This is a genomic window from Actinacidiphila cocklensis (genome assembly GCF_907177275.1).
In the GTDB taxonomy this organism is placed as follows: domain Bacteria; phylum Actinomycetota; class Actinomycetes; order Streptomycetales; family Streptomycetaceae; genus Actinacidiphila; species Actinacidiphila cocklensis.
Map to the genome: position 1 here is coordinate 102348 of NZ_CAJSLV010000070.1, position 113218 is coordinate 215565.

Genomic DNA, 113218 nt, shown 5'->3' on the forward strand with positions numbered 1-113218 from the left:
CTGCGCACCGACGACCTCCAGGTGGTCTCCACCGACCACTGCCCGTTCTGCTTCTCCGGGCAGAAGGAGATGGGCAGGGGCGACTTCTCGAAGATCCCCAACGGCATGCCGGGGGTGGAGAACCGGATGGACCTGCTCCACCAGGCCGTGGTCGACGGCCACATCACCCGCCGCCGCTGGATCGACATCGCCTGCGCCGCCCCCGCCCGGATGTTCGGCCTCTACCCGCGCAAGGGCACCATCGCCCCCGGCGCGGACGCCGACGTGGTCGTCTACGACCCGCAGGCCGAGCAGACGGTCTCCGCGAGCACCCACCACATGAACGTCGACTACTCCGCCTACGAGGGCCGCCGGCTCACCGGCCGGGTGGAGACCGTCCTGTCGCGCGGCGTCCCGGTGATCGAACGGCAGGCCTACGTCGGCCGGGCCGGACACGGGCAGTACACCCCGCGCGGCATCTGCCAGTACCTGTGAGCCATCCCGCTGGACCACCCGTCACCCAAGGAGTTGCGGCCATGGACTTCGGCCTCGTGCTGCAGACCGACCCGCCCGCGTCCGACGTCGTCGAGTTGATGCGGCGCGCGGAACGCAACGGCTTCACCCACGGCTGGACCTTCGACTCCGCCGTGCTGTGGCAGGAGCCCTTCGTCATCCACAGCCGCATCCTGGACCGCACCGAGCGGCTCACGGTGGGCACCATGGTCACCAACCCGGGCACCCGCACCTGGGAGGTGACCGCCTCCACCTTCGCCACCCTCAACTCGATGTACGGCAACCGCACGGTGTGCGGCATCGGCCGCGGCGACTCGGCGATGCGGGTCGCGGGCCGGCCGCCCAACACCCTGGCCAGGCTCGGCGAGGCGATCACCGCCATCCGCGACCTCGCCGAGGGCCGCGAGGCGGTCGTCGACGGCACCGCACTGCGGCTGCCGTGGGTCGAGGACGGCCGGCTGCCGGTGTGGATGGCCGCGTACGGCCCCAAGGCGCTGGCCATGGCGGGGGAGCAGGCCGACGGCTTCATCCTGCAGCTCGCCGACGTCTATCTCACCGAGTGGATGGTCAAGACGGTCCGCGCCGCGGCGGAGCGCGCCGGCCGTGACCCGGCGGCCGTCACCGTCTGCGTCGCCGCCCCCGCCTACGTCACCGCCGACGACTCGCCCGAGGCGCTGGCGCACGCCCGCGAGCAGTGCCGCTGGTTCGGCGGCATGGTCGGCAACCACGTCGCCGACCTGGTCGGCCGCTACGGCGAGCACTCGGGCCTGGTCCCCGAGGAGCTGACCGCGTACATCAAGCAGCGGCAGGGCTACGACTACGCGCACCACGGCCGCAGCGGCAACCCCGACACCGCCTTCGTGCCCGACGAGATCGTCGACCGCTTCTGCCTGATCGGCCCGCCGCAGGCCCATGTCGCCAAGCTCACCGCGCTGCGCGACCTGGGCGTCGACCATTTCGCCGTCTACGACATGCACGACGCCAAGGAGGCGACCATCGACGCCTACGGCGAGCAGGTCATCCCCGCGATGTCATGAGGGCACCGGCCTTGCGGGGTGCGGAACCACGGTGCCCCGGCGTCTGGTTGGATGGCGCCATGGGCAACGGAGTCGGTGTGCAGCAGAGCCCGGCCGGCCGGACGGCGGCCCGGCCGTGAGGCGGGCCGTGGTCGCCGACGCGGTGGTCGTCGGAGCGGGGCCCAACGGGCTTACCGCGGCGGTCGAACTGGCCCGCGCGGGACTGAGCGTGCAGGTCTACGAGGCCGCGGACACCGTGGGCGGCGGGGCGCGCACCGAGGAGCTGACGCTGCCGGGCTTCCGGCACGACCCGTGCTCCGCCGTGCACCCCTTCGGTATCGGCTCACCCGCCTTCCAGGCGCTGCCGCTGGGCCGGCACGGCCTGGAGTGGCTGCAGCCCCAGGTGCCGATGGCGCACCCCTTCCCCGACGGCACCGCGGCGGTCCTCGGCCGTACCGTCGGCGAGACCGCCGCCTCCCTCGGGCCGCGCGACGCGGTCACGTACCGCAAGCTGATGGCGCCCTACGTCGGCCACTGGGATTCCATCGCGGCGGACTTCTTCCGCCCGCAGTGGGCCGGCATACCCCGCGACCCGTACCGCTTCCTGCGCTTCGGGCTCACCGGCACCCCGCCGGCCGCACTGCTGGCGCTGCGCTTCCGCGGTGCGAAGGCCAGGGGGATGCTGGCGGGGCTCGCCGGGCACGCGATCTCCCGGCTGAGCCAGCCCTTCACCGGGGCGATGGCGATGATGTTCGCGCTCGCCGCCCACGAGCGGGGCTGGCCGGTGGCCCGCGGCGGCTCCCAGGCGATCTCCGACGCGCTGGCCGGCCACCTGGCCGAGCTGGGCGGCGAGATCCGCACCGGCGTCACCGTGCGCAAGCTGGACGAGCTGCCGCCGGCCCGCGCCTACGTCTTCGACACCTCGCCGACCGCGCTGGCCAGGATCGCCGCGCTCGGCGACGCCTACCGCGGCTACCGCTACGGTCCGTCGGTCTTCAAGATCGACTACGCCCTCGACGGCCCCGTCCCGTGGACGGCCGAGGCGGCGCGGCGGGCGGGCACGATCCACGTCGGGCCGACCTACACCGAGATCGGCGACGCCCTGAACAGGGCGGTCACCGGGCGTCCGCCGCACACCCCGTTCCTGATCACCTCGCAGCCCACCGTGGTGGACCCCTCGCGGGCGCCGGAGGGCAAGCACGTCTTCTGGGCCTACGGGCACGTCCCGCACGACTGGCACGGCGACGCCACCGACGCCGTCGAGCGGCAGATCGAGCGCTTCGCGCCGGGCTTCCGCGACCTGGTGCTGGCCCGCGCCGTCACCGGCCCCGCGGGACTCGCCGCGCGCAACGCCAACTACGTGGGCGGCGACGTGGCCTGCGGCGCCTTCGCGGGCCTGCAGGCGGTGCTGCGCCCGCGGCTCGCCGCGGTGCCCTACGCGACCCGGCGGCCCGGGGTCTTCCTGTGCTCGTCGGCGACCCCGCCGGGTCCCGGTGTGCACGGTATGAGCGGCCACAACGCGGCCCTGGCCGTCCTGCGGCACCTGCGGCGCTCGGCCCGGCGCTGACGCCCCTGGCGGGGGGCGGCGCCGGACCGGGCTGCCGCCGGGGATCAGGCTCCGTACGGCGGCTGGCCGGCCGGCGGCACGAAGGCCTGCGGGGCGGCGAAGCGGACCTCGGACAGCGCCCTCTTGACGATGACCTTGTTGAAGTAGCCGGCGCCGACGAAGATGCACAGCACGACGTACCAGAACTTCTCGGCGCCGGTCATCTCGACCAGGCCGTACTCGCTGAGCGCCTTCTTCACCGGGACCTTGGACAGGTAGTAGGCGCCGAAGTAGATGCAGCCGAGTACGTACCAGAACTTCTCCCACGAGGTGTTCTGGCCGTTGCCGAGCGTCTGGGGCTGGGACATGGGATGCGCCTTTCGATGGTGGAGCGCGAGCGATGGGGACGGACAGCCCGGCAAACACGACATGCGGCCGTCAGGGGCCGCAAGGTGTGGGTGGGGGGGCATGCCGAAGAAGCGGCTCAGGCCGCAAGGCACCCGTAGCTGCGGGCAGTTCGGGCGCCGAACCGGAAGCATAGGGGTAAAGGTTGCTCTGTGTCGCCGCTTTCCGGCTCATTCGCGGATCTTCAAGCGACGGTCACCCGCGCCGGGTGCCGGTTGTCACCGCGGTGTACGGAAACTAGGCTTACCCGCCGGTAAGTTTACTCTGGAGTAAGGACGGTGGCCGATGGCCGCACAGGACGACCTCGACCTGGAGACGCTGGACTTCGGCTCGGTCGGGCCCGCCGAATTCGCCCGGATCGTCAAGGGCATGCCCACCGGGAAGATCGCCGAGCTGATGAGCGGGCCGCAGCGCAGGCGGGTGCTCGACGAGGTCTTCGGCCGGATGCACACCCTCTTCAAGCCCGACGCGGCCGCCGGCAAGGACGCGCTGATCCGCTGGCGGATCACCGGAGTCGCCGGCGCCGACGACGTCTACGAGACGCACATCGGCGGCGGCACCTGCACGGTGACCCCTCGGCGCACCGACCGCGAGCCGCAGTTGCGCCTCACCATGGCCGCGCCGGAATTCCTCCGCCTGGTGTCGGGCAACGCCTCGGGCCCCACGCTCTTCTTCACCCGCAAGCTCAAGCTCAAGGGCGACATCCGGCTGGCCGGCGGCCTCACCTACTTCTTCGACATCCCCAAGCCCTGAGCCCCCGTCACACCTCAGCTGCCGGGCGGCCGTTGACCAGCTCGGCCGGACCGGTGCCCCCGGTGAGCGCCGCCAGGGCGGCGCGGATGCGGCCCGCCTGGCCCGGCGAGAAGTAGCGGTCCGTCTCGGCCGGCTCGATCAGCCGCCAGGAGTCCAGCTCCTCCTCCTGCAGCCGGACCGCGGCCAGCTGCCGGTCCGACAGCACTCCGCCGTCGTAGAGGTAGCTCACCGACGGCGGCCGCTCGGGACCCGAGGACCAGTCGATCATCAGCAGCGCGCCGGGCACCAGGTCGAGGCCGATCTCCTCCGCGGTCTCCCGGCGCGCGCCCTCCCGCGGCGTCTCGTCGCGGTCCGACTCGATGGTGCCGCCCGGCAGTGTCCACGTCCCGTCGTCGCGGTAGTTCGGCTCCACGATCAGGATCCGCCCGTCCGCCGAGCGGCAGAGCATGCTCGCCCCCGCGAGGATCTTCGGGAGGCCGGCGATGTAGCGCGCGTAGTCGGTCGTCATACCGCCAATTTACGGTGGCGAGCCCGCCGACGGGCCGTGTTCGGGTGACCACGGAGAGCGCCGTCCGTGGCACGGCGGTCCTGCCGGGATAAGGTCCGAACGGCGCGATGTTCCGTATCGGATGGAGAAGACGAAAGTGTCCCAGACCGCAGGGAGTTCGACGGGGCGCGTACTGATCGCCGCCGACAAGTTCAAGGGTTCGCTGACCGCGGTGCAGGTGGCCGAGCACGTCACGGCCGGACTGCGGGCAGTCGTGCCCGGTCTCGACGTGGCCGCGCTGCCGGTCGCCGACGGCGGCGACGGCACGGTCGAGGCGGCGGTCGCCGCCGGTTTCGAGCGGCGGACGGTGCGGGTCACCGGGCCGCTCGGCGAGCCCGTCGAGGCGGCGTACGCGCTGCGCGAGGGCACCGCGGTGGTGGAGATGGCCGAGGCCTCGGGGCTGCGGCACCTGCCGCCCGGGGTCTTCGCACCGCTGACGGCCACCACGTACGGCACCGGCGAGCTGCTGCTGGCCGCACTCGACGCCGGGGCGCGCACGATCGTGCTCGGCGTGGGCGGCAGCGCCACCAACGACGGCGGTGCGGGCATGCTCGCCGCGCTGGGCGCGCGGCTGCTGGACGCGGCGGGGGCGCCGGTGGCGCCCGGCGGCGGCCCGCTGGCCGGCCTGGCCACGGCGGAACTCGGCGGCCTCGACCCGCGGCTGGCGGCCACCGAGGTGGTGCTGGCCAGCGACGTCGACAACCCGCTGCTCGGGCCGAAGGGCGCGGCGGCGGTCTACGGCCCGCAGAAGGGCGCCTCCCCCGACGACGTCGCCGCCCTGGACGCCGCGCTCGCCCACTACGCCGAGGTGCTCGGCGCCACCACGGAGGCCGAGGCGCCCGGCGCGGGTGCTGCGGGCGGCATCGGCTTCGGGGCGCTGGTCGGCCTGCGGGCGGCCTTCCGGCCCGGTATCGAGGTGCTGCTCGACGTGCTGGGCTTCGAGGCGGCCCTGGAGGGGACCACCCTCGTCATCACCGGCGAGGGCTCGCTCGACGAGCAGACGCTGCACGGCAAGGCGCCGGTCGGGGTCGCCGCGGCCGCCCGCGCCCGGAACATCGACGTCGTGGCCGTCTGCGGCCGCCTGTCCCTGCCCCCGGCCGCCCTCGGCAAGGCCGGCATCCGCCGCGCTTACGCTCTCGCGGACCTCGAACCCGACGTGACCCGCTCCATGTCCGAGGCGGGCCCCCTCCTCGAACAGCTGGCCGCCCGCCTGGCCACGGACTTCCTGTTGTAGCCCTCCCGCAGGGGGGTGCGCTTCCGCGGGTCGCGGTGGGCTCGGCGGTGCCCCTTCCGCAGGCCGGTGCGCCTCTGCCGGCCGCGGTGGCTGAGGGGCGCCCGTCCTGCACGGGCGTGCGCCTCTGCCGGCCGCGGTGGCTGGGGGGCGCCCCTCGCGCAGGAGGGCAACCCCCCGGGGCGCGGGGGAACTGCGCGCCCAGCCACGACGCACCGCCACCGCATCCAGGCGGCGCAGGGGATACTCGCTTCGCTCGGGACCACCGGCCGGCGGTGGGCTGAGCGCGCGGTTCCCCCGCGCCCCGGGGAGGCGCACCCCCTTACGCAGAGGCACCCCCCTGAGGCCCGCCGCCAAGGCAAAGGCACCCCCCTGCCGCGGGGAGCGGCGGAGGGGTGCCCGGGGGACGCGGGGAGAGGTCCTAGCGGATGACCTCGGCGCGCGCCTCGCGCCGATTGGCGCGCATCGTGTTGACGCGACGCGTCGTCGCAAAGCAGGGAATCACCGCAGCGGCCAGGCACTGGAGCGCCGCGCCGGTCTGGAGCAGCTGGTGCCCGCCGGGGACGTCCAGGGTCCAGGCGGTGAGGCAGCCCATGCTGACCAGGATCCACGCCAGTGTGACCACGGCCAGCCGCCCGCGCGGCTTGGGGTACTCGACCCGGCTCACCATCAGCCAGGCCACCCCCACGATCGCCGCGATGGTCGGGACGAAGGGCAGCTCCAGCAGCACCACGGAGACCACCGTCATCGCGCCGAAGGGGCTCGGCATGCCCTGGAAGACCCCGTCCCGCAGCGTCGTGCAGGAGAAGCGGGCGAGCCGCAGCACCACGGCCAGCACGACCAGCACCGCGGCGACCGCGGACACCTTCCCGTGCGCGTCGTCGGCGACCAGTCCCCACACGACCACGAAGTACGCCGGGGCGAGCCCGAAGCTGATCAGGTCGGAGAGGTTGTCCAGCTCGGCCCCCATGGCAGAGCTGCGCAGCTTGCGCGCCACCAGCCCGTCGAAGAGGTCGAAGACCGACGCGAGCAGCATCAGCGTGACCGCCGTGGCGGCGCTGTGCTTGGACATGCCGCCGTCGCTCGTGCCCATCAGGTGCGGGACCAGCACCCCGGTGGTGGTGAAGTACACGGCCATGAAGCCGCAGATCGCATTGCCCAGGGTGAGCGCGTCGGCGATGGACAGCCGGGTCGACAGGGGGAGGTCGTCGACCTCGTCCTGCAGTTCGGACACCCAGGTGGACTGCGCCGTATCCGAATCAGTCACGGTCAAGGCGTGTCACCCCAGCCGTGGTGGTCTGCCCGACCTCGACACCCGCTTCGATCCCGGCCGGCAGGTACACGTCGACCCGGGAGCCGAAGCGGATCAGCCCGATCCGGTCGCCCTGCTCGACCTTGCAGCCGCGCGGCACGTACGGCACGATCCGCCGCGCGACCGCGCCGGCGATCTGCACCATCTCGATGTCGCCCGCGTCGGTGTCGAAGTGCCAGACCACCCGCTCGTTGTTCTCGCTCTCCTTGTTGAACGCCGGCACGTACCCGCCGGGGATGTGCTCGACGGACGTGACCGTGCCGGTGAGCGGAGCCCGGTTGACGTGCACGTTCAGTGGGCTCATGAAGATCGCGACGCGGGTGCGCCCGTCCTTCCACGGCATGACGCTCTGGACCACGCCGTCGGCCGGGCTGATCACCCGGCCGTCGGCGATCTCCCGCTCGGGATCGCGGAAGAACCACAGCATTCCGGCTGCGAGCGCGGTGGCGGGGACGGCCACGGTAGCCCAGCGGCCGGAGTGCCGCGCCTTGGCAAGGGAGACCGCCGCGGTGGCCACGGTCGGCAGGAGCCACGGAGATGCGCCACGTGCGAGGCGGACCCGGCCGCGTGGAGCAGGGGAATGGCTGTGGGGCATGGAAGACCTTCGTAGCGGAGGATGCCGCGAATTACTTCAGGGGACGGCGGCTTTCGTCGATGGTATCGGCTGACACCGGCAACTGGGCAAGCGCAAGGGCGAGTCGGTGGCTGGTTCCCGTGGCCTCGACCATGACGCAGTGTGACCTTTCCCTCGGATAAATCATCCCAAATACGGACATTCAGCCCTGGATCCGGTACTCCTCCAGAAGTCTCCTGCCGATGATCATTTTCTGGATCTCTGCGGTTCCCTCGCCGATCAGCAGCATCGGCGCCTCCCGGTAGAGCCGCTCGATCTCGTACTCCTTGGAGAAGCCGTAGCCGCCGTGGATGCGGAACGCGTCCTCCACGACCTCCTTGCAGAACTCCGACGCCAGATATTTCGCCATTCCGGCTTCCAGATCGTTCCGCTCGCCCGAGTCCTTCTTGCGTGCGGCATTCACCATCATCTGGTGCGCCGCCTCCACCTTGGTGGCCATTTCGGCGAGCTTGAACTGGATCGCCTGGTGCTCGGCGATGGCCTTGCCGAAGGTGTGCCGCTGCTGCGCGTAGGAGATGCCCAGCTCGAAGGCACGCCTGGCCACGCCGCAGCCGCGGGCCGCCACGTTGACCCGGCCCACCTCGACGCCGTCCATCATCTGGTAGAAGCCCCGCCCGCTCGCCCCGCCCAGCACGCGGTCGGCCGGCACCCGCACGTCCTCCAGGAGCAGCTCGGTGGTGTCGACGCCCTTGTAGCCCATCTTGTCGATCTTGCCGGGCACCGTCAGGCCCTTGACCGTGGGATTGGGGCCGAAGCCCGGCTCCTTCTCGATCAGGAAGGTCGTCATCGACCGGTGCGCGGGCGCGTCCTGCGGCTGCCCCTCGTCGGTCCTGCACAGCACCGCCACCAGGTTCGACGAGCCGCCGTTGGTCAGCCACATCTTCTGGCCGTTGAGGACGTAGTCGTCCCCGTCGCGGACGCCCTTGGTGCGGATCGCCGAGACGTCCGACCCCAGCCCGGGCTCCGACATCGAGAACGCGCCACGCACCTCGCCCGCCGCCATGCGCGGCAGGAAGTACTCCTTCTGCTCCTGCGTGCCGTGCTGCTTGATCATGTAGGCGACGATGAAATGCGTGTTGATGATGCCCGACACGCTCATCCAGCCGCGGGCGATCTCCTCCACGGTCAGCGCGTAGGTCAGCAGCGATTCCCCGAGGCCGCCGTACTCCTCGGGGATCGTCAGGCCGAAGATGCCGAGATCCTTCAGGCCCTCGACGATGTCCGTGGGGTATTCGTCGCGGTGTTCGAGCTCGGTTGCGACCGGCAGGATCTCCTTGTCCACGAAGCTGCGCACCGTGGACAGGATCTCCTGCTGGACGTCGGTCAGCCCGTCGGTCTGCGCGAGTCGGTCGGCCATCTGTCAGTTCCCCTCCGGCTGCGGGCGGCCGGGCTGCTCCCCGCCGCGCTGCTCGACGTACGTTGCGGTCGGCACCATCACCTTGCGGCGGAAGACGCAGACCAGGGTGCCGTCCTGGTTGTGGCCGCGGGTCTCGACCTGGACGATGCCGCGGTCGCTCTTGGACTTCGACGGCCACTTGTCCAGCACCGTCGTCTCGCCGTAGACCGTGTCGCCGTGGAAGGTCGGCGCCACGTGCCGCAGCGACTCGACCTCCAGGTTCGCGATGGCCTTGCCCGACACGTCGGGCACCGACATGCCGAGCAGCAGCGAGTAGACGTAGTTCCCGACCACCACATTGCGGCCGAAGTCCGTCGCCTTGCCGGCGTAGTTGGCATCCATGTGCAGCGGGTGGTGATTCATGGTGAGGAGGCAGAAGAGGTGGTCGTCGTATTCCGTGACCGTCTTTCCCGGCCAGTGCTTGTATACGGCACCGACCTCGAACTCCTCATATGTGCGGCCGAACTGCACGGTCATACCTCCAGCTTGTTCGCGAGCCGGATCTCGTCCACGATCCGGCCGATGATCCCGGTGATACCGAAATCCTTGGGTGTGAACACCGCCGCCACACCGGCGGCCCGCAGAGCGGTCGCGTCCGCGGCCGGGATGATGCCCCCGACGACCACCGGGATGTCGTCCACGCCGGCCCTGCGCAGCCGCTCCATCACGTCGGGCACCAGCGCGGCGTGCGACCCGGACAGGATCGACAGGCCCACGCAGTGCACGTCCTCCGCCACCGCGGCGGAGACGATCTGCTCGGGGGTCAGCCTGATCCCCTGGTAGACCACCTCGAAGCCGGCGTCCCTGGCGCGTACCGCGATCTGCTCGGCGCCGTTGGAGTGCCCGTCCAGGCCCGGCTTGCCGACCAGCAGCCGCAGCCGCCCGCCGCCCAGCTCCTTCGCGGTGGCCGCGACCTTCCTGCGCACCTCCGCCAGCGGGCTGCCGTCCTCGGCGCTCACCGCGACCGGTGCGGCGCCGACGCCGGTCGGAGCGCGGAACTCGCCGAAGACGTCACGCAGCGCCCACGACCACTCACCGGTCGTCACGCCGGCCCGCGCGCAGTCCAGTGTCGCCGCCATCAGGTTCCGCGTGCCGGCCGCCGCCGACCGCAGGGCGGCCAGCGCGGCCTGCGCCCGCGGCTCGTCGCGGCTCAGCCGCCAGTCCTGCAGCGCGGCCACCACCCGGGCCTCGTTGGCCGGGTCGACCGTCATGATCGCGGTGTCCAGGTCGGCGGTCAGCGGGCTGGGCTCGGTGCTCTCGTGGATGTTGACGCCGACGATCTTCTCCTCGCCCGACTCGATCCGCGCCCGGCGGGCGGCGTGCGAGGCGACCAGCTCGGCCTTCAGGTAGCCCGACTCGACGGCCGCCATCGCGCCGCCCAGCTCCTCTATGTGCGTCATCTCCGCGGTGGCCTGCTCGACCAGCTCGGCGACCTTCGCCTCGACGACATGGCTGCCGTCGAAGATGTCGGCGTATTCGAGCAGGTCGCTCTCGTGCGCGAGCACCTGCTGTATGCGCAGGCTCCACTGCTGGTCCCAGGGCCGCGGCAGGCCCAGCGCCTCGTTCCACGCGGGCAGCTGGACCGCCCGCGCCCTGGCGTCCTTCGACAGCGTCACGGCCAGCATCTCCAGCACGATCCGCTGCACGTTGTTCTCCGGCTGCGCCTCGGTCAGGCCCAGCGAGTTGACCTGCACGCCGTAGCGAAAGCGCCGGTGCCGGGGGTCCTGGATGCCGTAGCGCTCCCGGGTGACGGTGTCCCAGATGCGGCCGAAGGCGCGCATCTTGCACATCTCCTCGATGAAGCGGACACCGGCGTTGACGAAGAAGGAGATCCGGCCGACCACCTCGCCCCTGCGCTCCTCGGGCACCTGCCCGGACGCGAAGACCGCGTCCAGCACGGCTGTCGCGGTGGACATCGCGTAGGCGATCTCCTGGACCGGCGTGGCCCCCGCCTCCTGCAGGTGGTAGCTGCAGATGTTGATCGGGTTCCACCGCGGCATGTGGTGGACGGTGTACGTGATCATGTCGGTGGTCAGCCGCAGCGACGGCACCGGCGGGAAGACGTGGGTACCGCGGGACAGGTACTCCTTGACGATGTCGTTCTGGGTGGTGCCCTGCAGCGTCGCGATGTCGGCGCCCTGCTCCTCGGCGACCACCTGGTAGAGCGCCAGCAGCCACATGGCGGTGGCGTTGATGGTCATCGAGGTGTTCATCCGCTCCAGCGGGATGTCCTCGAACAGCCGCCGCATGTCGCCGAGGTGCGCGATCGGCACGCCGACCCTGCCGACCTCGCCGCGGGCCAGCACGTGGTCGGCGTCGTAGCCGGTCTGCGTCGGCAGGTCGAAGGCCACGGACAGGCCGGTCTGGCCCTTGTCGAGGTTGCGCCGGTAGAGCGCGTTGGAGGCCTCGGCGGTGGAGTGGCCCGCGTAGGTCCGCATCAGCCACGGCCGGTCCCGCCCGGTCTGCTCGCGCCGTTCCATCACACGTCCCTGCTGTGCTGGTCGGTCCGCTCCGCTGGCGCGTCGCGGAACAGGTTGATCGCCGGCAGGTGCTGCTCGCGCAGCACGGGGTTCGTCACGCCCATGCCCTCCTCGGGGGCCAGGCACAGGACGCCGACCTTGCCGTGGTGGAGGTTGCGGTGGACGTCGTAGGCGGCCTGCCCGGTGTCCGCCAGGCTGTAGGTGCGCGACACGGTGGGGTGGATACGGCCCTTGGCGACCAGCCGGTTGGCCTCCCACGCCTCGCGGTAGTTGGCGAAGTGCGAGCCGACGATGCGCTTCAGGCTCATCCACAGGTAGCGGTTGTCGTACTCGTGGGTGTAGCCGCTGGTGGAGGCGCAGGTGACGATGGTGCCGCCCTTGCGGGTGACGTAGACCGAGGCGCCGAAGGTCTCGCGGCCGGGGTGCTCGAAGACGATGTCGACGTCCTCGCCGCCGGTCAGCTCCCGGATGCGGCCGCCGAAGCGCTTCCACTCCCGCGGGTCCTGGGTGTGCTCGTCACGCCAGAACCGGTAGCCCTCGGCGTTGCGGTCGATGACCGCCTCCGCGCCCATCCGGCGGCAGATCTCCGCCTTCTCCGGGCTGGAGACCACGCAGATCGGCGTGGCACCGCCGGCCAGCGCGAATTGCGTGGCGTACGAGCCCAGACCGCCGCTCGCGCCCCAGATCAGCACGTTGTCGCCCTGCTTCATCCCCGCACCGTTGCGCGACACCAACTGCCGGTACGCGGTCGAATTCACCAGCCCGGGGGCGGCCGCCTCCTCCCAGGACAGATGCTCGGGCTTGGGCATCAGCTGGTTGGACTTGACCAGCGCGATCTCCGCCAGGCCGCCGAAGTTGGTCTCGAAGCCCCAGATCCGCTGCTCAGGGTCGAGCATCGTGTCGTTGTGCCCGTCGGCCGACTCCAGCTCCACGCTCAGGCAGTGCGCGACGACCCGGTCGCCGGGCCGCCACTTGTTCACCCCGGGGCCGGTGCGCAGCACGACGCCCGAGAGGTCGGAGCCGATGACGTGGTACGGCAGGTCGTGGCGCTTGCTCAGCGGCGACTGGCGGCCGTAGCGCTCCAGGAAGGCGAAGGTCGAGACCGGCTCGAAGATGGAGGTCCACACGGAGTTGTAGTTCACCGAGCTGGCCATCACGGCTATCAGGGCCTCGCCCGGGCCGAGTTCGGGGACCGGCACCTCGTCGAGGTGCAGCGAGGCGCGCGGGTCCTTGTCCCGGGTGGCGAGGCCGGCGAACATCTCCGCCTCGTCCTTGTGCACGGTGACAGCGCGGTACGACGCCGGCAGTTTCAGCGCCGCGAAGTCGGCGGCCGTACTGTCCGGTGCGAGGACGGCGTCCAGGATTTCCTTCATGTGACTCGCCTCCGGCGAAGCGTTTCCGCGTACGCGTCCGCGCTGCTGCTGGCTGGTGCTGTGGCTGCCTGCGGCGGAGCGTACGGGAACGCGGGGGTCGGGTGGGATGGAGGTGCCGTCGTCGGTCCGGCGAAGGGCTTGGCGGTGGAGCGAAGGAACCGCGCGGTGGCGCGGAGTGCCTGGTGACGCAGGCGTCCGGGCCTGGGGGACAGCCGGCCTGCGAGGGTCACCGCACGCCGTCCGCCCGGACTGGGGATACCGTATGGCACCGCGTGCCAGTCGTAAAGACACTGCGTGCCATTTTTTCTTCTCCTCAGTGTGCCCCCGGAGCCCGCAACGGGCAACAGCGGCCGCCCGGAAGGCCGGGCGGCCGCTGTTCAGAGGGTTTTCCGGGGCGCTCAGGCCTTGCGCAGCGCCTCTTCGATGCTGCGCAGGATCTGCGCGGGTGAGGCGTCCGTGCGGGCCACCGCGACCACCACCTCGCCGTGCCTGGACACCGTCGCAGGCGTCGTGGAAGCAGCCCTGGACGGTATCCGCCCGGCGCCGATGCCCGTGCCGAAGGTCGCCTTGATCACGTCGAAGGCGTGGTCGAGCTGCGCCTCCACGTCGCCCTTGCCGTCCGCCCGCAGCCAGCGGCGCAGCACATGGTTGTGCGCGGCGACCACCGCGGACGCGGCGACCTCGGCGAGCAGCGGGTCGTCGTCGCCGTAGCCCTGCGCGCCCTCGTCGAAGTGGCCCAGCAGATAGCGGGTGAAGAGCCGCTCGTAACGGGCCACGGAGGCGATCTCGCGCTCCCGCAGCGTCGGCACCTCGCGGGTCAGCCGGTAGCGCTCCACCGACACCTCGGGCACCTGCGCGTACATCCGCAGCACCTCGGTGATGCCGCGGCAGACGGTGTCCAGCGGGTGCTCGTGCGGGTCGGCGGAGTCAAGGACGGCCTGGACCCGGACCAGCGTGTCGTCGTGGTCGGGGAAGATCGCCTCTTCCTTGGACCGGAAGTGCCGGAAGAAGGTCCGCCGCGCCACACCCGCGGTCGCGGCGATCTCATCGACCGTGGTCGCCTCGTAGCCCTGCGTCGCGAACAGGTGCATCGCGGCCGACGCGAGGTCCTGCCGCACCCGGTGGCGCTGGGCGGCGGCGCGGCGGACGGTCGCGGTCTCGGGAACACCGGACTTCGCGGACTGGGACATGTGGGGAACGTAACACGGCGGACCGCCCCGCCCGGCGGCCGGGGGGAAAACACCCCAGCTCGCCGCGCGGGTGTCGCGTCCGGCAGGCCGGTCAGCGGCGGGCATACTCGCGGAATCCGCGGCCGGTCTTGCGGCCCAGGCAGCCCGCGGACACCAGGTGTTCCAGCAGCGGCGCGGGCGCAAGACCCGGGTCGCGGAACTCCTCGTGCAGCACCTGCTCGATCGCCAGCGACACGTCCAGGCCCACCACGTCGAGCAGTTCGAAGGGTCCCATCGGGTAGCCGCCGCCGAGCTTCATCGCCGCGTCGATCGCCTCGACGCTCGCGTAGTGGTCCTGCACCATCTTCACCGCGTTGTTCAGGTACGGGAAAAGCAGCGCGTTGACGATGAAGCCCGCCCGGTCGCCGCAGTCCACCGGGTGCTTGCGCAGCTGCCCGCACACCTGGTGGACGGTGGTCCGCACGTCGTCGGCGGTGAGCACCGTGTGCACCACCTCGACCAGCTTCATCGCGGGCGCCGGGTTGAAGAAGTGCATCCCGACGACGTCCTGCGGGCGCCCGGTGGCCCGGGCGATCGCGACCACCGGCAGCGACGAGGTCGTGGTGGCGAGCACCGCGCCAGGCCGGCACACCTTGTCCAGGACACGGAAGAGCTGCTGCTTGACGAAGAGGTCCTCGGCGACCGCCTCGACCACCAGGTCGGCGTCCCCCAGGGCGTCGTAGGAGGCCGCGGGCGTCACCAGGGCCACGGCCGCGTCGCGCTGCTCGGTGCTGAGCCGCCCCCGCTCCACCGAGCGGTCCAGCGACTTCGCCAGCCGCGCCACCGCCTGCTCGGCCTTCTCCGGGCTGCGCGCGGCCAATTGCACAGGGAAACCGGCCTTCGCGAAAACCTCGGCAATACCCGTCGCCATCGTTCCGGAGCCGGCGACCCCGACGCTGCGCACGGTACGGCCCTCGGCCTGTCCCCGCCCGTCCGCGGGGGTCTCCGCGTCCGGCACCACCACGGAACTCCCGGGCGCCTCGTAGCTGTAGAAGCCGCGGCCCGACTTGCGGCCGAGCAGACCGGCCGCGGTGAGCTGCCGCAGCACGGGCGCGGGGGCGTGCAGCCGGTCCCTGCTCGCCTCGTACATCGCGTCGAGGACGGTGGTCGCGGTGTCCACCCCGATCAGGTCGAGCAGCGCCAGCGGCCCCATCGGCAGGCCGCAGCCCAGCCGCATCGCCGCGTCGATGTCCTCCCTGGTCGCGTAGCGGGCCTCGTACATGGCGGCGGCCTGGTTCAGATACCCGAACAGCAGCCCGTCGGCGATGAAGCCCGGCCGGTCGCCGACCTGCACCGGCTCCTTGCCGAGGCTGCGCACCAGCGCCATGACCGCCGCGGTGTTCTCGGGCGAGGTCAGCACGGTGGACACCACCTCGACCAGCTTCATGGCCTGTGCGGGCGCGAAGAAGTGCAGACCGAGCACCCGGTCGGGGCGGCCGGTCTCGGCCGCGAGCCGGGTCACGGACAGGGCGTTGGTGCCGGTGGCCAGGATCGCGCCGGGCTTGACGATCCGGTCGAGCGCGGTGATGACGTCCCGCTTGGTGTCGTAGCGCTCGTCCACCACCTCGATCACCAGGTCGGCGGCCGCAGCGGCCTGGAGGTCGGGGAAGGTGCGGAAGCGGGCGAGCGCGTCGGCGCGCTCGGCGGCGGTGCAGCGGCCGCGCTCCACGGCACGGGCGGTGGAGCGCTCCAGCGCGGTGACCGCGCGGCGGGCCGCCGCCGGGTCGAGGTCGACGCCGACCACCTCGTGGCCGGCCCTGGCCATGATCTCGGCGATGCCGGTGCCCATGGTGCCCAGGCCGACCACGGCGATGACGGACGGGGGAGTGACGGCGGTTTCCTGGGACGGCGCCGCGGAAGGTGCGGCTGCCGGTGCTGAGGTCGGTGCTGCGGCTTCCGAGGCTGCGGAGGGACGGTCCATCGCGTGACTCCAGACGCTGAGGAGACCGGGCGCGGCAGTGCGCGCACGGTTGAGGTGGTGGTGGGGTGGAGTCGCGGGCCGTCGCAGAGGTGTGCGCGCCCGCGTCGAGTACCGGCCGGCCCTGTCCCGGGGCCGCGCCGCGATGATGCCGGACCGACGTGGTGGTGCGGGTGCACGGCGGCTGCGTCACCAGGCCGCCGTACACGGTGCTTTCGAGCGTAACTGGCGGGTAACTTGAGCGCCACCCCTGTGCGCATGTGATCTGCGCCGCCGACAGATGAGCGCGATGGGGTGGAGGAGGCTGCCGGCCGTACGCCCCCGTGGAGTACGGCCGGCAGCCTGGTCGTGGCGGCGGCGTGCGGTGCCGCGGTGGCGCTCAGAGCAGGGTCAGCTGGGTGTCGCCCGGCTCCGCGGGCGGCCGCGTCACCGGAAGGGTCGGCCGGCCCCGCTCCTGGCCCCGCTCCTGTCCGCGCTCCCGGTCCTGCGGCTCAGGCCGCGAAGGCTGCGCGGCGCGCGGGTCCTGCGGGGGCCGCTCCGGCTGCCGGAAGCCCGTCCTGCGGGCCGGACCGCACCCGAACTCCGCCGCGAACCCGTGCACTTGGCGGGTGATCCGGCGCTGGTACCAGGTCGGCGCATACGACCCGCCGGCATACAGCGCCTCGTAGCGCAGCACGAGGTGCGGGTGGTTGCGGGCCAGCCAGGCCATGTACCACTCCCGGGCGCCGGGGCGCAGGTGCAGCACCAGCGGGGTGATCGACCCGGCGCCGGCCGCCGCGATGGCGCGCACGGTCGCCCGCAGCTGCTCGGGCGAGTCGCTGAGGAAGGGCAGCACGGGCGCCATCAGCACCGAGGAGGGTATGCCGTTCTCGCTGAGGGTGCGGCAGACCGCGAGGCGCGTCTGGGGGGAAGGCGTGCCCGGTTCCACGCTGCGCCACAGCTCGCCGTCGAGGAAGCCGACGGACAGCGCGATGGACACTTCGGTGACGCGCGCGGCCTGCCGCACCAGTTCGAGGTCGCGCAGGATCAGCGAGCCCTTGGTGAGGATCGAGAAGGGATTGGCGCGGTCCCGCAGCGCCGCCAGGATGCCGGGCATGAGCTGGTAGCGGCCCTCGGCCCGCTGGTAGCAGTCGACGTTGGTGCCCATCGCTATGTGCTCGCCCTGCCATCGCGGCGCCGCCAGTTCCCGGCGCAGCAGCTCCGCGGCGTTCGTCTTCACCACGATCTGCGTGTCGAAGTCGTGCCCGGTGTCCAGGTCCAGGTAGCTGTGCGTCCTGCGCGCGAAGCAGTAGACGCAGGCGTGGCTGCATCCGCGGTAGGGGTTGACCGTCCACTCGAACGGCATCCGCGACGCGCCCGGCACCCGGTTCAGGATCGACCGGGCGCGCACCTCGTGGAAGGTGATGCCGCGGAATTCGGGTGTGTCGAAGCGGCGGGTGACCGCGTCGGTACCGAAGAGCGCGGCCGTGGCGTCGTCCCGCCCCAGCTGGTCCCAGCGCATCGCGCCCTCCTTGCGGTCGTCCGGTGTGCCGTCTCCGTCCACAATAGAACACAGATTCGAAAAGCGGGTGTGATTGGCTTGTGCGGCGCGTGAAGAACGTGCATGGACACGGACCGAGGAGATGTCATGGCGCTGGTCGAGGCCACCACGGAGCGGATCGTCGCGGCGGAGCCGGAGCGGGTGTACGACGCCCTCGCCGACTACGCGGGCACCCGCGGCCGGGTGCTCCCTGAGCAATTCAGCGAGTACGAGGTGCGCGAGGGCGGGACCGGCGCGGGCACCGTCGTGCACTGGCGGCTGCAGGCCACGAGCAAGCGCGTACGCGACTGCCTGCTCGACGTCACCGCGCCCGCCGAGCGGCAGTTGGTCGAGACCGACCGCAACTCCACGCTCGTCACCACCTGGACGGTGGCCCCGTCGGGCGCGGGCAGCAGCAAGGTGGTCGCCACCACCCGCTGGCAGGGCGCGACCGGCGTCGGCGGCTTCTTCGAGCGCACTTTCGCGCCCAAGGGCCTCGGCCGGATCTACGACGCGATCCTGGCCGGGCTCGCCACCGAGGTCGAGGGCGGTGCGCCGCAGGCGTAGCACCCGGCACGGTCACCCGGTCGGTTTCGTGATCTTTCACTGATAAGGGTGGTTTTGCCTACTTCCTGAGAATCGCCGCGCCGCTTCCTCGTTGTCGCCTACTGCGGGAGACGGTGGCGCAACAGGTGTGACGAGGGGAGTGAAGGGTGGCTGGCAGCACGCTGACCGACCGGACGGCGGCACTGACCGAGGGCGGGGGCGGGGGCGGAGGCGGCGACAGCGGCGGGGGTGCCGGCAGCGCACTGGCCGAGGGCGTCGCCCCGTCCCGGGCGCCCGAGGGCGGCGCACCCGCCGCGGAACCGGAACTGACGCCCCGCCGGCTCCGGCTGGTCTTCCTCGGCCTGATGCTGGCCCTGCTGCTGGCCGCCCTCGACCAGATGATCGTGGCCACCGCGCTGCCGAAGATCGTCGGCGAGCTGCACGGCCTCGACCGGATGTCCTGGGTCGTCACCGCGTATCTGCTGGCCTCCACCATCGGCCTGCCCGTCTACGGCAAGCTCGGCGACCTCTTCGGCCGCAAGGGCGTCTTCCAGTTCGCGATCCTGACCTTCGTGGTCGGCTCCGCTCTGGCCGCCTGGTCGCGCTCCATGAACGAGCTGATCGCCTTCCGCGCGATCCAGGGCATCGGCGGCGGCGGGCTGATGATCGGCGTCCAGGCGATCATCGCCGACATCGTCCCGCCCCGCGAACGCGGCCGCTACATGGGCCTGATCGGCGCCGCCTACGGCCTCGCCTCGGTCGCAGGACCGCTGCTCGGCGGCTTCTTCACCGACCACGCTTCCTGGCGCTGGTGCTTCGCCGTCAACATCCCCTTCGGCGTGCTCACCCTGGTCGTCATCACCCTGGTCCTGAAGCTGCCCAAACCGGCCGCCCGCCCCCGGCTCGACGTGCTCGGCGCCCTGCTGCTGGCCGCCGGCTCCACCTGCCTGGTGCTCATCACCACCTGGGGCGGCTCGAAGTACGACTGGCAGTCCCGGGAGATCCTCGGCCTGGGCGCCGGAGCGGTCGCCTGCGCCCTGCTCTTCGTCCTGGTCGAGCGCTTCGCCGTGGAACCGGTGATCCCGCTGCGGCTCTTCCGCGACGGGGTCTTCAACGTCACCGCCCTGATCGGCTGCGCCGTCGGCATCGCCCTGTTCGGCGCGGCCAGTTACCTGCCGACCTTCCTGCAGATGGTCGACGGCGCCAGCGCCACCGGCTCGGGGCTGCTGATGCTGCCGATGATGCTCGGCGTGGTGGCGGCGTCCATCGTCGGCGGCCAGCTGATCAGCCGCACCGGGCGGTACAAGATCTTCCCCGTCGTGGGCGGCGCGCTGTCCGCGACCGGCATGTGGCTGCTGTCCCTGCTGGACGCGCACACCTCGCAGCTCACCTACAGCGTCTACATGGCCGTGCTCGGCCTCGGTATCGGCATGGTGCTGCCCGTGCTGGTGCTCGCCGTGCAGAATTCGGTGCGCCCCGCCGACATCGGCGCCGCCACCAGCGCCAACAACTACTTCCGGCAGATCGGCGGCTCGGTCGGCGCGGCCGTCTTCGGCACCCTGTTCGCCGACCGGCTCGGCAAGAGGCTCTCCGTCGAACTGCCGCACGGCGCCCACCTGCCCGACCCGCAGTCGGTCACCCCGCAACTGGTCCGCACCCTGCCCGCGGCGGTGCGCGACGGATATGTGCAGGCGTACGCCGACGCCATGCCGCGGATCTTCCTCTACCTGGTGCCGGTGCTCGTCCTCGGCTTCCTCTTCGCCTTCCTGCTCAAGGAGAAACCCTTGGTCACCCAGCACGGCCCGGCCCCCGCCACGGCGGCCACGACCGCGTACGACGCCCACACGACCGACCGCATCGACGGCACCGCCGCCACCGACGCGCCGCTGCCGGGCGCCCGCCGGCTGTCCACCCCGCAGCACAGCGGCGTCGCCGTCTGCGGCACCGTCCAGCACTCCGACGGCAGCAGCGTCGGCCGGGCCGCGCTCACCCTCATCGACGTCTCGGGGCGGCAGATCGGCCGTGGCGCCACCGGGGAGGACGGCCGCTACGCACTGAGCACGCCGGGCGCCGGCAGCTACGTCCTGATCGCCGCGGCCGGCGGCCACCAGCCGCAGGCCGTCAGCGTGACCGTCGGCGACCACCCCGTCGACCTCGACGTGGTCCTCGGCGGCGCCGGGCGCCTGGCGGGGGCCGTACGCACCGCCGACGGCACTCCGGTACGGGACGCCATCGTGACGCTCACCGACGTGCGCGGCGACGTCGTGGCCACCTCGCGCAGCGGCCGCGAGGGCGCGTACGTCCTGGCGGAGCTGGTCGCCGGCGAGTACACCCTGGCCGCCAGCGCCCCCGCCTACCGCCCCGCCGCCCTGCCGGTCACCGTCCAGGCCTCCCGGGAGACCCGCCAGGACGTCGAACTGGCCGGCGGCGCGGTCCTGCGCGGCACCGTCCGCGCCCCGGGCGGCCGCCTGGTCGAGGACGCCAGGGTCACCCTGCTGGACGCCGCGGGCAACGTCGTCGACTCCGTCACCACCGCCACCGACGGCCACTTCCGCTTCGTCGACCTCGCGGCCGGTGAGTACACCGTCATCGCGGCGGGCTATCCGCCGGTGGCCACCGTCCTCCAGGTCGCCGGCGGCGGCCGCACCGAACGCGACCTCCAACTCGGCCACGCGGACTAGCCCGCCCGGCCTCCCCCGGCCTCCCCCGGCCGCCACGGTTCCGCGGCTCCCCTCGGGCCGGGGCGTGCCCACCAGGGCGCGGGCAAGTGCGCGACCAGCCACGATGCACTGTCGTGTGGCGACGGACCGCCACGGCCTCCAGGCGGCGCTGGGGGTGCCCCCATCTCGCTTCGCTCCGGACCACCGGCGGGTGGTGGGTTGTGCGCGCAGTTCCGCGCGCCCCTGGTGGTTGCCCCCTGCGCAAGGGCACCCCGGGGCCGCCGCGGCCCCGCGGAAGCGCACCCCCCTGCGCAAGGGCACCCCCGAGGCCACCGCGCCCCGCGGAAGCGCACCCCCCTGCGCGAGGGGAGCCGCACCAGCCACCGCGGCCGGCGGATGCGCACCGTCCTGTGCGAGGAGAACCGCGCTACAGGGTCTTCTTGGGGCACTGCGTGCCCCGGATGGAGGCGTAGGTGCCGCCGATCCGGTACGTGCCGGCAGCCGGCACGTTGAGCCGCGTCCACTCGCCGTCAGGCATAAGGCATCCGTGACGGTTGTCGTCCGTCCCCTCGATCCCCAGCACCGGCGACCACGGGATGCGCAGCAGCACCGAGCCCGCGGAGGGCATCGAGACGGTCAGCTCGGCCGGCCCGGCCTCCTCGACGGTGGCCGGCGGGTCGGCCAGCGGGTCGACGGCGCCCGAGACCTTGAAGATCTGCCAGTTCGCGTCGCGCCACACCGGCACCAGCCACTCCGGCGCGGAGCGCACCAGCTTCGCCTCGGCCACGGCCGCGCCGTCCGGCTCGTCGTTCGGCAGCACCACGTAGTAGACGCTCCAGTGCTGCAGCCACTCCCGGTAGGTGTCGGGGCTCAGCGTGCCGTCGTAGAAGAGGGGGTTGCGCTCGACGTCGGCCTGCCGGTTCCAGCCGCGGGCCAGGTTCACGTACGGGGACAGGCCTGACGCCTCCCAGTGCGAGCGCAGCGGGACCACCTCGACGCGGCCCTTGTCCGCCCGCACCTTCTGCAGCTCGGCGATCAGCGGCGGCGCGTGCCGGACGATGGAGGTGACCGCGGAGGTGTTGACCTGGTCCACGATCGGCTTGGTGATCTGCCAGCCCGCCACGCCCGCGAAGGCCAGCCACAGCGCCAGCAGCCGCTTTCCGGTCCAGCTGCTGTCGCGGGCCACCAGCAGCAGCACCGTGCCGCCGAAGAGCAGCGCGAGGCGTTCCACGTTGCTGCCGATGGGCGAGGGGATCACCCAGGTCATCGCGACGCCGATCGCGTACACCCAGGACCCGGTGCGCATCACGCGCCAGGTCTTCGGCACCACCAGGGCGGTCACCACCGAGACGGCGAAGGGGATGATCGCGAAGTACCAGGCGAAGGGCTGCACCCCGTAGAAGGGGAAGAGCAGCGACGTGGCGCCGACCACAAGCGGCGGCACCGCGGTCAGGACGTAGCTGTCGGCCCTGCGGCCGGTCAGGAACAGCGCGGCGGCGACCACGAGCATGAACAGGCCCGCCACCGGGCTGCACATGGTGGCGAGCGCGGTCATCACGGCCGCCGTGGCCAGCCGGGGCGAGCGGCCGCGCAGATTCGTCGGGGCCTCGGGGAAGAGCACCAGGGCGGCGACCAGCGCGAAGAGCATGCCGAGCGCGAAGGTGACCCGGCCGGAAACGACGTCACACCAAAGAGCGAACGTCGTCCACAGCACCGGCACCATCGGACGGCGGACGCCGCCCCGTATCAGCAGTGCCGCACCGACCGTCGCGGACAGCGTGCCCGCGATCACCGCGGTGGTCCGCACCCCGAGCGCGGCCATGATGTACGGCGACAGGATGCTGTAGGAGGCGGGGTGCATCCCGCCGTACCAGGACAGGTTGTACGAGGCCGAGGGATGCGCCCGTATGAAGTCGGTCCACGCGTACTGCGCGGCCATGTCCCCGGAGTCCTTGGCCAGGAACAATGCCCACAGCAGGTGGAGCACCGCGGCCAGTACGGTGGCCACGACGACCGGGTTGCGTACATTCACCCGTCGCAGCAAGGCCCTCGGTTTCCTGGGTACGGAAACACGCGCAGGCTGCCAGGTCGTCACAAGGCCTCTTCCGGTGGCGGTGCGGTGCGGATGTCCCGGCCGGCTGACACCCGGCGGGGGTTGAACTCCCACCCATGACCGGCTCGGATCAGAGTTCGAACACAGAGTTTGGACGCTAGCACGGCTCCCGTGGTTGCTCGCGCGCAGGCGTTCGCCCGGATTCCTGCTTTGCGTCCCCGGGGCACTGTACGGGTCGTAACGTGGTATCGGCATCGCAGTTTCCGCGCCGGCCGGATGTGACCACCCGCCGGGGCGGGACGTCCGGCTGCCGGGGGAAGGAGCCCAACGAACCATGGACCGCCGTAATCCCGCGGGTCTCTCCGGCCGGATACCGCTCGCGGTGATCGTCGTGGATGACGCGGGAATGGTGTCGCACTGGAGTACGGGCGCGCGGAGGCTGTTCGGCCGCTCCCGGCAGGACGCGGTCGGGCAGCCCGCCGTCGATCTGCTGCCCGTGGTCGGCGCCCTGGAGGGCGCGGCAGGGCAGGACGCGGGCTCACCCGACGGGCGCGGCGTGGCATATCCGTCGGAGGAGGACTACGGCCCGGGCCTGGAGGCGTCGCTGGCCGGCGGCGGCTCGTATCCCACCGCGGGCCGTGCCCGGCTCTTCGAGCCGCAGCAGGACGCCGCGGCCGAGACGCCGGGCGGGGCCGCCGACGGCCGCCAGGAGGGCGCCGGCGACGCCCTGGACGTCCTGTGGTGGGCCTACCCGCTGGTCGGCCCGGGATCCGAGCGGCTGCTCGTGCTGGCCGCCGACGCGGGCCGGCTGCAGCCCGGCGGACCGCACGCGGCGGCCGAGCGGATCGCACCCGGCTTCGCACTGCACACCGAGTTCGCCGGCGCCGACGGCCTCGCCAAGCAGCTCCCGGAGATCCTGCCCAGCATGAATCCGCTGGAGAGCGCGCGGATCGTGGCGCAGGTGCTCGACCTGGGCTACCCCGTGCTGGAGATCAGCCGGCACGACCGCGTCCCGGTCACCCCCGACTGGGGTGTGCCGCGCAGGGCCGAGCGGCAGGCCAGGCGGCGGGCCGCCGAGCAGGCCGCGGCCCTCGACCCGGAGTCGGTGCCTGCCGAGGAACTGGCGCCCGACCTGGAGTACGCCGCGGTGCGCGAGCACCTGGAGTTCCTCAACGAGGTCAGCGGCCGTATCGGGACCTCCCTCGACCTGGCCCGCACCATCGAGGAGGTCAGCGCGGCAGTGGTGCCGCGCTTCACCGACGTCGCGGGCACCTACCTGCGCGAGCAGGTCCTCGCGGGCGAGGGCTTCCCCGACGGGCCGCCCGACGTCACCACCATGTGGTACCGCGTCGCCGTCGAGCACACCGACGAGCCCGGGCGCTGGGACGACGTCGTACCGGTCGGCGAGTCGATGCCCTTTCCCGCCCAGACCCCGTTCTTCCAGTGCATGACCACCGGCGAGCCGGTCATGGTGCCGCGGATCAGCGAGCAGATGGGCAATGCCATCGCCGCGCAGTTCCCCAAGCGCGACATCAGCCCGCTGATCAACAACCGCTCGATGCTGGTGGTGCCGCTCAAGGCCCGCAACGTGGTGCTGGGCTTCATGATCCTGCTGCGGCACCGAGAGCGCCCGGCGTTCAACGACATGGACCGCGTGACCGGCGCCGAGCTGGCCGCCCGCGCCGGGCTCGTGCTCGACAACGCGCGGATGTACACGTATCAGGAGAATGTCGCCGACACCCTCCAGGACAGCATGCTGCCGCACATCGCGCCGCGGTTGCCCGGCTGCGACGTGGCGACCCGCTATCTGCCGGGCACCCGGCTCGGCCGGGTCGGCGGCGACTGGTTCGACACCATCAAACTGCCCGGCTCGCGGCTCGCCCTGGTCGTCGGCGACGTCATGGGACACGGGTTGAACTCGGCGGCGATGATGGGGCAGTTCCGCACCGCCGTGCAGACCATGGCGCAGCTGGGCCTCCCGCCGGCGCAATTGCTGCGGAATCTGGACGACCTGGCGCAGCGGCTCGGCGAGCAGTATCTGGCCACCTGCCTCTACGCCGTCTACGACCCGGTCGAGTCCGAGGTGCTGATAGCCAACGCCGGGCACATACCGCCGGTCCTGGTGCGGGCCGCCGACGGCCGCAGCGAACTGCTCGACGTGCCGACCGGGGCGCCGCTCGGCGTCGGCGGGGTGCCCTTCGAGACGGTCAGGGTCCCGGTCGCGCCCGGCGACCGGCTGGTGCTGTGCACCGACGGCCTGGTCGAGGTCCGCGGCCAGGACATCGGCGCGGGCCTCGCCGCGCTGTGCGAGAGCGCCGCGCACCCGGCCGCGTCCATGGACGACGCCTGCGACACGATCATCCGCGCCCTCAACCCGCGCGGCGGCCGCAAGGACGACGTGGCCCTGCTGATGGCCCGGCTCAACGGCATACCGCGCCAGGACGTCGCGGCCTGGGAGCTGGCCGCGGATCCCGCGGAGGTGGGCAGGGCCAGGTCCCTGGTCCGCGACACCCTGCGGGCGTGGGAACTGACCGAGGTCGCCGAGACCGCGGAGCTGCTGGTCGGCGAGGTCGTCACCAACGCCGTACGGCACGCGCACGACCGGCCTGTGGGCCTGCGCCTGGTGCGCGCGGACGCGCTGCTGGTGGAGGTCTCCGACGACGACCACGGGGTGCCGGTGCTGCTCAGCGCCGGCCCCGAGGACGAGGGCGGGCGCGGCATGCGGATCGTGAGCCGGCTGGCCAGGGAATGGGGCACGAGCCGTTCGGCGCAGGGCAAGACGGTGTGGTTCGAGCAGGCCCTGCCGGTGCGCCGCAGGCGCTGACGCCGGCGCCCGCCGGCCTGCCCGGCGGCCTCCGGCCTTCCGTACGATCACGACGTGGGGAGTGGTGAGTACGTGTGAACGTCTCCAGCGGGTACGCGCATGCGTGGGAGAGCTTCTGGGAGGACGCGCCGCACGAGCCGGGAGGCGTCCTGTGGGACGCGGAACCGGCGCTGACGGCGCAGCGGCACCTGGCGTACTTCGAGAAGTACTTCGACCCCGGGCTGCCCGTGGTGGACCTGGGCTGCGGCAACGGTACCCAGACCCGCTTCCTGGCCGGCCGCTACCCGCGCGTCGTCGGGATCGACCTGGCGCACGCGGCCATCGACCGGGCCAGGCGGGACGACCCGCGCGGGCTGGCCGGCTACCAGCAGCTGGACGCCGTCGACACCGACGCGGTCCGCGCGCTGCACGAGGAGTTGGGCGACGCCAACATCTACATGCGCGGGGTGCTGCACCAGAGCGAGACCGCCGACCGCAGCCGCCTGGTGGACGGCATCGCCACCCTCACCGGGCAGCGCGGCCGGGCCTTCGCCGTGGAGCTGGCCGAGGCCGCCAAGGGCGTGCTCATGGCCCTGGCCCAGGGTCCCGCGGGGCCGTCACCGAAGGTCGGCGCGATCTTCGCGCACGGCATCGCGCCCGGCGAGGTCCGCGACTCGGCGGTGCCCGGCTACTTCACCTCGGCGGGCCTCGACGTGCTCGCCGAGGGCGACGAGCCGCTGCAGACCACCGACTTCCGGCCGGACGGAGCACGGATAGAGGTCCCCTCACGCTGGCTGGTGGCGGGGCTGGCCGCGTAATGTGATCTCGCATGCGGAAGATCCTCATCTCGGCCGACATGGAGGGCGCCACCGGTGTGACCTGGCCGGCCGACGTGCTGCCCGGCACCGAGCAGTGGCAGCGCTGCCGTCACATGTTCACCTCGGACGTCAACGCCGCCGTCGCCGGCTTCCTGGACGGCGGCGCCGACCAGGTGCTCATCAACGAGGCGCACTGGACGATGCGCAACCTGCTGCTGGAGCAGCTGGACGAGCGCGCCCAGATGCTCACCGGGCGGCACAAGGAACTGTCCATGGTCGAGGGCGTCCAGCACGGCGACGTCGACGGCATCGCCTTCGTCGGCTACCACACGGGCGCCGGCACCGAGGGCGTCCTCGCCCACACCTACCTCGCCAACTCCCTCACCGGAGTGTGGGTCAACGGCGAGCCCGCGAGCGAGGGCCGGCTCAACGCACTGGTCGTCGCTGAATACGGCGTCCCCGTCGTCCTGGTGACCGGCGACGACCGCACCGGGGTCGACGCCCGCGGCTACGCGCCGCAGGCCCGCACGGTCGCCGTCAAGGACTACGTGTCCCGCTACGCCGCCGTGTGCCGCCCGCCCGCCAGGACCGCCGCCGACATCCGCGCCGCGGCCCAGCAGGCCGCCGCCCTCGCCGTACGGCACGAGCCGGTGCAGGCAGGGCCGTTCACCGTCGAGGTGGAGTTCGACGCCTGGCACCTGGTCGGCGCCGCCACCGTGGTCCCCGGGGTGGAGCAGACGGGCGAGCGGCGGGTGGCGTATACGCTGCCGACGATGTACGCGGCCCTGCGTGCCTTCAAGGCCGTGACGACGCTCGTTTCCCAGGCGGTGGAGGAGCAGTATGGCTGAGCGGGCCGCGGCGGCACAGGGCGAAGCGGTGGTCGACGACATCGCGCTCGACGAGGTGGTGCGCTTCACCTCCGACCTGATCAGGATCGACACCACCAACCACGGCGGCGGCGACGGCAACGAACGGGCCGCGGCGGAGTATGTCGCCGAGCGCCTCGCCGAGGTCGGGATCGAACCGGCCGTCCTGGAGAAGGCACCGGGCCGCACCAACGTGGTGGCCAGAATCCCCGGCACCGACCCGTCCGCCGACGCGCTGCTCGTGCACGGCCACCTCGACGTGGTGCCCGCGCAGGCCGACGACTGGAGCGTGCACCCCTTCTCCGGCGAGATCCGCGACGGCGTCGTCTGGGGCCGCGGCGCCATCGACATGAAGAACATGGACGCGATGGTGCTCGCCTGCGTCCGCGCCTGGGCACGTGCGGGCAAGCGTCCCCCGCGGGACATTGTGCTGGCTTTCACCGCCGACGAGGAGGACAGCGCCGCATATGGCGCCGGCTTCCTGGCCGCCGAGCACGCCGACCTCTTCGCCGGCTGCACCGAGGGCGTCAGCGAGTCGGGCGCCTACACCGTCCACACCGACAACGGGCTGCGGCTCTACCCGGTGGCGGCCGGCGAGCGCGGCACCGCCTGGCTGGATCTGACCGCGCAGGGCAGGGCGGGCCACGGCTCCAAGGTCAACCGCGAGAACGCCGTCGTCCACCTCGCCGCCGCCGTCGCCAGGATCGGCGAGCACCAGTGGCCGGTCCGCCTCACCGCCACCGTCAGGGCGGCCCTGACCGAACTCGCCGCGCTCTACGGCGTCCCCGCCGACCTCGACGACGTCGACGCGCTGCTCGACCGGCTCGGCACCTCTGCGGCCTTCGTGCGGCCCACCGTCCGCAACAGCGCCAACCCGACGATGCTGCAGGCCGGCTACAAGGTCAACGTCATCCCCGGCACCGCCAGCGCACGCGTCGACGGGCGCGTACTGCCCGGCGGCGAGGACGAGTTCACCGCCACCATGGACCGGCTCACCGGGCCGCACGTGCGGTGGGACTACCACCACCGCGAGGTGCCGCTCCAAGCCCCCGTCGACTCGGCGTCCTTCGCCGCGATGCGCGAGGCCATCGAGCACTTCGACCCGGGGTCGCACGTGGTGCCGTTCTGCATGTCGGGCGGCACCGACGCCAAGCAGTTCTCCCGGCTCGGCATCACCGGCTACGGCTTCTCTCCGCTGCGCCTGCCGCCGGGATTCGACTACCAGGCGCTCTTCCACGGCGTGGACGAGCACGTCCCCGTCGACGCCCTGCACTTCGGCGTCCGCGTGCTGGACCGTTTCCTGCGCGCAACCGCCGGGGAGGAGACCGCATGACCGCCACCGCGCAGCAGGACACCGGATACGGCAGCTGGGCCTCACCGATCGACGCCGCCACCGCCGCGGCCCACGACGGCAGCCCCGACAGCATCGGCATCGTCGGCGACGACGTGTGGTGGACCGCGCCCCGCCCCGCCGAGGGCGGCCGCCGCGCGCTGATCAGGCGCCGCCCCGACGGCACCGAGGAATGCCCGCTGCCCGCGCCCTGGAACGTCCGCAACCGGGTCATGGAGTACGGCGGCACCCCCTGGGGCGGCGCGCTCGTCGACGGCTCCCCACTGATCGTCTTCACGCACCACCTCGACCAGCGGCTCTACGCCTTCCGCCCCGACCGCCCGCAGGACCCGCCGTATCCGCTCACCCCGGTCTCCGCCGTCGGCGGCGGGCTGCGGTGGGCAGATCCGTCCATCCGGGCGGAGCGCGGCGAAGTGTGGGCCGTGCTGGAGGAATTCACCGGCGAGGGACCCGGCGACCTGCGCCGCCTCCACGCCGCCGTCCCGCTCGACGGCAGTGCCGCCGACGACCGCGCGGCCGTACGCGAGCTCGCCCCCGTCACCCACCGCTTCGTCACCGGGCTGCGGCTGTCGCCCGACGCGCGGCAGGCCGTCTGGCTGGCCTGGGACCACCCGCGGATGCCCTGGGACGGCACGGAACTGCGCTGCGCCGACGTCACCGCCGACGGCACCCTCGGCCCTGCCCGCACCCTCGTCGGCGGCCCCGAGGAGTCCGTCAGCCAGGCCGACTGGGCCGCCGACGGCACCCTGCTCGCCGCCACCGACCGCACCGGCTGGTGGAATCTCCACCGCGTCGACCCGGCGACCGGCGAGGCCGTCGACCTGTGCCCGCGCGAGGAGGAGTTCGCCGGGCCGCTGTGGAAGCTCGGGCAGCGCTGGTTCGCACCCCTCGACCACGGCCTGATCGCCGTCCTGCACGGCGTGGGCGCCGCCAGGCTCGCGCTGCTCGACCCCGCCACCGGCCGGCTCACCGACGCCCCCGGGCACTGGACCGAGTGGGGCGGCACCCTGGCCGCCGCCGGCAGCCGGGTCATCGGCCTCGCCGCGAGCGCCCGCAGCTCGCACGAGATCGTCGAACTCGACGCCGCCACCGGCCGCACCCGCGTCATCGGCAACCCCCACCACGACACCGTCGATCCGGCGTACATTCCCGAGGCGAAAGCCCGCGTCTTCACCGGCCCTGGCGGACGCGACGTCCATGCCAACATCTACGCCCCGCGCCACCCCGAGCACACCGCCGGCGGCCCCGCCCCCTACGTCATCTGGGTGCACGGCGGCCCCACCAGCCGCACCTCCATGGTCCTCGACCTGGAGATCGCCTACTTCACCTCGCGCGGCATCGGCGTCGCCGAGGTCAACTACGGCGGCTCCACCGGCTACGGCCGGGCCTACCGCAACCGGCTGCGCGAGCAGTGGGGCATCGTCGACGTCGAGGACAGCGTCGCCGTCGCCGAGGGCCTGGTCGCGGAAGGCGCCGCCGACCCCGAGCGGCTGGCCATCCGCGGCGGCAGCGCCGGCGGCTGGACCACCGCCGCCGCGCTCACCACCACCTCGACCTTCGCCTGCGGCGCGATCAGCTACCCGATCCTCGACCTGGCCGGCTGGTCCCCGGCCGGCGGCGAGACCCACGACTTCGAGTCCTGGTACCTGGAGTCCCTCATCGGCCCGCACACCGAGGTCCCCGAGCGCTACCACGACCGCTCCCCGGTCCATCACGCCGACCGCGTCACCGTCCCCTTCCTGCTGATGCAGGGCCTGGACGACGTGATCTGCCCGCCTGTGCAGTGCGAGCGCTTCCTCGCCGCACTGTCCGGCCGCGCCCTCCCGCACGCCTACCTCGCCTTCCCCGGCGAGAGCCACGGCTTCCGCCGCCTCGACACCCTGGTGACCTGCCTGGAGTCCGAACTCTCCCTCTACGCCCAGGTCTTCGCCTTCACCCCGCCCGGGGTGCCCGTCCTCGACCTGACCCCGTGAGGCGACCCTCGGGCGGTGCCCGGTGACGGCTTCCGTACCCGGGGCCGGACTCGTCCGGCCCCGGCGGCTGGTCGCGGGGGACCGGGTCGGGGTCGTGGCGCCCGCGGGACCGGTGCCGCAGGGGATGCTGGAGGCCGGGCTCGCCGTGCTGCGGGAGTGGGGGCTCGAACCCGTCGTCGCCCCGCACGTCCTCGACGAGCACCCGTCCGGCTACCTCGCGGGAGCCGACCAGACCAGGGCGGACGACCTGCGGGACGCCTGGTGCGACCCGGAGACGGCCGCCGTGGTCTGCGCCCGCGGCGGCTACGGCACGCAGCGCATGGCCGACCTGCTGGACTGGGACGCCATGCGGCGGGCCGAACCGAAGGCCTTCCTCGGCTTCAGCGACATCACCGTGCTGCACGAGGCGTTCGCCACCCGCCTGGGCCTTGCCACCCTGCACGGTCCGATGCCCGGCACGCCCGCCTTCCTCGTCGACCACGCCGGCCGCGACCACCTGCGCCGCACCCTCTTCGCCCCTGAGGAGGTCCAGGTCCTGCACGCACGGGCCGCCCGCGCGCTCGTGCCCGGCAGGGCCGCGGGCGTCACGCTGGGCGGCTGCCTCAGCCTGCTCGCGTCCGACATCGGTACGCCGTCGGGCCGTCCTTCGGCCGCGGGCGGCATCCTGCTGCTGGAGGACACCGGCGAGGAGGCGTACCGCCTGGACCGCTTCCTCACCCAGCTCCTGCGCAGCGGCTGGCTCGACGGGGTCGCCGGGATCGCGCTCGGCTCCTGGGAGGACTGCGGACCCGACGACGAGGTGCGTGCCCTGCTGCTCGACCGGCTCGGGCCGCTCGGGGTGCCGATCCTGGAGAACCTCGGCTTCGGGCACTGCCTGCCCGCCCTGACCCTGCCGCTCGGGGTGCCCGCCGTCCTCGACGCCGACGCCGGCACGCTGACCGCCCAGGTGCCCGCCTTGCGCTGACCCGCACCGACCTCCGACGAGGCCGAAATCCGACGGGCCGAAAGGGGCCACCCCCCCCGTGCGCCGGAAGGCGCGGGCTCACCCCGCTAGAGCCTCCCCGGCGAGGGAGCGGCCGCGGGCAGGACGACCTCGAAACGGCACCCGCCCGGCACATTGCGCACCGCGGCCCGCCCGTGGTGCGCCTCCACGATCCCGCGGACGATCGCGAGCCCCAGCCCCGCCCCCGCCGGCGGCGTCCGCGCCCCGCTGCCCCGCCACCCCGTGTCGAAGACACGGGGGAGATCCGCGGCCGGAATCCCCCCGCACCCGTCCGTGACGGACACCACGACCGCCCCCGACGCGGTGTCCCGCAGCGCGGACACCGCGACCGTGCCGTCCTCGGGCGTCCGGTGAATCGCGTTGGTCAGCAGATTCGCCAGCACCCGCGTCATCTCCCGCCCGTCGACCTCGACCGGTATCCGCTCGACCCGCTCGCCGACCAGCCGCACCCGATGCTCCGCGGCCAGCGGACCGGCCCCGGCTATCGCGTCGCCGACCAGGTCGTACACGGACATGCGTGACGGGCTGAGCGCCAGCACCCCCGCCTGGATGCGGGACAGTTCGAAAAGGTCGCCGACCATCCCGCTGAGCCGGTCCACCTCCGCGCGGATCTGCCGGTGGTAGCGGCCTGGGTCCTCCGCTATCCCGTCCTCCAGCGCCTCGGTCATGGCCCGCAGCCCGGCCAGCGGGGTGCGCAGGTCGTGCGAGATCCAGGCGACCAGCTCGCGCCGGGACGCCTCGAGTGCGCGCTCCCGCTCCCTCGACGCCTCCAGCTTGGCACTCGTGGCGGCCAACTCCCGGCCCAGCTCGGCCAGCTCCGCGGTGGGCGCGCCGGCGGGCGCGGCGAAGGCGTCGCCGTCACCGAAGGCACGGGTCGCCGCGGTCAGCGCCCGGCTGCCCGCGACCACCGTGCGGCCCAGCAGCAGCGCCACCACGAGGGAGACGGCCGCCGCTATCGCGCACACCGTGGTGACCACCCCGAGATCGTGCTCCGACAGGAACATCGCCCAGGCCACGGACAGCGTCCCCGCCAGCATCGCGCACACCGCGACGACCACGACCACGGCGAGGGACAGCGCGACCGAGCGACTGCGCAGCAGCCGCAGGGCGGCGGCGCCGAGCAGTCCCACGACGGCCGCGCCCACCGCGGCATACGCGGCGATGACCACCAGATCACCCATCGGTGCCACCCCCGTCCGCGGCTACGCCCGTGGTCTCGCCGGCGTCCGCGTCCGCGCCCGGCTCCGGGTCGAAGCGGTAACCGACGCCCCACACCGTACTGATCAGCCTCGGCCTTGCCGGGTCGTCCTCGACCTTCTCGCGCAGCCGTCGCACATGCACCGTCACCGTTGACAGGTCGCCGAACTCCCAGCCCCACACCCTCCGCATCAGCTCCTCGCGGCCGAGCACCCGCCCCGGGTGCCGCAGGAAGAAGGCCAGAAGGTCGAACTCGCGGATCGTCAGCTGCAGCTCCACCCCGTCCCGCAGCGCCCTGCGGGCGGCCGGGTCGAGGGCGAGGGTGCCCGAGCGCAGCCACGGCCCGCGCGCGGGCAGCGCGCTGGCGCGGCGCAGTACCGACTCGACCCGCAGCACCAGCTCGCGCGGCGAGAACGGCTTGGTCACATAGTCGTCCGCACCGACCTCCAGGCCGAGGATGCGGTCGTCCTCGTCACCCCTGGCGGTGAGCATCACCACCGGCACCGGCCCGTCCTGCCGTATCGCACGGCACACCTCGAGCCCGTCCATGCCCGGCAGCATCAGGTCGAGCACGACCAGATCCGGCCGTGCCGCGGCCGCGCGCGCGACCGCGGCCGGGCCGTCGGCAGCCCGGTCCACGGCGAAGCCGGCCCGGTCGAGATAGCTCGCGACGACCTCGGCGACGGTCGGGTCGTCGTCCACGACGAGGACCCGACGGCGCGGCGGCGGTACGGAAACGGATGCGGTGCCCATGCGAAGGAGTCTGGCACCCGCCACTGACAGTGACCACGGACCGGCGGCCCGGAGCGGCCGACGTCCGTGTTTCGTAAGGTTCCTCCGCGCTCCTGTACGCACCGCTACGCCGGCTCCTCACCCCGGGCGGGGGCAGGGTCAGGGAGCTGCCGCACCCGCCCACGTGCGGTCGAGGAAGTCCGCGATGAGCGGGGCGATTCGCCGACCTGCTCCTCAAGCGCGAAGCGCCCGGTTGGGAACAGGTGCTGTGCCGCGTCGGGCACGCCTCGGGTGAAGCCCCGGGCACCTCGCTGTGCCCGAAGCCGGGGTGGTCGGTCGCGACGACCCGGTAGCGGCCGCCCAGCGCGTCGATTCGCCGGCGCCCGCACCGGCCAGGCGCCCGTCGCTGAGGATTGGCCCCAGCCGTGTGCGGCCTCCCCGCTGCGGGACGGTCGTCCTCGCCCATCTGCCGTACGTCCTCCCGTCGGGCGGCGGGGTACTTGGCCACTTCCGTGGGCATATGCGCGCGGAGACCCGCAGCCGGACGGCGTATGCCACTTCGCCCAGTTGCTGCTGGTGCTGCCAGGCCATGCGGCGGGGCCGGTCGCCTCTGCGCCGAGCCCTGCCGTCTCGGCATGCGGTGTCGCCCCCGGCCGCGCACGAAGCGGCGCCGTGGCGACCGCCGGCGTGCCCGCTGCCGGTGTCGCCGTCCTGCCACGGGTACGCACCGCTGGTGGTGGCGCTGGTCGCGCTCCGACGGGTACGGGGGTTGCCGCTCGCCGGACTTGCCCTCCGCGCGGACCAGGGGGCGGGCGTCCACGGCGCGCCCTCCGGGCGTTCGCCGACGGGGCGGCCGCGACAGGTGTGATCCGCGGTACCGAGCCCGCAGCGGCCTGCGTAATTGCCGTGGTAGCACCGTTGACACCCCGTGGCGGCCGTGTCGTACTGACGGGATCGAACTCGATGTCGTGATGCGGCCTCGGGCCTTCCAAGCCCGGGCTCCTGGGGGATTGCGGTGGCGAGGATGGTAGGGATGCTCTATCCGACGACTGACGAGATAACTGCGGGTGCTCGTTCATTGACATCGAGTTACCCGGGGATCTGCCGGCTGGGGAGGGTGGGCAGGTCACGGGCGGGTCGCCCGCTGCTGATGCTGACCGTGGGCGAAGGCAGCCGCAATGTGCTGGTGGTCGCGGGTCCGCACGCCAACGAGGCCGCCGTGGGCGGTGCGACGGCGCTGCGGCTGGCCCGCGGCATCGCGGAACAGCGGGCGCAGGGCGAGGGCGACGGGAGCAGCTGGCACTTCCTGCTCTGCATCGACCCGGATGGCGCCGCTCTCAACGAACCCTGGCTGTCCGGCCCCTACACCCTGCGTGACCACTACGAGCACTTCTTCCGGCCCTGCACGGCCGAGCAGCCCGAGTGGCTGCCGCCCGAAGGCGACGGACGATGCCCCGCGCTGCCGGAGACCCGCGCCCTGGTCGGCGTCCTGGACGAACTGCGCCCGGTGCTCCAGTGCTCGCTGCACAGCATCGACGTCGGCGGCAGCTTCGTCCAGCTCACCAGCGACGTGCCGGGGGTGCCCGAACGCATCGGCAAGTCGGCCGCGGAACTGGACATCCCGCTGGAGAGCGGCTCGTCCGACGCCTTCCAGTGGCCGAGCCCAGGCCCCGGCGTCTACGTGATGCCGCCCTGCGGCGACCCGGCGGCCGGCGACGGGGCGCACTCCACCTGGGTGCACGCCAAGCGCTACGACGGGGTGACCGCGGTCGTCGAAGTCCCGATGTGGGCCTGCGACCGCAGCGCGGACACCACGCCCCACCCCGACGCCGACCGGGCGCTGCGCACCGCGGGCGCCGCCCTGCGCCGCGACCTGCCCGTCGTGGCGCGGCTGCTGGACGCGGTACGCCCGCAGCTCAGGGGAGCGGACGGCGCCCTGCTGCGCACCGTGCGCGAGCTGGTCGGGCTCGGCCCCGCGCTCACCGCGGACTGGGACCCCGCAGTCCGCGCACCCGGTGCGGCGCCGCTGCCCGACATGACGACCGCCCTGGTGAACAGCATCGAGGTCTACGCGCAGCGCATCCCGCTGCGCGCCGCCGCGATGCTCCGGCAGGTCGCGGACGTGCCACTGGTCTCCCGGCTCGTCGACAGGTGGTGCGAGGCCTACGAGTGCGCCTACCGCCCGCGCTGGGTGCCGGTCGCCGACCAGGTCGAGCAGCAGGCCCGCAGCGTGCTGGCCGTCTACGAGGAACTGCAGGCCTGACCCCCGCAGCCGCCGCCGTCACCCGTACGGAGCATCACGTACCGGCATGCGTCGCCCTCCCCCGGGATCATGAACGGCACGGGGACCGGCAGCCGACAGCTGGAGGGCGCGATGACTTCCGAGAAAGCAGCCGGGCGCGGCATGCGCGAGCGGATGACGCCGGGCAGGATCGTCGTCCTGGTGCTCGGCGTCCTCGCGCTGATCTTCATCTTCGAGAACACCAGGGACGTCCGCATCCGGCTGCTGATCCCCGAGGTCACCATGCCGCTGTGGCTGGCACTGCTGATGACCTTCGTCGTCGGCTGGCTGTGCGGACGCTTCCTGCGCCGTTCCCGGCGGCGGTAGGACGCGGCTCAGGCCTGGGGATCCGCCAGGGATTTGCCCAGGCACATGCTGAGCTCCTGGTCGCGGTAGTAGCCGAACTTCTTCACCGGTACATAGCCGCACGACTCGTACAGGGCTATCGCCTCCGGCTGGCGCGACCCCGTCTCCAGGACCATGCGGGTCCGGCCGGCCGCCGCCGCACTGGCCTCCAGCTCCGCCAGGATCGCCCGGGCCAGTCCCCGCCCGCGCGCCTCCTTCACCACGAACATCCGCTTGATCTCGGCGTCGCCGTCCTCGTGCCCCCCGGGCGAGGCGTCCTGCGCCCGCCAGCCGCCGCTGGCGACCGGCTGTTCGTCGGCGTCGTAGGCCACCAGATACAGCCCGTTCGGCGGGTCGAAGTTGTCCGCGGCCATCGGCGTCGCGTCCCCGTCGCCGTAACGCTCGACGTACTCCCGCTGCACCAGGTCGTTCAGCCGCACCGCGGCGGGCTCGTTGTAACGCGTCCTTCTGATCTCCACGCCGCCATCCTACGTGGTCAGCGCCCCCGTCTATCGCACACCTGTGCGATACGACTTTCTGCTGTCGCGCCGCTGCGGGTATCGTCCGCGAGGTGCTGACCGTGACCAGTGTGAACGTGAACGGGCTGCGGGCCGCCGGGCGGAAGGGCTTCCTGCCCTGGCTGGCGGCGACCGCGGCCGACGTGGTGTGCCTGCAGGAAGTCCGGGCGGAGCCCGACCAGCTCCCCGACGAGCTGCGCGACCCCGAGGGCTGGCACGCCTACCACGCCCCCGCGGCCACCAAGGGCCGGGCCGGCGTCTCCATCTACTCCAGGACCGCGCCCACCGCGGTGCGCGTCGGCTTCGGCTCGGCAGAGTACGACGCCTCCGGCCGCTACATCGAGGTCGACCTGCCGGGCGACGGCACCGCCGCCGGGCTCACCGTCGGCAGCCTCTACCTGCCCACCGGCGAGGCGGAGACCGAGCGCCAGACAGCGAAGTACCGCTTCATGGCCGAATTCCGCGCCCACCTCGACGCCCTGCACGAACGCGCTGCCAGTACCGGCGGCCATGCCCTCGTCTGCGGGGACTGGAACATCGCGCACCAGGAGGCGGACCTGCGCAACTGGCGCGGCAACCGCAAGTCCTCCGGTTTCCTGCCCGAGGAGCGTGCCTGGCTCACCGACCTCCTCGACCCCGCGGCCGGCTGGACCGACGTCGTCCGCAGCCTGCACCCGGGAGTCGAAGGCCCGTACTCGTGGTGGTCCTTCCGTGGCAAGGCCTTCGACAACGACACGGGCTGGCGTATCGACTACCACATGGCCACGCCGAAGCTCGGTGCCGCGGCCACCACCGCCATGGTGGAACGCGCCGCCACCTATGCCGAGCGCTGGTCCGACCACGCCCCGGTCACGGTGACCTACACCGTCTGACGCCGTAAAACGGGATACGGCAGGCGCCCGCCGCCTGGCATTGTGACGCCGTGACCCGACCAGAAGTAACCGTCAAGATCCCCGCGGAACTGCACCTGTTCGTCCCCGCCGGCCGCCGTGCCGCGACGACGACGCTGACCACGGACGGCTCCTCCTCCCTCGGCCACGTCGTGGAGTCGCTGGGCATCCCGCTGACCGAGGTCGGTGGTCTGGCCGTCGACGGCCGCGAGGTGGCCGCCGGGCACGTGCCCGTCTCCGGCGAGGTCGTGGAGGTCCGTGCGGTGACCCGCCCGCAGGCGGTGCCCGGCGCACCCTTGCGCTTCCTGCTCGACGTGCACCTCGGCACCCTCGCGCGGCGACTGCGCCTCCTGGGCGTCGACGCCGCCTACGAGAGCGAGGACATCGGCGACCCGGCACTCGCCGCGCTCTCCGCGAAGGAGCGCCGCGTCCTGCTCTCCCGCGACCGCGGCCTGCTGCACCGCCGGGAGCTGTGGGCGGGCGCCTACGTCTACAGCGACCGCCCCGAGGAGCAGCTGCAGGACGTGCTGAGCCGGTTCGAGCCGCCGCTGGCCCCCTGGACCCGCTGCGTGGCCTGCAACAGCCCGCTCAGGGAGGCGGACAAGGAGTCCGTCACCGACCGGCTCGCCGACGGCACGCGCAAGACCTACGACGTCTTCGCCGAGTGCACCTCCTGCGGCCGCGTCTACTGGCGCGGCGCCCACCACACCCGTCTCGCCGCGGTGGTGGAGCAGGCTCTGCGCGACTACGGGGAGCGCCGCTCGCACCACGGGTGACCCCGGCCCCTGCCGCGCCCTGCTGCGCCCTCCCGCCGTCTCACCGACAAGAGTTTTGGCCTGGACAAAAAAAGTTTTCGGTGAGACGGTGGAGCCATGTTGGACGTGAGCGTGATCGAGGACGCCGAGGCAGCCGCCGTGTCGCTCGACCCGATACGGGCCAGGCTGCTCGCCGAACTGGCCGCGGGGCCGGCTTCGGCGGCGATGCTGGCCGGGCGGGTGGGCCTGCCCCGGCAGAAGGTCAACTACCACCTCAAGGCACTGGAGAAGCACGGCCTGGTCGAGCTGGCAGGCGAGCGCAGGAAGGGCAATGTCACCGAGCGGCTGATGCGCGCCACCGCGGCGTCGTACGTCATCTCGCCGGCGGCGCTGCCCGCCGTGCAGCCCGACCCGGCCCGCTTCCGCGACCAGCTGTCCGCCCGCTGGCTGCTGGCGCTCGCCGCCCGGCTGGTCAGGGACACCGGCGCGCTGATCACCGGCGCCGACCGGGCGGGGCAGCGGATCGCCACCTACGCGCTGGACGGCGAGGTGCGCTTCGCCTCCGCCGCGCACCGGGCCGCCTTCGTCGAGGAACTGACCCGCGGTGTCGGCGCGCTGATCACCAAGTACCACGACGAGGATGCGTCCGGCGGACGGCCGCACCGGGTCGTCGTCGCCCTGCACCCCACGGTGAAGCAGGCGACCGCCGCGGCGGCGGAGGACCGCCCGGAACTGTCCGCCACGCACACCGCACAGACCGAGGAAATCGAGGAGCAGTCATCATGAGGAAGCTGATCGTCAGCGAGTTCCTGACCGCGGACGGCGTCATGGAGGCGCCCGACCAGTGGCACGGGCCGTACTTCGACGACGACATGGCCCGCACCGTCAGCGCGCAGATGGCGGCCACCGACGCGCTGCTGCTCGGCCGCGTCACCTTAGGGATTCGCCGCCGCCTGGCCGGGGATGGTCGGCGAGCCCGGCGCCGAACACATGAACGGCGTCGCCAAATACGTCGTCTCCCGCACTCTCGACAAGGCCGAGTGGAACAACTCCACCATCATCGGCGCCGACCCCGTCGACGCCATCACCCGGCTCAAGCAGCAGGACGGCGGGGACATCACCGTCGCGGGCAGTGCCACCCTCGTGCACTGGCTGCTCGGCCAGGGCCTGGTGGACGAGATCGACCTGCTCATCGACCCGGTCGTGGTCGGCCGCGGCAAGCGGCTCTTCCAGGACGGCCTGTCGAACACCGCCCTGACCGTCGTGAGCTCCGAGATGTTCGACTCAGGCGTGCACCACGTCGTGTACGCGCCGCAGCAGGCCTGAACCCGGGAGAAGTGACGCATATGTCCAAGCCGTTCGAGATCGCCCGCGAGTTCGAGGTCGAGTCGACACCCGAGGAGGTCTTCGCCGCCATCACCACCGGCTCCGCCGGCTGGCTGTGGCCCTCCGAGTACGAACCCGAGGTGGGCGGCGCCGCGCCCTTCGGCGCGACCATCACCGCGTGGAACCCGCCGCACCGGCTGACCGCACGCGCCGAGATGCCGGAGGGCGTGCACGGGCAGACCCTCAACCAGCTCGACCACCTCATCGAGCCCCGCGAGGGCGGCGGTTCGTGGGTGCGCTACGTGCACAGCGGGATCTTCGTCGACGACTGGGACAACCAGTACGACGGCGCCAACCGGCACACCGACTTCTACCTGCACACCCTCGGCCAGTACCTGAAGCACTTCAGCGGCCGTCCCGCCGCCTACGCCTCGGTGGACGGGCCGGCCGCCGCGGGCACCCCCGACGCCCTCGAGCGGTCCTGGCAGGCGCTCGGCCTGCCCGCCGACGCGGCCCAGGGCACGGCGGTCGACGTCGAACTGCCCGGCGCCGGAAAGGTCCCCGCCGTGGTCGACTACCGCGACCGGTACTTCTTCGGCCTGCGCACCGGCGACGCAATGTACCGGTTCTTCGGTCGCAACCACTGGGGCGCGACGGTCGGCGTGGCCGTCCACGACTTCGCTCGGGGCGCGGACGGTGACCGTCTCGGCGCCGACTGGACGGCCTGGCTCGGCCGGGTCTACGGCTGAAGGACCGGCGCCACCCCCGGACTGCCTGCGACCCCGACCGTGCCAGGACCCGTAGATTGGCAGCGACAGTTGGGAGCACGCATGTCAGGCCAGACCTCGCAGCCGCCTTCCCAGGGCACCCTGGGAAGGCTCCGTATCTGCCGTCCCCGTCCCGCGCGAAGGCGCCCGTCCCGCGCACCGCGTACCGCGGGCTGACGCCATGGCGACGTACATTCTCGTGCCGGGCGCCGACGGTTCCGCCTGGTACTGGCACCTGGTCGTCCCCGAGCTTCGCGAGCGCGGCCACACGGTGGTCACCGTCGACCTGCCGAGCGACGACTCGGCCGGGCTCGACGCTTTCGCGGACGCGATCGTCGACGCCGTGCGCAGTGCGGCACTCGAGCTCGACGCCCCCGTCGTCCTGGTCGCCCAGTCGCTCGGCGGCTTCTCCGCACCCCTGGTCTGCGAGCGCCTCCCGGTCAACCGCATCGTCCTGGTCAACGCGATGGTGCCGCGCCCCGGCGAGACCGCGGGCGAGTGGTGGGACAACACCGGTCAGGCCGCGGCCAGATCCGCGTACGCGGAAGCGACGGGCCGCGGCGCGGACGCCGAGTTCGACGTGCTGACGGACTTCTTCCACGACGTGCCGCCCGCGGTGACCGAAGCGGCGATGGCGGCCCCGCAAGCCGGGCCGCCGGCCGCAGTCTTCACCCAGCCCTGGCCGCTCGCGGCCTGGCCCGACCTGCCCACCCGCTTCCTCCAGGGCCGCGACGACCGCTTCTTCCCGCTGGAATTCCAGCGGGAAGTGGTGCGCGAACGGCTCGGCATCGACGTCGAGGTGCTGCCCGGCGGCCATCTGCCGGCCCTGAGCCGGCCGCGCGAACTCGCCGCGGAACTACTCAAGGAGGCGTGACGCCGGCGCCCCGGGCGACGCGCCGCCGGGTGCCCGCCGAGGCGTACGAAATGCGGACGTGCGGGATGAAACGGGCGCCCGTGGGGGCTGGGTGACGGATGGGAACCGGGTGTTTGCGAGGATCGTACCGATGACTGCCACGCCCTCCGACGCATATGCCGACCGCCGAACGACCCCCGCGCCCGACGCCGAGGGGCGCGGCCGCAAACGGCACCGCAGGCCTCGCCGCAGGCGGCGCGCGATGGTCCTGGCGGTGGTCGGCGTCGCCGGGCTCGCCGTGGTGGCCGCCGGCTACACGGTGGCGACCCGGCACGCCGGGGCCGCGGACACCGCCGGTCGCGGCCACGCCGGAGCGCCGAACTCGCCGGCCGCCCCGCCTCCCGGCGCCGCCGCGGCGGGCGCGAACCCGACGGCCGCCCCTGACGGCGCGGTGGCGATGATCACCGGGCTCGGTCCGAGGACCCGCGCGGCGATCCCCGCCGCCACCCGCCAAGTGCTGGTCGCCTCGGGCAAGGCGAAGAACTCGTCCGACACCGTCGTCACCCTGTGGACGAAGACCGGCCGCGGCCGCTGGCACCCGGGCGCGGCCTGGGCGGCCCACAACGCCCTGCACGGCTGGTCCGCCGGCCATCGCGCGGGTGATCTGCACAGCCCGATCGGGGTGTTCACGCTGCATGACGCGGGCGGGTTCGACCCGGACCCGGGCACGAAGCTGCCGTACCACCACTCCGCCAAATTCCAGGCGGGCGGCGTCGGCTTCAACGGCGAGACCCTCGACCAGGCCTTCGACTACGTCATCGCGATCGACTACAACCGGGTCCCCGGCACGTCCCCGCTGGACGGCACACAGCCGCTCGGCGCGAGCCGCGGCGGCGGCATCTGGGTGCACGTCGACCACGGCGGCCCGACCCACGGCTGCGTCAGCATCTCGGCCGCCCACATGGTCGACCTGCTGCACACCCTGCTCCCCGCCGACCACCCGGTGATCGTCATGGGCGACCGCGGAACGCTGGCAACCTAGGGTGTGTCGTGCGGGCCTTCGTGCCCAAGGGTGTTACTCCCGCGGGAGTACGCCGTTCCGGTGACGGCGCTGACTGCTGGAGTAGGTGGAAGCCCTACCGCAGGTCGATGTCACATCCGGGCCGTCGCGGGAGTCTAGAGGGCAGGAGGGATTGCCCCAACTCTCGCGGTGCAACGGAGGCAACGGCATGGACCACGACCAGGAAATGGCAGACTTCGCGCGGCGGTGGACCGAGGCCGAGCGGCTGGGCGATGTCGCCGCACTGGACGCGCTGCTCACCGAGGACTTCACCGCGGTGGGTCCGCACGGCTTCGTCCTGGATAAGAGGCAGTGGATCGACCGCTACGCCTCGGGCGCGCTCATACACGACGCCTTCACCTGGGAAGAGGTGACGGTCCGCAGGCACGGGCGGGCGGCGGTCGCGGTGGGCGTGCAGGGCCAGCAGAGCATCTACGACGGGCGGGACGCGGACGGGTACTTCCGCGTCACGCAGATGATCGTCGCGGACGGCGCGGACTGGAAGCTCGCCGCTGTGCACCTCAGCCCGACGGGCGGGCGGCCGGCCGGCCCGGCGTAGCCCGCGGGGCACAGCTCGCGGGGACCGCGCCTGCGTGCGTGGTCCGGCGGTGCGCCCCGCGGCGGACCGACCACCGCGGGGCGCTGTCAGGGGGCGGCGGACCGCCGGCGAGCGGGCTCAGCCGCGCGGCAGCACCAGCGACTGGACCTGGGGCAGGCCCTTCCAGTCGTTGGAGGCCACCGTGGCGTGCGCCTTCGCGAGTTGGGCGACCCTGGCCTGCGCGTCGGCAGGTGCGGGGTTCACGTCGTCCAGAGCGGGCGCCACATTCTGCGAGTCGGTCATGAAGAGCAGGTAGTGGCGGGTGTCGTACCAGCTCGTGTCGATGCTGCCGTTCAGATACGTGGCGGCGTCACCGTCGAAGGCCACGAACCACGGCCGCAGGGAGGTGTCGGAGTAGCGCGTCCTGGGGTCGCCCGCCTGGGCGTTGTGGACCGAGGGGAAGACGTTCGCCTGCGCGGTCTTGCCCTGGCTGTGCAGGTCCCGCAGGTAGCCGGCGTACTCGCTGTCGGTCCACAGCGAGTCGGTGGGGTTGGACTCCTCGACCGTGCCGGGGATGACTTCGAGCAGCACCTTGCCCGCGAGCTGGGCGCGCGTCGGCCAGTTGCCGGCGACGGCGGCCTCGTCCAGGGTGGCGTACTGCCCGCCGCCCGGCTTGTTCAGCAGGTCGTTCGGCTTGAACACCAGGTTTCCCAGGTGGGCGCTGATCGACTGGTCGAGCTTGGCCGGGCTCATCCCGAAGGTGGCCTGGAAGCCCGCCTTCATCTCCAGCTTGATGATCAGCGGCCCGTGCCCGGGGTGCGCCCCGAGCCATACCCGGACGTCGTCCAGGCAGCTCTCCAGGTTCTTGTTGGCCCCGCCGGTGTAGAGCTGGTCCGGGGAGGAGGCGTTGACGCAGTTGTTGCTGTTCCCGGTCGGGTTGGAGTGGCTGACCTTCCATTCCTGGGTGAAGAAGTCGTCCCACACGTCGAGTTCGATCATCGACGTGCCCGTGTCGAGCGCCTGCGCCAGGTAGCTGAACGCGGCGGGGTCGTAGGTGTTGTGCAGCCCGGACGTGGTGGCGCCGGACAGCGGCAGCGCGTCGGTGCCGGCGGCGGACGCGCTGCCGCCGGCGGGTCCTGCGACGGTGAAGGCGAGGCAGGCGGCGAGCGCGCCGAGCAGTGCGGTGCGCGCGGTGGCGCGCGGGCGGAGCGTATGGCGGCGGGTCAGCGGACCGGTCACGTGTGTCCTCCTGTGGGGGTGGCTCTCCGTCAGGACGGTGACGTCCGCGTGTGAAGCGACGGAGACATGACACGTAACACGGCCTGCATTCCTGCTGTCACCTCCGAGTTCGGCCACATTGCCGCGCGGCCGGCCGGCGGTCGGTCTCAGGAGGCGCCCAGCAGCCGCAGGACCGCGGTGGTCGCCGCCGCGGCGAGGACCACGACGAGGAAGGGCGCCCTGCGCCAGGCGCACAGCGCCCCGACCGCCACGCCGGCGGGCCTGGCCGTCCCCGCGAACCCGTGCCCCTGGGTCAGCGCCGAGGTGGCCACCAGCGCGGCGAGCAGCACCACCACCGCGACCCCGAGCAGGCGCTCCGCCCGGACCGGCAGCGTCACCCGGGAGCGCAGCACCGGACCGGCGAAGCGGAAGGCGAACGTGCCCGCGGCCAACACCGCGGTGGCGGCCACCAGTTCCGTTCCGGTGCTCATCGTGGGTCCCTGGCGCCGGCCCGGTCTCCTGTGCGCCCCGCACCAGCCGCCGCGACCCCGGCGAGCGCGAGCAGCACGGGCAGGCCCGCGGGCAGGAAGGGCGTGGCGGCCAGCGCGATCAGTACCCCCGCGAGTGCCGCCCGCCGGGTCGGCGGCGTCCCCAGTGACGGCAGCAGCAGCGCGAGCAGCACCGCGGGGAAGGCCGCGTCCAGCCCGAGCGCGTCGGTGTCGCCAATCGCCTGGCCGCCGTAAGTGCCCAGCACCACACCGGCGTTCCAGCTGAGGAACAGCCCCGTTCCGCAGAGCCAGTACGCCCTACGCCGCCGCGCCGGCTCGTGCTGGGCCAGTGTGAAGGCGACCGTCTCGTCCACCATCAGGTGGCTGCCGACGACCCGCCGAAGCCATCCCGTACCGAGGACGTCGCCCACGGCGAAGCCGAACGGTACATGACGGGCGTTCACCAGCAGTCCGGCCGCGACCGCGGCGATCGGACTGCCGCCCGCGGCCACCAGGCCCACGAAGAGGAACTGGGCGGCCCCGGCGAAGACCACCACCGACAGCAGCATCGGCAGCCAGGCCGGCAGGCCGAGCCCTACCGTGATCGCGCCGAAGGAGGCGCCGACCACCGCGTCGGCCGCGCACACGAGTGCAATGTCCCGCGCCAGGTGGCGCGTTGGAAGCTTTTTTGTTCGCCATATCGAACGCATCGCCGCCTATACTGAACACCGACGAAGCCGTTCGTCAAGGCGAACACATGGACTTGTCCAGCGAACGAAGGAGCGGGTGTGGCACACGACGAGAGTTCTCCCGGCGGCCCGCCGCTCGCGGTCATAGCGGCCTCGCTGCAGCGCGAACGGAGGCGCGCGGGACTGTCGCTCGCCGAGGTCGCCCGCCGCGCGGGCATAGCCAAGTCAACGCTGTCCCAGCTGGAGTCCGGCACCGGCAACCCGAGCGTGGAGACGCTGTGGGCGCTGAGCGTCACCCTCGACGTGCCCTTCGCCCAGCTCGTGGAGCCCCCGCGCCCCCGGGTGCAGGTCATCAGGGCGGGCGAGGGTCCCGCCTTCGCCGCGGAACGCGCCGACTACGTCGCCACGTTGCTCGCCTCGTCACCGCCCCACACCCGGCGAGACATCTACCTGGTGTCCGCCCAGCCCGGCACCGCCCGCGAGTCCGACCCGCACATGCCCGGCGTCGTCGAGCACGTCGTGCTCAGCACCGGCCGCGCCCTCGTCGGCATCGCGGAGGACCCGGTCGAACTCGCACCCGGCGACTACGTCGCCTACCCGGGGGACATCGCCCATGTCTTCCGGGCACTGGAACCGGACACCCTCGCGGTGCTCGTCCAGGAACACCGCTGACCCGCCGATCGGACGGAGCCGCCGCCATGCCGCAACCACCCCGGCCGCCGGACGGGCAGGGGCCGTCCGTGCGGACCGAGCGCAAGGGCGCGGTGACCACCGTCGTGCTGTCCCGGCCCGCGGCCCGCAACGCCGTGGACGGCCCCACCGCGCGGGCGCTCGCCGACGCCTTCCGCGCCTTCGACGCCGACGACGAAGCGGCCGTGGCGGTGCTGTGGGGCGAGGGCGGCACCTTCTGCGCGGGCGCCGACCTCAAGGCGATCGGCACGGAGCGGGGGAACCGCGTCACCGACACCGTGGGCGCGGCGCGCGGCGGCTCGGTACATGGCCACGGCGTGGCACATGGCGACGGTCCGATGGGGCCGACCAGGATGCGGCTCGGCAAACCGGTCATCGCGGCGGTGTCCGGCCATGCCGTGGCGGGCGGTCTCGAACTGGCGCTGTGGTGCGACCTGCGGGTCGTCGAGGAGTCCGCCGTCCTCGGCGTCTTCTGCCGCCGCTGGGGCGTCCCGCTGATCGACGGCGGCACCGTACGGCTGCCGCGGCTGATCGGTGCGGGCCGGGCTATGGACCTGGTCCTCACCGGCCGCCCCGTCGACGCGGCCGAGGCGCTGTCCATCGGTCTGGCCGACCGCGTCGTCCCCACCGGTACCGCCCGTGCCGCAGCCGAGCAACTCGCCGCGGAGATCGCCGCCTTCCCGCAGACCTGCCTGCGGCACGACCGCCTCGCCCTGCTGGAGCAGGAGGGCCTGCCGGAGGACACCGCCCTGGCCGTGGAGCTGGCCCATGGCCGGATCTCGCTGGCCGAGGCCGCCGAGGGCGCGGCCCGCTTCGCCGCGGGCGAGGGGCGGCACGGCGCCTTCGGCGGCTGACCGCGCCCCGCCCTGACCCGGGTCAGTGGCGGAAGAGCCGCAGCCTGGTGTGCGCCAGCGTGATGCCGTGCTCGCGGCAGGCCTCCGCCACGTCGGCGGAGCGGATGGAGCCGCCTGGCTCGGCGATCCAGCGCACACCGTGGCGGGCCGCATGGTCCACGTTGTCGCGGAAGGGCAGGGTGCCGTCGGACGCGAAGGACACACCGGTCAGGCGGGCGCCCCACTCCCGGCGCTGCGCATCTGTGAGCCAGTCGGGGGGCGACGCCAGTGCCCGGCCGAACCGGGTCCGTTCGTCGGCGGTCATGTCGCCCTCGATGAAGCGCACGTGCCAGTTGACGCGGTCCTGACGGCGGATGCCCGGCACGAAGTCCAGGGCCGACACGGCCGGGTGCCGCCGCAGCCACCAGCTGTCGGCCTTCGCACCCGCCAGCCGGGTGCAGTCCACCCGCGACTGCTGCCCCGCCCCGATGCCGAGCGTGACCCCGTTCCGCACGTAACACACCGAGTTGGACTGGGTGTAGCGCACCACGGCGAGTCCCAGCAGCAGGTCCGCCACGGCAGCCTTCGTCAGCGGCCCGCCGCACACCACGTCGTCCAGCAGCGACGCGTGCAGCGGAACGTCGTCGCGCTGCTGGGTCAGCCGCAACCCGTGGACCTCGCGGTCCTCCTGCGGCGGCGGAACGAACGCGGGGTCCGCCTCGAGCACCAGGAAACGGCCCTTCTTCTTCCGGCTGAGCGCGGCGACCGTGCCGGGCGCGTATCCCGGGGCGACGATGCCGTCGCAGACCACATGGGCGAGCAGCGCCGCCAGTTCCTCGTCCACCGGGTGCGACACGGCAGCGACATCGCCGTAGGACGACTTCGGATCGGCGTCCCTGGCACGTACGTACGCGCTGGTCAGCTGGCCTGCGTCGGGGTCGGCGCGATAGAGCGCGGCAGTGGCGGGGTCCAGCGGCCCCGCGAGTGCGGCCCCGGCGGGCGACACGTGCTTGAACGACGCCGCAGCCGGCCTCCCCAGCGCCTCCGCGGCCTCCCTGACCAGCTGCCAGCCGCTCAGCGCGTCCAGCAGATTGATGTACGACGGTTCGCCGTTGAGAACCCGGACCGGCCATGCGCCCGCCTTCACCGGCGCGGCAGTTGCCGTGTGCTGCTGAGGGTTCGTTCCGTACCGCAAGTCCACGTCCCGGCCTCCTCGGTCCGAGCCCGCGGCCCCGGACGGCGGGGCGGGCGGGCTGCGTTGACGAGAGGCGCCCAGGCGGTCGACGCTCACGGATGCAGTCGGCCGCTCCCCGGTGGTGTCCCACCCTCGCCAGTCGCGACCGCGACCGACTCTAGCGGAGCGGCGGCCGTCCGTCCGTCATATGCGGCCGGTGCTGCCTGCCACCCGCACGGCCCATGCCAGGCAGCCGAGAGCCCCGGTGGTGACCAGTGTCCGCGCGATGTTCCAGTGCACCCACGCCGACTCGAACTGCGCCCGTACCGCCGCCGGATCGTGGATGCGCCCCGGTGCTCCCGCGCCCGCCAGGCGGTTGTTGAGCGGAACGTTGAAGCCCATCGTGATGACCAGGGACGCCGCGTAGAGCGCGACGCCCGCAATGATCCACGGCAGTGCGGGCCGCCCCTCCCCGCCGCGGTGCAGCACCGCCGCGACCACCCCGAGCACCAGGGCGCCGCCGAAGGCGAGGGTGAACCAGCCGTTGAGAATTGCCACGTTCACCCGCTGCATCGTCTCGATGAACGTGCGGTCGCCGGCCCGCGCAAGACCGGGCATCACGGCGACCGAGAAGGCGAAGTACAGCCCGGCCATCAGGCCGGTGACGAGCGTGGCGGCAAGCAGCACCAGGCTGCGGAGGTCGCCGTTCACGGCAACTCCTCGGGTCGGGCGGCGGGCGGGGACCGGCGCGGGGGCGAGCGGGGTGTTCTGCGTCATGACCTCAGTGAATCCGCGCTGCCCACGGCCCGGCCATCGCTGAGGAGCTCATCCCCATACGCAGGCGTCCAGTTCTAGGCTGTCGGCCATGGACGCACTGGCCAATCTCCTCGACGGCCCGCGAGCGCGGGGCGCGTTCCTGCTGCGGTCGGTCCTCACCCCGCCCTGGTCGATCAGGATCGCCGACCGGGCACCCCTCACGCTGGTGCACATGGTCAGGGGCGACGCCTGGATCAGGACCGACGACGGCCGGGCGCGGCTGCTGCGCCCCGGTGACATCGCGGTGATCCGCGGACCGGAGCCTTACGTCGTCGCCGGCGACCGGGAAACCGAGCCGCAGATCGTCATCCGGCCGGGCCAGGTCTCCACCGACGTCGAGGGCAACGAACTGTGCGAGCAGATGGACCTGGGGGTGCGGACCTGGGGCGACGACCCCGACGGGGTGGGCGGTATCAGGGGTGGGGCCGAGGAGCCGTCCCCGGCGTCCGCGGTGATGATCAGCGGCACCTACCAGATGCGCGGCGAGGTCAGCAGCCGGCTGCTGTCCGCGCTGCCACAGGTGCTGGTGCTGGCCGGTGACGCCTGGTCGAGCCCGCTGCCCGCGCTGCTGAGCGAGGAGATCGTCCGGGACGAACCGGGCCAGGAGGTGGTGCTCGACCGGCTGCTCGACCTGCTGCTGATCGCGGTGCTGCGGACCTGGTTCGCCCGGCCCGAGGCCGCCGCGCCCGCCTGGTACGCCGCGCAGAGCGACCCGGTCGTGGGTCCTGCGCTGCGGCTGCTGCACGACGACCCGGCCCGCCCCTGGACGGTCGCGGACCTCGCCGCCAGGACCGGTGTCTCGCGGGCCGCGCTCGGCCGCCGCTTCACCGACCTGGTCGGCGAGCCGCCGATGGCGTATCTGACCGGCTGGCGGCTGGCGCTGGCCGCCGACCTGCTGCGCGAGCCGGACACCACCATCGCCTCCGTCGCCCGCAGGGTCGGCTACGGCAGTCCCTTCGCGCTCAGCGCGGCCTTCAAACGGGTGCGCGGGGTCAGCCCGCAGCAGTACAGGGAGCGCACCCCGGCGGCCTCCTAGCAGCCGGCGCTTTTCCACAGGTGGGCAGAACATTCTGGTCAGGAATGTTTAGGCTGGCTGCATGAAGGATTGGGATCTCCGCAAACTGCAGATTCTGCGGGCACTGCACGACACGGGCACCGTCACGGCCGCCGCGGCCGCGCTGCGGATGACCCCGTCGGCGGTGTCGCAGCAACTGGCCGCGCTGTCCAAGCAGGTCGGCACGCCCGTCATCGAGGCGCGCGGCCGGGGCGTCCGGCTCACCGGAGCCGCACACGTGCTGCTGCGGCACGCCGAGATCGTCTTCGCCCAGCTCGAACGCGCCGGTGCGGAGATCGACGGCTGGGCGCAGGGCGAGGCAGGCGTGGTGCGGATCGGGACGATCGCCACCGCGATCACCCGGCTGGTGGTGCCCGCGGTGGCGCTGCTGCGCCGCAGCGCGCCCGGCATCACCGTGTCGGTGCGGGAGGCGGAGGCCGCCGAGGTCTACGAGCAGTTGGCCGCGGGCGACGTCGATCTGGCGCTGTCGCTCGCCGTCGACGCGCCCACCGCGGGGGACCCGCGCTTCGTGCTCTTCCCGCTGCTCACCGACCCGCTCGACATCGCGCTGCCGCCCGGCCACCCGCTGGCCGCCGCGCCCGCGCTGCGGCTGGCGCAGCTCGCCGAGGACCCGTGGATCTTCGGCAGTCGCGGGCCGTGGCGCGACCTGACCCTCGCGGCCTGCGCCGACGCCGGGTTCGTGCCCGAGCAGGCGCATGCGGCGGCGGATTGGCCGGCCATCTTCTCGCTGGTCGCGGCGGGCATGGGGATCGCGCTGGTGCCGCGGATGGCGACCGCGGGCGGGCTGCGGCAGGAGGTGGTCGTCCGTGCGCTGGAGGCGGACCGGCCGCGGCGCCGGATCGTCGGGGCGGTACGCGGCGGGGCGCAGGACGCGCCGCTGCTGCGCCGGACGCTGGAGGCGTTGCGGCAGGCTGCGGACCTCGATCCACTGTATAGCGCAACTGAAAGTTCTATTCAGTAAGTTTCGATGGACGTGAACGGTGGTGGGGGCGGAGAGTGGAGGCAGAGGAGATCGGAGCAGGCGAGAGGGGCGGACAGGCGATGGCGAACATGCTGGCGGGTGCGGGTGCGGGTGCGGGTGCGGGCGGCGTGGGGGCGGGGGCCTTCACGGCGCTGACGTCCTTCACGGGGGATGCGCTCCCGTACGCAGGGGGCAATCCCTTCGCGGACTACCGAAGTACGGATCTGGGCCGGGCGGGGTTCGGAGGGCTCGCGGATCTGGCCGACCGGCGGCTCGGAGCGGGGGTTGTCGCGGCCAACGACGAGTTCTTCGCCGAGCGGGAGAATCTGCTGGTGCGCGGCCCCGCGGTCTTCGATCCCGAGCGCTTCGGGCACAAGGGCAAGATCATGGACGGCTGGGAGTCCAGGCGGCGGCGCGGCGCGTCCGCAGAGGTCCCGCACCCTGCCCCTGACGACCACGACTGGGCTCTGATCCGGCTGGGGGCGCCCGGAGTGATCCGCGCGATCGTGGTCGACACCGCTCATTTCCGGGGGAATTATCCGCAGGCGGTGTCGGTCGAAGCGGTGGCTGCCGCGCCCTCGGCATCCCCGCAGGAACTTCTCGATCCTGCGCTGCAGTGGACCGAGGTGATAGCGCGTAGCGCCGTCGGCGGCCATGCGGAGAATGTCTTCGCGGTGCATCTGGAGCGCCGGTTCACACATCTGAGGCTGCGCCAGCATCCGGACGGCGGCATAGCGCGGCTGCGGGTATTGGGGGAGGTGGCACCCGACCCGGTGTGGCTGGCGGGGCTGGGCACCTTCGACCTGGTGGCGCTGGAGAACGGCGGGGTGGTGGAGGACGCCTCCGACCGCTTCTACTCACCGCCCGAGCACACCATCCTGCCGGGCCGGTCGCAGAAGATGGACGACGGCTGGGAGACCAGGCGGCGCCGCGACAGCGGACACGACTGGATCAGCTACCGGTTGGTGGAGCAGGGCGAGATCCGCGCCGTCGAGATCGACACCGGGTATCTCAAGGGGAACGCGGCAGGCTGGGCTGAGCTGTGGGTCCGGGACGGCGACGGCGATCCGGCTGGTCCCGGGGCGGACGGTGCCGCAGCCGAGACCGCGGCGACCGACTTCGGGCAGGCCGAGGAGGGTGGGCTGCCCACGCGAGACGGCGCCGGGTGGGTCCGGTTGCTGGGCCGGGTGCGGCTGCAGCCCGACACGGTGCACCGCTTCCTGGTCGAGCCCAGGCCGGCCACCCACGTCAGGATCGACATATTCCCCGACGGGGGTATAGCCCGGCTGCGGCTGCACGGCTCGCTCACCGAGCTGGGGGCGAACCGCCTCGCCCGGCGCACCGCGGCCATCACCTGACCAGGCGTCATGTCCCGCCCGGTCCGGCCGCCGTCACGTACGGCCTTGCCAGGCCGTGGTCAGGTCCCCCCCGGGCCGAGCGGGGTCACCCGGCGCCGAAGAGGGTGAGCAGCTCGGCCTTGCCGAACATCCGGGCGGTGTCGACCGCTGAGGGTGCGCCGGCTGACGGGTCGGCGCCGCCCTCGATCAGGGCGTCGATCACGTTCCGCTCGCCCTTGAAGACCGCGCCGGCCAGCGGGGTCTGGCCGTGGTCGTTGGCCTGGTCGGCTACTGCCCCGCGCTGGAGCAGTGCCCTGACGGTGTCCGCGTGGCCGTGGTAGGCGGCGAGCATCAGCAGCGTGTCGCCGCGGTCGTTGGTCAGGTTGGCCGGGACGCCGGCATCGATGTACGCGGCGAGTTTGTCGGTGTCGCCCTGCCGGGCCAGATCGAAGACCTGTGCGGCCAGTTGCAGTACCTCGGGGTCGTGGGCGGGCTCGTGCTCGGCGTCGGACTCGGGGCTGTGCCCAGGGGTCGGCTCGGTCATGGAGCACAGCCTATGCAGGGCACTCGCCGTGGAAGAAGGAGATCACCACTCGCTGGGGCGCGGCGTCACTCGGCCGGATGTCCAGCGGGACGCACGCCCTGCCGTCACCGGCGACGAAGAACGCACCGAGAAAGGAGGTTGCCGCATCGGCACACGCAGAGAAAGTCACCGCAGGCGCGGGACCCATGCTCTGGCCGCCGCCGAATTCCAGACCGGCCCGGGCGCGTTGCTCGGTTCCGATCGTGACGGTCACCGACCCGCCGTCACGGACGGAGGCGCCGATCAGATAGTGCCAGCCGTCGGAATTGTGCACGCCGTGGGCGTTCTGGTCGCCGGCGGCCAGCCCGCGCAGGCCCTGCAGGGTCAGCGGACCGACCGTGACGTCGTCCCGGCCCGAGTGGGACGAGGGCGAGCCGGGCGGCGACCAGGGGCGGCCGGCGGTGGCGGTGGAGCCGGCCTCTTGGCCGGGCAGTGGGGTGGTTCCGTCGACGCAGTCGACCGGGCGAGGATGTTCGACGCTGCCGACCGGGGGGCCGGGGGCCTCGCTGGGATCGGCAGCTGCCGGCGGGTCCTTGTGGGCACCCCAGGTGCAGCCGGCGATCAACAGCAGTGCCCCACCCGTCACACCGGCCGCTTGCCACGCTCGACCTGACATGGGCATCACCCCTTTACCAGGACGGTACGTCCTCAGTCGAGCGGCTGCCAGACCACCAACTGCCGTACGAGGGCGGCATCGCCGGCCAGTCGCAGGGTTCCGTCGTCCCAGGACGTCCTGCGGTGGAGGGCGAGCAGCAGTTCGCCGGCCGGGGCCGACACCGTCGCGTCGGCCTCGGGCCGGCCCCCGTCCACGGCGCTGCGCACGGCGGAGGCACCGGTCTCGTCCAGGATCAGCGTCCAGGCCCGGCCCTCGTCCGCGACCAGCGCGACCCGGGCGGGGGAGTGCGGCCACCCGTCCATGGAGCCGAAACCGACATGGAGGAACTCATCGACAGCATCGACCGCGAGCCCGGAGGGCAGGGGCTCGGGAACACCCGCGGCGTCCTGCGCATCCCTGGCAAGGACAGCGACCTCCCGCACCTGGTGCCGGGCGACCGCACCGGAGGTGGAGGCGATCCCCGAGTCCGCCCACCACGTCCAGCACCGCCCGTCGGGGCCCGCAGCGCGCAGCGAGGAGAGCAGGGCATCCGTCGAACGGGCCGACCACTCCAGCAGGTCCCCGGTCGGGAACCGCTCGGGCACCTGCCCGTCCGACGGCGGACCGGACGCGGGACCGGCGGTGACGGCGGCGGCCCAGAAGCGCTGCGTGCCGCCGACGTGCGCCAGCAGGTCCGGCACCGTCCAGTCGGGGCAGGCCGGGATTCTGGCGTGGGACGGCGCCTGGCGTGCCGCGGACCGCAGTGCGGCGGACCGCTCGGCTATCTGGTCGAGCCATTCATCGAACCGCGGCGCCGGCGAAGTCGTCATGGGCTCCGTTGTAGCAGCGAACACGGACAACCAACCCTCCCGCGGGTGAGTCCACAGGCTCACCGCCATGGTGACCGATTACGGCAGTTTTGCCCAACCCTGACTGAAGCAGGGCCTGTTCAGAGCGCCAGGAAGGCTGTTCCATGGTGATCGTCAGTCCCGCTACGCCCGACGACGGCCCACCGCACCGCGGCGGCCGGCCCGTACCCGACGAACCGGATGAGGTGCCTTGGCTACGACCGTGCGCAGTACGAAGGTGACCATCCCGGCCGCCCCGCTCGGACCGGAGAATCCGCTGCCCGCGCTGCGCCCGCAAGGCGAACTGCACCGGCTCGACCCGGCCGACCTCGTGGGGCTGCCCGCCGACATGGCACGGCAGATCGGCTACGCGCCGCTGCGGACAGTGCTCCCCGTGCGGCTGCTCGACGGCTACGGGCGGGACCGCGAGCCCGCCGCCCTCGACGCGCTGGTGATCGAGAACAGCAGGCTGCGCGCCACCGTGCTGCCGGGGCTCGGCGGGCGGCTGCACTCGCTGTTCCACAAGCCCAGCGGGCGCGAACTGCTCTACCGCAACCCTGTGTTCCAGCCCGCCGACTTCGCCCTGGCCGGCGCCTGGTTCTCCGGCGGTGTCGAGTGGAATCTCGGCGCCACCGGGCACGCCGCGCACACCTGCGCCCCGCTGCACGCCGGCCGGGTGCCGGCGCCCGACGGCGGCGAGATGCTGCGGCTGTGGGAGTGGGAGCGGCTGCGCGACCTGGCCTTCCAGATCGACCTCTGGCTCCCGGAGGACTCCGACTTCCTCTACGTCGGCATCCGGGTGCGCAATCCGCACGACCGCACGGTCCCCGCCTACTGGTGGTCCAACATCGCGGTGCCGGAGACCGACCGCACCCGCGTGCTGGCGCCCGCGGAAGCCGCCTGGCACTTCGGGCACGCGCGTACCCTGCGCCAGGTGGAGCTGCCCGCCCCGGCGCCCGACGGCCCCGACGTCAGCTATCCGGCCGGATCGCAGCACCCCGCCGACTACTTCCTCGACATCCGCGGCGACGACCGCCGCTGGATCACCGCACTCGACGGCGAGGGCCGCGGCCTGGTCCAGACGTCCACCGACCTCCTGCGCGGCCGGAAGATCTTCTGGTGGGGCCGGGGCAGCGGCGGCCGGCGCTGGCAGGAGTGGCTCACCGAGCCGGGCACCGGCGGCTATCTGGAGATCCAGGCGGGGCTGGCCCGCACCCAGTTCGAGCACATCCCGATGCCCGCCGACACCGACCTGTCCTGGCTGGAGGCCTACGGCCCGCTCAGCGCCGACCCGGACCTGGTGCACGCGGCGGACTGGGACACCGCCCGCGCCGCGGCCGCCGCCCGGCTGGAGGCGGCGCTGCCGCGCGTGGCAGTCGACACCGCGTACGCCGACTGGCTCGCGCAGGCCGACGTCGAGCCGAAGGAGATCCTGGCCACCGGTTCCGGCTGGGGCGCCCTGGAGGCCGAGCGCGGCCACCTCCGGCTGCCCGGCACCCCCTTCGACGCGACCGCACTCGACGACCCGCAGAAGCCCTGGCTGGAACTGCTGCTGGCCGGCGTCTTCCCCCGGCCGCCGGTCGGCGCCCCGCCCGGCCCCGGCCTGGTGTCACCGCAGTGGCGCGAACTGCTGGAGTCCGCCGACACCTACCCGGGCAACGAGTGGTTCCGCGACTACTACCTCGGCATCGCCCAGTGGGCCGCCGACGACCGGGCGCAGGCCGTCCGCAGCTGGGAGCGCTCGCTCGCCGCCCACCCCTCGCCCTGGTGCCATCGCGCGCTGGCGGTCGCGGACAGCGTCGCGGGCAGGACCGAGCAGGCCGCCGAACGGTATGCCGCGGCCTGGGACGGCCTGCTGGCCACCGCCGGGCAGTATGGCCCCGAGGCGCAGACCGCCCAGCGTGCGCTGCTGGTCGAGGCGGTCCCGGCGCTGCTCGCCGCGGGCCGGACCGCCGAGGCCGGACGCCTCCTCGCCGAGCCGGCCTTCGGCAGCACCGCGCCGCCCGACGACGGACGCATCCAGCTGCTGCGCGCCCGTACCGCACTGGCACAGGGGGACGCGGCGGCGGCCCGGGCACTGCTGGACGCCGGCATCGTCGTCGCCGACCTGCGGGAGGGCGCCGAGGAGTTGAGCGAGACCTGGCATGCCGTCGCCGAGCGGCTGGTGGCCGGCGACGGCGAGGTCACCGACGCCGTCCGGGCCACGGCCAGGGCCGAGCACCCGCTGCCCGCCCGCTACGACTTCCTGATGCGCCCCGACACCGCAGGCCCCGACACCCCAGGCTCCGACACCCCCGCCCGGCCGGCTGACCGCCCCGCCGGCTGACCGGCCGGCCGCGGCGGGTTAAACCGGTGGCCGGGGGCGCGGGCGGCCCGCCACAGTGGTCGCTGCGCCCCCGGTCAGGGGGTGATCGCCACACCGGCGGGGGAGTCGGGGGAAGGGGACAGCCATGTCCACGCTGCGGGTGACCGCCGAGCAACTGACCATCGTGGAGCACCCGAACGCGGATGCACTGGAGCTGGCCCAGGTCGGCCTGTATCGCGCGGTGGTCGCCAAGGGCGCCTACCGGACGGGGGAGTTCGCGGTGTACATCCCCGAGCAGGCGGTGCTGCCCGACCCCCTGATCGCCGAACTCGGCCTGACCGGGCGGCTCGCGGGCGGCGCGGCCAACCGCGTGAAGGCGGTGCGGCTGCGCGGGGAGCTGTCCCAGGGCATCGTATGCCGCCCGGCCGCCCTCGACAGCGCCGACCTGGAGCGCGCGTCAGCCGACGACGAGGACTTCGCCGAGCGCCTCGGCATCACCAAATGGGTGCCGCCGGTACCGGTCGCGATGAGCGGCGACGTGGAGTCCGCGCCGGACCTGCTGCCCTGGATCGACATCGAGAACCTCAAACGCCACCCGGACATCTTCGCGCCCGGCGACCTGGTCACCGTCACCGAGAAGCTGCACGGCACCGCCTGCTGCCTGACCTACCTCGCCGACTCCGGGACGATCCACGTCACCTCCAAGGGACTGGGCTCGCAGCGTCTGGCCCTCGTCGAGTCACCCGGCAACCTCTACTGGCGTGCCGTGCGCGGCTACGGCCTGCCGCAGCTCGCCGCGGACCTGGCCGGCACGCTCGGTGCGACCAGGGTCGGCATCTACGGCGAGGTGTACGGCAAGGGCGTGCAGGACCTCGGCTACGGTGTCGACGCCCGCGGTGAACTGCCCGGCTACGCCGCCTTCGACGTGTGCGCGGAGATCGGCGGCCGGCTGACCTGGCTCGACCCGGCGGAGCTGCCGGTCGGCGAGCTGCCGCTGGTGCCGCGGCTCCACCACGGCCCTTTCGACCTGGACCGGGTGCTCGACCTGGCCCAGGGCCGGGAGACCGTCTCCGGCCGGGGCGCGCACATACGCGAGGGCGTCGTCGTCCGCACCGCCGACGGCACCTACAGCCCCGTGATCGGCGGCCGGGCCATCGCCAAGGTCGTCGGCGACGCGTACCTGACCCGCAAGGGCGGCACCGAGTACGAGTGACGGCCCCCGCCGGGGGCCGGGCCACCTCAGCGGGCGAGAGTCAGGAAGCCAGCCGGGCGCGCAGCCGCTGCCGCGCGTCCGGCCACTCGTCGGCCAGCATGGAGAAGAAGACGCTGTCCCGCCAGGTCACCCCGTCCGACCGCAGCCGGTGCCGCCGCCACACACCCTCCCGGACCGCGCCGAGCCGCGCGATCGCCTGCTGCGACCGGGTGTTGAGCAGATCGGTCTTCCAGCAGATCCGGCCGTAGCCCATGTCGTCGAACGCATGGCCCATCAGCAGCAGCTTCGCCTCGGTGTTGACGGCGGTGCGCCAGTACGCCCGCCCGTACCAGGTCCAGCCGATCTCCAGCCGCTCGTCGACGGTGCTCACATCCCAGTAGGCGGTCCAGCCGATCGCCTGCCCGCCGGCCCGGTCGACCACCGCGAAGGCCAGCCCGCCGCAGTCCTCGGCGTCCGCGGCGACCCGGCCGGCCAGCTCGCGTATCGCGTCCTCACTGCGCGGCGGCTCCACCGGCAGCCAGCGCCACACGTCCTCGTCGCCGCCGCCTGCGGCGAACAGCGCGGGGGCGTGCGCGGCCGGGTCCAGCGGCTCCAGCCGGACATGGCGGCCTTCGAGGACCGTGTGTTCGAAGCTCTTCGCGACCATACGCGCACGCTAACCGGCCGACCACATGCCTGGTCAACGTCATTTCACCGGCCGGACGGCATGGTATGCCGATCGCTGGGTACGCGCGGGGTTCAGCGTTCAGCTACGAGACCGTATCCGCACGACCGGCCCCCCGCGGCGAGAGGACACAGAACCGATGAGCGACGACATCAGTCCCAACGGCGCACTGCCCCCCGCGCAGCGCGCGCTGCACGAGATCGCGCACGGCAGTGAGAACGTCATCGCGCTCAGCACCCTCGCGGTCAGCGAGGTCCTGCTGCCGGTGCCCGCCGTCGACGACTACCCGGAAGGAGTGGAGGGGGCCGAGCTGCCCCGGGAGATCCAGCTGCCGGTCTACGAGCAGGAGGACGGCAGGCAGTTGGTGCCGGTCTTCACTTCGGAGACCCGGATGGCGGAGGCGCTGCCGACGACCCGCCGCTACCGCCTGGTGCAGCTGGCGGCGCTCAGCGGCGCCTGGCCGTCCGACGAGCTGATCCTGTCGATCGACACCGGCAGCGAGGACGCCCTCAGCATCTCGGGCGAGGGCGTCCGCGCCCTGGCCGGCCTGGTCGGCGGCAACAACTGAGCCCCTGAGGCCCGGCTGCTGAGCCCAGGCAAACCGAGCCCCCGCTCAGCGCCGCCCGCGGTAGACCACCAGACCGCCGGCGGCCTTGTCCAGCAGCAGCTCCCCGGGCGCGGGCGCCACCTCGCCGTCGCAGGCCAGGTGGACGCCCGCGCCCGGAACGCGCACCCGCAGCCGCGGCACCGCCGCCGCCTCGTAGACCGGTGACCTGGTCAGCACCCCGGTCAGCGCCGCTCCCAGCAGCCGGGTCCTGGCGAACGGCCCGCCGTCCACGATCCGCACGTCGAGCCGCCCGTCGGCCAGGTCGCGGCGCCGCACCGGCGCGAGGCCCACGCTCGAATAGCGGCAGTTCCCCGCGAACAGCAGCCACACCGAGCGCGGCCTGCCGTTGATCTCGATGTCCACCGGCTCGCAGGTCCGCAGCACGTGCACCGCCGCCAGGACGCTCGCCGGCCACGACCCGACCCGCCGCGACCAGCGCTCCCGCACCCGCACCAGGTCCGGGTAGGAGCCGATGCTGAAGGTGTTGAGGAACGGCTCCGCGACCCCGTCCGGCGTGTCGAGCCCGGTGGTGCGGGCCACGTCCACCCTCGCCGCCCGCCGGTCGAGCACCGCGGTCGCGGTGTCCTCGACGGTGTTCAGGCCCAGGTCGAGCGCGAAGTGGTTGCGCGTACCGCCGGGGAAGACCGCCAGCGGCAGCCCGTGCCGCAGCGCGATCGCCGCCGCGAGCCGTACGGTTCCGTCGCCGCCGCACACCCCCAGGGCGCCGCCCGTCTCGACCGCGGTGCGCGCCGCCTTCTCCAGCAGCTCCGCCAGGTCGTCGTCCTCCGTGCACTCGGTGACGTCGGCCTGCGGCAGCGCCGCCGCGATCCGCACCTCCGGCGGCGTCAGCAGCGGCGGCGGCCCCGAGGCGGCGTTGACCACCACCTGGAGCCCGCGCCCGCCCGGCAGCGACGGCGCCGGCGCCACCGGCCCCGAGCGCGGGGTGCCGGGCGCGGGCGGCAGCAGCGCCCGTACGGTCAGCGCTGCGCCCACCCCCAGCGCGCAGCCCACCAGCACATCGCTCGGGTAGTGCACCCCGGTGTAGATCCGGGAGAAGGCCACGCTCGCCGCCAGCGGCGCCACCGCGGCCCCCCAGCCCGCCGACTCCAGTGCCGCGCCGACCGCGAAGGCGGCGGCGGAGGCGGAGTGCCCCGAGGGGAAGGACGAGGTGACCGGCTGCCGGTGCAGCCGCCGTATCACCGGTACGGCGTCGAGCAGCGGCCTGGCCCGGCGGACCGCGCCCTTGCCCACGGTGTTGACGCTCAGCGACGCCAGAGCCAGCGAGCCCATGCCGCGCAGCGCCGCCCGCCGCCCGTCCCTGCCGCCCGCCACCGCCATGCCGGCCGCCACCGCGCACCACAGCCGCCCGTGGTTCGCGGCCCGGCTCAGCCGCGGCAGCACCGGCTCCGCGCCCGGCCAGTGCCGGCCCGCCACCTCGGCGAAAAGCGCCGCGTCCCAGCTCTTCCAGGGGTATGCCATGCCTGCCGGTTACCCTGCGCCGGGCGGTGCACGCTCGCTGTACGCTCCCCGGGTGAACGCCACCCCCGCGGGCCCCCTTGAGCTGGTCGTCTTCGACTGCGACGGCGTGCTGGTCGACAGCGAGAAGATCGCCGTCAGGATCGACGTGCTGATGCTCGCCGACCTCGGATGGCCGCTGACGCAGGACGAGGTCGTGGAGCGTTTCGTCGGCCGCTCCTTCGCCGACATGGGCGCCGACATCGCCGCCCACCTCGGGCACCCCCTCCCCGCCGACTGGGACGCCCCCTACCGGCAGCTCTACCGCGACGCCTTCGACGCGGAGCTGACCGCGGTCGACGGCGTCGTCGAGGCGCTCGACGCCCTCACCGCGCCGGTCTGCGTCGCGTCGAGCACCAGCCACCGCGGCCTGCGGCACACCCTCGGCCTGACCGGGCTGTACGACCGGTTCGCCGGTCGCATCTTCAGCGCGGCCGACGTCGCCCGCGGCAAGCCCGCGCCCGACCTCTTCCTGCACGCGGCCCGCAGCCTCGGGGTGGACCCGGCGCGCTGCGCGGTCGTCGAGGACAGCCCCTACGGCGTCGCGGCGGCCCGCGCGGCCGGCATGCGCGCGTACGGCTACTGCGGCGGCCTCACCCCTGCGCACCGGCTCGAAGGCCCCGGCACCACCGTCTTCGACGACATGCGCAAACTCCCCGCGCTGCTGCAGGGCTGACCCCGCCGCCGCACCCCCCGGCACGCGCTGCTGGTGCGGGAAGGGCCGCGGCGGGGGAAGGTGGCCTTCACGGGGCGTGTAGGAGCGGAGGTGCGCAATGTCGATCAGCCTGCCGCACGACGTCAGGCCGGAGCCCGGCCTTCCTGTTCCCGCCTACTGGCACGCCCACCTGTCGGCGGTCGCACCCGGCACGGAGGAGGCGGGCGGGGGTCCGCGGCTGCTCGACGCCGCCTGCGGCTACTTCACCCGGCGGGGCATGCGGAGCATTGCCGGGCAGGTGCTCGCGGCGCCCGGCGCCGAGTCGCTGCTGCTGGCGCTGCTCGCCGCCGCGGGCGGCGACCCGGTGCTCGCCCGTCCGGCCCCCGCCTGGCAGGCGCCGGTCGCGGGGCTGGTCGGCCGGCCCGTGCACGCGGTGCGCAGCGCGCCCGAGGGCGGCGGGGTGCCCGACCCGTTCGCGCTGCTCGAAACGGTCCGCAGGGCCAGGGCGGCGGGCGCCGACCCGCGGCTGCTCGTGCTGTCGGCCGCCGACGACCCGACCGGCACGGTGACCGCGCCGGAGCTGCTGCACGAGACCTGCGAGGCCACGGCGGAGGCCGGGCTGCAGATCGTCTCGGACGAGACCTACTCCGACACCCTGCACCACCGCGACACCGTGCTGCTCAGCCCGGCCGAGATGCTGCCGGACCACACCGTCGTGCTCGTCGACCTCGGCGCGACCCTGGTGCCCGCCACCGTGCCCGTCGCGATCGCGCGCTTCCCCGCCACCGCGCACGGCACCGCCTGGCGGCAGCGGACCGCGGCGGCGCTCGCCGCGCTCCGGGCCGTCCTGCCCACGCCGGTCGCGGCCGCCACCGCGTACGTCCTCACCGAGCCCGCCGAGGTCGTAGAGCGCTCCGCCGCCGCGAACCGGCTGCACGCCAGGACGGCCGCCGCCGCCTACCGGGCGATCACCGGCACCGGTGCGGTGTGCCGGCCCCCGCGGGCCGGCTTCCAGCTCTACCCGACGCTTCGCAGCCCCGACCTCGACGCGGCCGGCGCCGAGGAGCGGCTCAGCGCCGCGCTCGGCAGAATCGTGCCCGGCGGCCACCGATTCGGCGACGACCCGGCCGAGCCCCGGGTGCGCGTCGCCACCGGCGCCCTGCACGGCCGCACCGAGGGCGAACTCCGTACGACGCTGGCCGCCGCCGACCCGCTCGCCGTCCCCCATGTGGCGGCGGCCCTCGACGCGCTCACGGCCGCCTTCGCCGCCCTGACCGGCCCTGACGTGGTCAGCGGTTCGGCCGACCTGGGATCGCGGGGCGCGGCGGGCTGACTTACGTTCGAGGCATCGCCCCTCTCGACCCGCGGACTTCCGGCCCTGAGACCCGTCGGAGCACGGACCGCGGACCGCAAGGACGGAGTCCCGATGACCGATCAGAGCGAACGGACCCTGGCCGCACCACGCCCGCCCGGTGAGCACCGGGTCTGGCCCAGGTCCTTCGCCGATCGGCTCACCGACCCGCTGCCGGGCCTTCGCACCCTGGTGCGGGCCGTCCGCGAGTGCATCGTCCGCCCGCCGGCCCACACCCTGCGCCAGGTGCCGCTGCTGCCCTTCGAGCCCGGCCCGCTGCCGGAACCCGGGCTCGGCAGCGCCGGCGTCACGTGGGCCGGGCACGCCAGCTGGGTGATCAGCGTCGGCGGGCTGACCGTGCTGACCGACCCGGTGTGGTCGCGCCGCATCCCCGGCACCCCCGCCAGGGTCACGCCGGTGGGCGTGCCCTGGGAGGAGCTGCCGCCGGTCGACGCGGTCGTCATCAGCCACAACCACTACGACCACCTCGACGCGCCGACGCTGCGGCGGCTGCCCCGCGACACCGCGCTGCTGGTGCCGGCCGGGCTCGCGCCCTGGTGCCGGCGCCGCGGATTCACCCGGGTGACGGAACTGGACTGGTGGGAGGCCGCCGAGATCGGCGGCGTCCGCTTCGACTTCGTGCCCGCGCACCACTGGAGCCGGCGCACGCTGACCGACAACTGCCGGTCGCTGTGGGGCGGCTGGGTGCTCACCGACCGGGCGGGCGGGCTGCGGGTGTACTTCGCCGGCGACACCGGTTACGGCGGCTGCTTCACCGAGATCGGCCGCGCGCACCCCGGGATCGACCTGGCGCTGCTGCCGATCGGGGCGTATGCGCCGCGGCGGCTGCTGCGGGCGGTGCACACCGACCCGGAGGAGGCCGTCCAGGCCTTCCGCGACCTCGGCGCCGCCGCGATGGCGCCCATGCACTGGGCCACTTTCCTGCTCTCCAGCGAGCCCCCGCTCGAACCGCTCACCCGCCTCCACGCGGCCTGGGCCGAGGCCGGGCTTCCCCGGGAGGCGCTGTGGGACCTCCCCGTCGGCGGTTCCCGCCTCGTGAATCCGACGCCGGCGGGCTGACCCGCCACCACCGGCCGGCCGGTGGGGCACCGCAGGCGGGCGCTTCACCCTTGCCCTCCACGCACGAGGCGGGCACTCAGGAGCGGCGCAGGCGGTGGAGGATCGCGGGAGCGGAGGCGATGGCGAAGGTGAGGGCGACGGCCAGGGCGACGCCCTGCCAGGGCTCGGGGAAGAGCGAGCCGCCCAGGATGCCGATCAGCTGGTAGGTGGCCGCCCAGGCCAGACACGCCGGCACATCCCCGCGCACGAAGCGCCGCAGCGGCATCTCCGACATCAGGCACGCCACCATCACGGGTATGCGGCCCCCCGGCAGCAGCCGGGACAGCACCAGCACCGCCGACCCGTGCTCGTCGAGGCGGCGCTCGGCGGTGGCCAGCGTGTGCTCGTCGACCCGCTCCTGCAAGCGGTGTAGCCAGCGCGAGCCGCCGCGCGACCGTACGCCGCGCAGGCCCAGCAGATACAGCCCGATGTCGCCGAGCAGCGCCGCGAACGCGGCCACGCAGAACACGCCGAGCAGCGCGAACGGGTCGGTCTGGTGGAAGGCGACCACCGCGGCGCTGGAGACGATCGCCCCGGTCGGCACCACCGGCACCAGCGAGCCGAGCACCACCAGCAGGAAGAGCGTCGGGTAGCCCACGGCCTGCTGGGTGCTCTCCGAGGACGGCGGGTTCGCCGCGGCCGACGCCAGGAAGGCGATCACCCGGCGGTCCCCCGTCCCGCGGCGCCGGCGTCCGCGACCGTGACGCTCTGCCCGTGCTCCAGCCGGTGCACCGCCACCTCGGGGGCGGATTCCGCGGCGAGCCGGACGAACTCCTCGCCCGGGGTGTGGAATTCGTGCGGGCGCACCGCGTCCATCCCGATCGGCCAGAACGTGCCGTAGTGCACCGGCACCGCGACGCGCGGCGCCAGCCGCGCCACCACCTGGGCCGCCCGCGCCGCGTCGAGGTGGCCGTGGCCCAGGAACGGCCCCCACCCGCCGACCGGCAGCAGCGCGATGTCGCAGTCGCCGACCGCCTCCGCCATCCCCTCGAACAGCCCGGTGTCCCCGGCGAAGTACGTGCGCGCGGCGCCCTCCACGACGTAGCCGAGCGCGGGTGCGCGCTGCGGCCCGTACGGCAGCCGCCGACCGTCGTGCGCGGCAGGCACGACGCGTACGGTCAGCGGCCCGAAGTCCAGCGACTCGCCCGCCTCGACCTCCGTCAGCCGCAGCCGGTCGCGTACCCGGCGCAGCCCGGGGACGGCCGCCAGGCCGCCGCGCGGCAGCAGCACAGGGGTGCCGGGGGCGAGCCCGGCCAGCGACCCGACGTGCAGGTGGTCCGCGTGCAGATGGGAGACCAGCACCAGGTCGGCCGCGGCCGCCTCGGGCGGCGGCACGGGGCCGCGGCGCCGGCGCAGATGCGCGAGCCGCCGTGCGAACAGCGGGTCGGTCAGCACCCGCATCCCGGAGTCCCGCACGGTCACCGTGGCGTGCCCCCACCACGTGATCTCCACCGCCACCGCGCCTGTCCCTCCGCCGTTCCCCACACCCGCCGCCTGCCCGGCGGCCGCGGGCAGCCGTCGTGCCGAACCCGAGGGTATGCCCTTCGTTGCAGGTCCGGACGTACGGGTATGGCAGGGTGGAGGGGTGCCTCAGCCGGGAGTGAGTCGGAGACGGGCCGCGGGGCGGAGCGCACTGCGGACCGTCGGACGGGTGCTCGCGGTGTGGATGGTGGCCAGTGCCACCCTGGCGCTGCTCGCCTGGCTGCTGCCCGACTTCCGTATCGAGGCGCCGGGCGGCGACAGCCCCACCCAGATCGCGGTCACCTCGGCGATCGGCGCGGGGGCCTTCGGTGTGCTGAGCGCGCTGGTGTGGCCGCTGCTGGTCCGGGCGCTGCTGCTGGTGCCCGCCCTGGTGCTGGGCGCGCTGGTGTTCTTCCTCAACGGCTCGCTGCTGCTGCTCGCGCTGCGCTTCACCCCGGACGGCCGGGGCGAGGTCGCACCGGCGACGGCGGTGGTGATCGCCGCGGTGATGTCGGCGGCCTCGTCGGCGACCAGCACCGCGCTGGCCGTACGCGACGACGCGGCCTACGGGCGCCGGCTGGCCCGGCTCGCAGGACGCCGTCGCCGCCACGCGGGCGACCCGCCGCTGCCGACGGCCCCCGGCACCGTCTTCCTCCAGCTCGACGGCGTCGGCCACGACGTGCTGCGGTCCGCGCTGACCGGCAGCCCGCCCGCGATGCCCACCCTCGCCGGCTGGCTCGGCAGCACCCACCGGCTCACCGAGTGGCGGACCGACTGGAGCAGCCAGACCGGCGCGAGCCAGCTGGCGATCCTGCACGGCAGCAACCACGACGTGCCCGCCTTCCGCTGGTTCGAGAAGGAGACCGGGCAGGTGATGGTCTGCAACCGGCCGTCCAGCGCCGCCGAACTGGAGCGCAGGGCCGTCGCCCGCACCGGCTCGCGCGGCCTGCTCGCCGCGGGCGGTGCCAGCCGCGGCAACCTCTTCACCGGCGGCGCCGACCAGTCGGCGCTGGTGATGTCGGTGGCGGCGCAGCGCGGGAAGTTCAGCCGCTCCAGGTCCGGTTACTTCGCCTACTTCTCCGACCCGGCCAACGCGGTGCGCACCGCCTGGTCGTTCGTCGCCGAGGTCGGGCGGGAGGTCATGGAGTCCAGCGCGTCACGGCTGCGCAGGGACCGCCCGCGGATCAGGCGCGGCGGCCTCTACCCGGTACTGCGGGCCTTCGCCACCGTCGTCGAGCGGGACGTGGCGGTGGCGGCGGTCGTCGGCGACATGCTCGCCGGGCGCACCGCGGTCTACGCCGACCTGGTCGCCTACGACGAGGTCGCCCACCACTCGGGACCCGGCAGCCGGGACGCCCGCAAGGTCCTCAGCCGGCTCGACCGCTCGGTCCGGCTGATCGCCGACGCGGCGCGCTACGCCCCCCGGCCGTACCGCATCGTGCTGCTGTCCGACCACGGCCAGAGCGGCGGCGAGACGTTCGAGTACGCGTACGGCACGGGGCTGCGCGAGCTGGTGCGCACCGGGTGCGGACTGCCGCCCGCCGGGCGGGAACCGGGGCCGCGGGCCAGGCGGCGTACGGGGACGGAGGCGCGGGCCGCGGCCCGCAGCGCCCTGCGCCGCCCGGAGAAGGGCCGGCGGGCCGCGGAGGAGGCGGCCTGCCAGGGACCGCCCTCCGACCCGATCGTGCTGGCCTCGGGCAACCTCGGCCTGGTCGCCTTCCCCGACATCGAAGGGCGGGCGACGCTGGAGGAGATCGCCCGGCGCAGCCCGGGGCTGCTGCCCGCGCTCACCTCGCACCCGGGGATCGGCTTCGTGCTCGTCCGCAGCGAGCAGCGCGGCCCGCTGGTGCTCGGCCCCGACGGCGGCGAACTGGAGCTTGCCACCGGCCGGGTGACCGGCGGCCCCGACCCGCTGGCCCGCTTCGGCGCGGGCGCCGCGGCCGCGGTGCTGCGGACGGACGCCTTCCCGCACACGGCCGACCTGATGGTCAACTCGGCGGTGGACCCGCGCACCGGGGCCGTTCACGCCTTCGAGGAGCAGGCGGGCTCGCACGGCGGGCTCGGCGGGCCGCAGTCCCGGCCCTTCCTGCTGGCCCCCGCCGAGCTGCGGCTGCCGGCGGAGCCGATCGTCGGGGCGGAGTCGCTGCACGCGGTGTTCTGTTCCTGGCTGGCCCCCGCCCCGAGCCCGGCTCCGGCTCCCGCGTCCGCGCCGGTCCTGCGCCAGCGCCGCGGCCTGTCGCGTACGTCCCCGCGCTCCTGAACCCGCGCTCCTGAACCCCCCCGCCCCTGAACCCGCGCTCCTGAACCCGCGCCCCTGAACCCGCGCCCCTGGAGCCGGTGAGCTGCTGAACCCGTGCGCCGCTGAGCCCGTGAGCCGCCGCCCCCCCCGCCGGGGCCGTCAGGCGGTGGCGCCGCTGTCGATCACGAGGTCGGTGCCGACCGTCGACCCCGCCTCCGCGGAGGCCAGGTGGAGGACGGCCGCGGCGACCTCCGCGGTGCTGGAGGCGCGGCCGAGCGGGAGCTGGGCGCGCATCCGCGCGGCCTTCGCGGCCGGGGTCTCGCCCGGGCGCGAGGACATGGGGGTGTCCACGGGTCCCGGACTGACCGCGTTGATGCGTACGCCGTCCGCGATGTGGTCCAGCGCCGCGTTGCGGGTGAGCGCGCTGACCGCCGCCTTGGTCGCCGCGTACGCCCCGAGTCCGGCGGCCCGCCGGTGGGCGCCGATGTTGGAGGCGATGTTGACGATGGAGCCGCCGCCGTGGCCCCGCATGTGGGCGATCTCGTACTTCATGGACAGCCACAGCCCGGTGAGGTTGGTGTCGACGGTGTGCCGCCAGTCGTCCTCGGCCATGTCACCGACCGGTCCCGGCGCGACGAGGATGCCGACGCCGTTCACGGCGACGTCCAGCGCGCCGAGGCGGGCGACAGCCTGCGCGACCATGCGCTCGGCGTCGGGGCCGCGGGTGATGTCGGCGCCGATCGCCGCGGCCTTGCCGCCCTCGGCCTCGACGAGGGCGACGGTCTCGTCGAGCGGGGCGGGCGAGCGGCCGGCCACCGCGACCCGCGCCCCCTCGCGGGCGAAGGCGAGCGCGACGGCCCGCCCGATGCCGCTGCCGCCGCCGGTGACGAGTACGGCCTTGCCGGTGAACCTGTCGGACATCCGTGCCTCCTGGTGAGAATGAACGTTCTGAAATGAGGGCGGACGGGTGCCGCGGCAGGCTCCCGCGCATGGGGGGTCAGCCGATGAGCGCCAGCACCTGCTGTGCCGCGTCCCGCGCCCGCTCCTGGTCGCCGCCGGCCTTGCCGACCACCCGCATGCCCTGCAGCAGCACCAGCAGCATCCTGGCCAGTGCGCGCGGGTCGCGGTCGGCCGCCAGCTCGCCCTGCGCGCGGGCGCGCAGCAGCGCCGAGGCCAGTGCGGTCTCCAGGACGTCCCAGCTGGCCTCGACGCGCCGGGCGGCATCCCGGTCGTGCGGGGCGAGTTCGACCGCGGTGTTGGTGATGAAGCAGCCTCGGTGCAGCTCGTCGCCCGCCGACTCCTCGGCGAAGCGGCTCACCAGCGCCCTGACCGCGGGCAGTGCGGGTCCCGGCTGGGACAGCCCGGTGAGCAGCGGCGGGTCGCACTGCTCGCCATAGCGGCGCAGGGCGCGCAGGTACAGCTCGTGCTTGCTGCCGAAGGTGGCGTAGATCCCGGCCCTGGCCACGCCGAGCCGCTCGACCAGGGCCGACATCGAGGTCGCCTCGTAGCCCCGCTCCCAGAACAGCTCAAGTGCCGCCTGGAGCGCGGCGTCCGGGTCGAATTCCTTGGTCCTGGCCATGATCGTGACCTTAGAGTCAATGAGAACGATCGGTCAAGAAAAACCCCGATCGTCAACGACGGGTTGACGATTTCCATGCGTCAACTTACGGTTGACGCATGACCCGGCACCCGGTACGCCTCAGCGATCTCATCGACTACGTCAAGCAGTTGCACCCCGACGGCGACCCCCTCGCCGACCTCGAACACGCGGTCACCGTCGCCGCGTATCTGGACGAGGTCGCCGACCACCTCATCGGCCACTTCGTCGACCAGGCCCGGCGGGCCGGCGCGTCCTGGACCGACATCGGCCAGCACATGGGGGTGAGCAAACAGGCCGCGCAGAAGCGCTTCGTGCCCAAGATCCCCGAGGACCTCGGGCTCAACGTCGAGGCGAACTTCAGCCGCTTCACCCCGCGCGCCCGCAAGGCCGTCGCCGACGCCCAGGAAGAGGCCCGCAGCGCGCGGCACGGCGCCATCGAGCCCGGGCACCTGGTCCTCGGCCTGCTCGACCAGCCGGACACCTTCGCGACCCGCGCGCTGGCCGACCTCGGCACGACCCCGGACGCGGTACGCGCCGCCGTCGCCACCCAGGGCGAGGAGAAGCGGCCGCTCACGGGCCACCTGCCGATCAGCCCGGCCGCCAAGAAGACCCTGCAACTGGTCTTCCGGGAGGCCCTGCGCCTCGGCCACAACTACATCGGCACCGAGCACATCCTGCTCGGCGTGCTCAGCGACGACCAGGACACCTCGGCGCAGGCCCTCACCGGACTCGGCGTCACCCACCAGGCCGTCGAGGAGTGGCTGGTCACCGCCCTGGCCGAACTCAAGCCCTGACCGGCCCAAGCCCCGACCGGCCGCGTGTCACCCCGTCTTGCGCAGCGCCAGCAGCCGGTAGACCGGGTCGGCACGCGGGACGTCGGGGTCGGGCAGCCCGGAGAGCCTGGCGGCGAGCGCGGAGGTCTGCGCCTCGTCGAGGGACAGCGCGGAGGCGAAGTAGCCGCGGCTCACGTCCCCGGCCGTGCCGTTCGGCGACCTCCCCTGCCCGTGGCCGGTGAAGCGCGCCTCGCCGACCCGGCTCAGCCCGTGCTCGCAGGCCACCGCCATGACCCGCGGCGCCGCGTCGTGCGCCCTGCGCACCCGGTAGGGCGCCATCAACTCGTCGACGTCGCTGTTCACATCGTGCCCCGCGTCCTTGTCGACGGTGGTCACGAAGACCCCGCCCGGCCGCAGCACCCGGGCGCACTCGGCGACGACGGTGAGGGCGTCGGGCAGCAGGTGCAGCAGCCACACCGCGCTCACCGCGTCGAGCGACTCGTCGGCGAACGGCAGCCGGTGGCAGTTCCCCTGCACCACCGTGCCGCCGACCCGGCCGGCCGCAGCACGCACCATCCCGGCCGCCGCGTCCACCCCGAAGACCCGCAGGCCCGGCCGTGCCAGCCGCTCGGTCACCAGACCGGTACCGCACCCCACGTCGAGCAGGGTGCGGGTCCGGTCGGGGAGGAGCGCGAGCACGGCCCGTGCCGCCGCCCGCGCCCGCGGTACACCGCCGCGCGTCGCGTCGTAGCGCGCCGCCTCCACGTCATAGTCCAGCATGCGGACGATGCTAGACGGCGCCGATGAACAGCAGCCTGCCCGGGACCTTGCGCTGCTGTTACGGGAGGGATCAGCCGAAGTGGTCCGGGTCGGGGCCGTGCCGGGTGCCGTCGTCCAGCGCCGCCAGCTCCGCGAGGTCGGCGGCCGCCAGCTCGAAGCCGAAGACGTCGATGTTCTCCCGGATCCTGGACGGCGTCACCGACTTGGGGATCACCACGTTGCCCAGCTGCAGGTGCCAGCGCAGCACCACCTGTGCGGGGGTACGCCCGTGCTGTGCCGCGATCTTCGCGATCACGGGGTTGTCCAGCAGACCCTTGCCCTGGCCCAGCGGCGACCACGCCTCGGTCGCGATGCCGAGCTGCGCGTGCAGGGCGCGCAGTTCCGCCTGGGGCAGCTGCGGGTGCAGCTCGATCTGGTTCACGGCGGGCACCACGTCGGAGCCGTCCACCAGCCGGCGCAGATGCCCGGGCTGGAAGTTGGACACCCCGATGGCCCGCGCCCGGCCGTCGGCCGCGATCCGCTCCAGGGCGCGCCAGGTGTCCGTATACGCGTCAAGCCGCGGCTGCGGCCAGTGGATCAGGTACAGGTCCACGTAGTCCAGGCCCAGCTTGTGCAGCGAGCGGTCGAAGGCCCGCAGCGCCTGGTCGTGGCCCTGGTCGGAGTTCCACAGCTTGGTGGTGACGAACAGCTCCTCGCGCGGCAGCCCCGAGGCGGCCAGCGCCCGGCCCGTTCCCTCCTCGTTGGCGTACAGCGCGGCGGTGTCGATGCTGCGGTAGCCGGCGTCCAGGGCGGTGGCGACGGCGGCGGTGGCCTCGTCGTCGGGCACCTGCCAGACGCCGAAGCCCAGCTGGGGCATTTCCACGCCGTTGTTGAGGGTGATGCTGGGGACCTTGCTCACGGGCGGTCGATCCTTACGTGGGGAGTTGCGCGGCGCACCTGGGTGCACCTGGGTCGGGGCGGCGGGCCGGACGCCCGCCGCGGCACGGCGGGCAGGCGGCCCGGGCGTACAACCCGCGGAACCGATCGGCGCATTCCCGCGCCCGGCCGCGACCCGAGCCGATAACCTCACGCGCGGGGACCAGGCCTCAGGCCCGGGCAGGTGAGGGGAGCGGGACCGAATGGCGGGCCACGAGGGGTCGGCGGGGGCAGGAGCCGCCGTTGCGCGGCGCAGCGGCTGGCGGCGCGGGGATCTGGAGGCGCAGCCCTTCCCCGACGTGCCGGGTACCGCGGCCGCGGACCCGGACGTGCAGCGCGAGACGCTGGCCGGGCTGCGGGCCTGGGCGGAGCAGGACGCCGAGGCCGCCATCGCCTGGTACCTGAAGGACAAGCGGCTCAAGCGTGTCGGCTCCCGGCTGCTCCAGGGCCTCGCCATCACCTTCGCGGTGGCCGGCACCGCGGTGCCGCTCGGCACTGCCGCGTACGGCGGCTCGGGGCAGGGCTGGGGCTATGTCCTGCTCGCGGTCGCCGCGGGCTGCAAGGCCTTCGACCACTTCTTCGGGGTGTCGGCCGCCTGGATGAGGGACATCGTCGTCGCGCACGCGCTGCGCACCGAGCTGAACGCCGTGCGCCTGGAGTGGGCCGCCGACGTGCTGCGGTCGGGACCCGGCGCGGACCGGCCGGGACGGCTGCTGGAGCCGGCCGAGGTCGAACGGCAGCTGGCGCTCATCCAGCGGCTGGCCGGTGCGGTCCGCAGCCACGTCGACGGCGAGACCGCCGAATGGCAGGCCGAGTTCAGGTCCAGCACCCGGCAGTTGCAGGGCCAGGGCGGCGCGCTGCCGGCGGCGGACCGCTGAGCCGCGACGGCAGGGACGGGGCAGGTCGTCGATGCGCAGGTTACTGACCGTGGTCACCCCTGGCGGGGCGGAGTACGACATCGAGCTGACCGCGCCGGAGTCCGCGTCGATCGCGCAGTTGGCCGAGTCCTTGCGGCAGGTGTGGGGCGAACCGCGCCGTGACGCAGGTGAGCCGGCCCCCGTCCCGGCGCTCTACGTCGCCGGTGGGGCGCTGCCGCCCCTGACGCCGCTGGGGGAGTCGCCGCTGCGCGACGGCGTCCGCGTCGGCCTCGGCGTCAGCCTGGCCGAGCCCGAGCCCTGGGGGATCGCCCAGTTGCGGCTCGTCGCGGGGGAAGGCGCCGGCAGTGTGCGGGAACTCGACGGAATCCCCCAGAACCGGCTGCTCGACGAGGAGCTCCTGACCGGACTGCGCGACGTCGCCCCCCACGCGTTCTCCGGGGGCGACTGGCAGTTCGCCCTCGACGGCCGCCGAGCGGCGCGCGGCGAGTCCTGGGGGCCGGCCGCCATGCTGACGGCGGGCGGAATGTACCTGCGGTGGCGGATGCGACGCGACGCCGAGCCCGCCGAGTTACCGCCGGGCGACGGCGGCACCCTGCTCTTCGCCCGCCCGCCCCGCTTCACGCCGGAGCCTTTGCCGATCGGCTTCGACTACGTGCCCCCGGTGCGCTGGTGGCACGGTTCGGAGGCACCCCGGGAACGCGAGCGCAATGTGCTCTCGCTCCGGGGCGCGCGGTACGCGACCAGGATCGCCGCCACCGTGCCCTCGGCCTGGTGGGGGCAGCAGGTGGCTGAAACGGCCCGAGCCGGCAAGCTGATGCTGGGCGTCGCCGGTGAACTGGCGCGTGCCTACCCCGAGCCCGCGGACGTACGGGAGATCGCCGTCCTGCGCGCCGACCGGCTGTGGGAGCGCCGCCGCTGGGACCCGGACTTCCTCGCCCTGCGCTGCGGGCTGCGCACCACGTTCCTGGACCAGGGCACCCCCATCGAGCTGGGGGAGAACTCCTGCCCCGCGGTCGTCAGCCTGCCGCGGCACGGGGTGATCGGCGTGGTCGGCGCCGGCGACCGGCCGCGGCGGCTGGCCGGCTGGCTCGCGCTGCAGACCGCCGTCCACCACGGCCCCGAGGACGTGGTGCTGCGGGTGCTCACCGACACCGCGGGCGCCGCGGACTGGCGGTGGCTGCGGTGGCTGCCGCACTCCTCCTCCGCGTTGGACGACCGCGCCGCGCCCCGGGTGTACGCCGACCCGACGTCGGTCGCCCAGCAGATCGGCGTCCTGCTCCAGCTGCTGGCCGGCCGGCGCAGCAGCGCGGCCGCCGCGCGTGCCGCCGCGCCTGAGGCGCCCGGAACCGGGGGCGCGGCGGCGGACGGCTGGCAGGGACCCGCCGTCGTGCTGGTCCTGGACGGCATCCGGCGGCTGCGCGCCCTGCCCGGGGTCGCCCGGCTGCTGCAGGAGGGACCCGAGGTCGGGATGTACGTGGTCTGCCTCGGCGAGGAGGCCCGCCACCTGCCGTCCGGCTGCGGATGGCTCCTCGACACGTCGGTCGCCGGCGGCCCGCAGGTCGTCGAGGACGGCCTGCCGTACCCGCTCGTCCCCGACCTGCCGTACAAGGACTGGTTCGAGGTGCCGGCCAGGGCGCTGGCACCGCTGCGGGACGCCGACACCGTCCGTCGAGCGCTGGACCTCGCGGACCGGCCGCTGGCCGAACTGCTCGGGCTGGAGAGCGCGAAGGACCCGGAGCCGATCGTCGCCCGCTGGTCGGCGGTGCCCCGGTCGACCACCGCGGTCGTGGGGCAGGCGGACGGCCTCCCCTTCGAGCTGGACCTGCGCAGGCACGGCCCGCACGCGCTGGTCGCCGGCGCCGCGGGGTCGGGGCGCGTGGAGTTCCTGTGCGGCTGGGTCGCCTCGCTCGCCGTCGCCAACCGGCCGGACGAGATGCTCTTCGTCCTGGTCGACTACAAGGGCGGCACCGCGTTCGACCCGGTCGCGGGACTGCCGCACGTCACCAGCCTGATCGCCGACCTCGACACCCGCCAGGCCGAGCGGATCCTCGGCCGCCTGCAGGCCGCGCTGCGCTCCCGGGAGAACCAGCTCGGCACCTACAAGGCCCGGGACATCGAGGACTACCACGACATGCGGGACCGCGGCCGGGAGCTGCCACCGCTGCCGCGGCTGGTCTTCGTGATCGCCGAGTACTCCGTTCTGGCCCGCGAACTCCCCGAGCTGATCGTCGGGTTGGTGAACGTCGCCCAACGCGGCCGCTCGCTGGGCGTGCACCTGGTGCTGTCCACCCAGCGCAAGGTGGGCGCCCTGCCGCCCGACATCCAGGCGGTGACCAACCTGCGGATCGCCCTGCGGGTCGGTAGCGCGGAGGAGAGCGCCACCGTCATCGACGCACCGGACGCCGCGGCGATCCCCCCGTCGAGCCCGGGCCGGGCCTTCGTGCGCACAGGCGCGGACGAACTGCAGGAGTTCCAGGCCGCCATGCCGGTCGAGCTGGGGCCGCGCCGCACCTCCGACCTGGTGATCTCCGTCCGGGACCTCGACCACCCGGGACCTCCGTACACCTCCACCGCAGGCCCGCCGTCCGGCGGCGGAGCCGTGCGGACCGACCTCGGCCTGCTGGTGTCCGCGGTTCGGACCGCCGCGCGACTCGCGGAGGTGCCTGCCGTGCCCGGGCCGCTGCCCGAGCAGCTGCCGCTGGTGGTCACGCTGTCCGAACTGCCCGCGCAGGAAGGGGCCGTAGGGGACCCGGCGCCGGTCGCGTACGGCGTGCTGGAGTTCGCCGACGAACCAGGAAGGCAGCCCGCGCTCTTCGACCTGGCCGCGAGCGGGCCGCTGGCGGCGGTAGGTGCGCCCCGCAGCGGCAAGTCGCAGTTCCTGCGCACCCTGGCGGCGGCGCTCGCCGTCCGGCACGGCGCCGCCGACGTCCACCTGTTCGGCATCGACTGCGGCAACGGCGCGCTCCAGGCGATCAGCCGGCTGCCGCACTGCGGCGCCGTCGTCACCCGGGGCCGCCCCGACCACATGGCACGGCTGGTCAGCCGGCTCACCGCCGCCCTCTACAGCCGCCAGCAGCTCTTCGCCGAGGGCGGCTTCGGCGACATCGCCGCCCAGCGGCAGGCCGTGCCCGAGGAGCGCCGGCTGCCGTACCTGGTGCTGCTGCTCGACGGCTGGGAGGCCTTCGCGGACTGCGCGCAGCAGGACGGCGGGCGGATGCGCGACGACCTGGGACTGCTGATGGGCGAGGGCGCCGGTGCCGGCATCCAGGTGGTCGTGACCGGCGAGGAGCCGGCGTCCTTCACGCAGCCGGGCACGCCGTCTTCGAGCCTCCTCGTCCTGGACCAGCGGAACAGGGCGACGTATCGGGACCTGGGCGTGGAACCGCCCCACGGCCGGCTCGAACCGGGCCGCGCCTTCCGCGCGTTCACCCCCGTCGAGCTGCAGATCGCGCTGCTCGACGGCGAGCCCACCAGCCGCGGCCAGGGCGACGCGCTGGACCGGCTGGCCGCGGAGCTGCGCACCCGCGACGCGCACGTACCGCACCCGCGGCGGCCGTTCACCATCGACGACGCCCCGCGGGCCGCCGAGAGCTTCCACGTCGGACCCGGCAAGGGCCGCCCGGTCGGCCGGGAGGACGTCCTGGCCTGGCTGCGCGACCGGCACGCCACCGGCGCCTCGGCGGCACTGCTCGGGCCGCGCAGGGCCGGCAAGACGTGGGTGCTGGAGGAGCTGTCCCGGCGGCTGGCCGCGGAAAGCGGCCAGCGGGAGGTCCACCGGCTGGTCGTACCGCCGTCCGCCACCCCCGTGGACGACCCCGACGTGCTGGCCGGGCTGCTCGACCGCGCGGTGCGGGACGCGGCGAGCCCGGCCGAGGCACTGCTCGACAAGGCCGCCACGGCCTCCGGCGGCGGCCCCGCCTACCTGCTCGACGAGGTCGGGCGGCTGACCGGCTACGGCCCGGCCGCCGTGTCCTGGTTGCGCGACCTCGGGCAGGCCGGCGCCTGGCTGCTCTACACCGGCACCGAGAAGGACTGGCGGACCGTGGTGCGCTGGGCGCTGACCGCGCCGGGCTCCAGCTTCGGCAACGACGTCAACGCCCGGCTGCTCGGGCCGCTCGAACGGGACGCCGCGCTGGACTTCCTGTCGGGCACCGCCGCCAACCTCGGGGTGGCGCTCGGCCGGGACACCACCGCGGCCGGCATCGTCGACGCCGTCGGCAGCTGGCCGTTCTACCTCCAGGTGGCCGGCGACGCCGTCGTCCGCGCCGTCCAGGGCAACGACCTGAGCGCGCTGTCCGGTCGCGACGGGCTGCGCGCGCTGATCGAACGGCGGCTGCTCGACGAGTGGACGCTGCACTTCCAGTCCCGCTGGGCCGAGATCGGCCCGGCCGGGCGGGCCGCACTGCTCGCCGCGCCCGGCGCGATGCCGCTCGACGCCACCCCCGCGCAGCGCGAGGACCTGCGCGAGGTGGGCCTGCTGCGGCCGGGCGAGGAGTGGCTGGCGGACCCGCCGCTGCTCGACTGGATCACCAGGAACGAAGTCTCTTTGCGTGACGGGGAGTTATCTGCATGAGCGTCTTCCGGCCGAGCCAGGCCTACCGCGCCGACCTCGACATCAGGCTCGGCGCAGGACGGCTGCCCAGCTGGATACGGCCGCCCGCGGAAGGCGCCGCGCCCAACAGCCCGGCCTGGCTGGCCGTCATGCCGCGCAGGGCGGGCAAGACCTGGCTGGCGCAGGGCATCGCGGCCCTCAGGGCGGACGGCGGCACCGTACGGGTCGACCTGCGGTCGTCGATATCGGTCCGCAGGACCAGGCTCGGCTGCCTGACCGGCGCCAAGTCGGCGCCGCTGGTGGAAGCGGGGCAGCTGGTCATCGTCGACGAGCCCGCGCTCGCCCGGCCCGGCGGCCCCGGGGTGCCGCCCGAGGTGCTCGCCGCGGGCCTGCAGCGGGTCAGGGACGGGGGTGCCACGACGCTGGTGCTCGCCACCCCCGCGGAGAGCGCGCTGCTGGTCCCGCACCTCGGCCCCGACGTGCGCAAGGACGTCCTGCGCCCGCCGGTGCTGGACGCCGGCGAGTGCGCGCGGATGGCGGCCAGGGCGCCGCAGTGGGCACCCGCGCTGGTGGAGCGGCTGGGCGAGGCGGACCCCGGCTGGCTGCACACCCCTTTCCTGCTCGAACTGGCCCTGCACACCGCCGAGGAGCGCCCCGCGCTGCGCGCCGACCCCGAGGCGCTGCTGCGGGCCGCCGTCGAGGTGGCCGACGACCGCCACGAGTACATCCAGCAGTGGTTCCACAACGGGCTCGGCGAGCAGCACCGCGCCGCCCTGCGCGCGGGCCGCTGGCGGGCCGCCGGCCTGCCGGTCGAGCTCCCGGCGGCGGAGCCCGGGCCCGCCGACCGCAGCTACGGTGCCGACGACCGGTACGACGACGCGGCGTTCTACGGGGCGGCCGCCGACGCCGACGCCGGCCAGGACCGGGCGCGGGGCGGCGCCTCGCTCGCCGGCGACCCGGTGCTGGCCCGGCACCTGCCCGAGGTGCTGCGCGTCCACCACATCTCCGACCTGCACCACGGCGGGCGGCTGTCCTCGACGGTGGACGCCAAGGACCCGACACAGGCCGGCCACCGCATCGCCGCGGTGGCCGGCGCGGGGACCGCGCTGGACAGCTACCTGGACCACGTAGGCCAGCTCGCCGCGCAGGGCCGCGCCCCGCACCTGGTGGTCGTCACCGGCGACATCGTCGACCGGCCGTCCGACACCCACGGGGCGCTGGCCAGGGAATGGCTCGACCGGCTGGCGGGGCTGCTGGCCCCGCACCGCGACCTGCGGCCCGACGACCCGCGCGTGCTGCTGGTCGGCGGCAACCACGACGTGTCCTGGGACCTCGCGCTCGACCCGTCACCGCAGGCCAGGCACCGCTGGTTCGCGGCGAACTTCACCGGTCTGCCGCACCCCGACCTGCAGCTCGCCGACCCGCGGGCGCGCCGGCTCTACGTCGGCTACCGCGGTGTCGGCCTGCGCTTCGCGCTGCTCGGCAGCGCGGAGTCCGGCGGCGAGGCCGCCCGCGACGAGGACCGCGAGCTGCTGCGCGGCATCCGGCAGCGCTACCTGGACGCGGCCGGCGGTGACGGCGGTACGGACGCGGACGCGGGCGAAGGCGCGGGCGCGGGCGACGCCGATGTGGCCGCCGTCGTGCGGGACTTCGTCCGCCACGACCCCGGCGTCATCGCCCGCGGCGTCCTGGACCGGCTGGCGGCCGAGCGCGGCTACGTCACCGTCGCGGCGCTGCACCACCCGCTGTCCCCGGTCCCCGCGGTGGAGGTCGCGCCCTACTCCGGGGTCGTCAACGCCGGGCAGGCCAAGCGGGCGCTCGCCGCCGCCAGGACCTCGCTCGTCCTGCACGGCCACACCCATCTGGGCTTCGCGGCGGCGGAACGGCTGCTCGGTTCGGGGCCGCCGTGGACGGTGCGGATCGCCGGGGCGCCGGCGCTGGCCAGCAGGGAGACCGAGGAGCGCAACGGCTACAACGAGCTGTTCGTGGCCAGGGAGGGCGGCGCCCACACCCTCGCGGTCCGCACCGTCCGCCTCGACGGCGGCCAGTGGACCCCGGGCGAGGTCTACGCCTTCCGCCCCGGCGCGGCCGACGAGCGCGAGCTGGCCGACCTGTGCGCGGACGGGCGCGCGTGAGTCGCAGGCCCGTGGGCGGCAGCCCCTCACGCCCGGTAGAGCGCCTCGATCTCCTTGGCGTACGCGGACTCGATCGCCCGCCGCTTGAGCTTCAGCGACGGCGTCAGGGTGCCGCGCTCCTCGCTGAACTGGCTGCCCAGTATCCGGAAGGTCCTGATCGACTCGGCCTGCGAGACCAGCGTGTTGGCGGCGACCACCGCCCGCCGGATCTCGGTCTCCAGGTCCGGGTCGTGCAGCAGCTCAGCCGGCAGCAGCCGCGGCTTCCCGCGCATGGCCAGCCAGTGCGTGACGGACTCCGGGTCCAGCGTGACCAGGGCCGCCACGAAAGGCCGGTCGTTGCCGACGACCACGCACTGCGCCACCAGCGGGTGCGCCCGCACCCGGTCTTCCAGCGCGATCGGCGAGACGCTCTTGCCGCCGCTGGTCACCAGGATCTCCTTCTTCCGCCCGGTGATGGTCAGGTAGCCGTCCTCGTCGAGCGAGCCGATGTCGCCGGTGGCCAGCCAGCCGTCCCGCAGCACCTCGTCGGTGGCCTTCACGTTGTTCAGGTAGCCCGAGAAGACCTGCCCGCCGCTCAGCCAGATCTCGCCGTCCTCCGCGATCAGCACCGTCGTGCCGGGCACCGGAAGGCCGACGGTGCCGAAACGGGTCTGCTCGGGCGGGTTCGCGGTCGCGGCCGCGGTGGTCTCGGTCAGGCCGTAACCCTCGTAGATCGTCACGCCCGCGCCGGAGAAGAACAGCCCGATCCGGCGCTCCATCGCCGAGCCGCCGGAGATCGCGTGCCGCACCCGGCCGCCGAGTGCGTCCCGCACCTTGCTGTAGACCAGCTTCTCGTAGAGCTGGTGCTGCATCCGCAGGCCCGTGCTCGGTCCCGGGCCGGTGCCGAACGCCCTGGCCTCCATCGCCTCCGCGTGCCGGACCGCCACGTCCACGGCCTTGTCGAACGGCCCCAGCCGTCCGCCGGCCTCCGCCTTGCGGCGGGCGGCCTGGAAGACCTTCTCGAACACGTAAGGCACCGCGAGCACGAAGGTCGGCCGGAAGCCGGCCAGCGACGGGATCAGGTCTGCGGCGGTCATGCTCGGCTGGTGCCCGAGCCTGATCCGGTGCCTGACGCAGGCCACCTCGACCATCCGCCCGAAGACGTGCGCGAGCGGCAGGAAGAGCAGCGTGGACGGCTCCTCGCCCGGCTTGTTGGAGAACACCGGCTCCCAGCGCGCCACGACGTTGTCGGTCTCGGCCATGAAGTTGGCGTGCGTGATGAGGCAGCCCTTGGGGCGGCCCGTGGTGCCCGACGTGTAGATGATCGTCGCGACCGCGTCCGGCGTCACGGCCAGCCGGTGCCGCTCCACCACGTCGTCACCGATGTGCCGGCCGGCCTGCGACAGCTCCTCGACGCAGTTCGCGTCCAGCTGCCACAGCCGGTGCAGCCGGGGCAGCTCGTCGACCGCGGCGCCGATGGTCATCGCGTGGTCCTCGTGCTCCACGACCGCCGCGACCGCGCCCGAGTCGTGCAGCATCCAGCGGACCTGCTCGGAGGACGACGTCGGGTACACCGGCACCGACTGGGCGCCGATCGCCCACAGCGCGAAGTCGAAGAGCGTCCACTCGTAGCGGGTGCGGCACATGATCGCGACGCGGTCGCCGAAGCGGACGCCCTCGGCCAGCATGCCCTTGGCGACCGCGAGCACCTGGTCGCGGAACTCCGCGGCGGTGACATCGCGCCAATCGCCCTGCTCGTCGGCGCGCGACAGCACCACCTGGTCCGGGGTCTGCCGTGCGTTGCCGAACACGGCATCCGCCAAACCGCCGGCCTGGGGTGAGGTGGCCAGCGTGGGGACGGTGAACTGACGCAACGGGTGCTCTCCTAGGACCGCTCAGTGCGGGGCCGTAAGTTACCCGATCCGCGAGGCCTGCGGGAGGGGCCTGAAGTTCTCGATGATTCGGACGTTTGTGCTGGTAGGGCCGGGTTTTCCGGCTGTGACAAGGTCCCCGGCGGAATCCGGGGTTCAGTCGCGGTGCCGCGCGGGCGGCGGATCTCCACGAAATCTGCCCGTGCCGGTCACGGTCGCTCCACCCTCTCGGTTCCCTCCCGTCCCCTGCGCACCAGCCGGCGCTGCCGCCCGGGGCGGCCGGCCGATGGCGGGTTCCGCAGGTCACGGCAGCGGCCGGTGAAGCAGGTCGCCACCGGCCAGGATGGCATCCGCCAGCGCATCCGCCGCCTCCTGTGCACGGGAATCCCGCCGCCCGTGCAGCAGCACGAAGTCCACCCCGCCGAGGTCCGGCAGCCCGCAGGCCCGGGTCGGCACCCGGACCAGACCGGCCGGAATCAGCCCTTGCGCGTGCGCCGTCACCCCGAGCCCGGCCCTGGCCGCCGCGACCAGGCCGCTCAGCGACCCGCTGGTACCCGCCATCCGCCACGCCCTGCCGTGCCGCTCCAGCACGTCGAGCATCCTGGCCCGGGTGATCCCCGGCGGCGGGAAGGCGATAAGCGGCACCGGGCGCCCCGGGTCGAGCCGCAGCCGCTCGCCGCCTATCCACACCAGCTTGTCCCGCCACACCAGCCGGCCCGCACCCTCCGGGCTGTGCCGCTTGGCCAGGCACAGGTCGAGACCGCCCGCCTCCAGCTGCTGGTGCAGGGTGCCGGACAGCTCGACGGTCAGCTCCAGGTCCACCTCCGGGTGGGCCTGCCGGAAGGCCGCCAGGATCTCCGGCAGCCGGGTCGGCACGAAGTCCTCCGACACCCCGAACCGCAGCCGCCCGCGCAGCCGGGTGCCGGCGAAGAAGGCCGCCGCCCGCTCGTTGGCCTCCAGGATCGGCCGGGCGAAGCCGAGCATGGCCTCGCCGTCCTCGGTCAGCTCCACCCCGTGGGTGTCCCGCAGGAACAGCCGGCAGCCCGCGGCCTCCTCCAGCCGCCGCACGTGCTGGCTGACCGTCGACTGCCGCAGCCCGAGCCGGTGGGCCGCCTGCGTGAAGCTCAGCGTCTGCGCGACGGCAAGGAACGTACGCAACTGGGCCGGCTCGAACATGGCGGCACGTTATCGCGGTGCGTGATGGCGGTCAGGGCGGTAACCGGCCAACCTGATCGCTCTCTCCCGCGTCCCCCGCGGTCACAGCCGCAGCGCGGACACCACCAGAACCGCCAGCGCCCAGGAGGCGAACAGCGCGTACGCGAACAGGGCGCGGCCGCGGTCGCCGGCCCCCAGCTGCCGCAGCAGCACCCAGCAGAAGAACGCCGCCTCGGCGGCGCCGCCCGCGACACCGTAGGCAGGCCGCCAGATCCCGACGAGCACCGCGGCGGTCGCGGCCGTGTGCAGCACCCCCGCGCCCGTCACGACCCAGGAGTTCCTGCCCTCCCGCAACCCCAGCCGGGTCAGGCTGTCCAGCCGCTCCACGCCCGGCCCGAACCGGGTCAGCGCGGCCAGTGCCGAGGGCACCACCTCAAGGAGCAGCAGAACGGTCAGGGCGACACTCAGGCCGAACACGCGGGGCACCTCGCTTGCGTACGCACGGGGGGCCGCGGTTGCCGGCCGGGGATCAGTGTGCCCGGTCGGACGCCAGTGCGATACGGTCCTCGCCCGCGTAGACGTTCATCGAGTCGCCGCGCAGGAAGCCGACCAGCGTCAGCCCGCTCTCCCTGGCCAGGTCCACCGCGAGCGACGACGGCGCCGAGACCGCCGCGAGCACCGGGACCCCCGCCATCACCGCCTTCTGCGCCAGCTCGAAGGACGCGCGGCCCGAGACCATCAGGATCCGGTCGGCCAGCGGCAGCCGCCCCTCCCGCAGCGCCCGCCCGACCAGCTTGTCCACCGCGTTGTGCCGCCCCACGTCCTCGCGCAGGTCCAGCAGCTCGCCGTCGCCGGAGAACAGCGCGGCCGCGTGCAGCCCGCCGGTCCGCTCGAAGACCGCCTGCCCCTCCCGCAGCCGATCCGGCAGCGAGGCCAGCAGCCCGGGCGTCAGCCGGGGCGCCCCGGTCCTGGCGATCGGCAGCCGGGTCGCGGTGCGGACCGCGTCAAGGCTGGCCTTGCCGCACAGCCCGCACGAGGAGGACGTGTAGACGTTGCGCTCCAGGCTGATGTCCGGCAGCGGCACCCCGCGGGCCAGCGTCACGTCCACCACGTTGTACGTGTTCACGCCCTCGGCCGTCGCGCCGGCGCAGTAGACGACGTTCGCGACCTCGTCCGCCGCGGCGAGCACACCCTCGCTGACCAGGAAACCGGTGGCCAGCGCGAAGTCGTCACCCGGCGTACGCATGGTGATCGCCAGCGGGCGGCCGTTCAGCCGGATCTCCAGCGGCTCCTCGGCGACCAGGGTGTCGGCCCGGTGCTCGGCGGCCCCGCCGCGTATCCGCAATACCCGGCGCCGCTCGGTGACCCGTCCCATCCGCCCTCAATCCCTCCGTCGCCCTCCCGCCCCCAGCCCTGCACCCGGTGAGGGTGCCATAGGGTGATCGGGACCGTGCAGCCGTGCACCACGGACCTACCAGGATGGCAGACCGAGATGAGCGACCAGCCGACCGCCGAGCACACCCTGGTGGGTGACGAGCAGGCCCTGCAGCGCCTCAGGGAGCTGCGCGGCAGCATCGACAACCTGGACGCCGCCCTGGTGCACCTGCTCGCCGAGCGCTTCAAGTGCACCCAGCAGGTCGGCGAGCTCAAAGCCGCCCACGACCTGCCCCCGGCCGACCCGGCCCGCGAGGCCGACCAGATCGCCCGGCTGCGCCGCCTCGCCGAGGACGCGAAGCTCGACCCGGCCTTCGCCGAGAAGTTCCTGAACTTCATCATCGACGAGGTCGTCCGGCATCACCGCGCGATCGCCGCCCGCCCCCAGCAGGGCGGTGGGAATCGCAGGTGAGAAGCACTGCCGATCCTTGGTATCGTGGACCTTGTCACCACGACCCGGGCGGTCGTGGCGGCACATCCGGTCCGGGTGGCGGAATGGCAGACGCGCTAGCTTGAGGTGCTAGTGCCCTTTATCGGGCGTGGGGGTTCAAGTCCCCCCTCGGACACTTCGAAGAGGACCCCCAGCAGTCGCTGGGGGTCCTCTTCTGCGTTCCCTTCGCGTGCGCCGCCGATTCCGGGCTTGTGCCGGGAACTGCTGGCGCATAGTGGGCGTCTGACGGAGAGTTGGTGCACGAGTCCTGGGGGGGCTCCTGGGACCTGAGGGGGGACGATGGCACAGCCGCGAATGCATGCCACCGCTGCGGATCTGACCAGGCTGGCGTCCGACCTGGACGCGATGCAGGAACACCTGAGCACCCAGATCGGCAAGCTGAACGGGCTGGTCGACGCCGCGGAGAAGGGCTGGCGCAGCCCGGCGGCGAGCGTCTACCGGGAGCTGCAGCGCAGCACCAACGGCGACGCCGAGACCGTACGGAAGATGCTCGCCCTCGTCGAGGAGGCCGTGCGGCTGAGCCGTGACGGCTTCAGCGCGCAGGACCTGGACACGCTGGAGTCCTTCCGCGCCCTGCAGATGCCGTCCGACGGGCAGCCGCCGCTGTTCTCGCCCGACCTCCCCGGTGCCCCGCCCGCCGCCCCGCCGGCGAGCGTGCCGCACAGCCGGCTGGCCGACCTGTAACGGGCCGCGACGCCACAGACACCGCGTTGACCTGGGGGAACACACGTGACACACGACGACGGCATCACCGTCGACTTCGGCACGCTCAAGCACCTGTCCTCCGAGATGGAGGCCATACTCAAGGACCTCACCACCCGCCTCGACGAGTTATACGCGCGCGTCGCGCCCGTCGTCCGCAGCTGGGAGGGCGAGGCCCGCGACATGTGCGTGGACAGCCTCGACCGCTGGGACCGGTCGGTGCGCGACATGCAGGGCGCGCAGGCCTGGCTGCACGACGTGGTCGTCACCGGCCACCTCAACTACGACGCGGCCCACCAGGCCGTACTGCGCGGCTGGGGCGGCGCCTGATGGGCACGCCCCCCTACCCGCTCGGCATGGGCGACGGCCGCCCCAGCGACAAACAGCGCGACAAGGAGGTCAAGGGCCTGGCGACACCGCCGCCCAACGCCTCCGGCGGCTTCGACGTCAAGCCCTCGAACCTGTACTACGTCTCCTACCAGGTGCGCGACGAGCAGTTCACGTTCGACAAGGCCGCCAGGACGCTGATGGAGGCGCTCACCGGACACGAGCAGCTGGCGGGCAAGGGCACCGGCCCCAGCGCGGTCGCCGCCTCGTACCGGAAGACCGCCACGACGTTCTTCGACCTCTGGGGCAATGCCATGGTCGCCATCGGCGGCGCAGCCGTCGGTTTCACCGCCACGGCGAACAACTACGCCGCCGCCGACTTCCGCACCAACCGCAAGCAGCAGGGGCCGCTGCCGCACCAGGAGCCGCCGTGGGTCATGCGGGTGCCGACCTTCTACGGCGACGTCCCCGACCTGACGTGGCGCGGCACCAACGCCGACTCCGACCACGCCATCGTCCGCACGCTCGGCCACATCCCCGACTTCGTCGCCGACCACGTCCAGGGCCTGCTCGACCAGGTGCTGCGGCTGGGCAAGATGTACGAGATCACCCCGGGACCCGACAAGGACGAGCTGCGCACCATCGGCACCGCCTGGGGCATGATCTTCTCCGACGGGACCACCTCGGCCGACAACCTCAACGACGACATCGCCTCCATCACCAACAGCGCGAACTCCGAGTGGCAGACGGCCATGAAGTCCTTCTGCCAGACCATCTGGGGCACCTCGGCCTGGGGCAAGATGCAGGGCACCGTGGCGTACAAGACCGCCCCCAACGAGGGTGCCCGCCGCCGCCCGGTCATCACCGTGCTCGGCGAGACGGCCCAGGCCGTCCAGACGGCCCTGCTCGACCTGGCCGACGCCTCGGACAAGGTGACGGCGGTGAGCGAACCGGCGGCCGAGCACGCGGCCAAGGAAATGGCCAAGGACATGGCCAAGGAATACGGCTTCCACCCGTGGCACCTCCTGGCCGGACTCACCCCCTTCGGCGCGGTGGACCTGACCGCCGAGATGGTGATGTCCTTCCGCAGCCACATGGACTACGCCGGCATCGAGGCGGCGGTCGCGACATACAACGAGACGTGTTCCGGCATCGCGAAAACCCTCGACGGCCTGGAGGGGAAACTCGAGGAGGCCCGCAAGAGCGTCCCGACCTTCAACGCGGAGGAGGCCAGGGCCGAGGCCTTCGGCGGCCGCTCCCTGAACGACTTCAAGCACGACCACCTGTGGACCCTGCAGACCGACTCGGCGGGCGTCCACAAATACCCGGTCGACCTGGTCAACCAGGAGGGCATAGGCAACTCACATGCCATCGACAAACACGTGGCCAAGACCGACGACCAACTCGCCCAGCGGATGCGCGACCAGCATCCCAGCGCCGCGTCCAGCTACACCGATCTGGAATCCGCCCAGGCCTACACCCAGCAATGCCTCGACGGGAACCCTGACAAGATCAGAAGTTTCATCAACGGGCACGGCACGCCGCCGAGGGAGACGCTCGAAGTCGATTTCGGAGCGACCGGACCGGTCACCGGGCGCAGCATCGACCAGGCTGCCTACGCAGCCGATCCTGCTCACCCGAGAGTCACCGAAAAGCACGGCGTCTACGTCGTGATCAAATACGTGTCCGGCATGACCCCACCCTTCGTCGTCCTCACGTCCTACCCCAACTGACCCGCAGCCGCAGAGGACCACATGACCGACCAGGAGCATTACGACCGCCTTCGCCTCGAAGGAGCACGGGTCCTGCTGAGGCCGCTTCGGTTCAGGGCGATGCCCCAGGACGCCGCGGAGCGCAACGCGCTGCTGGAACCGATGATCCGGGCACTTTGGGACTCCGGAGAGCGCGGTGGCCGCACGCTGTTCGAGGTGGCGGCGGAACTGCGTGCGGCGGCGGATGTGATCGAGTCGGGCCAGGACATCCCCGTGCTGGACATCCCAGGGCCGCCCGAGGCACTGCGGGACATCGCGGAGCACGTCGCCGACTGGGACGTCGGACGCGCGCGCCGGCTGCGCGACGTGACGCCGACCAGCGACGAGCTCGGCTTCCGCTTCCCCCAGCTCACGAGCATGCTGAGGCTCTACTACGGTCAGGACGGCGTCGCAGTCGAGGACGACACGCTCACCGCCCGCGAGAGCCTGCAGGTCTTCGTCGACGACTGGCACCCGCTGTGCCTGTACCGGCTGCCGCATGTGGCCGGCGAGTGCCAGGAGGCGCTCACCCTCTTCCAGACCGAGGAGGCGCTGCGGCAGTTCTTCCTGGTCGAGCGGAGCGGCGACTCCGCCGGGCTGCCGTGGCTGGAATGGCTGCCCCTGATCATCGACGTCGTCGGCGAGCACATGCGCGCCCACCACCCGCCGCAGTGGGTGCGCAAGTCCGGCTGACCGTTCCGACGACCCCGAGAGGCGGCACCCATGCGTACCCGTACCTCCACCTATCCCGACCGGGAGACCGCCCAGTGGTGCACCCAGCAGGTCATCACCCGCAACGAGCAGGAGATCGACCGGTGGCTCGCCCAGGGCACCCGGCAGCGGCTGACGCTGGAGGCCGCGTGGCCGTCGCGTGAGCAGGCCGTGGGGCGGGTGCTGATCGACGCGATGATGTACGCCGGGCGGGAGCCGGTCGACGTACGGGCGGCGCGGGTCGTGCTGCGGCGGGAGCCGGTCAGCCCGCACGGCTTCGTCGTGCACGCCACATTCCCGGTGTACCTGTGAGTCCTTACGCCCCCGTCCGCCCGCACACGAGGAAGGCCGCCTCTCATGGAGCCGCTGCAACACGACCGTAGCTACGGCGAGTTGGACCAGGTCATGCGTGCCTACCTGGGGGAGGACGCCGACGACACCGCCGACAAGCGGGGCGCCGCGCTCGACGCGTACCTGCGGCAGACCTGGCACACCCGGCCGTGGGCGCTGGCCACCGCCGAGCGGCAGCTGCGGGAGTACGCCCGCAACCCGCCCGGGCGGCTGCGGCACGAGCTGGGGGAGTTCTACCCGGTGCCCGACACCGGCGTCCCCCAGGCCGGCATCCAGGCGTGGCTGCTGCTGCTCGCCGACCACCTGGCGCGCAGCGTCGCGGAGGGCGACGTACCGCCGCCGGACGTGCCGCGGACGCACTGGGAGTGGCACGCCCGCTTCCCCGAACTGGGGCAGCTGCTCGGCGGCTGGTTCTCGCAGGACATGCCGGACGAGTTCGAGGACCACGACGAGGCGCTCGCCGACTACCTGGCCGGCACCCACCCCGCGCTGGTCGCCCGGCTGGCCGGGGAGCTGCGCGAACTGCTCGCGCTGCCGCTGGAGGACGCCGGCCTCGCGGCCGCGGCGGCCCGGCTCGGCCTGGAGATGCAGCCGCCGGACCCGTACAGCGCCGGCGGCTGGCTGGCGCGGCTCGCCGACGAGGTCACCGCAGGTCGGTGATCTCCGGCGCGAAGACCGTGCCGAGCGGCTCGGGGCCCACGTACTGCTGGCAGTTGCACTGCTGCTGCTCGTACTGAAGGGGCTTGCGGTCGGCGTCCCACACCGACGGCGCCTCGACCACCGCGTGGCACTTGCCGTCGTCCTTGCCGTGCATCGCGAGGTGGTGCGTGCAGCCGCAGACCGGCTCCGGCGGCCTGCTGGCGGCGGACAGGGCGTGCTGCTGCCGTTCTTCGGCCTGCATGAGTTCGAGCTTGCGCTTGTGCCGCGCCTTGGTCGCGGCGCTCAGCTTGTCGCCGATCATGCCGCTGCCGAACAGCAGAAGCGGAATTATCCACCACAGATTGTGCACGTCCGACCACCCCGTCCCGTTGTGCTCCTCAGCATATAGCCGCCGGTGGAAGGCTGTTCGAACCTGACTTCTGCGGGCGGCCGCCCACCACGGTGACGGCCTCGGCCGCCGACGCGCAGCCTGCGGCCAGCGCGGCCGGCAGCTCCGCGCCGTGCAGGCGGGCCGCCAGCAGGCCGCCGGTGAAGGCGTCGCCCGCGCCTGTGGTGTCAACGGCGGTGGCGGGGACGGCGGGTGTGCGGGCGGTGAGACGGCCGCGGTGGGCGGCCAGCGCGCCGGCCGCGCCCAGGGTCACCACCACCGTGCCGACGCGGCGGCTCAACTCGGCCGCGGCGGCCGCCGGATCGTCAGTACCGGACAGCAGCGCCGCCTCGGCCGCGTTCGGCAGCAGCAGGTCGGTGTCGGACACGAGGTCGAGGAATCGCGGTACGCCGAGGCCGCGCAGGAAGCCCGTGGACGCCGGGTCGACGCTGACCGGCAGGCCGCGGGCGCGGGCGGCCTTGCCGGCCACGGCGGCCAGTTCGCGGCCCGGTTCGCAGAAGAACAGGTACCCGGACAGGTGGACATGGGCGACGCCGTCGAGCAGCGCCTCGTCCCAGTCGGCGGGACCGAGCCGGAAGGCGGCGCCGCTGTCGGTGACCAGGGTGCGCTCCGCGGCGGCGTCGACCAGGGCGATCACCACCGCGGTGGGCAGCGCCTCGTCGACCCGCAGCACCGGCTCGACGCCCGCCGCCGCCAGCGCGTCACGGTGCCACCCGGCGGAGTCCGCGCCCACCCTGGACAGCAGCCGCACGCCCGGCGCACCCCGGTGCGCCGCCCAGCACGCCACGTTGGCGCCGGCGCCCCCGGGAAGCACCGCGATACGGGCCGCGGTGTCGGTGTCCGCGGCCAGCGGCTCCGCATGCCGCGCCACCACGTCGGTGACGACGTCGCCGACCACCAGCAGCCCGCCGCCGCGGCTCGCCCCGCTCACGGCCGCCCCGCTCACTGCCGCCGCGACCAGGCGACGGAGATGTCCCCGGCCAGCGCCACGTTGCCGCGGACCGCGGCGAGATTCGCCTCCAGCGAGGCGCCGCGGGTGTGCTCGGTCAGATACGCCAGCAGGTACGGGGTGATCGCCTGCCCGGTGACCCCCTCGCGCTCCACCGCCGCCAGCGCCTCGGCCATCACCCGGTCGTGCAGGGCGCGGTCCAGCTCGTGCTCCGGCGGCACGGGATTGGCGACGATCAGCGCGCAGTCGTGCCCGCCGAGCGCGTCCTGGCCGCGCATCACCGCGGCCACCTCCTGCGCGTCGCGCACCGTCCAGTCCACCGGCTCGCCCGAGTCGGTCAGGTAGAAGCCGGGGAAGCGGCCGGTGCGGAAGCCGAGGACCCCGACGCCGAGGGTCTCCAGCCGCTGCAAGGTCGCGGGCACGTCCAGGATCGACTTCACGCCCGCGCACACCACGGTGATCCGGGTGCGGGCGAGCAGCGCCAGGTCGGCGGACTCGTCCTGCACCTCCGTCCAGCCGCGGTGCACCCCGCCGAGGCCGCCGGTGGCGAACACCCGGATGCCCGCGCGGGCCGCCAGGAAGGCGGTGCCCGACACGGTCGTCGCGCCGCTCACCCCCGCGGCCATGGCAGGCGCCAGGTCGCGGTAGCCGAGCTTGCGCATGTCCGGGTCCTGGGCGATCCGCTCGACCTCCGCGTCGGTCAGACCCACCCGGGGGACACCGTCGATCACCGCGACGGTCGCCGGTACGGCGCCGGCCTTCCTGACGATCTCCTCCAGCTCGCGGGCCACCCGCAGATTGCGCGGCCTGGGCAGGCCGTGCGCGATGATCGTCGATTCCAGCGCCACGACGGGCTGCCGCCGGGCCAGCGCCCCCGTGACCTCCGGCGAGGTCACCACCCCGCTCCCACCACGTTTCTCCATGCCCCCTTCCTTGGCGCACCTCGCCGCCCCCCAAACCTGCCGCCTCCCCGTGCCCGGGCCGGCAGGCAGGGGGTGACCAGCGTCATGCGTACTGCGCATTTAGGAAGGAATGGGAGATATGGACATGTGGTTGAGCCATAAACCAACCCGCCGTCCCCCAGGGAGCACATCATGGGCCTGTTCAACCGCAAGACCGCCGTCGTCACCCCGGCCGCCCCGGCCACCGCCGCGGCAGCCGTCGCCACCGCCGATCTGACGCACCTGACCGGTGACTACGCCATCGACACCACGCACAGCGAGATCGGCTTCTCGGCGCGGCACGCGATGGTGACGACGATCCGCGGACGCTTCACCGGCTACGAGGGCACCCTGCACCTCGACGGCGGCAACCCGTCCGCGTCCAGCGCCGCGCTCACCATCCAGGTCGCCAGCATCGACACCGCTCTGTCGGCGCGCGACGAGCACCTGCGCAACGGCGACTTCTTCGCGGCGGACGAGTTCCCCGAGATCACCTTCCGCAGCACGTCCGCGGAGCAGGTCGACGACGAGACCTACCGGATGCACGGCGACCTCACGGTCAAGGGCATCGCCCGGCCGGTCTCGATCGACCTGACGCTCAACGGCCAGGTGACCGACCCGTACGGCAACGTCCGCGTCGGTTTCGACGGCTCCGCCACCGTCAGCCGCGGCGACTGGGGTCTCACCTACAACGCGGCCCTCGAAGGCGGTGGCGTCCTGATCAGCGACAAGGTCAAGCTCACCTTCGACATCTCCGCGGTCAAGCAGGCCTGACCCGGCCTGGTGGAATCACCGCCGGCGGCGGCGCGGGAACGCGCCGCCGCCAGGTCGCGCGCTTCCTGCGCGGGAGGCGTGCCAGGAAATGGATTTGGCGTGAGCGCGCGCAACGCGTAGAGTCAGGTTCAACGACGCGGGGTGGAGCAGCTCGGTAGCTCGCTGGGCTCATAACCCAGAGGTCGCAGGTTCAAATCCTGTCCCCGCTACTGAACGGAAAGGCCCGGTGCCCTCAGGCACCGGGCCTTTCCGCTGTCCTGGGGTCATCGCGGCCGCTGCCGCCGGCCGGACCCGTCCACCGGCCGGTACGGCGGAATGCCGCGGCCCGGCTGGTAGTGCGGCCCCTGCCGGATGTGCCTGATCACGATCACGCAGTCCGCGGCCGCCAGGGCCGCGATCGCCGCGCAGAAGGCCGCCCAGCCGGGCTGGCTGTAGAACGCGAAGCCGACGGCTGCGGCGATTCCCCAGAAAAGTCCGCACACGGCCAGCCCGAGCCGCAGCCGCAGCGGGCTGCGGGCCTGTGTCGGTTCGAATCCGGTTCTGCGCATGGCGCCGCTCCTCCCTTCCAGCATCCACCCCGGGACAGCGAGAGGGAACTGCCGGGGGGAACCGCTCAGTCGTAGAGGGCGCGGTCGAGCACCGTGGCCCACTGGCGGACGATGCGGCCGCGGCGGGCCGAGTCGTCGCTGAGGAGGTTGGCCAGGCCCAGACCGCGGGCCATGTCCAAGGTGGCCTGCACGGTCTCGCGCACCCCCGGGCGCGACTCGTCCGCGCCGAGGAAGCCGACGGCCAGCCGGTGCGCCTCGCGGCCGATGCGCGCCTCGAGCGCGGTCACCCCCGGCCGCAGCCGCTCCTCCGCGGTGGCCGCGGTCCACAGGTGCAGGGCGGCCCGGAAGAGCGGCCCGGTGTGGACGGCGACCAGCATGTCGACGACCGCGTACGTACGGTCGGGTCCCTCGCGGGGCAGCGCGAGGGCGCGCTCGCGTACCGCGGTGAGCCACTGCTCCGCCATGTGCGCGATGGCCGCGGTGAAGAGTTCCTCACGGGTGGGGAAGTGGTGCTGGGCGGCGCCGCGGGAGACGCCGGCGCGGGCGCAGACCACCGCGACCGTACTGCCCGACCAGCCGTGTTCGGCCAGGCAGGAGACGGCGGCCTCCAGGATGCGCAGCCGGGTGGCGCGGCTGCGGTCCTGCTTGGGGAGGCGGTCGGCAGCCCGGCTCCCGCTCGCCGGGGTCACTGTGCCCACGGCGGGTCCCGGCGTTCCAGCGCGGCCCTGATGCCCTCGGCGGCCTCCGCCGACTCGAAGAGCCGGATGCTCTGCTGCCGCAGGCCGTCCGCGGCGCCGGCGATCCGCTCCCTGAGTAGCGCCGTGGTGATCTCCTTGGTCGCCGCGAGCCCCTGCGGCGAGGACGCGCGCAGCCCCGCCAGGATGCCGTCGAGGGCGTCGTCCCAGGCGGTGACCAGGCCGATCCTGACGGCCTCAGCGGTGTCGAAGGCCTCCCCGGTCAGCAGGTAGCGCGCCGCGGCCCGCGGGTCGGCCCGCACCAGCACGGGCAGGGAGGCCACGGACGCGGCCAGCCCGAGGCGCACCTCGGTGAAGGCGAAGGTGGCCGCGGCGCCGGCGACCGGGATGTCGCAGGCCGCGAGCAGCCCGAGGCCGCCCGCCCGCACGTGCCCGTCGGCCCGCGCCACCACCGGCTTGGCCAGGGTGGCGATCCGCGTGATCAGGTCGACCAGCAGCTGCGGCCCGCGGTGGATGCCGTCGGCCTTGAGGTCGGCGCCCGCGCAGAAGGTGTTCCCCGTGTGGGTGAGCAGGACGGCCCGCACCCCCGGGTCGGCCTCCGCGGCGTCCAGCGCCTCGGTCAGCTCGCCGATCAGCGCGGCCGACAGCGCGTTGCGGTTGCGCGGCGAGTCCAGGGTGAGGACGGCGATGGCACGGTCGGTGTGCCGGCGCACCAGCGGTGCATCTGTCACTGCGGTCTTCCTTCGCGTGGTCGGCTGCGGTGTGCGGGAGGGTACCGGCGCCACCCGGGTCAGTACGACTTGGGCAGCCCCAGGCTGTGGTGCGAGACGAAGTTGAGGATCATCTCCCGGCTGACCGGGGCTATCCGGCCGACCCGGGAGGCGGTGAGCAGCGAGGCGAGGCCGTACTCGGCGGTCAGCCCGTTGCCGCCGAGGGTGTGCACGGCCTGGTCGACGGCCTTCGCACAGGCCTCGGCCGCCGCGTACTTGGCCATGTTCGCGGCCTCGCCGGCGCCCATGTCGTCGCCGGCGTCGTAGAGGTAAGCGGCCTTCTGCATCATCAGCCGGGCCAGCTCCAGCTCGATGTGCGCCTGGGCCAGCGGGTGGGCGATGGCCTGGTGGCCGCCGATCGGGGTGGACCACACCTGGCGGCTGCGGGCGTAGGACACCGCGCGGTCGAGGGCGTAGCGGCCCATGCCGAGGGAGAAGGCGGCGGTCATGACCCGCTCGGGGTTCAGTCCGGCGAAGAGCTGCAGCAGCCCGGCGTCCTCGTCGCCGACCAGCGCGTCGGCGGGCAGCGCCACATCGTCGAGGTAGAGCTGGAACTGCTTCTCGGGCGCCGACAGTTCCATCTCGATCGGCCGGAAGTCGAAGCCGGGGGTGTCCCGTTCGACGAGGAAGAGGCACGGCTTGAGCCGGCCGGTGCGGGCGTCCTCGGTGCGGCCGACGACCAGCGTGGCGTCGGCGATGTCGACACCGGAGACGAAGACCTTGCGGCCGGTCAGCAGCCAGCCCCCGGTGCCGGGGTCGCGGCGCGCGGTGGTGGTGATGCGGTGCGAGTTGGAGCCGGCGTCGGGCTCGGTGATGCCGAACGCGATACGCAGCGAGCCGTCCGCGAGCCCCGGCAGCCAGCGCTGCCGCTGCGCGTCGGTGCCGAACCTGGCGATGACCGTGCCGCAGATCGCGGGGGAGACGACGAGCAGCAGCAGCGGGCAGCCGGCCGCTCCCAACTCCTCCAATACGATGGACAGTTCGGCGAGACCGCCGCCTCCGCCGCCGTACTCCTCCGGCAGGTTGACGCCGAGGTAGCCCAGGCTCCCCGCCTCCTGCCACAGCTCGTCGGTCTGCCGGCCGGCCTTGACGGCCGCCGTGAAGTAGTCGCGGCCGTAGCGGCGGCCCAGCGCGCCGACGGCCTTGCGCAGCGCGCGCCGCTCCTCGGTCTCCATCAGGGCGTTGTCGAAGGTGCTGCCGACGGTGGTCATGGTGCGGTCCCCTCCCTCTCCTCCTTGACGACTGCCAGTACGGCGCCGAGCTCGACCTGGCGGCCCACCTCGGCGGTGAGTTCGAGCAGCGTGCCCGCGGCCGGGGCGGCGATCACGTGCTCCATCTTCATCGCCTCCAGCCACAGCAGCGGCTGCCCCGCCTCGACCCGGTCGCCGGCGGCGAGGCCCGCGGTCCGCACCACGGTGCCGGGCATCGGCGCCCGCAGCGAACCCGGCGCGGCCGACTGCTCGGGGTCGGGGAAGCGCGGCAGGGCGGTGAGGGCGGCGGAACCGAACGGCGAGTCCACGAAGGTCCGTTCGGGGCGGGCGGCCACCAGGTACGTCCGCAGGACCCCGCCGGCCTCCAGCACGACCCGGTCGGCGGCCGCGCTCACCAGGCGTACGCCGTCGAAGCCCTCCGCCGCCAGGCCGTCCCGGTCCAGCCGGTAGCGGATGTCGTACGCGCGCCCGTCCGGCTCGGCCCTGAAGCGCTTGAGCTGCGGCTGCGACGGGACGTTCCGCCACCCGCCGAGGCGTACCGGCACCGCTGCGCCCGGAGCGCCCGTACGCCCGGCCGCGTCCGCGAGGGCCGCGGCCAGCGCGGCGAAGCGCTCGGCGTCCACGCGGGCCCCGTCCGGCTCGCCGGCCCCGGCCTGCGCGAGGCCCAGATCGGCGGCGTGCCGCTCGAAGAAGCCGGTGTCCAGCCGCGCCGCGCCGAAGTCCGGGTGGCGCAGGGCGCGGACCAGCAGGTCGCGGTTGGTGACCGGGCCGTGCAGCCGGGACCGCTCCAGCGCGTGCGCCAGCCGGCGGACCGCCTCGGCGCGGGTCGGCGCCCAGGCGATCAGCTTGGCCAGCATCGGGTCGTAGTGCACCCCGATCCGCTCGCCGCCGGTCACCCCGGAGTCCAGCCGCAGCCCCGCGTCGCGCCCCGGCGGCACCGCGAACTCCGCGTCCACACCGGGGATGTCGAGCAGGTGCAGGTCGCCCGGCTGCGGCTGCCAGCCGCGCGCCGGGTCCTCGGCGCACAGCCGGGCCTCCACCGCGTGCCCGCGCGGGGCCGGCGGCTCGGGCGGCAGCGCCGCCCCCTCGGCGATCCTGATCTGCCACGCCACCAGGTCGAGTCCGGTGACGCACTCGGTGACCGGATGCTCCACCTGGAGGCGGGTGTTCATCTCCAGGAAGTACGGCCGCCCGTCCGCCGAGACCAGGAACTCCGCGGTGCCCGCGCCCCGGTAGCCGATCGAGCGGGCCGCGCTCACCGCAGCCCGGTGCAACTCGGCGCGCAGCTGGGCCGCCAGGCCGGGCGCCGGGGTCTCCTCGATCACCTTCTGGTGCCGCCGCTGCAACGAGCAGTCCCGCTCGCCGAGCACCCACACCGTGCCGTGGTCGTCGGCCAGCAGCTGCACCTCGACATGCCGGGCGCCCTCGACGTACGGCTCGACGAAGACCTCGCCGTCACCGAAGGCCGCCGCGGCCTCGGCTCGCGCCGCCGCCAACTCGCCCTCCAGTGACTCCCGTTCGCGCACCACCCGCATCCCGCGGCCGCCACCGCCCGCGGCCGCCTTCACCAGCAGCGGCAATTGCGCGTCCGTCACCGCACCCGGGTCGAGCGCGGCGAAGACCGGCACCCCGGCCGCCGCCATCAGCTCCTTGGCCCGCGTCTTGGACCCCATCGCCTCGACCGCGGCGGCCGGCGGCCCGATCCACACCAGGCCGGCCGCCGTGACCGCCCGCGCGAAGCCGGCGCTCTCCGACAGGAAGCCGTACCCCGGGTGCACCGCGTCCGCGCCCGCCGACAGGGCCGCGGCCACCAGCAGGTCGGCCCGCAGGTACGTGTCGGCCGGCGCGTCGCCGGGCAGCCGTACGGCCGCGTCGGCCTCCGCCACATGGGCGGCGGCCCCGTCGGCGTCGGAGTACACCGCGACCGTGGCGATGCCCAGCGCGCGGCAGGTGCGGAAGACCCGCCGGGCGATCTCGCCCCGGTTGGCCACCAGCACAGAACCGATCGGCGTGCCCATGGGCGCGCCCCCTCCCTCTCACCGACGGACGACCGTCACATCCGGAAGACCCCGAAACCGCCGCGCGCACCCTCCACCGGCGCCCCGTGCACGGCCGACAGGCACAGGCCGAGCACCGTACGGGTGTCGCGCGGGTCGATCACCCCGTCGTCGTAGAGCCGCCCCGACAGGAACATCGGCAGCGACTCCGCCTCGATCTGCTGCTCCACGGCCGCCCGCAGACCGGCGTCCGCCTCCTCGTCGTACGGCAGCCCGCGCGCCGCCGCCGACTGCCGGGCGACGATCGACAGCACCCCGGCCAGCTGGCTCGGCCCCATCACCGCGGACTTGGCGCTCGGCCAGGAGAACAGGAAGCGCGGCTCGAAGGCCCGCCCGCACATCCCGTAGTGGCCGGCGCCGTAACTCGCCCCCATCAGAACCGAGATGTGCGGGACCCGCGAGTTGGAGACGGCGTTGATCATCATCGCGCCGTGCTTGATGATGCCGCCCTGCTCGTACTGCCTGCCGACCATGTAGCCGGTGGTGTTGTGCAGGAACAGCAGCGGGATGTCCCGCTGGTTGGCCAGCTGGATGAACTGCGCCGCCTTCTGTGACTCGGCGCTGAAGAGAACGCCCTGGGCGTTGGCCAGGATGCCGACCGGATAGCCGTGCACCTCGGCCCAGCCGGTCGCCAGACTCGGCCCGTACAGCGGCTTGAACTCGTCGAAGGCCGAGCCGTCCGCGATCCGCACGATCACCTCGCGCGGGTCGAACGGCGTGCGCAGATCGCCCGGCACGACACCCAGCAGATCCGCCGCGTCGAAGAGCGGCGGCGCCGGGTCGAGGCGCGGACCCGGCCCCGGCTTGCGGATGTTGAGCCTGGCCACCACCCGGCGGGCGGTACGCAGCGCGTCCGGCTCGTCCAGCGCGAAGTGGTCGGCGAGGCCGGAGATCCTGGCGTGCATGTCGGCACCGCCCAGCGACTCGTCGTCGCTGTCCTCACCGGTGGCCATCTTCACCAGCGGCGGGCCGCCGAGGAAGACCTTCGCGCGCTCCTTGACCATGATGACGTGGTCCGACATCCCCGGGATGTACGCGCCGCCCGCCGTCGAGTTGCCGAAGACCACCGCGACCGTCGGGATGCCGGCGGCCGACAGCCTCGTCAGGTCGCGGAAGAGGGCGCCGCCGGGGATGAAGATGTCCTTCTGGCTGGGCAGGTCGGCGCCGCCCGACTCCACCAGGCTCACCACCGGCAGCCGGTTGGCGAAGGCGATCTCGTTGGCCCGCAGCGCCTTCTTCAGCGTCCAGGGGTTGCTCGAACCGCCGCGCACGGTCGGGTCGTTCGCGGTCACCACGCACTCGGTGCCCTCGATCACGCCGATGCCCGTCACCAGGGAGGCACCGGTGGTGTAGTCGCTGCCCCAGCCGGCCAGCGGCGACAGCTCAAGGAAAGGCGTGTCGGGGTCGAGCAGCAGCTCGATACGCTCCCTGGCCGCCAGCTTGCCGCGGGCGCGGTGCCGGTCCTGGTACTTCTTGCCGCCGCCCGCCAGGGCTTCGCCGTGGCCCGCGGCCAGTTCGGCCAGGCGCGCGGTCATCGCGGCGGCGCGTTCGGCGAACTCCGGGCCGCCGACGTCCAGTGCCGTCACCTGGCCGTCCCCCGGGACGGCGGCCGGCTCTCACCCGGCGGCCCGGCGAAGGCCTGCACCACCGACAGCCACGCGTCGGCGTCCTTGCCCTCGGCGCGCAGGCCCACGTCGTCGCGGTGCCTGCGGCGTACCGCGAGCAGGCAGAAGTCGACGGCGGGTCCGGTCACCCGCTGGGCGGCGTCCTGCGGGCCGAAGGTCCACAACGAGCCGTCGGGGGCGGTCAGTTCGACCCGGAACTCCTCCGCGGGCGCGGGCCTGCCGTGGACGGAGAAGGCGAAGTCCCGCGCGCGGACGCCGATTCTGGCCACGTGCCACAGCCGGGCGGTCGGCTCCCGCCGCACGCCGAGGGTGTCGGCGACGTCCTCGCCGTGCGCCCAGGTCTCCATCAGCCGGCCCGTCGCCATCGAGGCGGTGCTCATCGGCGGGCCGTACCACGCGAAGCGGACGCCTTGCGGCTGCGCCGCCAGCGCGTCCCGGAGCCGGGCGCGGCCGTCCCGCCACCGCGTCAGCAGCTCGCCCGGCGGCAGCTCGGCGCCTCTGCGGGCGCCCTGGTCGACGTAGGTGTCGAAGCGGGCCGCCGCGATCTCGGTCTCGCGCGCGAAGCCCTCGGGGTCGAGGACGGCCATGACCGCGCGGCGGTCGGTCCAGGCCAGGTGGGCGATCTGGTGGGCGATCGTCCACCCCTTGGCCGGGGTGGGCTGCCGCCAGGCCGCCGGCTCCAGGCCGGCCACGAGCTCATCGAGCCCTGCGGTCTCGGCGGTGAGGTCTTCCAGGACGGGCGTTCCCACAACGGCACCCCCAACTCGGCGTCCCCCGAGCGTCCCAGCCCCCCAGAAATCATTCAAGCCCGCGTGCTTGTTTTTCTCTTACGCCCCCAGGCGGCTGCCCCTTGCGATGCGTGCTGCGTCCGCAGCGCCACCGTGGCTTGTCGCGCAGTTCCCCGCGCCCCTGAAAACGCTCACCCGCTGCGGCAGAGCCACCCACGACGCACCCGCAGGCAGCCAACGCACCGCGAGGGGCAGTCACCCCAGGGGCGCGGGGAACTGCGCGCGCGACCACGATGGCGCGGCAGGCAGGCAATGCACCGCGAGGGGCGGTCACCCAAGGGCCGCGAGGAACTGCGCGGCAAGCCACGACGCGCCCGCAGGCAGCCAACGCACCGCGAGGGGCGGGGTCGCCCCAGGGGCGCGGGGAACTGCGCGCTCAGCCTCCGCCGGGGGAGAGGCGATCGCCCACCGCAAGGGGCAGCGCCCTGGGGCGCCACCCCTGCGGAGGGGTGGGCTAGGCCTTGGCGCGTCGCGCGAGGAGCGTGGCGCGCTTCGTGTCGAAGCGCGCCGCCTGCTCGTGCAGCCCGCCCATGAAGAGGCCGAGCTCTTCCTGAGCGCGGAGCCCCTCAGGGCCGAGCCCCGAGACCTCCAGCACCTTCAGGTGCCTGAGCACCGGCTGCAGCACGTCGTCGTGGTGGATCCGCAGGTTGTAGATCCCGCCGATGGCCATCCGCGCGGCGGCCCGCTCGAAGCCGGGCATGCCGTGGCCCGGCATGCGGAAGGCGACGACGACGTCGCGGATCGCCTGCATCGCCAGGTCCGGCGCGAGCTCCAGCGACGCGGCAAGCAGGTTCCGGTAGAAGACCATGTGCAGGTTCTCGTCCGTGGCGATCCTGGCGAGCATCCGGTCGCACACGGGGTCGCCCGACTCGCGGCCGGTGTTGCGGTGCGAGACCCGGGTGGCCAGCTCCTGGAAGGCCACATAGGCCACCGAGTGCAGCATGCTGTGCCGGTGGTCGTGCTCGAAGCCCTCGGACATGTGCATCATCCGGAAGCGCTCCAGCTCGACCGGGTCGACGGCCCGGCTGGTGAGCAGGTAGTCGCGCATGACGATCGCGTGCCTGCCCTCCTCCGCGGTCCACCGGTGGACCCACGTGCCCCAGGCGCCGTCACGGCCGAAGAGCGTGGCGATCTCGTGGTGGTAGCTGGGCAGGTTGTCCTCGGTGAGCAGGTTGACGACCAGCGCGATCCGGCCGACCGCGGAGACCTTGGACTGTTCGGGCGCCCACGCATCGCCCTCCATCACCCCGTCGAAGTTGCGCCCGTCGCTCCACGGCACGTACTCGTGCGGCATCCACTCCTTGGCCACCCCCAGATGCCGGTTCAGCTCGCGCTCGACCACCTCTTCCAGTGCGTAGAGCAGCGTCGCGTCGCTCCAGGTGTCCGGTCGGGCGAGGTGGGGCGAGGTAAGGGTCACGGGGGCTCCTGGGGACGGGAGTGTGGAGGGGAGGGGGACAGGCGAGGCTGCGGAAGGGGCCTACGCTGTCGTAAGTTACGCAACCGTAGGTTAAGCCGGCGTAAGAAGGCAACCCATCCGTGCCACCCGCTTTGACCTGGGGCGGCTGTTGCCCGTCGCCGGGGGTTCCGGCAGCGGATAGGATCCTGGGCCTGATGAGTACCACCCTTGTAGCCAGGAATCTCGCCGCAGGACACGGCGACCGCGCGCTGTTCTCGGGCCTCGACCTGGTGGTCGGGCCCGGCGACGTCGTGGGTCTCGTCGGTGCCAACGGCGCTGGGAAGTCGACGCTGCTGCGGCTGCTCGCCGGTCTCGACACCCCGGAGGACGGCGCCCTGCGGCTCAGCCCGGCCACCGCCACCGTCGGGTATCTGCCGCAGGAGCCCGACCGCAGGGACGACGGCGAGACCGTCAGGGACTTCCTGGCCCGCAGGACCGGAGTCACCGCCGCCCAGCACGCGCTGGACGCGGCCACCCAGGCCCTGGTGGACGGGGCGCCGGGCGCGGACGACGCCTACGCGGCCGGCCTGGAGCGCTGGCTCGCCCTGGGCGGCGCCGACCTGGAGGAGCGGGCCGAGGAGGCCACCGCGTCACTGGGTCTGGGCATCAGCCTCGACCAGGAGATGTACGCGCTGTCCGGGGGCCAGGCCGCCCGCGCGGGGCTCGCCTCGCTGCTGCTCAGCCGCTACGACGTCTTCCTGCTCGACGAGCCGACCAACGACCTGGACCTCGACGGCCTGGAGCGGCTGGAGAAGTTCGTCACCGGCCTGCGGGCCGGGACCGTGCTGGTCAGCCACGACCGGGAGTTCCTCACCCGCACGGTGAACCGGGTGGTGGAGCTGGACCTGGCCCAGCAGCAGGTCTCGGTCTACGGCGGCGGCTACGACGCCTACCTGGAGGAGCGGGCCACCGCCCGCCGGCACGCCAGGGAGGAGTACGACGAGTACGCCGATACCAAGGCGGGCCTGGAAGCCAGGGCGCGCATGCAGCGCGGCTGGATGGACAAGGGCACCCGCAACGCGCTGCGCAAGGCGCCGGACAACGACAAGATCGCCCGCAAGGCGCGCGCCGAGGGCAGCGAGAAGCAGGCGGCGAAGGCCCGGCAGACCGAGCGGCTGATCGAGCGGCTGGACAAGGTCGAGGAGCCGCGCAAGGAGTGGGCGCTGCGGATGGAGATCGCCGCGGCGCCCCGGGCCGGCGCGGTGGTGGCCACCCTCGGCGGCGCCGCGGTCCGCCGCGGCGACTTCCGCTTCGGCCCGGTGGACCTGCAGATCGACTGGGCCGACCGGGTCGCGATCACCGGCGCCAACGGCTCGGGCAAGTCCACCCTGTTGGCCGCACTGCTCGGCCGGCTGCCGCTGGACGAGGGCCGCAGCGCGCTCGGCCCCGGCGTGCTGGTCGGCGAGGTCGACCAGGCCCGCGGCCTCTTCCGCGGCCCCGAGTCGCTGCTCGACGCCTTCCGCGGCCCGGCGCCCGACCTGGACCCGGCCGCGATCCGCACCCTGCTGGCGAAGTTCGGCCTCAAGGCCGACCACGTGCTGCGGCCCGCGGCCACCCTGTCGCCGGGGGAGCGCACCCGGGCGGCGCTGGCGCTGCTGCAGGCCCGCGGGGTCAACCTGCTGGTGCTCGACGAGCCCACCAACCACCTGGACCTGCCGGCGATCGAGCAGCTGGAGGAGGCCCTGTCGGCGTACCAGGGCACCCTGCTGCTGGTCACCCACGACCGGCGGATGCTGGACGCGGTGCACACCACCCGGCGGATCGAGGTCGCGGACGGCCGGATCACCGAGGTCTGACCCGGGCGCTGGAGGCGGGGAACCCGATCGGCCCCGCCTGCGTCCCACCCTTGACCGGTGCGAAACGGCCCTGGGGAGGAGGACGGTGATGCGCCATCGGATACGTGCCGCCGCAGTCGCGGGCCTGCTCGCCGTGCTGGCGGCGGGCTGCGACTCCGGGGGCGGGGTGCGGGTGGTGCCGCCCGAACCTCCCGGCGGCACCGACATCTCCGCCGACTGCGGCGACGTCGTCCTGGACCTGGCGAGCAAGGACACCCCGGGCGCGATCTGCCTGCGGGTCGGCAGCACGCTGCGGCTGCGCTCCGGCGGGCGCGCGGCGGACGCGGCCGAGTCGGGTACGGCCCTGGCCGAGGTCTCGCCGGGCCTCTACCGCGGTGCCGCCGCGGGCAAGGCCACCGTCAGCGGCACCCGGCGGGCCTGCCCCGAGCAGCCGGGCGCGATGTCCTGCCTGGCCATCGTGCCGTGGAGCATCACCGTCGACGTCAGAACCGTCGACGCCCGATGAGCGCCCCGGGCGGCGGGGTGCGCCCGGGACGGCGGAGGACCCGGGCCGGCAGTGGGGGCCGGTCCGGGTCCGCCGCTCATGTGCCGACGGGCACCTCTGTCAGCTGACGTTGACGGCGGTGTCGTCGATCAGGAAGGAGGTCGCCAGGCTGGAGTCCTCGGTTCCGGTGAACTTCAGGGTGACGGTCTGGCCCTTGTAGGCGGTGAGGCTGACGGACCGCTGGACGTAGCCGGTTCCCTTGTCGAGGTTGGAGTAGGTGGCCAGGGTGGTGCTGCCGGCTGCGACGGTGAGCTTGTCGTAGGCGGTGGTGGTGGTCGTCTCGTCTGAGGTGACGTAGAGGTAGAAGGTGAAGGTGGCGGTGGTGCAGCTGGCGGGGATGGTCACCGACTGGGAGACGGTGTCGGTGTGGGTGGTGCCGTAGCCGTCCAGCCAGGCCTTGTAGCTGCCGGAGTGGGCGGGGGCGCCGGTGCTGCTGTCGATGACGCCGGACGAGGCGGTCCAGCCGGTGGCGCCGCTCTCGAAGCCGGGGTTGGTCAGCAGCTGGCTCGCGGTGCAGCCGCCGGTGGTGCTGGTGACCGTCCAGGTGAAGGACGCGGTGCCGGAGGCGTTGGTGGAGTCCTTCGCCGTGACGGTGACGGACGAGCTGCCGGTCGTCGTCGGGGTGCCGGAGATCAGGCCGCTGGAGCTGATGCTCAGGCCGGCCGGCAGGCCGGCGGCCGAGTACGTCAGGGTCTGGCCCGACGCGGAGTCGGTGGCGCTGACCTGGAGGCTGACCGCGGTGCCGACCTTGGTGGACTGGTTGCCCGGGTTGGTGACGGTGACGGTGTTGCCGCCGGTCGAGCCGCCGTTGGTGAAGGCGGCCGTGCCGTTCGGGGTGCCGAGGCCGGTCGGGCCGTCGTAACCCGCCTTCGCGGTGCACAGGTAGCTGCTGCCGCAGGAGCCGTTGGTGCCGGTGGTCACGTCGTTGAGCGCGCTGGTGTGCGCGTAGGGGTAGGAGGCCGGGGTGCTGCCCGCGGCCGGGGTGCCGGCCAGCGCGTAGACCGAGGCGATGATCGGCGACGAGGCGCTGGTGCCGCCGTAGACCTGCCAGCCGCTGGCCTGGTAGCTGTCGTAGACGGCCAGGCCGGTGGCCGGGTCGGCGACCGCGGAGACGTCGGCGACGGTGCGCCGGGTGCAGCCGGTGTCGGTCTGCCAGCTGGGCTTGGCGTCGTAGGCCGAGCAGCCGGAGCCGGCGCCGTCACCGGTGGTCGAGCCCCACACCTTCTCGCTCCAGCCGCGCGTGGTGCCGCTCGCCCGGGACAGCGAGGTGCCGCCGACCGCGGTGACGTAGCGCGAGGAGGCCGGGTACTCGGCGCCGTAGCCGCTGTCACCCGAGCTGACGGTGATGGCCACGCCGGGGTGGTTGAAGTACTGCGTGTCGGCGGTGGTGTCGCTGGAGTCCTCGCTGCCGCCGTAGCTGTTGGACACGTACTTCGCGCCCAGGGTGACGGCCTCGTTCACCGCGGTGCCCAGGTCGTCCATGCTCGCCGAGGTGGCCTCGACCAGCAGGATGTGGCACTGCGGGCACACGGCGCTGACCATGTCGAGGTCGAGGGAGATCTCGCCCGCCCAGCCGGAGTCGGCCGACGGGTAGCTGGTGCCGCCGGTCTGGTTGACCTTCTTGAAGCAGCCGTTGGCCGTGGTGCAGGCCGCCAGGCCGTACTGGCTGCGGTAGGTGGCCAGGTCCGCCTCGGCACTCGGGTCGTCCTGGGCGTCGACGATCGCGACGGTGGCGCCGGCGCCGGCCGATGACGGCAGGGCGTACGCGCTCTGCAGGTCGGTGGGGCCGTAGCCGGACGGGGTGGCGTTCGGGGTGATGCCGAGGCTGTGGACGACATCGGTACGCGCCAGCGCCAGGCAGGACATCCCGCCGGGCGTGCTCGGGGCGGCGCACAGGTGTGCGGTGTGGCCGGTGCTGGACACCGAGCCCGTGGCGCCGGTCGCCGCGGTGCCGGTCGCCGCGGCGGGGCTGGCCGTGGGGGTGCCGGCGACCGACGGCGACGCGGCGGCGACCATGCCGCCGGTGACCAGGGCGCCGGCGGCGACGACCGCGACGGTGGCGCGGCGGACGGCACGTCTGATCCGGCCGTGACTTGTCAGCTGCAATGAACTGCCCTCCATGGGGGGATCTGCTCCCGAGGGCGTCCGCGGATGATCGTGATTGTCAAGGTCATGACAATCGATCATGGAGCGGCATCGCCTGGGACTTCGTGTGGCACACGTTCACTGGTGATCACGTTGACGACTGTTGTCAACTTCCGCTCACTGCCACCACGTTCAGTGGTGACCGAGGTTGAACGTAGTGAAACCACCCCCAAGGGACCACCGGGGAATGGCAAAGCCTTCCCCTCGAATCACCGGCGGCGGGCACTGCGCTCGCTTCCCCGGGACGATCGCCTCCGTATACGTTGTGGCGCCATGGACACCGAGGAAGAACCCGTCAACGACCTTGTCGCGCTCGGCCTGGCGCGCTACGAGGCGCGGGTCTACCTCGCCCTGGTGCGCCGCGAGTCGTATACGGCCGCGGAGGTCGCCAGGGCGGCCGACGTACCGCGGCAGCGGGTGTACGACGTGCTCGACACGCTCGTACGGCGGCGGCTCGCCGTCGCCCACCCCGGCAGGGTCGCGACCTTCTCGGCGATCGCGCCCGAGCTGGCCGTCGCCCGGCTGATGGCCCTCCAGCGCGAGCAGCTCGAACGCCTCGACCGGGTCTCGACGGCGCTGACCGCGGCGCTCGTGCCGGTCTGGGCGGACGGCCGCAACCACACCGTGCCGCTGGACTACGTCGAGATCCTGCGCGACCCCAAGGCCATCGCCGAGGCCTTCACCGACATCCAGGCGCACGCCGGCCACGAGCTGCTCAGCTTCTGCAAACCGCCCTTCGTCGCCCCCGCGGCCAACACCGCCGGCATCAAGGTCGCCCGCCGGCTGCACCGCTCGGGCGGCACCGTGCGCGCCATCTACACCCACGAGGCGCTCGACGACGCCGACGTGCTGGAGAACGTGCGGCGCTTCGGCGCGGCGGGGGAGGAGTGCCGCTTCACCGCGGACCTGCCGCTCAAGCTGGTGGTCGCCGACGCGCGCCTGGTGCTGTGCGACATGCCCGACCCGGTCGCGGGCGCCGGTACCACCACCGCGCTCTACATCGAGCACCCGGCGCTCGCCGCATGCCTGCGGCTGGCCTTCCTGACCGTGTGGGAGAACGCCGAGACGGTGCCGGGCACCCATCCGTGAGGGGTGGCGACGGCGGCCGGAAGACGTCACCGCGGCCCCGCCCGCACCGCTTGACAGCGGGGCCTGCGGACTAGAGTGACCAGGTGGCCGTGTTCCTGCTGGGAGTCGGTGCCGCCTGCTGCCTCGGCTTCGGGTTCGTGCTGCAGCAGCGCGCGGCGGCCCGCGCCCCGCTCGCGGACTTCCTGTCCTTCCGGCTGCTGCTCGACCTCATCCACATGCCCGACTGGCTGCTCGGAGTCGGGCTGATGGTCTGCGGCCAGGTGCTGGGCGCGGTGGCCCTGGCGTACGGCGAGGTCTCGCTGGTCGAGCCGCTCACCGCGACGAACCTGCTCTTCGCGATGGCGCTGTCCCGGCGGCTGACCGGCCAGCGGCTGGGCTGGAACGGCTGGCTCGGCGTCGCCCTGCTGGCGCTCGGCGTCACCGGCTTCATCGTGGCGGGCCGGCCCAGCGGCGGCGGCGCGGAAGCGGGCGCGCTGCGGCACTGGCTGGTCTTCGGCATCGTCGCGGGGCTCGCGCTGCTGCTCACCTTCAAGGCCCGCAGGCTGCCCAGGTCCGGCGAGGCGGCCCTGCTGGGCCTGGCGGCCGGCCTGCTCTACGGGCTGCAGGACTCGCTGACCCGGGTCTGCGGCCAGATCGTCCAGGACGACGGGCTCGGGGTGCTCGCGGTGTCCTGGCAGCCGTACGCCGTCGGGGTGCTCGGGCTCACCGGCATGCTGCTGGTGCAGAGCGCCTTCGAGATGGCGCCGCTGCGGATGTCGCTGCCCTCGCTGACGGCGGCCCAGCCGATCGCCGGGATCGTCTGCGGGGTGGGGTTCCTCGGCGACCGGCTCCGCTTCACCACGGGCGCGCTCGCCTGGGAGGCGGCCGGCCTCGCGGCGATCGTGGCCGGCGTGGTCCTCCTGGGCCGGCACCCGGCGATGCCGACCGGCATTGCCGAGCAGGAGCCGGTCGGCGCGACCCGGCTGCCGTGACCCTCCTCAGGTGCCCGGCGGCGTCCAGGTGAAGTGCGGGGTGCGGCGGGTGAGGAAGGCGGTGGCGCCCTCCAACGGGTCGGGGCTGCCCGCGGCCTGGGCGGCCCAGTGGGCTTCGCGGCCCGGGCCGGGGGAGTCCGCGGCGAACTCCTTGGCCGCGTACTGCGTCAGCCGGGAGCGGCTCGCGAGCAGATCGGCGTAGGCCCGTACGCGCTTGGCCAGCCGGTCGGCCGGACACACCTCGTCGACCAGGCCGGTCCGCAGCGCCCGCTCGTGGTCGATCAGCTCGGCCGAGAACAGCAGGTGCTTGGCCGTGGCGGGACCGGCCAGCCGCACCAGCCGCCGGGTCGAGGACGCCGGGTAGACGATGCCCAGCCTGGCCGGGGTCACCCCGAAGAGCGCGCCCTCCGCGGCGAAGCGCAGGTCGCAGGCCACCGCGAGCTGGCAGCCGCCGCCGACGCAGTAGCCGCGTACCGCGGCGAGCGTCGGCTTGGGGAAGGCGGCGAGCGCCTCCTCCGCCGCGACCGCGGCCTCCTGCGCCTCCCGCAGTCCGGCCGCGTCGGTGAAGCCGCTGATGTCGGCGCCCGCGCAGAACGTGTCGCCCGCTCCGGTGAGCACCAGGACCCGCACCGCGGGATCGGCAGCCAGCGGCGCCAGCAGCCCGGGCAGCGCCGCCCACATGGCCGGCGTCATGGCGTTGCGGCGGGCGGGGTTGGCGATGGTGACGGTCGCGGTGCCGTCCGCGGTGGCCACCGCCAGTCCTGGCGGCATGGTCATGGCGGCTCCTCGGACAGGACGGGCGCCTGGACGGCACGAACACGACACCAGGCGGTCGGAATCGATCGCCGCGACGACATTACCGCTCGCCACCGGTCGCGAATCGCCGAAAGGTGCGGACTTAACGTTTCCTGCCCGCCGTGGCCCCAGGCTTTGCGGACACTCGGTCCCATCAGGCGGATTCCGCCGGGACACCGGCGGGGCCTGCGGGGACACGCACGCGAAGGCGATGGTGGGTACGGTCATGGAGGTCCGCGGGAGTGTCCCGCACGATCAGGCACCGGCCCCGGTTCCCTACGAGGGGGTGTGGCGTTTCACCGCCCCCGCCGTGGACGCCTCGGTCCCCCTGGTCCGCCACGGGGTGCGCACGCTCGTCGCCGACCTGGCGGTGCCGGTCGACGACGACATCCTCTACGGGCTGCTGGTGATCGTCTCCGAGCTGGTCACCAACGCCGTCAAGCACGCGGCGGTGCTCTCCCCCGAGCTGGGCGTCGAGGTCGCCGTCGGCCCCGACTGGATCCGGGTCGCCGTCGAGGACCAGCACCCCTACCGCCCCAAGGCGCTGGAGGCCGACCACGGCAGGACCGGCGGGCGCGGGCTGCTGCTGGTCAAGACGATCACCACCGAAGCGGGCGGCAGCTGCGACATCGCGCAGACCGCGACCGGCGGCAAGGTGATCTGGGCCGCCCTGCCGCTGCAGCCGCCCGCCCGCTGACCCGCGGCTACCAGCCCGCCTTGCCCCCGGTCACCTCGCGCACCGTCGGCAGCGCCGCGTCCAGCACCGAGCCGAACCACGCGGAGAAGGTCCCCTCGGCCCGCAGCTTGGCCAGCTCGGCGGGACCCGCGAAGGCGGTGTCGTCGATCTCGGCGGGATCCGGATCCAGCGGGCCGCCCACCAGCCCCACGAACAGGTGGTTGAACTCCTGCTCCACCAGCCCGGAGGCCGGGTCCGGGTGGTTGTAGCGCACGGTCCCCGCCTCGCGCATCAGCGCGGGCGCGACCCCCAGCTCCTCCGCGGTGCGCCGGGCGGCGGCGACGAAGGGCTGCTCACCGGGGTAGGGGTGGCCGCAGCAGGTGTTGGACCACACGCCGGGCGAGTGGTACTTGCCCAGCGCCCTGCGCTGCAGCAGCAGCCGGCCCTCGTCGTCGAAGAGGAAGACCGAGAACGCCCGGTGCAGCCGGCCGGGCGCCTGGTGCGCCGACAGCTTCTCCGCTGTGCCGGTGGTCACACCGTTCTCGTCGACCAGTTCGAGCAGGATCGGCTCGTCGGACCCGCCGGCGGGCGGCGGAGCGGCGGCGGGGGAGCCGGATCGGTCGGTCGCAGGACTGCTGGGCATAACCATCCTTCGCTTTCGACGGCAAGTCCTCAGTCTGCCTCACGCGGGGTGCCGCCAACCGCGGACACCGTATTCAGTGGCACAGCCGGGCCTCGTGCTCCGCGTGCCCGACCGGCTCCAGTTGGAAGGTGCAGTGCTCGACGTCGAAGTGGGCGCCCAGGCAGCCCTGCAGATCGTGCAGCATCTTCTCGTAGCCGACCTCGTCGAGCACCTCCTGGCTGACCACCACGTGCGCCGACAGCACCGGCATCCCCGAGGTGATCGTCCAGGCGTGCAGGTCGTGCAGGCCCTCCACGCCCTTGAGCCCCTCGATGTGGTGGCGTACCGCGGCCATGTCCACGTCCTTGGGCGCCGCTTCGAGCAGGACGTCCACGGCCTCCCGCAGCAGCCGCCAGGTGCGCGGCACGATCAGCACCCCGATCAGCAGCGACGCCACCGCGTCCGCCTGCTCCCAGCCGGTGGCCAGGAAGATCCCGGCCGCCACCACGACCGCCAGCGAGCCCAGCGCGTCGGCCATCACCTCCAGGAAGGCGCCGCGCACGTTCAGGCTCTCCCGCTGGCCGCCCATCAGGACCAGCAGCGACACGGTGTTGGCGACCAGGCCGACCAGGCCGAAGACGATGGTGGCGCCGCCGTCGAAGTGCTCGGGCGAGATGAGCCGGTTGATGCCCTCGGCGAAGATGAAGGCGCCGACCCCGAAGAGCAGCACCGCGTTGAGCACCGCCGCGAGGATCTCGGCCCGCGCGTAGCCGAAGGTGCGGCGCTCGCTCGCCGGGCGGCCCGCGATGTGGACCGCGAGCAGCGCCATGGCGATGCCGGCCGCGTCGGTGGCCATGTGCCCGGCGTCCGCGAGCAGCGCGAGCGACCCGGTCAGCACGCTGCCGACGACCTCGGTGGCCAGCACCAGCAGCGTGATGCACAGCGCCACCAGCAGCCGGCCGCGATGCGCCGCGGTCGCGGTGCCGTGGCTGTGGCCGTGCCCGTGGCTGTGGCCTGCCCCCATCGGCGCGTCCCCTTCCCTTTTGTGCGGTGATGTGCCGTTCTGTATTCGGGCCGCCGTCGGATGCCCGGGGCCGGGCCTTCCGGCCGCGGCGGTCAGTCAACACCGGTCACCCACTGTGGGCAAGCCGGTACTGGAGACCGTTGTCATGTGCGGTGAGCTGCGGTGATGAGCCACGCGGCAGCCGTGGGAGAAGCCGCCCCACGGTCACTCGCACGGTGGAGGGGGGATGCTGGTTGTCGGGGCGACGCCGATCGCGCATGATGATCACACCGTGCGCACCAAGTCTGGGCGAATAGTCGGTGAACGACCGCTGTCGTTCATCCGATAGCCTCTGCCCTCGTGCCGGGCGGCCCGGCTGCTCCGCCGCCGACCGCCCGCGTCCACGGTCTCCGCACGCTTCCAGGGAGTGGGTTCCTCTGCCGACCGCTATTCTCACCGGCCCGCCCGCCGCAGGGTCTCCGTCACCGCTGGCGGACGACCTGCGGGCGCTGGGGTTCCAGGTCGTCGAGGCGGACACGCCGGACGCCGTCGCGGCCCGGCTCGCCGACGTCCCGGCCGGCGACCGGGTGGCCGTGGTGGACCGCCGCTTCCGCGGCCACCGGCACGCGCTGCGGCTCGCGCTGACCGACCCGCGGTTCGACGCCGCCGCTGTCCCCGGCGCGATGACCACCCGCCCCGCCGCCCGCCCCGCCCTGACCCGCGCCCTGGCCGCGCTCCCGTCCGCCCGCAGGCCCGCGGCGGACCCGGCGCCCGCCACGTCCGCGGGCACCGCGACGGCCACCGCCGCGGGCGCCGGAAACGCGACCGGCACCGCGGCGGCCGCCACCGCGACCGCCACCCCCCTCTCGCACGGCGGAGCCCTGCCGCTGCCCGCCCCCCGCAAGGGCGAGGCGGACGACGTGCTGCCTGACGCGCTGGCCGCGGCGCTGGCCGCGGCCGGCGAGCCGCCGCACCGCCCCGAGCTGGGCGTCCTGGTGGCCGAGGTGCCCACCGACCGGGCCGCCGCCGAGGCCGCGGTCACCGCGATCGCCGCCGTCGACGAGGAGTCCGTACGGCTGCGCAGCGCGGTCAAGGCCCGCGACGGCTTCTTCACCACCCACTGCATCAGCCCGTACTCGCGCTACCTGGCCCGCTGGTGCGCCCGCCGCGGACTGACCCCGAACCAGGTCACCACCGCCTCGCTGCTGGTCGCGCTGATCGCCGCCGGCTGCGCGGCCACCGGCACGCGGGCCGGCTTCGCCGCCGCCGGCGTGCTGCTGCTCGCCTCGTTCGTCCTGGACTGCACCGACGGCCAGCTGGCCCGCTACTCGCTGCAGTACTCCACGCTCGGCGCCTGGCTCGACGCGACCTTCGACCGGGCCAAGGAGTACGCGTACTACGCCGGGCTCGCCCTGGGCGCCGCCCGCGGCGGCGACGACGTGTGGGCGCTCGCGCTGGGTGCCATGGTGCTGCAGACCTGCCGCCACGTCGTCGACTTCGCCTTCAACGAGGCCAACCACGACGCCACCGCCAACACCAGCCCCACCGCCGCGCTGTCCGACAAGCTCGACAGCGTCGGCTGGACGGTCTGGGTGCGCCGGATGATAGTGCTGCCGATCGGCGAGCGCTGGGCGCTGATAGCGGTGCTCACCGCGGTCAGCACCCCCAGGGTCACCTTCGTGGTGCTGCTGGTCGGCTGCGCGCTGGCCGCCTGCTACACCACCGCCGGCCGCGTGCTGCGCTCGCTCACGCGCCGGGCCAGCCGCACCGACCGGGCCGCCCGGGCACTGGACGACCTGGCCGACAGCGGCCCGCTCGCCGAGGCCCTGACCGGCGTGCTGCGCCCGCTCGCCCGCCGGGCGCCGGCCTTCGCCGCACCCGCCGTCGCGGTGCTCGCCGCCGCCGGGGTCACCGCGACCGCCGCGCTGGCGCCGCACGGCAGCTGGTATCCGGTGGCCGCCGCGGCGCTGTACGTGCTGACCTCGGCGTTCGCGGTCGCGCTGCCGCTCAAGGGCGCGCTGGACTGGCTCGTACCGCCGATGTTCAGGGCGGGGGAGTACGGCACGGTGCTGGCGCTCGCCGCCGTCTCCGGGGTGAACGGGGCGTTGCCCGCTGCTTTCGGCCTGGTTGCCGCCGTCGCCTACCATCACTACGACACGGTGTACCGCATACGCGGTGGCGCCGGGGCGCCGCCGAGGGCCGTGGTGCGCAGCGCGGGCGGCCATGAGGGCCGCACGCTGATCGTGGCCCTGGCGGCCGCGGTCGCAGCGGACCGCACCGGCTTCACGGCCACCCTGACGGTGCTCGCCATCGCCATCGCGCTGCTGGTCCTGACCGAGAGCATCCGCTTCTGGGTGTCCTCGGGGGCCGCCGCCGCCGTACACGACGAATCAGGAGAACCCGCATGATCGGCCTCGTGCTGGCGGCCGGCGCAGGCAGGCGCCTGCGTCCCCACACCGACACGCTGCCCAAGGCGCTGGTCCCGGTCGGCCCGGAGGGCGCGCGGGACAGCCTGACCGTGCTCGACCTCACGCTGGCGAACTTCGCCGCCGTCGGACTCACCGAGGCGGCGGTCGTCGTCGGCTACCGCAAGGAAGCCGTCTACGCGCGCCAAGCGGACCTCGAAGCGCGCTACGGGCTCACGCTGACGCTCATCGACAACGACAAGGCCGAGGAGTGGAACAACGCCTACTCCCTGTGGTGCGCCCGTGAGGTGCTGCGCCAGGGG

105 protein-coding genes, 2 tRNA genes and 1 riboswitch (2 of these 108 only partly in view) are annotated in these 113218 nt (G+C 73.5%); of the genes, 56 read left to right on the forward strand and 51 right to left on the reverse strand.

The window, feature by feature from the left end; all coding sequences use genetic code 11:
- The 3 genes from hydA to NFU81_RS25570 form a co-directional block, all read left to right on the forward strand.
- Positions 1-474, forward strand: partial view of a dihydropyrimidinase gene (hydA, locus tag NFU81_RS25560; protein ID WP_251494107.1) — the 3' portion only. 933 nt of this gene lie to the left of the window's left edge; 474 of the gene's 1407 nt are visible here — the last part of the coding sequence; its start codon lies beyond the left edge, outside the window; the stop codon is at positions 472-474.
- Positions 475-515: 41 nt separating this feature from the next.
- Positions 516-1529 carry a TIGR03842 family LLM class F420-dependent oxidoreductase gene (locus NFU81_RS25565; RefSeq protein WP_251494109.1) on the forward strand — a complete coding sequence of 338 codons (1014 nt, stop codon included), beginning with the start codon at positions 516-518 and terminating at the stop codon, positions 1527-1529.
- 115 nt (positions 1530-1644) lie between these two features.
- Entirely contained in the window at positions 1645-3075 is a 1431-nt protein-coding gene (locus NFU81_RS25570; RefSeq protein WP_251494111.1) for a phytoene desaturase family protein, read from the forward strand.
- Between the two features lie 44 nt (positions 3076-3119).
- Here the strand turns inward: NFU81_RS25570 and NFU81_RS25575 are convergent, their stop codons facing one another.
- Positions 3120-3422 (reverse strand): hypothetical protein, encoded by a 303-nt coding sequence (locus NFU81_RS25575; RefSeq protein ID WP_251494114.1) that lies wholly within the window; start codon positions 3420-3422, stop codon positions 3120-3122.
- A 322-nt stretch (positions 3423-3744) separates the two neighbouring features.
- Here NFU81_RS25575 and NFU81_RS25580 point away from each other — a divergent pair, with 322 nt between their 5' ends.
- A complete protein-coding gene (locus NFU81_RS25580; RefSeq protein ID WP_251494117.1) occupies positions 3745-4212 on the forward strand; it encodes an SCP2 sterol-binding domain-containing protein in 468 nt (155 codons plus the stop codon).
- Between the two features lie 7 nt (positions 4213-4219).
- Here NFU81_RS25580 and NFU81_RS25585 read toward each other — a convergent pair whose 3' ends face one another.
- A complete protein-coding gene (locus NFU81_RS25585) occupies positions 4220-4720 on the reverse strand; it encodes an NUDIX domain-containing protein (protein ID WP_251494120.1) in 501 nt (166 codons plus the stop codon).
- 121 nt (positions 4721-4841) lie between these two features.
- Between NFU81_RS25585 and NFU81_RS25590 the strand changes: the two genes are divergently transcribed.
- Positions 4842-5993 carry a glycerate kinase gene (locus NFU81_RS25590; protein WP_422665289.1) on the forward strand — a complete coding sequence of 384 codons (1152 nt, stop codon included), beginning with the start codon at positions 4842-4844 and terminating at the stop codon, positions 5991-5993.
- Positions 5994-6411: 418 nt separating this feature from the next.
- Here the strand turns inward: NFU81_RS25590 and pssA are convergent, their stop codons facing one another.
- The 9 genes from pssA to NFU81_RS25635 form a co-directional block, all read right to left on the reverse strand.
- Complete coding sequence (gene pssA, locus NFU81_RS25595; protein WP_251494126.1) at positions 6412-7263, reverse strand: CDP-diacylglycerol--serine O-phosphatidyltransferase; 852 nt, start codon at positions 7261-7263, stop codon at positions 6412-6414.
- Positions 7250-7897: a phosphatidylserine decarboxylase gene (locus NFU81_RS25600; RefSeq protein WP_033175813.1), complete on the reverse strand. Its 648-nt coding sequence runs from the start codon at positions 7895-7897 to the stop codon at positions 7250-7252. Before NFU81_RS25600 ends, pssA begins: the two co-directional genes overlap by 14 nt.
- Positions 7898-8078: 181 nt before the next feature.
- Positions 8079-9293 carry an acyl-CoA dehydrogenase family protein gene (locus NFU81_RS25605; RefSeq protein ID WP_251494128.1) on the reverse strand — a complete coding sequence of 405 codons (1215 nt, stop codon included), beginning with the start codon at positions 9291-9293 and terminating at the stop codon, positions 8079-8081.
- Between the two features lie 3 nt (positions 9294-9296).
- Entirely contained in the window at positions 9297-9803 is a 507-nt protein-coding gene (locus NFU81_RS25610) for a MaoC family dehydratase (protein ID WP_251494563.1), read from the reverse strand.
- Positions 9804-9805: 2 nt separating this feature from the next.
- Positions 9806-11812, reverse strand: a complete 2007-nt coding sequence (locus NFU81_RS25615; RefSeq protein WP_251494130.1) for a protein meaA — start codon at positions 11810-11812, stop codon at positions 9806-9808.
- The gene (gene ccrA / locus NFU81_RS25620) at positions 11812-13185 is read right to left on the reverse strand and encodes a crotonyl-CoA carboxylase/reductase (protein ID WP_251494133.1); all 1374 of its coding nucleotides are present in this window, start codon (positions 13183-13185) and stop codon (positions 11812-11814) included. The genes NFU81_RS25615 and ccrA overlap by 1 nt, the downstream gene beginning before the upstream one ends.
- 398 nt (positions 13186-13583) lie before the next feature.
- Complete coding sequence (locus NFU81_RS25625) at positions 13584-14375, reverse strand: TetR family transcriptional regulator (protein WP_251494135.1); 792 nt, start codon at positions 14373-14375, stop codon at positions 13584-13586.
- A gap of 91 nt (positions 14376-14466) precedes the next feature.
- Positions 14467-16335 (reverse strand): 3-hydroxyacyl-CoA dehydrogenase family protein, encoded by a 1869-nt coding sequence (locus tag NFU81_RS25630; RefSeq protein WP_274038078.1) that lies wholly within the window; start codon positions 16333-16335, stop codon positions 14467-14469.
- A 376-nt stretch (positions 16336-16711) separates the two neighbouring features.
- Entirely contained in the window at positions 16712-17833 is a 1122-nt protein-coding gene (locus NFU81_RS25635) for an Rv2578c family radical SAM protein (RefSeq protein WP_251494137.1), read from the reverse strand.
- A gap of 126 nt (positions 17834-17959) precedes the next feature.
- On the opposite strand from NFU81_RS25635, the gene NFU81_RS25640 reads away from it, so the two are divergent.
- Together NFU81_RS25640 and NFU81_RS25645 are read left to right on the forward strand one after the other, a co-directional pair.
- Positions 17960-18418: an SRPBCC family protein gene (locus NFU81_RS25640; protein ID WP_251494138.1), complete on the forward strand. Its 459-nt coding sequence runs from the start codon at positions 17960-17962 to the stop codon at positions 18416-18418.
- Positions 18419-18600: 182 nt separating this feature from the next.
- Positions 18601-21078 (forward strand): MFS transporter, encoded by a 2478-nt coding sequence (locus NFU81_RS25645; RefSeq protein WP_422665291.1) that lies wholly within the window; start codon positions 18601-18603, stop codon positions 21076-21078.
- 406 nt (positions 21079-21484) lie between these two features.
- Here NFU81_RS25645 and NFU81_RS25650 read toward each other — a convergent pair whose 3' ends face one another.
- On the reverse strand, positions 21485-23089 hold the full coding sequence (locus NFU81_RS25650) for an MFS transporter (protein WP_251494140.1): 1605 nt from the start codon (positions 23087-23089) through the stop codon (positions 21485-21487).
- A 355-nt stretch (positions 23090-23444) separates the two neighbouring features.
- On the opposite strand from NFU81_RS25650, the gene NFU81_RS25655 reads away from it, so the two are divergent.
- From NFU81_RS25655 to NFU81_RS25680, 6 genes are all read left to right on the forward strand, one after another.
- Complete coding sequence (locus NFU81_RS25655) at positions 23445-25934, forward strand: SpoIIE family protein phosphatase (RefSeq protein ID WP_251494142.1); 2490 nt, start codon at positions 23445-23447, stop codon at positions 25932-25934.
- 74 nt (positions 25935-26008) lie between these two features.
- Positions 26009-26731 (forward strand): class I SAM-dependent methyltransferase, encoded by a 723-nt coding sequence (locus NFU81_RS25660; protein ID WP_251494145.1) that lies wholly within the window; start codon positions 26009-26011, stop codon positions 26729-26731.
- Positions 26732-26742: 11 nt separating this feature from the next.
- Positions 26743-27579 carry a M55 family metallopeptidase gene (locus NFU81_RS25665; protein ID WP_251494148.1) on the forward strand — a complete coding sequence of 279 codons (837 nt, stop codon included), beginning with the start codon at positions 26743-26745 and terminating at the stop codon, positions 27577-27579.
- Positions 27572-28930 (forward strand): M20/M25/M40 family metallo-hydrolase, encoded by a 1359-nt coding sequence (locus tag NFU81_RS25670; RefSeq protein ID WP_251494150.1) that lies wholly within the window; start codon positions 27572-27574, stop codon positions 28928-28930. The genes NFU81_RS25665 and NFU81_RS25670 overlap by 8 nt, the downstream gene beginning before the upstream one ends.
- Complete coding sequence (locus NFU81_RS25675; RefSeq protein ID WP_251494152.1) at positions 28927-30921, forward strand: prolyl oligopeptidase family serine peptidase; 1995 nt, start codon at positions 28927-28929, stop codon at positions 30919-30921. Before NFU81_RS25670 ends, NFU81_RS25675 begins: the two co-directional genes overlap by 4 nt.
- A gap of 22 nt (positions 30922-30943) precedes the next feature.
- A complete protein-coding gene (locus NFU81_RS25680; protein ID WP_251494154.1) occupies positions 30944-31885 on the forward strand; it encodes a S66 peptidase family protein in 942 nt (313 codons plus the stop codon).
- An 86-nt stretch (positions 31886-31971) separates the two neighbouring features.
- Here NFU81_RS25680 and NFU81_RS25685 read toward each other — a convergent pair whose 3' ends face one another.
- Together NFU81_RS25685 and NFU81_RS25690 are read right to left on the reverse strand one after the other, a co-directional pair.
- The gene (locus tag NFU81_RS25685) at positions 31972-33105 is read right to left on the reverse strand and encodes a sensor histidine kinase (protein WP_251494155.1); all 1134 of its coding nucleotides are present in this window, start codon (positions 33103-33105) and stop codon (positions 31972-31974) included.
- Entirely contained in the window at positions 33098-33874 is a 777-nt protein-coding gene (locus tag NFU81_RS25690) for a response regulator transcription factor (RefSeq protein WP_251494157.1), read from the reverse strand. Before NFU81_RS25690 ends, NFU81_RS25685 begins: the two co-directional genes overlap by 8 nt.
- A gap of 1012 nt (positions 33875-34886) precedes the next feature.
- Between NFU81_RS25690 and NFU81_RS25695 the strand changes: the two genes are divergently transcribed.
- Both NFU81_RS25695 and NFU81_RS25700 read left to right on the forward strand, forming a co-directional pair.
- On the forward strand, positions 34887-36116 hold the full coding sequence (locus NFU81_RS25695; RefSeq protein WP_308208324.1) for a M14 family zinc carboxypeptidase: 1230 nt from the start codon (positions 34887-34889) through the stop codon (positions 36114-36116).
- 111 nt (positions 36117-36227) lie between these two features.
- Positions 36228-36461 carry a LapA family protein gene (locus NFU81_RS25700; RefSeq protein WP_251494160.1) on the forward strand — a complete coding sequence of 78 codons (234 nt, stop codon included), beginning with the start codon at positions 36228-36230 and terminating at the stop codon, positions 36459-36461.
- An 8-nt stretch (positions 36462-36469) separates the two neighbouring features.
- Here NFU81_RS25700 and NFU81_RS25705 read toward each other — a convergent pair whose 3' ends face one another.
- On the reverse strand, positions 36470-36958 hold the full coding sequence (locus tag NFU81_RS25705; RefSeq protein WP_251494162.1) for a GNAT family N-acetyltransferase: 489 nt from the start codon (positions 36956-36958) through the stop codon (positions 36470-36472).
- Between the two features lie 92 nt (positions 36959-37050).
- Here NFU81_RS25705 and NFU81_RS25710 point away from each other — a divergent pair, with 92 nt between their 5' ends.
- The 8 genes from NFU81_RS25710 (at position 37051) to NFU81_RS25745 (ending at position 43207) form a co-directional block, all read left to right on the forward strand.
- Entirely contained in the window at positions 37051-37869 is an 819-nt protein-coding gene (locus NFU81_RS25710; protein WP_251494165.1) for an exodeoxyribonuclease III, read from the forward strand.
- A gap of 50 nt (positions 37870-37919) precedes the next feature.
- Positions 37920-38663: a Mut7-C RNAse domain-containing protein gene (locus NFU81_RS25715; protein ID WP_251494167.1), complete on the forward strand. Its 744-nt coding sequence runs from the start codon at positions 37920-37922 to the stop codon at positions 38661-38663.
- A gap of 96 nt (positions 38664-38759) precedes the next feature.
- On the forward strand, positions 38760-39428 hold the full coding sequence (locus tag NFU81_RS25720) for an ArsR/SmtB family transcription factor (protein WP_251494170.1): 669 nt from the start codon (positions 38760-38762) through the stop codon (positions 39426-39428).
- 177 nt (positions 39429-39605) lie between these two features.
- On the forward strand, positions 39606-39968 hold the full coding sequence (locus tag NFU81_RS25725; protein WP_251494173.1) for a dihydrofolate reductase family protein: 363 nt from the start codon (positions 39606-39608) through the stop codon (positions 39966-39968).
- Positions 39969-39988: 20 nt separating this feature from the next.
- The gene (locus NFU81_RS25730; protein WP_251494176.1) at positions 39989-40717 is read left to right on the forward strand and encodes an SRPBCC family protein; all 729 of its coding nucleotides are present in this window, start codon (positions 39989-39991) and stop codon (positions 40715-40717) included.
- Positions 40718-40916: 199 nt separating this feature from the next.
- A complete protein-coding gene (locus tag NFU81_RS25735) occupies positions 40917-41609 on the forward strand; it encodes an alpha/beta fold hydrolase (protein WP_251494179.1) in 693 nt (230 codons plus the stop codon).
- Between the two features lie 130 nt (positions 41610-41739).
- Positions 41740-42630 (forward strand): L,D-transpeptidase family protein, encoded by an 891-nt coding sequence (locus NFU81_RS25740; protein ID WP_251494181.1) that lies wholly within the window; start codon positions 41740-41742, stop codon positions 42628-42630.
- A gap of 187 nt (positions 42631-42817) precedes the next feature.
- Entirely contained in the window at positions 42818-43207 is a 390-nt protein-coding gene (locus NFU81_RS25745) for a nuclear transport factor 2 family protein (RefSeq protein ID WP_251494185.1), read from the forward strand.
- A gap of 117 nt (positions 43208-43324) precedes the next feature.
- On the opposite strand, the gene NFU81_RS25750 is transcribed toward NFU81_RS25745, so the two are convergent.
- The 3 genes from NFU81_RS25750 to NFU81_RS25760 form a co-directional block, all read right to left on the reverse strand.
- On the reverse strand, positions 43325-44425 hold the full coding sequence (locus NFU81_RS25750; protein ID WP_251494187.1) for a phosphatidylinositol-specific phospholipase C domain-containing protein: 1101 nt from the start codon (positions 44423-44425) through the stop codon (positions 43325-43327).
- 146 nt (positions 44426-44571) lie between these two features.
- Positions 44572-44895, reverse strand: coding sequence for an AzlD domain-containing protein (locus NFU81_RS25755; RefSeq protein ID WP_251494191.1), 324 nt, complete (start codon positions 44893-44895; stop codon positions 44572-44574).
- A complete protein-coding gene (locus NFU81_RS25760) occupies positions 44892-45539 on the reverse strand; it encodes an AzlC family ABC transporter permease (protein WP_479688508.1) in 648 nt (215 codons plus the stop codon). The genes NFU81_RS25755 and NFU81_RS25760 overlap by 4 nt, the downstream gene beginning before the upstream one ends.
- A 141-nt stretch (positions 45540-45680) precedes the next feature.
- Between NFU81_RS25760 and NFU81_RS25765 the strand changes: the two genes are divergently transcribed.
- On the forward strand, positions 45681-46253 hold the full coding sequence (locus NFU81_RS25765) for a helix-turn-helix domain-containing protein (RefSeq protein WP_251494198.1): 573 nt from the start codon (positions 45681-45683) through the stop codon (positions 46251-46253).
- A 26-nt stretch (positions 46254-46279) separates the two neighbouring features.
- Complete coding sequence (locus NFU81_RS25770) at positions 46280-47125, forward strand: crotonase/enoyl-CoA hydratase family protein (protein WP_251494201.1); 846 nt, start codon at positions 46280-46282, stop codon at positions 47123-47125.
- Positions 47126-47147: 22 nt separating this feature from the next.
- Here NFU81_RS25770 and NFU81_RS25775 read toward each other — a convergent pair whose 3' ends face one another.
- Positions 47148-48305 (reverse strand): phosphoribosylaminoimidazolecarboxamide formyltransferase, encoded by a 1158-nt coding sequence (locus NFU81_RS25775; RefSeq protein WP_251494205.1) that lies wholly within the window; start codon positions 48303-48305, stop codon positions 47148-47150.
- A gap of 62 nt (positions 48306-48367) precedes the next feature.
- A riboswitch (ZMP/ZTP riboswitch) is annotated at positions 48368-48452 on the reverse strand.
- A 30-nt stretch (positions 48453-48482) separates the two neighbouring features.
- Positions 48483-49055 (reverse strand): anthrone oxygenase family protein, encoded by a 573-nt coding sequence (locus tag NFU81_RS25780; RefSeq protein ID WP_251494208.1) that lies wholly within the window; start codon positions 49053-49055, stop codon positions 48483-48485.
- Positions 49056-49143: 88 nt separating this feature from the next.
- Between NFU81_RS25780 and NFU81_RS25785 the strand changes: the two genes are divergently transcribed.
- The 3 genes from NFU81_RS25785 to alc all read left to right on the forward strand — a co-directional run bounded on the left by NFU81_RS25785 (position 49144) and on the right by alc (position 52488).
- Complete coding sequence (locus NFU81_RS25785; protein WP_251494211.1) at positions 49144-50130, forward strand: AraC family transcriptional regulator; 987 nt, start codon at positions 49144-49146, stop codon at positions 50128-50130.
- A 61-nt stretch (positions 50131-50191) separates the two neighbouring features.
- On the forward strand, positions 50192-51130 hold the full coding sequence (locus NFU81_RS25790) for a LysR family transcriptional regulator (protein ID WP_251494214.1): 939 nt from the start codon (positions 50192-50194) through the stop codon (positions 51128-51130).
- Between the two features lie 89 nt (positions 51131-51219).
- Positions 51220-52488, forward strand: a complete 1269-nt coding sequence (gene alc, locus NFU81_RS25795; protein WP_251494573.1) for an allantoicase — start codon at positions 51220-51222, stop codon at positions 52486-52488.
- Between the two features lie 85 nt (positions 52489-52573).
- On the opposite strand, the gene NFU81_RS25800 is transcribed toward alc, so the two are convergent.
- Genes NFU81_RS25800 through NFU81_RS25815 form a run of 3 tightly spaced genes read right to left on the reverse strand, consistent with a single transcriptional unit; the run spans position 52574 to position 54475 of the window.
- Positions 52574-53011 (reverse strand): ankyrin repeat domain-containing protein, encoded by a 438-nt coding sequence (locus NFU81_RS25800; RefSeq protein ID WP_274038077.1) that lies wholly within the window; start codon positions 53009-53011, stop codon positions 52574-52576.
- 10 nt (positions 53012-53021) lie between these two features.
- Positions 53022-53666: a hypothetical protein gene (locus tag NFU81_RS25810; RefSeq protein WP_251494217.1), complete on the reverse strand. Its 645-nt coding sequence runs from the start codon at positions 53664-53666 to the stop codon at positions 53022-53024.
- Between the two features lie 32 nt (positions 53667-53698).
- Positions 53699-54475, reverse strand: a complete 777-nt coding sequence (locus tag NFU81_RS25815; protein WP_251494220.1) for a maleylpyruvate isomerase family mycothiol-dependent enzyme — start codon at positions 54473-54475, stop codon at positions 53699-53701.
- Positions 54476-54704: 229 nt separating this feature from the next.
- Here NFU81_RS25815 and NFU81_RS25820 point away from each other — a divergent pair, with 229 nt between their 5' ends.
- Together NFU81_RS25820 and NFU81_RS25825 are read left to right on the forward strand one after the other, a co-directional pair.
- Positions 54705-56819, forward strand: coding sequence for a DUF5107 domain-containing protein (locus NFU81_RS25820; RefSeq protein WP_251494223.1), 2115 nt, complete (start codon positions 54705-54707; stop codon positions 56817-56819).
- A gap of 124 nt (positions 56820-56943) precedes the next feature.
- A complete protein-coding gene (locus NFU81_RS25825; RefSeq protein ID WP_251494227.1) occupies positions 56944-58011 on the forward strand; it encodes an RNA ligase (ATP) in 1068 nt (355 codons plus the stop codon).
- Between the two features lie 40 nt (positions 58012-58051).
- Here NFU81_RS25825 and NFU81_RS25830 read toward each other — a convergent pair whose 3' ends face one another.
- Complete coding sequence (locus NFU81_RS25830; protein ID WP_251494230.1) at positions 58052-58657, reverse strand: GNAT family N-acetyltransferase; 606 nt, start codon at positions 58655-58657, stop codon at positions 58052-58054.
- Positions 58658-58814: 157 nt separating this feature from the next.
- Here NFU81_RS25830 and NFU81_RS25835 point away from each other — a divergent pair, with 157 nt between their 5' ends.
- The gene (locus NFU81_RS25835; protein ID WP_251494233.1) at positions 58815-59243 is read left to right on the forward strand and encodes an SseB family protein; all 429 of its coding nucleotides are present in this window, start codon (positions 58815-58817) and stop codon (positions 59241-59243) included.
- Between the two features lie 45 nt (positions 59244-59288).
- On the opposite strand, the gene NFU81_RS25840 is transcribed toward NFU81_RS25835, so the two are convergent.
- The gene (locus NFU81_RS25840) at positions 59289-60761 is read right to left on the reverse strand and encodes a bifunctional phosphatase PAP2/diacylglycerol kinase family protein (protein ID WP_251494236.1); all 1473 of its coding nucleotides are present in this window, start codon (positions 60759-60761) and stop codon (positions 59289-59291) included.
- Between the two features lie 52 nt (positions 60762-60813).
- Here NFU81_RS25840 and NFU81_RS25845 point away from each other — a divergent pair, with 52 nt between their 5' ends.
- From NFU81_RS25845 to NFU81_RS25855, 3 genes are all read left to right on the forward strand, one after another.
- Complete coding sequence (locus NFU81_RS25845) at positions 60814-61473, forward strand: HAD family hydrolase (protein ID WP_251494238.1); 660 nt, start codon at positions 60814-60816, stop codon at positions 61471-61473.
- Positions 61474-61570: 97 nt separating this feature from the next.
- Positions 61571-62785: an aminotransferase class I/II-fold pyridoxal phosphate-dependent enzyme gene (locus NFU81_RS25850; protein ID WP_251494241.1), complete on the forward strand. Its 1215-nt coding sequence runs from the start codon at positions 61571-61573 to the stop codon at positions 62783-62785.
- 93 nt (positions 62786-62878) lie between these two features.
- Positions 62879-63883: an MBL fold metallo-hydrolase gene (locus NFU81_RS25855; RefSeq protein ID WP_251494244.1), complete on the forward strand. Its 1005-nt coding sequence runs from the start codon at positions 62879-62881 to the stop codon at positions 63881-63883.
- 76 nt (positions 63884-63959) lie between these two features.
- Here the strand turns inward: NFU81_RS25855 and NFU81_RS25860 are convergent, their stop codons facing one another.
- Positions 63960-64583, reverse strand: a complete 624-nt coding sequence (locus tag NFU81_RS25860) for a DedA family protein (RefSeq protein ID WP_251494248.1) — start codon at positions 64581-64583, stop codon at positions 63960-63962.
- On the reverse strand, positions 64580-65380 hold the full coding sequence (locus NFU81_RS25865) for an MBL fold metallo-hydrolase (protein ID WP_251494250.1): 801 nt from the start codon (positions 65378-65380) through the stop codon (positions 64580-64582). The genes NFU81_RS25860 and NFU81_RS25865 overlap by 4 nt, the downstream gene beginning before the upstream one ends.
- Positions 65381-65588: 208 nt before the next feature.
- Between NFU81_RS25865 and NFU81_RS25870 the strand changes: the two genes are divergently transcribed.
- Positions 65589-67643, forward strand: a complete 2055-nt coding sequence (locus tag NFU81_RS25870; protein WP_251494581.1) for an alkaline phosphatase family protein — start codon at positions 65589-65591, stop codon at positions 67641-67643.
- A gap of 138 nt (positions 67644-67781) precedes the next feature.
- On the opposite strand, the gene NFU81_RS25875 is transcribed toward NFU81_RS25870, so the two are convergent.
- Together NFU81_RS25875 and NFU81_RS25880 are read right to left on the reverse strand one after the other, a co-directional pair.
- On the reverse strand, positions 67782-68543 hold the full coding sequence (locus tag NFU81_RS25875; protein WP_251494253.1) for an SDR family NAD(P)-dependent oxidoreductase: 762 nt from the start codon (positions 68541-68543) through the stop codon (positions 67782-67784).
- A 76-nt stretch (positions 68544-68619) separates the two neighbouring features.
- On the reverse strand, positions 68620-69201 hold the full coding sequence (locus NFU81_RS25880; protein ID WP_251494256.1) for a TetR/AcrR family transcriptional regulator: 582 nt from the start codon (positions 69199-69201) through the stop codon (positions 68620-68622).
- A 98-nt stretch (positions 69202-69299) separates the two neighbouring features.
- Between NFU81_RS25880 and NFU81_RS25885 the strand changes: the two genes are divergently transcribed.
- Positions 69300-70016 carry a Clp protease N-terminal domain-containing protein gene (locus NFU81_RS25885; RefSeq protein ID WP_251494259.1) on the forward strand — a complete coding sequence of 239 codons (717 nt, stop codon included), beginning with the start codon at positions 69300-69302 and terminating at the stop codon, positions 70014-70016.
- 27 nt (positions 70017-70043) lie between these two features.
- Here the strand turns inward: NFU81_RS25885 and NFU81_RS25890 are convergent, their stop codons facing one another.
- Entirely contained in the window at positions 70044-70775 is a 732-nt protein-coding gene (locus NFU81_RS25890; protein WP_251494262.1) for a class I SAM-dependent methyltransferase, read from the reverse strand.
- Positions 70776-70845: 70 nt separating this feature from the next.
- Positions 70846-71673 (reverse strand): aldo/keto reductase, encoded by an 828-nt coding sequence (locus tag NFU81_RS25895; protein ID WP_274038074.1) that lies wholly within the window; start codon positions 71671-71673, stop codon positions 70846-70848.
- Between the two features lie 220 nt (positions 71674-71893).
- On the opposite strand from NFU81_RS25895, the gene NFU81_RS25900 reads away from it, so the two are divergent.
- From NFU81_RS25900 to NFU81_RS25910, 3 genes are read left to right on the forward strand one after another with little or no spacing between them, the layout of a single operon-like run.
- Positions 71894-72568 (forward strand): SLATT domain-containing protein, encoded by a 675-nt coding sequence (locus NFU81_RS25900; protein WP_251494265.1) that lies wholly within the window; start codon positions 71894-71896, stop codon positions 72566-72568.
- Between the two features lie 31 nt (positions 72569-72599).
- Entirely contained in the window at positions 72600-77141 is a 4542-nt protein-coding gene (locus tag NFU81_RS25905; protein WP_251494268.1) for an FtsK/SpoIIIE domain-containing protein, read from the forward strand.
- Positions 77138-79255 carry a metallophosphoesterase gene (locus NFU81_RS25910; RefSeq protein ID WP_251494271.1) on the forward strand — a complete coding sequence of 706 codons (2118 nt, stop codon included), beginning with the start codon at positions 77138-77140 and terminating at the stop codon, positions 79253-79255. The genes NFU81_RS25905 and NFU81_RS25910 overlap by 4 nt, the downstream gene beginning before the upstream one ends.
- 26 nt (positions 79256-79281) lie before the next feature.
- On the opposite strand, the gene NFU81_RS25915 is transcribed toward NFU81_RS25910, so the two are convergent.
- The 4 genes from NFU81_RS25915 to fdhD form a co-directional block, all read right to left on the reverse strand.
- Positions 79282-81108: an AMP-dependent synthetase/ligase gene (locus tag NFU81_RS25915; RefSeq protein ID WP_251494274.1), complete on the reverse strand. Its 1827-nt coding sequence runs from the start codon at positions 81106-81108 to the stop codon at positions 79282-79284.
- Positions 81109-81408: 300 nt separating this feature from the next.
- On the reverse strand, positions 81409-82281 hold the full coding sequence (locus NFU81_RS25920; RefSeq protein ID WP_251494277.1) for a LysR substrate-binding domain-containing protein: 873 nt from the start codon (positions 82279-82281) through the stop codon (positions 81409-81411).
- Between the two features lie 81 nt (positions 82282-82362).
- Complete coding sequence (locus NFU81_RS25925) at positions 82363-82737, reverse strand: hypothetical protein (protein ID WP_251494281.1); 375 nt, start codon at positions 82735-82737, stop codon at positions 82363-82365.
- Positions 82738-82789: 52 nt separating this feature from the next.
- A complete protein-coding gene (gene fdhD / locus NFU81_RS25930; protein ID WP_251494284.1) occupies positions 82790-83635 on the reverse strand; it encodes a formate dehydrogenase accessory sulfurtransferase FdhD in 846 nt (281 codons plus the stop codon).
- A 117-nt stretch (positions 83636-83752) separates the two neighbouring features.
- Here fdhD and NFU81_RS25935 point away from each other — a divergent pair, with 117 nt between their 5' ends.
- The 8 genes from NFU81_RS25935 to NFU81_RS25970 all read left to right on the forward strand — a co-directional run bounded on the left by NFU81_RS25935 (position 83753) and on the right by NFU81_RS25970 (position 88647).
- The gene (locus NFU81_RS25935; protein WP_251494287.1) at positions 83753-84106 is read left to right on the forward strand and encodes a chorismate mutase; all 354 of its coding nucleotides are present in this window, start codon (positions 83753-83755) and stop codon (positions 84104-84106) included.
- A gap of 69 nt (positions 84107-84175) precedes the next feature.
- Positions 84176-84260 (forward strand) — tRNA-Leu (locus NFU81_RS25940).
- A 164-nt stretch (positions 84261-84424) separates the two neighbouring features.
- The gene (locus NFU81_RS25945) at positions 84425-84829 is read left to right on the forward strand and encodes a WXG100 family type VII secretion target (protein ID WP_251494290.1); all 405 of its coding nucleotides are present in this window, start codon (positions 84425-84427) and stop codon (positions 84827-84829) included.
- A 45-nt stretch (positions 84830-84874) separates the two neighbouring features.
- Positions 84875-85177 carry a WXG100 family type VII secretion target gene (locus NFU81_RS25950; protein WP_251494293.1) on the forward strand — a complete coding sequence of 101 codons (303 nt, stop codon included), beginning with the start codon at positions 84875-84877 and terminating at the stop codon, positions 85175-85177.
- Entirely contained in the window at positions 85177-86907 is a 1731-nt protein-coding gene (locus tag NFU81_RS25955; protein ID WP_251494296.1) for an RNase A-like domain-containing protein, read from the forward strand. The genes NFU81_RS25950 and NFU81_RS25955 overlap by 1 nt, the downstream gene beginning before the upstream one ends.
- A gap of 21 nt (positions 86908-86928) precedes the next feature.
- Positions 86929-87618 carry a hypothetical protein gene (locus tag NFU81_RS25960; protein WP_251494299.1) on the forward strand — a complete coding sequence of 230 codons (690 nt, stop codon included), beginning with the start codon at positions 86929-86931 and terminating at the stop codon, positions 87616-87618.
- Between the two features lie 30 nt (positions 87619-87648).
- Positions 87649-87948, forward strand: a complete 300-nt coding sequence (locus NFU81_RS25965; RefSeq protein WP_251494301.1) for an RNase A-like domain-containing protein — start codon at positions 87649-87651, stop codon at positions 87946-87948.
- Positions 87949-87993: 45 nt separating this feature from the next.
- The gene (locus NFU81_RS25970; RefSeq protein ID WP_251494304.1) at positions 87994-88647 is read left to right on the forward strand and encodes a contact-dependent growth inhibition system immunity protein; all 654 of its coding nucleotides are present in this window, start codon (positions 87994-87996) and stop codon (positions 88645-88647) included.
- Here the strand turns inward: NFU81_RS25970 and NFU81_RS25975 are convergent.
- Genes NFU81_RS25975 through NFU81_RS25985 form a run of 3 tightly spaced genes read right to left on the reverse strand, consistent with a single transcriptional unit; the run spans position 88631 to position 90907 of the window.
- On the reverse strand, positions 88631-88987 hold the full coding sequence (locus NFU81_RS25975) for a hypothetical protein (protein WP_251494587.1): 357 nt from the start codon (positions 88985-88987) through the stop codon (positions 88631-88633). The two genes, NFU81_RS25970 and NFU81_RS25975, sit on opposite strands and share 17 nt — an antisense overlap.
- Before the next feature lie 37 nt (positions 88988-89024).
- A complete protein-coding gene (locus NFU81_RS25980; RefSeq protein WP_251494307.1) occupies positions 89025-89966 on the reverse strand; it encodes a carbohydrate kinase family protein in 942 nt (313 codons plus the stop codon).
- Between the two features lie 11 nt (positions 89967-89977).
- Complete coding sequence (locus tag NFU81_RS25985) at positions 89978-90907, reverse strand: pseudouridine-5'-phosphate glycosidase (RefSeq protein WP_251494310.1); 930 nt, start codon at positions 90905-90907, stop codon at positions 89978-89980.
- 171 nt (positions 90908-91078) lie between these two features.
- Between NFU81_RS25985 and NFU81_RS25990 the strand changes: the two genes are divergently transcribed.
- Positions 91079-91699, forward strand: coding sequence for a YceI family protein (locus NFU81_RS25990; RefSeq protein ID WP_251494314.1), 621 nt, complete (start codon positions 91079-91081; stop codon positions 91697-91699).
- 135 nt (positions 91700-91834) lie between these two features.
- A tRNA-Met gene (locus NFU81_RS25995) sits at positions 91835-91908 on the forward strand.
- Between the two features lie 54 nt (positions 91909-91962).
- Here NFU81_RS25995 and NFU81_RS26000 read toward each other — a convergent pair.
- The 8 genes from NFU81_RS26000 to NFU81_RS26035 all read right to left on the reverse strand — a co-directional run bounded on the left by NFU81_RS26000 (position 91963) and on the right by NFU81_RS26035 (position 100810).
- Positions 91963-92247 (reverse strand): DUF6343 family protein, encoded by a 285-nt coding sequence (locus NFU81_RS26000; RefSeq protein WP_251494317.1) that lies wholly within the window; start codon positions 92245-92247, stop codon positions 91963-91965.
- Positions 92248-92312: 65 nt separating this feature from the next.
- Entirely contained in the window at positions 92313-92945 is a 633-nt protein-coding gene (locus NFU81_RS26005) for a TetR/AcrR family transcriptional regulator (RefSeq protein ID WP_251494320.1), read from the reverse strand.
- A complete protein-coding gene (locus NFU81_RS26010) occupies positions 92933-93673 on the reverse strand; it encodes an enoyl-CoA hydratase family protein (protein ID WP_251494323.1) in 741 nt (246 codons plus the stop codon). The genes NFU81_RS26005 and NFU81_RS26010 overlap by 13 nt, the downstream gene beginning before the upstream one ends.
- A gap of 59 nt (positions 93674-93732) precedes the next feature.
- The gene (locus NFU81_RS26015) at positions 93733-94923 is read right to left on the reverse strand and encodes an acyl-CoA dehydrogenase family protein (protein WP_251494326.1); all 1191 of its coding nucleotides are present in this window, start codon (positions 94921-94923) and stop codon (positions 93733-93735) included.
- Entirely contained in the window at positions 94920-96941 is a 2022-nt protein-coding gene (locus NFU81_RS26020; RefSeq protein WP_251494327.1) for an acetyl/propionyl/methylcrotonyl-CoA carboxylase subunit alpha, read from the reverse strand. Before NFU81_RS26020 ends, NFU81_RS26015 begins: the two co-directional genes overlap by 4 nt.
- A gap of 35 nt (positions 96942-96976) precedes the next feature.
- A complete protein-coding gene (locus NFU81_RS26025) occupies positions 96977-98515 on the reverse strand; it encodes an acyl-CoA carboxylase subunit beta (RefSeq protein WP_251494590.1) in 1539 nt (512 codons plus the stop codon).
- A 47-nt stretch (positions 98516-98562) separates the two neighbouring features.
- Positions 98563-99354 carry a TIGR03084 family metal-binding protein gene (locus NFU81_RS26030; protein WP_251494330.1) on the reverse strand — a complete coding sequence of 264 codons (792 nt, stop codon included), beginning with the start codon at positions 99352-99354 and terminating at the stop codon, positions 98563-98565.
- Between the two features lie 493 nt (positions 99355-99847).
- On the reverse strand, positions 99848-100810 hold the full coding sequence (locus NFU81_RS26035; RefSeq protein WP_251494333.1) for an acyl-ACP desaturase: 963 nt from the start codon (positions 100808-100810) through the stop codon (positions 99848-99850).
- Positions 100811-101004: 194 nt separating this feature from the next.
- Here NFU81_RS26035 and NFU81_RS26040 point away from each other — a divergent pair, with 194 nt between their 5' ends.
- Positions 101005-102645 (forward strand): ABC-F family ATP-binding cassette domain-containing protein, encoded by a 1641-nt coding sequence (locus tag NFU81_RS26040; protein WP_251494336.1) that lies wholly within the window; start codon positions 101005-101007, stop codon positions 102643-102645.
- Positions 102646-102733: 88 nt separating this feature from the next.
- Positions 102734-103150, forward strand: coding sequence for a hypothetical protein (locus NFU81_RS26045; RefSeq protein WP_251494339.1), 417 nt, complete (start codon positions 102734-102736; stop codon positions 103148-103150).
- Between the two features lie 99 nt (positions 103151-103249).
- Here NFU81_RS26045 and NFU81_RS26050 read toward each other — a convergent pair whose 3' ends face one another.
- Positions 103250-105205, reverse strand: a complete 1956-nt coding sequence (locus tag NFU81_RS26050) for a putative Ig domain-containing protein (protein ID WP_251494593.1) — start codon at positions 105203-105205, stop codon at positions 103250-103252.
- A gap of 402 nt (positions 105206-105607) precedes the next feature.
- On the opposite strand from NFU81_RS26050, the gene NFU81_RS26055 reads away from it, so the two are divergent.
- Positions 105608-106423: a TrmB family transcriptional regulator gene (locus NFU81_RS26055; protein WP_251494341.1), complete on the forward strand. Its 816-nt coding sequence runs from the start codon at positions 105608-105610 to the stop codon at positions 106421-106423.
- An 83-nt stretch (positions 106424-106506) separates the two neighbouring features.
- On the forward strand, positions 106507-107394 hold the full coding sequence (locus NFU81_RS26060) for a DMT family transporter (RefSeq protein WP_251494344.1): 888 nt from the start codon (positions 106507-106509) through the stop codon (positions 107392-107394).
- A 6-nt stretch (positions 107395-107400) separates the two neighbouring features.
- Here the strand turns inward: NFU81_RS26060 and NFU81_RS26065 are convergent, their stop codons facing one another.
- On the reverse strand, positions 107401-108165 hold the full coding sequence (locus NFU81_RS26065; RefSeq protein WP_251494596.1) for an enoyl-CoA hydratase/isomerase family protein: 765 nt from the start codon (positions 108163-108165) through the stop codon (positions 107401-107403).
- A gap of 235 nt (positions 108166-108400) precedes the next feature.
- Here NFU81_RS26065 and NFU81_RS26070 point away from each other — a divergent pair, with 235 nt between their 5' ends.
- Complete coding sequence (locus NFU81_RS26070) at positions 108401-108886, forward strand: ATP-binding protein (protein ID WP_251494348.1); 486 nt, start codon at positions 108401-108403, stop codon at positions 108884-108886.
- Between the two features lie 7 nt (positions 108887-108893).
- Here the strand turns inward: NFU81_RS26070 and idi are convergent, their stop codons facing one another.
- The 3 genes from idi to NFU81_RS26085 all read right to left on the reverse strand — a co-directional run bounded on the left by idi (position 108894) and on the right by NFU81_RS26085 (position 111110).
- A complete protein-coding gene (idi, locus tag NFU81_RS26075; RefSeq protein ID WP_251494351.1) occupies positions 108894-109508 on the reverse strand; it encodes an isopentenyl-diphosphate Delta-isomerase in 615 nt (204 codons plus the stop codon).
- A gap of 73 nt (positions 109509-109581) precedes the next feature.
- Complete coding sequence (locus NFU81_RS26080; protein WP_251494354.1) at positions 109582-110511, reverse strand: cation diffusion facilitator family transporter; 930 nt, start codon at positions 110509-110511, stop codon at positions 109582-109584.
- A gap of 461 nt (positions 110512-110972) precedes the next feature.
- Positions 110973-111110 carry a hypothetical protein gene (locus NFU81_RS26085; RefSeq protein WP_251494357.1) on the reverse strand — a complete coding sequence of 46 codons (138 nt, stop codon included), beginning with the start codon at positions 111108-111110 and terminating at the stop codon, positions 110973-110975.
- On the opposite strand from NFU81_RS26085, the gene NFU81_RS26090 reads away from it, so the two are divergent.
- Both NFU81_RS26090 and NFU81_RS26095 read left to right on the forward strand, forming a co-directional pair.
- The gene (locus tag NFU81_RS26090; protein ID WP_251494360.1) at positions 111087-112898 is read left to right on the forward strand and encodes a DUF5941 domain-containing protein; all 1812 of its coding nucleotides are present in this window, start codon (positions 111087-111089) and stop codon (positions 112896-112898) included. The genes NFU81_RS26085 and NFU81_RS26090 overlap by 24 nt on opposite strands.
- Positions 112895-113218 carry the 5' end (the start) of a phosphocholine cytidylyltransferase family protein gene (locus tag NFU81_RS26095; RefSeq protein ID WP_251494363.1) on the forward strand. It continues 429 nt past the right edge of the window, so only the first 324 of its 753 coding nucleotides appear in the window; it begins with the start codon at positions 112895-112897; its stop codon lies off the right edge, out of view. The genes NFU81_RS26090 and NFU81_RS26095 overlap by 4 nt, the downstream gene beginning before the upstream one ends.

Bases quoted from the DNA above. Each gene is read 5' to 3' on its own strand.
- NFU81_RS25565 (WP_251494109.1), top strand. From the start codon at position 516: ATGGACTTCGGCCTCGTGCTGCAGACCGACCCGCCCGCGTCCGACGTC.
- NFU81_RS25575 (WP_251494114.1), bottom strand. From the start codon at position 3,422: ATGTCCCAGCCCCAGACGCTCGGCAACGGCCAGAACACCTCGTGGGAG.
- NFU81_RS25580 (WP_251494117.1), top strand. From the start codon at position 3,745: ATGGCCGCACAGGACGACCTCGACCTGGAGACGCTGGACTTCGGCTCG.
- NFU81_RS25585 (WP_251494120.1), bottom strand. From the start codon at position 4,720: ATGACGACCGACTACGCGCGCTACATCGCCGGCCTCCCGAAGATCCTC.
- NFU81_RS25590 (WP_422665289.1), top strand. From the start codon at position 4,842: ATGGAGAAGACGAAAGTGTCCCAGACCGCAGGGAGTTCGACGGGGCGC.
- NFU81_RS25600 (WP_033175813.1), bottom strand. From the start codon at position 7,897: ATGCCCCACAGCCATTCCCCTGCTCCACGCGGCCGGGTCCGCCTCGCA.
- NFU81_RS25605 (WP_251494128.1), bottom strand. From the start codon at position 9,293: ATGGCCGACCGACTCGCGCAGACCGACGGGCTGACCGACGTCCAGCAG.
- NFU81_RS25615 (WP_251494130.1), bottom strand. From the start codon at position 11,812: ATGGAACGGCGCGAGCAGACCGGGCGGGACCGGCCGTGGCTGATGCGG.
- ccrA (WP_251494133.1), bottom strand. From the start codon at position 13,185: ATGAAGGAAATCCTGGACGCCGTCCTCGCACCGGACAGTACGGCCGCC.
- NFU81_RS25625 (WP_251494135.1), bottom strand. From the start codon at position 14,375: ATGTCCCAGTCCGCGAAGTCCGGTGTTCCCGAGACCGCGACCGTCCGC.
- NFU81_RS25630 (WP_274038078.1), bottom strand. From the start codon at position 16,335: ATGGACCGTCCCTCCGCAGCCTCGGAAGCCGCAGCACCGACCTCAGCA.
- NFU81_RS25635 (WP_251494137.1), bottom strand. From the start codon at position 17,833: ATGCGCTGGGACCAGCTGGGGCGGGACGACGCCACGGCCGCGCTCTTC.
- NFU81_RS25640 (WP_251494138.1), top strand. From the start codon at position 17,960: ATGGCGCTGGTCGAGGCCACCACGGAGCGGATCGTCGCGGCGGAGCCG.
- NFU81_RS25655 (WP_251494142.1), top strand. From the start codon at position 23,445: ATGGACCGCCGTAATCCCGCGGGTCTCTCCGGCCGGATACCGCTCGCG.
- NFU81_RS25665 (WP_251494148.1), top strand. From the start codon at position 26,743: ATGCGGAAGATCCTCATCTCGGCCGACATGGAGGGCGCCACCGGTGTG.
- NFU81_RS25670 (WP_251494150.1), top strand. From the start codon at position 27,572: ATGGCTGAGCGGGCCGCGGCGGCACAGGGCGAAGCGGTGGTCGACGAC.
- NFU81_RS25675 (WP_251494152.1), top strand. From the start codon at position 28,927: ATGACCGCCACCGCGCAGCAGGACACCGGATACGGCAGCTGGGCCTCA.
- NFU81_RS25685 (WP_251494155.1), bottom strand. From the start codon at position 33,105: ATGGGTGATCTGGTGGTCATCGCCGCGTATGCCGCGGTGGGCGCGGCC.
- NFU81_RS25690 (WP_251494157.1), bottom strand. From the start codon at position 33,874: ATGGGCACCGCATCCGTTTCCGTACCGCCGCCGCGCCGTCGGGTCCTC.
- NFU81_RS25695 (WP_308208324.1), top strand. From the start codon at position 34,887: ATGCTCTATCCGACGACTGACGAGATAACTGCGGGTGCTCGTTCATTG.
- NFU81_RS25700 (WP_251494160.1), top strand. From the start codon at position 36,228: ATGACTTCCGAGAAAGCAGCCGGGCGCGGCATGCGCGAGCGGATGACG.
- NFU81_RS25720 (WP_251494170.1), top strand. From the start codon at position 38,760: ATGTTGGACGTGAGCGTGATCGAGGACGCCGAGGCAGCCGCCGTGTCG.
- NFU81_RS25725 (WP_251494173.1), top strand. From the start codon at position 39,606: ATGGTCGGCGAGCCCGGCGCCGAACACATGAACGGCGTCGCCAAATAC.
- NFU81_RS25730 (WP_251494176.1), top strand. From the start codon at position 39,989: ATGTCCAAGCCGTTCGAGATCGCCCGCGAGTTCGAGGTCGAGTCGACA.
- NFU81_RS25735 (WP_251494179.1), top strand. From the start codon at position 40,917: ATGGCGACGTACATTCTCGTGCCGGGCGCCGACGGTTCCGCCTGGTAC.
- NFU81_RS25740 (WP_251494181.1), top strand. From the start codon at position 41,740: ATGACTGCCACGCCCTCCGACGCATATGCCGACCGCCGAACGACCCCC.
- NFU81_RS25745 (WP_251494185.1), top strand. From the start codon at position 42,818: ATGGACCACGACCAGGAAATGGCAGACTTCGCGCGGCGGTGGACCGAG.
- NFU81_RS25755 (WP_251494191.1), bottom strand. From the start codon at position 44,895: ATGAGCACCGGAACGGAACTGGTGGCCGCCACCGCGGTGTTGGCCGCG.
- NFU81_RS25770 (WP_251494201.1), top strand. From the start codon at position 46,280: ATGCCGCAACCACCCCGGCCGCCGGACGGGCAGGGGCCGTCCGTGCGG.
- NFU81_RS25780 (WP_251494208.1), bottom strand. From the start codon at position 49,055: ATGACGCAGAACACCCCGCTCGCCCCCGCGCCGGTCCCCGCCCGCCGC.
- NFU81_RS25785 (WP_251494211.1), top strand. From the start codon at position 49,144: ATGGACGCACTGGCCAATCTCCTCGACGGCCCGCGAGCGCGGGGCGCG.
- NFU81_RS25790 (WP_251494214.1), top strand. From the start codon at position 50,192: ATGAAGGATTGGGATCTCCGCAAACTGCAGATTCTGCGGGCACTGCAC.
- alc (WP_251494573.1), top strand. From the start codon at position 51,220: ATGCTGGCGGGTGCGGGTGCGGGTGCGGGTGCGGGCGGCGTGGGGGCG.
- NFU81_RS25800 (WP_274038077.1), bottom strand. From the start codon at position 53,011: ATGACCGAGCCGACCCCTGGGCACAGCCCCGAGTCCGACGCCGAGCAC.
- NFU81_RS25810 (WP_251494217.1), bottom strand. From the start codon at position 53,666: ATGTCAGGTCGAGCGTGGCAAGCGGCCGGTGTGACGGGTGGGGCACTG.
- NFU81_RS25815 (WP_251494220.1), bottom strand. From the start codon at position 54,475: ATGACGACTTCGCCGGCGCCGCGGTTCGATGAATGGCTCGACCAGATA.
- NFU81_RS25825 (WP_251494227.1), top strand. From the start codon at position 56,944: ATGTCCACGCTGCGGGTGACCGCCGAGCAACTGACCATCGTGGAGCAC.
- NFU81_RS25830 (WP_251494230.1), bottom strand. From the start codon at position 58,657: ATGGTCGCGAAGAGCTTCGAACACACGGTCCTCGAAGGCCGCCATGTC.
- NFU81_RS25835 (WP_251494233.1), top strand. From the start codon at position 58,815: ATGAGCGACGACATCAGTCCCAACGGCGCACTGCCCCCCGCGCAGCGC.
- NFU81_RS25840 (WP_251494236.1), bottom strand. From the start codon at position 60,761: ATGGCATACCCCTGGAAGAGCTGGGACGCGGCGCTTTTCGCCGAGGTG.
- NFU81_RS25850 (WP_251494241.1), top strand. From the start codon at position 61,571: ATGTCGATCAGCCTGCCGCACGACGTCAGGCCGGAGCCCGGCCTTCCT.
- NFU81_RS25855 (WP_251494244.1), top strand. From the start codon at position 62,879: ATGACCGATCAGAGCGAACGGACCCTGGCCGCACCACGCCCGCCCGGT.
- NFU81_RS25870 (WP_251494581.1), top strand. From the start codon at position 65,589: ATGGTGGCCAGTGCCACCCTGGCGCTGCTCGCCTGGCTGCTGCCCGAC.
- NFU81_RS25875 (WP_251494253.1), bottom strand. From the start codon at position 68,543: ATGTCCGACAGGTTCACCGGCAAGGCCGTACTCGTCACCGGCGGCGGC.
- NFU81_RS25880 (WP_251494256.1), bottom strand. From the start codon at position 69,201: ATGGCCAGGACCAAGGAATTCGACCCGGACGCCGCGCTCCAGGCGGCA.
- NFU81_RS25885 (WP_251494259.1), top strand. From the start codon at position 69,300: ATGACCCGGCACCCGGTACGCCTCAGCGATCTCATCGACTACGTCAAG.
- NFU81_RS25890 (WP_251494262.1), bottom strand. From the start codon at position 70,775: ATGCTGGACTATGACGTGGAGGCGGCGCGCTACGACGCGACGCGCGGC.
- NFU81_RS25900 (WP_251494265.1), top strand. From the start codon at position 71,894: ATGGCGGGCCACGAGGGGTCGGCGGGGGCAGGAGCCGCCGTTGCGCGG.
- NFU81_RS25905 (WP_251494268.1), top strand. From the start codon at position 72,600: ATGCGCAGGTTACTGACCGTGGTCACCCCTGGCGGGGCGGAGTACGAC.
- NFU81_RS25910 (WP_251494271.1), top strand. From the start codon at position 77,138: ATGAGCGTCTTCCGGCCGAGCCAGGCCTACCGCGCCGACCTCGACATC.
- NFU81_RS25920 (WP_251494277.1), bottom strand. From the start codon at position 82,281: ATGTTCGAGCCGGCCCAGTTGCGTACGTTCCTTGCCGTCGCGCAGACG.
- fdhD (WP_251494284.1), bottom strand. From the start codon at position 83,635: ATGGGACGGGTCACCGAGCGGCGCCGGGTATTGCGGATACGCGGCGGG.
- NFU81_RS25935 (WP_251494287.1), top strand. From the start codon at position 83,753: ATGAGCGACCAGCCGACCGCCGAGCACACCCTGGTGGGTGACGAGCAG.
- NFU81_RS25945 (WP_251494290.1), top strand. From the start codon at position 84,425: ATGGCACAGCCGCGAATGCATGCCACCGCTGCGGATCTGACCAGGCTG.
- NFU81_RS25955 (WP_251494296.1), top strand. From the start codon at position 85,177: ATGGGCACGCCCCCCTACCCGCTCGGCATGGGCGACGGCCGCCCCAGC.
- NFU81_RS25960 (WP_251494299.1), top strand. From the start codon at position 86,929: ATGACCGACCAGGAGCATTACGACCGCCTTCGCCTCGAAGGAGCACGG.
- NFU81_RS25965 (WP_251494301.1), top strand. From the start codon at position 87,649: ATGCGTACCCGTACCTCCACCTATCCCGACCGGGAGACCGCCCAGTGG.
- NFU81_RS25970 (WP_251494304.1), top strand. From the start codon at position 87,994: ATGGAGCCGCTGCAACACGACCGTAGCTACGGCGAGTTGGACCAGGTC.
- NFU81_RS25985 (WP_251494310.1), bottom strand. From the start codon at position 90,907: ATGGAGAAACGTGGTGGGAGCGGGGTGGTGACCTCGCCGGAGGTCACG.
- NFU81_RS25990 (WP_251494314.1), top strand. From the start codon at position 91,079: ATGGGCCTGTTCAACCGCAAGACCGCCGTCGTCACCCCGGCCGCCCCG.
- NFU81_RS26000 (WP_251494317.1), bottom strand. From the start codon at position 92,247: ATGCGCAGAACCGGATTCGAACCGACACAGGCCCGCAGCCCGCTGCGG.
- NFU81_RS26015 (WP_251494326.1), bottom strand. From the start codon at position 94,923: ATGACCACCGTCGGCAGCACCTTCGACAACGCCCTGATGGAGACCGAG.
- NFU81_RS26020 (WP_251494327.1), bottom strand. From the start codon at position 96,941: ATGGGCACGCCGATCGGTTCTGTGCTGGTGGCCAACCGGGGCGAGATC.
- NFU81_RS26025 (WP_251494590.1), bottom strand. From the start codon at position 98,515: ATGACCGCGCGCCTGGCCGAACTGGCCGCGGGCCACGGCGAAGCCCTG.
- NFU81_RS26040 (WP_251494336.1), top strand. From the start codon at position 101,005: ATGAGTACCACCCTTGTAGCCAGGAATCTCGCCGCAGGACACGGCGAC.
- NFU81_RS26045 (WP_251494339.1), top strand. From the start codon at position 102,734: ATGCGCCATCGGATACGTGCCGCCGCAGTCGCGGGCCTGCTCGCCGTG.
- NFU81_RS26050 (WP_251494593.1), bottom strand. From the start codon at position 105,205: ATGGTCGCCGCCGCGTCGCCGTCGGTCGCCGGCACCCCCACGGCCAGC.
- NFU81_RS26055 (WP_251494341.1), top strand. From the start codon at position 105,608: ATGGACACCGAGGAAGAACCCGTCAACGACCTTGTCGCGCTCGGCCTG.
- NFU81_RS26065 (WP_251494596.1), bottom strand. From the start codon at position 108,165: ATGCCGCCAGGACTGGCGGTGGCCACCGCGGACGGCACCGCGACCGTC.
- NFU81_RS26070 (WP_251494348.1), top strand. From the start codon at position 108,401: ATGGTGGGTACGGTCATGGAGGTCCGCGGGAGTGTCCCGCACGATCAG.
- idi (WP_251494351.1), bottom strand. From the start codon at position 109,508: ATGCCCAGCAGTCCTGCGACCGACCGATCCGGCTCCCCCGCCGCCGCT.
- NFU81_RS26080 (WP_251494354.1), bottom strand. From the start codon at position 110,511: ATGGGGGCAGGCCACAGCCACGGGCACGGCCACAGCCACGGCACCGCG.